This is a genomic window from Vibrio sp. S9_S30 (assembly GCF_014694455.1).
Taxonomy (GTDB): Bacteria; Pseudomonadota; Gammaproteobacteria; order Enterobacterales; family Vibrionaceae; genus Vibrio.
On the sequence record NZ_JAAUWT010000004.1, the window covers coordinates 1 to 115,343 of the forward strand.

A 115,343-nucleotide genomic window follows, 5' to 3' on the forward strand; every position below is an offset into this window, starting at 1 on the left:
AACGGTCTTATCCTCTACGACTACATGATCAAGTGCATGAAGGAGTTGGCGAAAGCTGAGCCTGATATCGATGCACTGCTGCCATGGAACTTCAAGCATTAGTTATGTCGCCCCGTGAGTTCATGGGACGCTTACGATAAATCTCTTACAAAAAGGCCTTTTAGGTGTTTCAGTTGAACTCACTGATATTTTCTTAAAACATGGTTGTAAATTTACAACACATATTTAAATTCAGAATATAAAACTGTATGAAAAGTGGTTAAATGGCGAATATATCTAGCTATATCGATCAATCTAGATTTATCAATTATTTAACAATTTAACATCCAGTTTTATGTTCTTTTGTGAGGAAGGAAATGAGTTCTAAAGCCCCTTTTTGTATTCGCCACGCAGCAGCGGATACATTTGCTATGGTGGTATTCAGTTTTGTTGTCGGAATGCTGATAGAGATTTTTGTATCAGGTATGTCCTTTGAACAGTCGTTGCAGTCGAGAACTCTATCGATACCCGTAAACATTGCTATTGCATTACCTTATGGAATATTCCGTGACTGGGTTCTCAACCAAGGGGCAAGACTTCATGGTGGTGAACTCACTAAACGTATTTCCGATATTATTGCTTATGTGCTATTTCAATCGCCTGTCTATGCCGCCATTCTGTGGTCTGTAGGTGCATCGTCTGATCAGATCATGACAGCGGTAGCGAGCAATGCGATTGTGTCATGTGGTTTAGGTGTGTTTTACGGATACTTCCTAGACAACTGCCGAAAACTGTTTCGTGTTCCTGCTTATATTCAACGGGTGTAAAACGAGTCAATCTGTTTGGAAAGTGAGTGTTTTAGTTAAAATCTGAGCGAACAGACATGAAATGATGTTTTTTTTCAGATAATCACTTGACCGACATACACATAATCATTAAATTAGCGCCCCGTTGAGACGCAAAGTTCAACAACAATTCGGTGAGTTGTCCGAGTGGCTGAAGGAGCACGCCTGGAAAGTGTGTATACGGCAACGTATCGAGAGTTCGAATCTCTCACTCACCGCCACATTTAAGAAAGACGCCTTTTGGGCGTCTTTTTTGCCTTCTGGGGCTTAGAACGGAAACTTCCTTACATACCTAGGCAACATAGTTTCATTACCTAATAATCCGCCTTGGTGGATGTAAAGCAAGGTGCCGTATTTTTCTTGGTCGTAGTCTTGAAATAAACAGCGCCACATTAAAGGGTCGTATAGCAGGTCGAATTCGATTTCGGTTTGTTCCTTTAACTTTTGCCACATATCAAAATCGGCTTGGTACAGTTTGCCAAAGTGGTGCTTTTTTCCTGTATTCAAGACGAGCGGAAACCGCTCTTCATCTAACGAGTGCCATTGTTGCATTAGGTATTTGTCGCCACCGACGCATGAGCACGTTACTACTCGAATATTGTGTTTTTCTAGGTGTTTATTGAGATAAAGAGAGGTGGTTCCTGTACCAGAAGGAAGCGCGACGGTAAGGGCGGAAATATTTGCCTCTTTTTTCCAACTCAATATTTCATGTGCAAGTTGCTTTACGCCATATTCTGCCAACTCGCATCGACCGCCTTCTGGAATAAAAAGGCAACGGTTGTCGGGCTTTCTGATCTCTTTTATGTAGCGTTCGCAATTGAATGCGCTGTCTCCATCCAATTCCAATTCACTGACATCAATGATCTTTGCTCCTAAATCCAGTGCCGCGCGGTAGTTCCCTTTGGGATTATCTAATACATAAGACGGGATATGATCCACATAAAACTCGAAGCTCCACCCCTTTAGTTGGGCGAGTGCTGCTAATGAATATAGGGAGTTGGCTTGAACGGAGCCGTGCCCAATAATCGTGTCTACTTCTGGGTACTCGGCGTTCAGCAGCTGCATGAATTTGCGGGCTTTATTGCCGCTGAATTGTGGATGAAGGAGCTCATCTCTCTTTAGGTAGAAAGTCATACCGTCTACACAATGTTGGGTAATTGGGCTGGCCTGAAGCTTCATAGTTAAATAAGGTATTACGGTAAAGCCGTAGTCTAGCAATTTTTCATGAAGCGCCAGAAATTTTTATGAATTCGGCTAGATAAAGAAACCCAGTTCAGAAACTCAAGTCGCTGCATTGCTAGTAAACTCAGTGTACAGCAGAGTCCTATATTCCACTAAGGAGGGTGCTGCAAAGTGATCCTCGCAACTTCATACGACTTGGGTATAATGCTGCCCTCGTGCATTTTCTTTTGTGCGAGACAGACTTCTACCCAGATGAGATGCTTGTTTTCATTACCGCCAAAAATGCTTAGCTTGCTTGTTGTTATCATTGTTAGCAACGCAAGGTGAGGGGGCGCATTTTTTTGGGCATCAAGAGGGTTGGAATTGAGATGAATGACATAAAAGAATGAACTTACGTGGTTTTGATATATCTCAAGTAAGGCATTCGAATTGATAGAGGTAGAGAAGTGAAGCTAACTTCGAAACATTTGTGGTTTTTGTTGGGAGCAGCCTTGCTAATCAGGTTGGTGTCTCTGGGTATTCTACCACTAATGGATACAACGGAAGCTCGATACGGTGAACAGGCTCGGATCATGGTGGAAACCGGTAACTGGTTAACTCCCATGTTTGATTACGATGAGCCATTCTTAGGCAAGCCGCCGATGTTTACGTGGCTAAGTGCCGTGGGCATTGAAGTGTTCGGTGTATCGGAATTTGCCGTTCGATTCCCCCACTGGGTTGTTGGAGTCCTCACCATCGCGTTAGGGTGCCTCTTTGCAAAACGTGTTGGCATTAATCCGCTTAAAACGGCGGTTGTCATGGCAACGATTCCGGTGTTCTCTATTTCATCTGGCGCTGTTATGACGGATATGGCGCTGACGTTCTCTCTCACACTCGCCATGGTAGGGTTCTTTTTTTGCTGGCGAGGCGAAAAAATCTGGGGGTACGTTGGGTTTGCAGGGTTAGGGCTAGCATTGCTGGCAAAAGGACCGATGGCCATCGTATTAATGGGGCTATCTGTTCTTCCCTTCTTGATAATTCAACATGGCTTTATTGGCGCGTTTGTACAGCTCTGGAAGCGCTTTCCAATAGTGGGTGGCTTAATCCTAATGTGTGTGATTGCGCTGCCGTGGTACATCCTTGCAGAGCAAGCGAATCCAGGTTTCTTAGAGTATTTTATTGTAGGTGAACACTTTAACCGATTCCTTGTGAGCGGTTGGGAAGGGGATCGCTATGGTGACGCTCACGATGAACCAAGAGGCATGATATGGCTATTCTTGATGTTGGCGGCACTGCCTTGGTCCATCGTTTTGCCTTTGCTTGCGGTTTTTCGTTTTACAAGGTTGAAAGAAAAGTTTGCTGAATTACCTGGGGTGTTTGTCTTCCTCTTGTTCTGGGTACTATCGCCACTTATTTTGTTTACGTTCTCGGGCAATATTCTTGCTACCTATGTTCTTCCAGGAATGCCTGCATTTGCGCTGTTAGTCGCGTACTTAGCTGAAGAGAAAGTGAGTTTTAAAGCCACATTCTTCAAGTCTGTTACGATTACTGGGCTTTTCATTACACTGGTATCGGTTTATGTAGCGAGTGAACTGAAGAATGACGCGATCATAGGGTATGTGGCTGCCATTGCGCTTGTCGTCTCCGGTATTGCGTTTTTGTTCCGAGAAAAAGCGTTTACGTTCAACTGGTTTATATTTGCTTCGTATATTTTGCCAATCATCTTGATTATTGTTATTTGTGTGGTGATATTCAAAGTAGGCAATGAGCGTAGCGACAAAATGCTGTTCGTCGATATCGATCGTAGTAAGCCAACATTTTATGTCGAAGGCAGTCGCACGTTCTCTGGTCAGTACTACAGCTTTGGTCAAGCGAAGCGAATGAATAAGCTGGATCAGCTGAAAGGTCATGAGAACGGGTATTACATCATTGGTCCAAATGAGCGTATTGAAGGTTTTATAAATAAATACAACTTGGCTTGTACGCTCGAAGTGGCATCACCTAAACGCTCGCGCTATCTGTGCCAATGATTTCTCTGTGTAAGCTATGGCAACATAAGCTGTTTCAGCATCGGCTGTTTAAGTTTGCCTTTGTCGGCGGTATCGGCTTTTTAGTCGATACCGCTGTATTTGCTCTGCTGTACTATGTTTTTGAAATGCCGATTTTCTCTTCGCGTGTTATCGCGTTTGTTTTAGCGGCAACGGCGACCTGGATTGGTAACCGAGTACTGACCTTTAGTGACAGAGAGCAATCCGATAAGGCCAAACAGTGGCAAAAGCATATGGTCGCGGCGGTATGTTCCGCTATACCCAACCTAGGTGTGTTCAAAATGGTTATTGCGCTATTTGGCGATCAAGGAGCCATGCCTTTTATGGCACTCGTTGCGGGAATCTTGGTTGGAATGGTCAGTAACTACTTTCTCAGTTCGAAGTGGGTATTTGCTGGTAAATAGAGCCAAAATGACACCGACAAGAATATTAACAAGGGTTCTATAAATGGTGTCTTTTTGGCTTGTATCGGAACCTTTCTACGCTCATTGAGCATGAGAAGCCTTCAATATATTCGATATTCTATCGTTTTCCTTTCTTACTTATTTTTTCTTTAGGTCATATTCCGTTTTAACCCCTAAATCTATTTTTAAATTGATCTTTGAGGGGGGAAAAGAATGATGAGTAATGGGATGTCTAAGTTTGATATTACCAACCCCTCCCGTATTTCCGCATTGATTATGGCAATTAAAGAGTGGCTACAAAACGTGTCTCCAAGCCTTTCGGATTATTTCACAGGCTCTGTCGCTTCAAACACTTATGGTCTCAATCAAGTCGAACAATGACTAAACAAACTTTCCTTGTCTGCCTTTTTTAATTTCTAGATCTTTAGTTTTGTCTGAGAAATGTCAATCAGTGACTTTAATTCATTCAATTACAAATAGACATATCGGAGATTTTGTATCACATATTTTCCGTGTTATACAAAAAATTGGAATATACATCTAAAAATATAGTATGGAGTAGCATAAAAATGATAAGGACTATTTTCAAAGTAACAAAATTAACTTTTTCGGTGAGCGTTCTCGCCTTGTCGAATTATGCATTTGCAAATGACGTTTCCGTATTTCCTACGGAGTTAACAACATCTGAATATTCGAATGCCAGTATACCGTCGCACGGAGGGGATTTGGCAACGGATGACTTAAGCAATAAAGTCAGCACTATTGTATTACCAGCCCACGATCATTTGCCGGTTGAATTGGTCGCTGAAATGGAAGATGTTGCTATAGAGCAAGGGGTTACGCTTTCTCGCAAAGAGAATATGTATTTTTGGGCAGAAGATAATATGTGGCTTTCAAAAAATGGGAGTAAGGTATTCCGTCCATTTCGAGCATTTTTTTCGATGAATAATAATGCGTTTATTCAATTTGTCCTTGTAAATGAACCTCAGTCCCCACTGGCTTCTTTGGAAGGGCATCACAGCCAAGGATTCACTAAATCACAAGGTGTCAGTGACAGACTGTTGGAATTGGCTAATGGATACGCAGAAAGTACGAGTGCTGAATTGGTTAATACTTTCTCTATTATTGATGGTGGTAACATGCTCGTTGGGAAGCGGGAAGATGGTTCTCAATATGTTCTAGTTGGACGCGATGCCGTTTTACAGACAGCACTCATGCATTCAAGGTTTGAACAAGAGCGTGCTATTGCGAAAAGGCAGCAAAATGAACAGGCTGGTGGTTATAACCTTTCCTTTAGATTTTCTAAAGGACGTTATACTGTGGTTAATTCCGATCCAGAGATAGACAGACTGCTCCTTGAAGCGGCGAACCTTCTCCCTGCTCGAAGTACACTTCAGGAGCAACTGGATTATGCCAAAGCGGTTCGTGCTAGAGTAGAAACGATTTTTCCGTCTGAAAATGATGTCTTGCGTGAAGGTCAGACCGTTAATTTAAACCAAGTGAAAGCGAAGGTTCAAGAGCGCTACGAAACTCTCTTTAGAGGACGTTTGCCCGCAGAGTTTGATGTTGACAAAGCGGTAATGAAAGCTTACGGACAATTAAAAATTGCTGCTACCGCTACATCGGATTTTGATTTGTCTTTAATCGATAAAAAGCTCCATTCTTTGTCAAGCGATCCTGCGATGGATCAACACTTGGCTACAATGCTAAGCCAAGGGGGGTACATTCGTAAGGAGTTGAGCCAAGAGCGTGCGCTTGAGGAAGGTCGACGTTTGAGAGCTATGATAGAGATCGTACACGATGTAATGGCGCAAGAGCTGGGGGTGAGCCGAAATGATCTTGTGGTATTAACTCAGCCTGGTTTCCATATCGATATGTACCTCAGACCCTTAGAGAATGGAAAAGTACTGATTAATGACTTTGGATTGAGCCAGCAATTTTTGAAAGATGTTCTTGCGAATGACGTGACGATTAGTGAAGAGGAACGTGTGCAAATACATCATTCAATAGAATCATTGAAATACAATGAGTCGAGGTTCACCAATGTATACAAAAACATTCATAATCAATTGATTGAAGCAAACCTTATTCCAATAAAGACACCAGGCGTTTTCCAAGTTGGTAGACGTAATGTTAACTGGATGAATGGAATCATGGGAAATGGTAACACGCCATTCTTTATAACGAATGCTTCTAGTGTCCCTGCTTTAAACAAAGCTTTCGAGGCTTGGGTTCAAAAATTGACTCCAAATTTAGCGGTTTACTTCGTGGGTAAGTCCTTGTCTTCCTATTCCGGTTTGAATCAGGCTGAGGATCTATTGGATAGATCTGGAGGTCTTGATTGCATCACTGTCCATCATGAATAGGTGAAATGCAGCATCGAATGTGGCTTTCTTGATCAATAAGATGGCTGACTTGATCAATAGGGCGACTTACTTGATAAATAAGCTGACATACTCTGGTTAATATAGGCAGACCTTCTTGGTCTGCCTTCATTTCGCTTCGTCTATTCTGCTACGCCTGAAGTCGCTTCCGTTTCCCTTTTGGTTTGTTAGAGCCCTTGGCATTGTCTCTTTTCGATGCTGTTTCGTTTCGGATATCGGGCTGATTCTTCGTATGCTTAGTTGCAAAGCGATTTGCACCATGCCTGCCGGAACGACGACGCTGTGCAGGCGTTTTAGCATCAAGATCTTCTGCTGGAATCAAGCAACCCGGTTTGTCACCAATCAAGTGCTTCTTACCCATATTGATCAACGCCTCTCGGATGATTGGCCAGTTCGCTGGATCGTGGTAACGAAGCAGAGCTTTGTGCAAACGTCGCTGCCTTTCTCCTTTGGCAACAGGAATGTCTTCACGTTGCTTATACTTCACTCGCTTGAGTGGGTTGGTTTCCGAATAGTACATGGATGTCGCATTACACATGGGGGATGGATAGAAGTTCTGAACTTGGTCACATTCAAAATTGTTCGATTTTAACCACAGTGCCAAATTCACCATGTCTTCTTCTTCTGTACCTGGGTGCGCTGCAATGAAGTAAGGGATCAAATATTGCTTTTTGCCTGCTTCCTTGCTGTATTTTTCAAACATCTCTTTGAATCGGTCATAGGTGCCCATTCCCGGCTTCATCATTTTGTCTAGCGGGCCTTTCTCGGTATGTTCCGGTGCGATTTTTAAGTAGCCACCTACATGATGCGTTACGAGTTCTTTTACGTATTCTGGAGATTCGATGGCTAAGTCGTAACGAACGCCTGACGCGATCATGACTTTCTTGATGCCTTTTACTTTACGCGCTTCTCGATACAAATCGATCGTGTGCTTGTGGTCGGTGTCCAGTTTGTGACAAATGCCAGGGAATACGCAGGAAGGTCTACGACAGTTTTGCTCTGCTCGTGGGTCGGAGCAGCCAAGTCGATACATATTGGCGGTTGGACCGCCTAAATCGGAAATGGTACCAGTAAAGCCAGGGACTTTATCGCGAATGTCTTCGAGTTCACTAAGGATCGACTCTTTCGAGCGGTTTTGAATGATACGTCCTTCATGCTCTGTAATAGAACAGAAAGAACAGCCACCAAAACAACCCCGCATGATATTAACCGAGGTTTTAATCATATCGTAGGCGGGGATTTTTGCCTTACCATACATAGGGTGCGGAACGCGAGCGTAAGGTAACCCAAACACAAAATCCATTTCTTCTGTTGTCAGCGGAATAGGCGCTTGGTTCACCCAAAGCTCACGATCGCCGTGCTTTTGAATAAGCGCACGACCAGAATAAGGGTTCGTTTCAAGGTGCATGATACGGCTGGCATGAGCATAGAGAATGCGGTCGTTTTTCAGCTTCTCGAAAGGGGGAATTCTCACTGCGGTTGTTTTCGCATCATGTCTGGATGGTTGAATGGTAACGACTTTGGCTTTTTCCTCTTCCTTCGGTTTTGTCTCGCACTGAGTTTCAACCTGATAAGGGTTAGTAGGAACGAAGGCTTTCCCTGGTTTTTCGATGCGAGAAGAATCGATGATTTTGAAATGTTCAGGTGCAGCGGATAGGTTGACTGCTGTGCCACGAATGCTCGTTAGGGTGGAAATATCTTCTCCGTTTGCAAGCCTGTGCGCCACCTCCACCAACGCTCTTTCTGCGTTTCCGAATAACAGAATGTCCGCTTTTGCGTCGAACAAAACCGAGCGTCTCACTTTATCAGACCAATAATCGTAATGCGCAATGCGACGAAGGCTGGCTTCGATACCGCCTAGTACAATTGGCGTATCTTTGTAGGCTTCTCGACAACGCTGAGAATAAACCAATGTCGCACGATCTGGTCGTTTTCCACCTTCATTGTTTGGGGTGTACGCATCGTCATGACGAAGCTTTTTGTCTGCGGTATAACGATTGATCATCGAATCCATGTTACCTGCGGTAATGCCAAAAAAGAGATTGGGTTTACCGAGTTTCATGAAATCGGATTTATCTTGCCACTCAGGCTGAGCCAAAATACCGACACGAAAGCCCTGAGCCTCCAAAAGACGTCCAATAATAGCCATACCGAAACTAGGATGGTCGACGTAAGCATCACCCGTCACAATGATGATGTCGCAACTGTCCCAACCCAGTGCATCCATCTCCTTTCTGCTTGTGGGCAGAAAAGGGGCTACGCCGTAACATTCGGCCCAGTATTTCGGATATTGATGGATTGGAGTTGGTGTGTTGTGCATTTTTTGACCTCAGCGTTAGGAGGCGGGAATTATAGCGGCAGAAAACACTCCTGACTAGATTATCATCTCACATGAGAATCATTCGTATCTAATTGATTGTAGTGCTTATGTTATGTGGGTTCATTCGATATCCCATGCCCTTTAGGAAAGGGATGGATTCCGCCTTTGAAACCGTTGTTCTGGTTGTTCAGAAATACGATACGCGGGGGGATACTGGTATCAGGGATCCGATTGCCGGATGTTACCTGCTTTTCAATTTTGATAGAAGAAACAAAGTGGAGAAACAAGGGCGGAGCGCGTTAGCAAAACGTTTTTATGATGGCTTCTCTTGCCATTTGTACACTTTCTTTAACAAATACAGATTCCGTCACGCCTGAATAGAGAAGAGTCTGCTTGACTGTGTAAGTGAGCGTTAAGTTGCCATGTAAGGGGTTGCTTCCAATATGAGTACATCGCTAATTTCAATGTTGAAGGGCATGAGCATTTCCTCCGGGGAACAAGGGGAGGTGAAGGGCTATAAAGCAGCAAAGTGGCGTTGGAATGCCAGCAGTGACGAGCTTCAGTTTTTGGATCCTTTTCTAGTGGACATCGTTCACGGTCAGTTTAAAGTTCAGGTAATGGCTGACTTGTTGAAAATAATGCCCGCAAGCGACAAGGAAAAACTTGTGGGTGCCCTTCAGTCTGCGCATGAATGCAATTCAAAGCATTCTCTTTTCTGCGTTCTAACCCCTTCTAAAGGGTTGCTGATTTATTGTGAAGTCGAAGTGAGTCGAACAGACGGTGAAGTACTTTTGGGTCATATTCGCCCGCTGTTTTATTTGTCTTCTATGTATGAAATTGGACAGATTTTACAGGCGATTTTTGAGAACCGACACCACGGCATTGTTATAACCGATAGCGATACCCAAATACTGGCTTGCAACCCTTATTTTGTTGAACGTTCTGGCTATCAATTTCATGAACTGTTGGGAAAGAAAACAAGCCTGTTTAATGCCGGTAAACACAGTGATACGTTTTTTAAAGAAATCTGGCGAATGATTCATCGAGATGGTCATTGGACTGGCACCATTTTATCTAAGCGAGCCAATGGTCAGATAGAGCCTCAAGATCTCACTATCCAGAAAGTGGAAATGGCGAACGGCAAAACCTATTTTGTCGGTTTTACCGTCGATTTATCCAATCATTTATACCGAATTGTCGACACAGACAATGGTGGACTTGAGCTGTCTACCAAGCTTATCAATGAAGATGAGTTTCAATCGAAATTAGCCAATATGGTTAAACACTACGGTCATTCTCACACCGTTATTGTCTTGGCAATAGCACCAGAATTCGAAGAAGCCACGGTTTTAGAGCAAAGGATTGCGTTTTCAAACGTCGTTGCTCAGGTTGATGAACAATACCTGTGTGGCTACAAAGGTGACAACCTGTTCGTGTGTGCCTTGAAATGCGTCAATTCCGATAACCGGGTTAGAGCCATTCATGGTGAGATCCGACGTTTCCTCGCTTTCATTCGTCAATTTGGTAATGCACATTTGTTCAAGTTGCTTGCAAGAGGAAAAATGGGTGTATCCGTGCTAGGGCGTGATACCAATAACCCTAACATGTTGATTACTCATGCCACTCAGGCAATGTTAGAACAGCATTCGAGCAAAAAAGGTTACAACATTAGCTTCTTCGACCGTTTGATGCATGAAGAAGCGGTACGAAGGAAAAAGCTCGAGGAGCTTGTGACCATTTTTATAAAGAAAGAAACCATCGACGTACATTTTCAGCCCATTGTTTCTACTGAAACGTGGCAAGTGATTAAGTTTGAAGCACTTTGCCGCTTTCCTTCTGTTGAAGGGCTTCAGTATACCACTCAGGAAATGATCAATATTGCCGAAGACCTAAACCTAGTGACGACCTTGGATAACATTGTTGTTTCCAAGTCTTTGAATCATATGGCGAGAATTCAAAATCATTTCGGTGAGCAAGTTGGCATTACGATAAATCGATCACTGAATACTAGAATGAACGCACAGCAAGTCCTGACTCATACTCTAAGCACGATAGAGGAGTCTGGTGTAGACCCTAAACTGGTGACTATTGAACTGACAGAGAGTGCTTATTTTGATAGTGAAGATTGCCATATAGAGGCAGTGAAAGTGCTAAGAGAAAGAGGAGTCAAAGTGGCAATAGATGACTTCGGTACGGGGTATTCTTCTTTTGCCTACTTAAGCAATGGGCATTTTGATTACCTCAAAATCGACAGAGAATTTGTATTCAACCTTGAAATAGGCACACACAAGTATTTTATTGTGAAAATGCTGGTGGCTTTATCTCATACCCTTGGCGTAAAAGTGATTGCCGAAGGTGTCGAAACCATACAAGAAATAGAAGTGCTTACTGGGTTAAATGTGGATTACGTACAAGGGCATTACTTCTCTATGCCTGTTTCTATTGATGATATTGAGACGGCACATCATTATGTGAAAAAACGAAATGAATTGCGTCGTTTTTCTTTACCTAAACAAGGTGAAGGGATATTGAGCCTCCATGAGCAAATGTCGCCATTTTTGAAGCCCAGTGCAGCATTAAGTGAAGTACACGAGATATTCTTGCGTACCGATCTCGAAGCCATGGCAGTTACAGACGGTTTGCATTGCGTTGGGGTGATCGATAGGGAAGTGTATAACCTTCATATGAGTCCAACGTTTGGTACCAAGCTGGAAACTCAAAGAGATACGCAAATTCTTAAGCGCAAACTTAGCCAAGTCATGAAAACTCAGTTTACGGTTCTGAGCCACACCACGTCACTTCAAGATGTGCCGGCATTGGTTAAAAAAGGTGTCCCTTTGCCTTGGGTGATGACAGGAGATAAAGGAGAATGTTTAGGCATCGTGACAAAAAGCCGGGTTCTCAAGTTTTTAGCCAGTTAAAGTTAAGTCAGCCAGATAAAGTTAAGTCAGCCCGTTGAAGTGAATATACAAGCTAGCAGCGGGTTAGAGATGGTTACTTGGTTATAGAGAGTCTGTTATTATCCGTGCCACCATTTTGAATGATGTAACTTTACGTAATAATGTTGGATTATTTTCTCGCTCAATTGCTTCCTATGACACTAGGGGCTCAATTGGTCATCACTTTAGTGCTGCAAAAAGGTGACATTTGCCCAGGGCAAAGAGGGCGCCTGCATAAACTTTTACCTGCCTTCATCGCGTTATGGATAGCCACAGCGACCATTAGCTTGCTCGGGCTGGTCACAGCGGGTGTTCTTGTTGCGTTTTACTCTAAGGTGCAAACAGGAAAAACACGTGAAACGGGTTCTTTCCACGTTTTAAATGTATCAGCATTAACGGGGCTGGCAGCCCTAGCGCATGTGGTCATGCAAAGTTTCACATTTTGGGGGGGAGTCAGTGTTGTTGTCTCGGGCATCCTATTAGGGGCGGCATTTGCGCAGCTCATGTTGGTTGTGTCTCGTTCGAGGTTACAAGCTTTCCACCGCCTATTGCCCATCACAGGTATCGTCAGTGGAATGCTCTTTGCCGTTGTTTCGCTGGTTCAGGCGTATCAGCTGTCTCCCGAAGCCATTGAGTATTTTACCCATCAGATTTTGGCTGGTTTTGCGATGTTAATTACCGCAATTGTAATTTGGTGCTGGCATATGCTGTTTAACCAACCCCCAACCAAAATCCAGTTGAGTGTAACAGTATGTTGTTTACTGGCATCACAATTTGGGTTTCAGGCTTTAATATGAGGCTCTGAATCCTGAGGTCACTTGGGCATGTAAAATAGCACTTTTCTTAATAGACGCTAATCTTTAATAGGAAACGGCAGAAAAGGGGGAAGTGCCATGGATTTAAGTAACATCACCAACCTCGACAGCATCATATTGCTGGGCATAGTGAACGAAAAATTGCGTTTGGAATGCGAGAGTTTTGAAGAATTGGTCACGACTTATGAAATGGACGTGGAAAGCTTGGTGGGCAAGCTGGATATAGTGGGGTATCAGTACGATCCACTGACTAACCAATTTAAATCTTACGATCGTTAAGGCAAATACCCGATACCAAAGTGCCTTTGCTACTTGGGTATCGGGTTGTCGTTATGCCAACTTAATCCCTTCAAGATGGCTTTTGCATTGCTGCCGAGCCGTGTTGAAGAACGCTTGGAGGTATCTTTTTTTCCTTTCACTGCTGCGAGTCGCAGCAAAAAGCCGTCTCCAAAGTCCGTCTGAAAGTGGTTTGCTTGCGATTAACCCTTGGCGTGAAAATTCAATAACTGCCCAATTTGGCAAAGCGGCAACCCCTAAGCCTGCTGAGACCATTTGAACCAGCATTAACGTGTTGTCGCATTGCTTCCATTTTGCGGGTTCAACGCCTGCTGGTTGAAGGAAATGTTTCACAATATCTAGCCGTTGCTTTTGTACAGGATAGGTAATGACGGTTTGATCCGCTAAATCATGAGGTTGGATACTTTCCAACTCCGCAAGTGGGTGGGTAGTCGAGGTTACTAATCGCATTTCAAAATCAAACAAAGGTTCGTAGTGCACCTCCGATTTTGGTTGAATATCCGAAGTGATGACCAAGTCGAGTTCTCCTCCCATCAATGCGGGCAAGGGTTCAAAGCCAAAACCGGAAGAGAAATCCAAGGTGACACTGGGCCAAGCGAGTTGATATTCCTTTAGTGCAGGCATGAGCCATTGAAAACAGGAATGGCACTCAATGGCCATATGCAATCGACCATTTACATCTTCTTTTAGGCTGGCTAGTTCACTTTCAGCCATTGCTAGCCTTGGTAGAACTTCGTCGGCAACCTTAAGCAATATTTCGCCTTCAGAGGTGAACTTTACGGGTCTTGTTTTACGCAAAAAGAGCTGCCCGCCAATACGCGATTCTAAATCCTTAATTTGATGAGAAAGTGCCGATTGCGTTAAATGCAGGGCGGTGGCGGTAGCGGTTAGCGAGCCTGTGTCTCTTAATGATGTCAATGTTCTTAGATGCTTCAATTCAATCATGAGATTCTCTCACTTATCCATGTTCTCTATGACATATTTTCATAAAAATACGTGATTCTAGCCTTATTGTAAACGTCTAGACGTCTGAGTTGGATTCAAACATGAAAATAAATAATAAACAAGTTGAATAAATGGAAATTGCTCAACTAGGAGATTCAAGAGATATTTTAGCCATCCAGACTTCTTAATTTTATGTGCAAGGAAAAATCATTATGGCGACGACTAAGACTCACATCCTCGGCTACCCACGTGTTGGCGAAAAACGAGAACTCAAATTTGCGCAGGAAAAATATTGGCGTGGTGAAATCTCTCAGCAAGAACTGAAAGATGTTGGTAGCGAATTAAGACAACGTCATTGGAAAGATCAGTCGGAGAGTGGGCTGAGTTATGTTGCTGCGGGTGATTTCGCATGGTACGACCATGTACTTACAACCAGTTTGTTATTAGGGAATGTTCCTTCTCGTCATAAAAAGGGCTCCCCAGATTTAGATACCCTGTTCCGCGTAGGTCGTGGTCAGTCGCAGTCCAGTTGTGGTTGTGGGTCTGCGGCATCCGACATGACAAAGTGGTTCAACACCAACTATCACTACATCGTTCCTGAATTCAGCAGCGATGCTTCATTCGAAGTGAGCTGGCCTCAGCTTTTTGAAGAAGTCAACGAAGCCATTGAAGCAGGGCATGAAGTCAAACCCGTCCTTCTTGGTCCAGTAAGCTACCTGTTCTTGGGTAAAGAAGTTGAAGAAGGGTTTGATCGACTCACTCTTCTTCCTCGCCTTCTTACCGCTTACCAAGCGATTTTAGCGAAACTCTCAACACTGGGTGTTGAGTGGGTGCAGATTGACGAACCTATCCTAGCCCTAGAGCTAGATAGCACATGGTTAGATTCATTTAAGTTGGCTTACCAAACTATTCAAGGTGATGTAAAACTGCTTCTGACCACGTACTTTGATTCCGTGGAAGAACATTTCGATTATATAACGGCACTTCCAGTTGATGGCGTGCACGTGGACCTTTCAGCAGCACCTGAACAGCTAGAAGCTGTTGTAAACAAATTGCCTGAAAATTGGGTATTGTCAGCAGGAGTGGTCAATGGTCGTAACGTTTGGCGTGCAGACGTTAATGCTTGGTTGCAAAGACTGCAACCTGTGAAAGAAAAACTGGGTGAACGCCTTTGGATTGGTAGTGCCTGTTCATTGCTTCACAGCCCAATTGATCTTGAGCTTGAAACGGAGTTAACAGAAGAGGTGAAAAGCTGGTTTGCGTTTGCAAAACAAAAACTGAGCGAAGTTAGCCTGCTTGGTGCTGCTTTAAATGGTGACGCGAAAGCCATTGCAGAGTGTGAAGTGTACAGCCAACCGATTGTGGCACGCAAAACCGCAGATCATGTGAATAAGCCTCAAGTGAAAGCACGGGTTAACGCGATTACGAGTGATTTGGCTAACCGAAGTGCACCGTACGAAGAGCGTGCTCATCACCAAGCTGAAGTACTGGGTTTACCACTGCTACCAACGACAACAATTGGTTCATTCCCTCAAACCAGCGAAATTCGCACACAACGCAGCGCGTTCCGTACCGGAATATTATCTGAAGCCGATTATGAAGCGGCGCTGAAAGGGCATATTAAAGATGCGGTTGAGCGTCAAGAAGCATTGGATCTCGATGTGTTGGTTCACGGTGAAGCAGAACGTAACGACATGGTAGAGTACTTTGCGGAGAATTTGGCTGGCTTCCAAACGTCCAAGTTTGGTTGGGTTCAAAGCTATGGTTCGCGATGTGTGAAACCCGCGATTGTTGTGGCTGATATCGAACGTGAAAAGCCGATAACAGTCGAGTGGTCAACTTATGCTCAGTCTCTAACCCGTAAGCAAATGAAAGGCATGCTAACAGGACCTGTGACGATTCTATGCTGGACATTCCCGCGCGAAGACATTACCCGTAAAGAAATTGCGCAGCAGTTAGCGTTTGCTTTGCGCGATGAAGTAAGTGATCTACAGGATGCAGGCATCAACATCATTCAGATTGATGAACCGGCGATTCGTGAAGGTTTACCGCTTAAGAAACGTGATCATGAAGAATACCTAAACTGGGCGGTTGAATCCTTTAAAATCTCCGCGGCAAGTGCAAAGCCGGAAACCCAGATTCATACCCACATGTGTTACAGCGAGTTTAATGAGATCATCGAATCCGTCGCTGCGTTAGATGCAGATGTCATTACCATTGAAACGTCTCGTTCAAACATGGAGCTATTGAAAGCATTTGAAGAGTTCAACTATCCAAACGAGATTGGTCCGGGTGTCTACGATATTCATTCGCCAAATATTCCAACGGAAGAGTGGATGGTGGATTTGCTTGAAAAAGCCGCTGCGAAAATTCCAGCAAAACGTCTTTGGGTTAACCCAGACTGTGGGTTGAAAACACGTAACTGGGAGGAAACGGAAGCGTCATTAAGAAACATGGTGAACGCGGCAAAAACATTAAGAGCGCAATGGCAGTAATAACCGTATCTAATTGAAATAATGTTATCGAGCTAAACAGTAAAAAGCCCCTACTCTAAGAGCGGGGGCTTTTATTGTTTTGTTGTCTAGTTCTGAAATGTGTGTCTCGTCCTGAAATCTGAGGACGAATTATGAGGTGTGTGGGCTAAAGTCGCGGTTAATTTACCCAGTCACGCAGCTTAAATGTGACCTGATGTTTATTATTCTTAAGTGTCAATGTGTTGTCCGTTAGAGTGATATCGCTCCACTCACTTAATGTGTCTGACATCACTTGTTCAATGTTCATCATTTCATCGGAGCACATCATCATAGTCATGCCCATGCCATCAACACGGAATCGACCATCTTTGAGTTCACCTTGCCCAAAGTAACCATTACAACCAGCGAAACCATTAACGGTCATCTCTTCACCGACTTCAATACTCGGGGGAGTGCCGCGCTCTGGTTGTACGTAGTCTTGCCCATCGACTTGAGCCAGAATCCAATGATGATGTTGTAGATCCTCTTTGGTTACCACCGATGCATCTCCGTTGCTGGTACAAGCTGCCAGAATAACAGGTAAAGCGATAAGAGCGAGTTGCTTTTTCATTCGAAGCTCCAAGACGTGTTTTCAAAATTCCGTGCAGTATATTCAACAAGTTTACTTTCTTGTCAGCACAAAGTCATAATAATACTGCTAAAAGCGTAAAACCATTACATTTATTCATTGTATTTTGATGTGAATAACGATGAGGAGTTTCTCTCTAATTCGGTGGGTATGCCGTATGGTGAGTAAAGTGTTATGATTAAGTAAAGACCGCTAAGCATAGGAGGGAGTATGGAACAGTTGGAATTTTTCAACGTGCCGAGCCCATGTGTTCAAGTGTGTACGGTGGATGAAAAAGGGTATTGTCAGGGTTGTATGCGCAACCGACAAGAACGTTTTGACTGGTTAAACATGTCGCCCACCCAGCAGCTACATGTTATCAAGCTATGCCGCCAACGTTATCGAAGAAAAATCATGAAGCAACGTAATCAGGCAGTCCAAACCGAGCTTGAGGAAACAAGCCCGCAACAAGATCTATTTTAATCCTCCCCACACTTATCCTCTCTATATCAGACGTGGACGCCTCTTTTATTTTTCTGCTCACTGTTCTATATAAACTTGACTCTTTTCTGTAGCGGATTTCAATCCAGAAAAAAAGTAACTGATCCATTTGATTCCATAGAATTCCTAGTTATCGCTCGCAAAAATCCTATAAATTACATTTGCTTGTAGAAAATTGCTCCACTTCGCACAGTAATACCAGTTGCATTAATTATAGTTTTTGCGATTAGAACTCTGTGAACAGCTTTAATCTGCTACTCAGTAGGCTGTCATAGATTCATTTTCATTTCATCACCACAGGTTGGAGTGGTTGTGGATGACTTTATTGATGGATGTTGAACTTTAATGCATCTGGAAAACAAGAACAAGGAATGGACAAAATGTTGAAGAGAACGCTGATATCCACGTTGATTGGCTGCACTATGGCAAGTAGTGCGTTTGCTATGAACATACAACCCGATCCTCAAAACCCGACTGGGTACATTGTGTCGAGGGCCGATTTGCAAGCGGCTGAGCAAGCGAAAACAGCCGACCCTATGTATGCCATATGGGCTAAAGCGTTGGAAACTCGCCCGAATTCCATCGTAGAAGCGATTGATGCTGGGTTAGCGACAAACCCAGATAACGTGAAGCGAGTGGAAAGGGTTTTTCCTCGCAGTGAGTGGGATTTCCTCACTCAGATGGCTGCCCCCGAGTATACGTATACAAAATTCTTGAGAGCGATTGGTAAGTTTCCGGCATTCTGTGGCGACTACACTGATGGTCGTAATGCCGATGCGATTTGTAAGAAATCTATTGTCACGGCATTTGCTCACTTTGCACAAGAGACTGGCGGTCACATCGCAAAAGACAACGTATGGGATAACCCATTAGCGTTAGAAGAGTGGCAACAAGCATTAGTGCATGTTCGCGAAATGGGATGGTCTGAAGGTCAACCTGGCTATACGACGGGATGTGGTCAAAATGATTGGCAGAATCGACGTTGGCCTTGTTCGCCAAACCAAGGTTACTTTGGTCGCGGTGCCAAACAGCTTTCTTATCACTTTAATTACGGGCCGTTCTCTGAGGTCATGTACGATGGCGATGCGACAGTATTACTGAATAATCCAGCGCTTGTCGCAGATACGTGGCTAAACCTCGCGTCGGCAATTTGGTTCTATCTAACACCTCAAGCACCGAAACCTGCGATGTTGCATGTCATTGACCGTACTTGGAAGCCGTCTCAGCGCGAAATTGATGCGGGCATTGGTTATGGATTTGGTACAACCATCAATATCATCAATGGCGGTATTGAGTGTGGCGAGCAGAACAAAGACAAAGGTCAGCCAGTCAACCGAATCCGATACTGGGAAGGGTTAGCAGCGCATTACAATATCCCCATCGAAGCGGATGAATCAAACACATGTTGGCAGCAAACACCATACGGAAGTTTGAATTTAAATGGTGCGACAGACGTACTTTATACTAACTGGGAAGCGGATTTCTCTTATCATGCAGATCGACCAGAAGGGATCTCATATGAGTGTAAATTGGTAGGCTATCAAACAGCGTATTCTGCACTTGTTCCTGGCGACTACGAGAAGTGTGTGACCAATTTTTACCTATCTCATCAGACTTGGCCAGAAGTTAGGGTGGTTGATAAGTTAGATCCTACGCCAACTCCTAATCCGGATCCAAACCCAACTCCGGATCCAACACCTGATCCAAGTGGATTTATTGTTTGGGAAGCCGGAAAAACGGATGTGGGCGTTGGTGCGAAAGTGACGCATAACGGCAAATGTTTTGTTGCTAAAAATGATCCCGGAGTGTGGGAAACGCCAACACAAACGAATTGGTTCTGGGATGAGGTAGCTTGCCCAGCAAAATAAGGTAAATCGCAGAAAGGTGAAACCCCAGCTGTTGGTAGCAGCTGGGGTTTCTAATTTTTACAGCTTTCGGTTGGTAAATCCGAGAGTCTTATATGCAAAAGGTTGGATTTTTTCCGGCTAATTCCTTGGTGAGGAATTAGATGCGGATGAAGTCCATGTGCTCAACTTTTGGCTTGAACGCGTGACGTTGTACGTCTTGCGGCTTAACCTGAACTTCAGCGCCGTCAATCACTAGAGTGATTGCTTCGTAGAATTCAGGCTTATCCATTTGGTTGATTACTTCATCGTGGTTAAGAGTGATAGAAACAGGCGCTGCCTCACCACCGTAAACGATTGCTGGGAATTGACCAGCGTGACGTAGGCGGCGGCTCGCACCCTTACCTAGCTCAGTACGCAATACTGCTTTAAGTTTCATAAGATTTACTCTCAAATAGCAAAATTTAATATTCACCACCAACATAGCGACCTAGTCGATGATGCTAGCGCCGGATTAGCTTGTACAAGTCAATCAACAGCGAGCGCGGATACTAACATTCTCGTTTTCTGGGAGCAAGAAAATTCATGCTAAATTGAGCAAAACAAAGCTTTACAGTGCGATGAATTGAAAGTGAATCTTAGCCTCACCATAAGTTAATCTTCTTCTTGTTAGCTTGAACATCACAGCCAGCAAAATAGAGAGTCTACCCATGCCACCGATCAGCGTTATTGTGATTACATTAAATGAAGAAACAAGAGTTGCAAATCTACTAAAAGATCTCAGTCAGCAAACTTATCGCAATTTTGAAGTAATACTCGTGGATTCTAACAGTGATGATGAAACCATGAGCATCGCATCTTCCTTCAATGATAGCTTGCCTGAGCTCACTGTACACAATATGGGATCAAGGGGAGTCGGTTTAGGCAGAAACACAGGCGCATCCATGGCTAAGCACAACCGACTGTTATTTTTGGATGCGGATGTACGTTTGCAACCCTCGTTTTTACACAATGCACTCGAAAAGCTCTCTAAATCAAAGTTAGAGGTTGCGGGGGTTTATATGGGAGCCAAGGGCTTGCCATTTGCTCATAAAGCAGGCTATACACTATTTAACATTGGATTGTTTGCAACTCAGTTTGTATTTCCTACCGCAGTGGGGGCTTGTATTTTTTCGACCAAAAGAGTGCATGCTGATTTAGCAGGGTTTGATGAGCAGATTATCCTATGTGAAGATTGTGATTATGTGAAACGCGCTAGTCAAACATGGCGCTTTCGTTTCCTTCCTATGACGTTTGAATTTGACCCTCGTCGTTTAGACCAAGATGGTCTTGCCTCAACCGGTTGGCTGTATCTAAAAGCCAATGTTAGGCGTTTTTTCTTTGGAGAAATGCGTAACCAAGAAATGGAATATAAATTCGGACATTACAATCACTAATGGAATCCTTAACGTTATTTATTGGCGCGCTATTCGATGGGCTAATTGGTCCGAATGTAATTGTGATGGGGGAACCCTTCCTACTCAGTGCTGGCTACTTACTTCATAAGGGGAGTGTGGCAGGGGTGTTAGCCGTGCTTTTAGGGGCGCTTATTGGTGATCAATGCAGTTATTTCATCGGGAGGCATTACGGTCAACGTATTCAACGCAGGCTTGTTCATTTTAAACCCAGTTTACGGAGAGTATTTGCTCATGCTCGGTTGTTAATGTACCGAAAAGGATCTTGGGTGATCGCAATGGCTCGGTTACTGGGTCCTATTGCGTGGGTTGTCCCGTTTATTGCCGGAGGAAGTAGAGTGGGGTGGCGTCGATTTACTGGCTACGATTCCATCGGCGTCTTTTTGGGGGTTGGGCAGTTTGTATTGTGGGGCTATCTCATTTCTTCTGGACTGGATTCATTGGGTTTGCTCACCCAGATTCAAGTTTTTGTAAAAGAACACAGTGTACTACTGTCTGTATTCTTTGTTGTTTTCGTCTTCAGCGTTTATTGGTGTCGAGAAGCCAGCAGTCAGAGTAAAAGAATATATAACAATGTTGGATAAAAACATTTCTCCTGTTTCTTATTGATAGTGTACAGGAGAACCTCAATGGTTTGCGTAGCCGTTATTCGGCGACTTACTGAATTCGGTGGCTACTGAACAGAAGCCGTCGACGTTGGTGGTTTGAAAAAGGTTGGTGGTTTGAAAAAGCCCTAGAGGATTCTCTAGGGCGTTTGGGTGATTAGCGCCTATTTTTTTGACGTGCAAATACGAGTAAGAGCAATCCAAGCAAAGCAAGTATCGAGCTAGACCCGCCGCTAGAGCCACCCGTTTCAATGTGTTTTTGGGTTGGAGCCGGATCACGTCCATCCGGTATACCGTCTTTGTCTGTATCAGGATCCATTGGGTTGGTTTTCGCGATGTATTCGCCTAAGTTTGTGAGTGAATCCCCGTCTGCATCCCCAGCCGCATCTACTGCATCCGTTGGGTCGAGACTGTTATCGTGTTCCCACTTATCCGGCATGCTATCACCGTCAGAATCCAATGAATTGGGGTTCGTTCCATACTCATATTCTTGAAGAGCGGTGAGACCGTCGTTGTCTTTATCTGATAACGCATCTGATGCAGCTAATGGATTTAGACCATACTCGACTTCCCAGCCATCTGGCATCTTATCCTTGTCTGTATCCGAGTCTAATGGGTTTGTATTGAGAGCATTTACTTCATAGCCATCCAGTAACGAATCTTCATCTGTATCAGGGTTATTGGGGTTAGTCCCGTAATTGAACTCATTTAAGTGGCTTAAGTTATCGGAATCTGAGTCTAAGTCGCTATCATCATGTAATGGATCCAGACCATGTTTATGCTCCCAACCGTCCGGTATGGAGTCGCTGTCCGTATCGCTTAAATTGGGATCGGTGCCAATTTCAAGCACCTCTTCCGCATCAGAAAGCTTGTCGGAGTCCGTATCGCTCATTGAAGGGTTGGTTTGATGTGTAAATTCTTGAAGATTCGTTAATCCATCGTTATCAAGGTCCAATATAGCATCACTTGGATTGTTTGGGTCGAGACCATACTCTTGCTCCCATGTGTCTGGTATTCCATCATTATCACTATCGGTATTTATTATCCGTAAGTTATCCACCCAAACTCTGTCAGCACCGCTTGATAAGGAGATGTCTTTTGAATACCGGAATGTCATCGTATGCACTCCGCTTGGGATATCAAAAAATGCCGTTCCAGACTGAAAACCACTGATCGACTTTAGAACTTCCCCATTTAGTCGTATTTCGAATATGTCGTATGTACTTTCGGATTCAATCTTGTAATCGAATTGAACCTCCGATTTTGGGAAATAGCCTAAAAATTCAATGGTGGATACTTGTCCATGAGTAATGTTATCTGAAGCGATACTAAACGTACCATCTGTGGCATAGGAGTTTGTTTGCACCCAAGATTTATCCGATGAGTCTGGTTTATACCAGTACGCGGGTAGATCGGATTCAAACGATTCAAATAAGTGGCTAATTTGTGTGGGCAATGAGCTAGCGTCATTGATATCTGAGCCTAATCGATATTCATCAATGTTGCTTACACCGTCTGAGTCTTTATCTAATGAGGCGTCGGCTGAGTTTAGAGGGTCTAAACCGTTATCTGATTCAAATCCGTCAGGCAGATCATCACCATCTGAGTCTGAATGGTTTGGTTGGGTGTGAGAAGTATTCACCTCATAGCCATCACTTAACCCGTCTGAATCCGAATCCGGTTCCGTTGGATTGGTCTGGTTTAAGTACTCTTCTAAGTTCGTTAATCCATCATTGTCTGGATCAAGGTTGGCGTCATGAGCGTTGTTGGGATCGAATCCGTATTGAAGTTCCCAAGTATCATTGATTCCATCTTGGTCCGTATCGAACGACGAATACATTAAATTGTCGATCCAAGCTGTGTCGCTACCTCGTTCTATACTTCCATCTTTAATATATTTGAAAACTATTTTGTGCAGCCCTCGGTTAAGCTGAATTTCTTGTCGACCAGACGATTCACCGGAAATCCGCAGTTTTTCTTCTGAATTGACCTCTACAATTAAGAAGTCATAGCTATCCTCTGAAGAAACCTTGTAATCAAATTCGAGCAAACCTACTTCAAAGTAGTTTTCCCACTGAATTTCAGCCGTTCGGTTATCCGTAATTGGAGCTGATTTTAAGCTTCTCGCACCATCGGTCTGATACCCTGTATCAAAATCCCATCCAGCTTTTGAGTTATTGGGCGTACTCCAATCTAATGTGAGGTCAGATTCGAATGACGTGGAGTAGCTGGAGATGTGCGTTGGCTTCGAGCTTGCATCGCGTGGGTCGGTCCCCAATGTATACTCAATTTTATTGCTATAGGTGTCCAAATCAGCATCAGATGCGGCGTCGGTGTCGGATAATGGGTTGAACTGATATGCCACCTCCCAGCCATCAGGTAAAGTGTCCTGATCTGTATCTGCGAGGGTAGGATCTGTACTGTGTATGGTTAACTCAACCCCATCGGCAAGCCCATCATCATCGGTATCGCTGAGAGTAGGATTGGTTTTATTCTGAAACTCTTGCAGATTGGTTAATTGGTCGTTGTCACCATCAAGCGCTGCATCATTTGCGTCGGTTTCGTCTAACCCGTAGGTGATTTCCCATAAGTCAGGCATGCCATCATTGTCGGTATCTATAGGCAAATTAGCACAAGTGACCCCTACTTGAGCGAACACGTTATAAGGTACTTGCCAGTCATACCCTTTATCTCTGGCAGCCAGTATCACTCCGCATGCACCTTCTACGTAAGTGGTGCTGGGTGTCCAATAAAATCGGTTCGCATCGACATACGTTGTGAAGGCCTTTTGAATATCCCAGCCAACAGAGGTTGCGAGTAGGTAGAAAGCTCGGTTGAATACCCCACTGCTGTAATGAACATCTATGCCAGTATAATAGTTATCAGCATGTCCAATCGAATTGCCATCTCTGGTTGGGTCTTCAAAGTATCGAAGCGCTTGGTTATCCGCTTTAAAAATCGTTTCTCCAACCAGCCAATCGTTACTGCCAGTCATAAAATATTCAGCGGCTTCGCCAGCAACATCTGAAAACGATTCATTAATACCGCCAGATTGGTTTGCGTAAATGAGGCTGCTGTTTTGTTCAGTAAAACCATGGGAAACTTCATGGGCGACAATATCAAGGCTAACCAGTGGATAAAAGCGATTTGCACCATCTCCAAAGGTCATTCTTTGCCCATCCCAGAATGCGTTTTCGTAACTGTTACCGTAATGGACTCGCATTTCGAGCTTCTGGTTTAAAGGGGAAAGTTGGAACCAATCGTTATATAAATCAAATACAATGCCACCGAAGTAGTGGGCATCGTTTAATGGAGAATACGCGCCATTAATTTCTTTTTCATTGTTGGTTGAACAAGTAAAAGAGTGAACCGATCCCCCATATCGAGAGTGGTTCATGTTAAGAGTGCGAACCCGATTGTTTTCCAGTAAACATTCATTTCCATTTTGAGTAACGTCTAAATGGTCGTAGTCTGTTCCGTAGTCGTATCGACCTGTTTTTAGATTACCGCCAGGGCCACTTGCTTGGGCGTGTGTCATGGAATTCCACGCTTCGATAACTTGTCCTTGCTTATTCACAAAAGCGTTGAAACGAATTGGGTTTGCTGCGTGACCATAAGGGGTTGCGATGAAAGTAACGTGTTTGACCTCGACGGCTTGTCGTTCCTTCAATGCAATGGTAGTCAGGCTACTTTCCCGTTCAAAAGTCCATAACTTCCCTTTAGCAAAGTGCGCTTCAAAATATGTTTTTGCTATGTTTTGTGCATCTGAATCAGCAAGAGTGCGGAAAAGTGCGCCTGATTGGATGTCTTGGCTCGCGCCGACTATGATTTGCCCACTTAACCAGTAAATGCCTTTTCCATCAAAATGTATTGATACTTGTTTGCCATAAACAGGCACACCGTTAATTGTCTGAACATATCTTTGGTGTAGCTGCCCTGTAGAAGAACGTACACTTTTTAATCGTTGAAATGCTTCATTATCTGCCAGTGCGTAAGCTTTTTTCAGCTCAGTTAATACAGCATCGCTACTTGAGATGGTTTTTACTGTCGGCTGATTCCCTTGAGCGCTGGAGACAATGTCCTGCTTGTATAATTGATTTAGGTTCAGTGAGACAGAATCAGCAGCGAATGTATTAGGGAGATAGAAAATGAACGGTATCGAAGTGCAAAGTGCGACAACCATTCTATTGGGGCGCAAATTAGAGATTTTTGTGGGTACAATTTGCCCCGCATATTTAAACACGATGAAATATCCTTATTCCTGCACGTTGAACATGCAGCCTTAACTAGCCAAGAATTGAGTTGTTCTCTTTGATGAGCTGAGCTCGAAGAAAAATGGTTCCAGATTTAACAAGCCCTAAAAGCGCAAGTGTTGAGCGTTCATTACCACATAAACTTGTTATCATTTTATTGCATTTCACTTCATAGGTGTGCGTACGGTATTTAATGGTATTGCATTGACTAAATCAATGAGTTTATCAACGACACGTGATCTAAACGGCAAGTATTGGACATTGAAACGCAAACCAATAAGTACCTCAATATCTATTGGTGCTTATTGGCTTGGTTATGGATTAAGCGAGTCTTATTCGGAATATTGACTAAAACTAGGCGTGCTCATTGCAAATTTTTGGTGGACTTCGATGTACGTTTTTAGGTAAATCTCATCGATTTTTTCTGGAGAAGGGAATTGGTGCGAAAAATCTGGATGTACCAAGTCGATTGACAGTTTTGCTGCGTTAACGAGGTGCGCAAGAAACATTCTAGGATCTTCTAAGCCGACGGAAATGCGCATAGTTGTCGGCTTGATTCCCGCTGCCTCTTGAGCCTTTTCTGATAGCTCGGAATGTGTTGTCATGGCGGGACAGAGAGCCACCGTGTTGGTTTGCCCAAGGCTGACTTGCATGCCTATCGCAGGCTCTAGCATATCGAAAAACTGCTTATATACGTCTTTGTTAATTGCATGACGGCTTCCATTACCTTCCATATCAATGGTAAACAAGGAGGCGGGTAATGAAAGGTGCATATTCTCTTTAAGGACAGGGTAGTTGGGGTTATTTTCAAGGCCGGGACAAGACACGTTAATATCAGGGTGCGCATCAAATACTCGTGCAAGCGCTAATGTGTTCACTGATTTTTGAATCACTCGTAATTCAAATGTCTTCATGCCGTTCAATACTTCAAACGCTTTATCGGCGTCTAAGAAAGCCCCTTTTACGTAGTAAACATTCCAAAAAAGGGTTTCGTCCCAATGCCGTTGGCGGGTTTTCCCATTTGCCAATTTATAACTGACAGAGTCGCCTTTAGGTATGAACATTTCTTCATTTCGCCCTATTACGACACCCGCCGTGGTTGTTCCAGAACCGGCCAATTCTTTGGTGTATGAATGGATAACAAAATCCGGACGCTCCATGGGATCGGGTTTCTTTAATACTGGATGCAAAAAAGGTGTCCCCACGGTTGTATCCACCATGACCATCCAATTGCGTTGGTGTGCGGCTTTGGATATGCCAGCCACATCAAGAACATAACCGTGTGGATTGCATGGGCTTTCTAAATAAATATATATTTGCTTGCCAGCTTGGATTCTGTCTGAGTATTTTTCTGCCACAGAATCCATAGCGGTAGAAAAGTCGTCGGCTTCATAGCCATCAACCCATTCGATAGCCACATCAAGATTGGACGATTTTCGATACCAGTCGTGCAGCAGTTGATATGAACCACCGTATATGTTTCGAGATGCGATAACGATGTCCTGTCGACCAAGAGTATGGCTGAGTAGCCCATCGATTGCTGCCATGCCGGAATTAAAATTCCAAGCTAAGTACTGATTGGCGTTTGTTCCCGCTTCGATATCCACAATGTGATTCGCCAAACTGATCGAGGTTGGGTTGAGTAGGCGAGAATAGATTTCATGCAGGGGTTCCCTGCCATTAAACGCATCTTCAACCCATTCGGTACAGGCAAATAAATACGTTGCGGTTCGAGTAATGACAGGGCTTGCTGAAAAAATGGCAGCAACATTGTCAAAGATTGGGTATGCCCCTTTTGCCGCAAAATGACCTTGATTTGTTGCGATAGATTGATAAGTAGCACGCATCGGATTTTGAAGATTATCAAGGATTTTCGCTAACTGGAATGAGAGGAATCGTTTTGCGTTGAACCATGCAATTCGATCACTTTTGTCTAAGCCACTTAACCCTTCCATGGTGATGGCCCATAAATCGTGGGTTTTGCTGTTTGCGTGATACAACGTTGTAGCAAGCTCTACTAGTGTATGACCGTAGTCTGTATTGACATCAATACCAAAGTGCTTTGCTTGTTCTGTAGCCAGTGCAATAGCACTGTCTTCGGATGTCGAGTTTCTTAACGGGCTAAGCTGTTTTTCAGGGTTCATAAAGCATCCTTGCGCGATTTAGTTAACATAATGTTAATTTTAAGGGCAGGTTCAGGGTGAATGATTGCAATCTATGCTCTAAATTGAATGGAAGTTAGCAGATATTTTTAATAGAGAATGGTTTTGAGCAATTTATGGATAGCATTGATAAAAAGATACTAAATGAACTTCAGAGAGATGGGCGTCTAACCAATCAAGAGTTAGCCGACAGAGTGTCGCTATCGCCTTCCCCATGTTTAAGAAGGGTAAGGGCACTTGAAAAACAAGGTTTGTTACAGGGGTATCATGCTCATGTTGACCAAGAGAAGTGTGGGTTACCAATCAATGTTTTTGTGTTGGTCAAGTTAGAAAAACCGACAGAAGACAACATCCGCCAGTTTGAGGCGATGGTGCAAGACATGGAAGAGGTGATGGAGTGTTTCTTGATGACGGGCAGTCACGATTACCTTTTGCGAGTGGTCAGTCACTCTTTACAGACTTACGAAAGGTTTATCCGCAAAGAGTTGACTTGCTTACCGCATATAGAGTCGATAGAGTCCAGTTTTGCGTTTGGACAGGTTAAAAAGCAATTTGCACTGCCCATTCGTTAGCGCTTTTTTTGATTTGTGCAAAAGTTAATGATCAGCTTGGCTTTGGTGCCGCCAGAATCACTGTCTTCCAGAATGAGTTGTCCTCGATAACTGTGTGCCATTTCTTGAACAATGTTTAAGCCTAACCCTGATCCCGGCGTTTCTTCGTCGAGGCGAACCCCTCTTTTCATGACAAGTGCTTTCTTTTCATCTGGAATGCCCGGACCATCATCTTCAATAACCAATGCTACTTGCGTATCGGAAACAGGCTCTGAATATACGCGGATTTGGGATTTGGCCCATTTGTATCCATTTTCGAGTAAGTTGCCTAGCATCTCATCCATGTCTGTTGCTTCGACGGCGACTTGCAGATCGGAATTGAGCTCGTTGATGAGTAGGATATCTCTGTCTGCGAATACCTTGTCAAATGCCATGGAAATCGCATCAACTTGATCGCTTGGTTGGCAACTGACCGCCAAAATATGCATTGATCCTGCCATTCGAGCGCGACCTAAGTGGTAATCAATTTGCTGTTGTAAGTTGATGAGGGAAGGTTCTAATTTACTTTTGGTATCGGAATCAAGTTGAGATACCTCGTTTTTAAGAACAGAAATGGGTGTTTTTAACGCATGAGATAAATTGCCTGCGTGATTTCGGGCACGCTGCAATAATTCTTGATAGTGGAAAAGCAAGGCATTCAAGTCTGAAGTGAGAGGCTGCACTTCTTTTGGGTAGTGGTTTTCAAGCGCGTTTTGCTCCCCAGATCGTAACTTGTGGAGCTCTCTCTGCATTTTCCCGAGTGGTCGGAGTGACCAAGAAACTTGCAGCCCAATGAGGATTAAAATGCCGACAAAAAGCAACATGAGCACCATGGATATCTGCCCCATTAAAGCATGGAGTGTGTCTTCTAATGGCTGCTCATCTAACCCGACAGTAATGGTGATGGGCTCAGAAAAATCGGGCAGGTATATGTTTCTTTGAATATAAACGAGTTTTTCTCCGTTTGCGCCTTTTGCCCCTTTGAAGCGTTTAAAGGTGATCAACTGATCCCATAGCGAACGTGAGCGCATAATTTGATTTTCAGTGGCAGCCATCCAATATAAGCCACTGTATGGGCGATTGAAGCGAGGATCGGAGAGTCGAAATGGCATGACCATCCGACCATACCTATCCACATCAATATTGGCCGTGAGCTCGTCCAATGACAGGCTTAATTGCTGTCGAATATCTTTTTCCAGATAGTCTTTGATTAAATTCGGAATAAGAAGACCGGCTGAGAATACCATTATCCCCAACCAAATAACCGCCGTAGCAAGAAGGCGGTTTCTGAGGCTTAAGTGGCGAACAAAAGCGGGTTTAATTAGCATTCAGTTGATACCCAAGCCCACGTACGGTTTTAATGACATCTGGTGCAATTTTTTTGCGAATTCGTCCAATAAACACTTCAATGGTATTGGAGTCTCGATCGAAGTCTTGCTTATATATATGCTCAACCAATTCCGTTCTAGAAATGACTTTTTCTGCATTATGCATAAAGTAAGCAACCACTTTATATTCCAACGCCGTAAGGCTAATCGCTTGTCCTTGCCATAATACTTTGGAGGTGCGCGTGTCTAAGCTTAAATCACCAACCTGCAAAATAGGCGATGCATTGCCAGACGCACGGCGCAGTTGCGCGCGTATGCGAGCGATCAATTCTACCATTTCGAAAGGTTTCGTTAAGTAATCGTCCGCGCCGGCATTCAAACCCTCAACACGTTGGGACAAGGTATCGCGTGCACTAAGAATGATGACTGGTGTATTGATGTTCTCGTCTCGAATGCCTTTCAGAACCGTCAAACCATCTAATTTAGGTAAGCCAAGATCCAGCACAATCATATCCCATTCTTCGGAAGTTGCTCGATACAAGGCATCGATACCATCTTGTGATAATTCAGGAACCCAGTCGGCTTGCTCCAAAGTGTCAATAATTTGTTCACCCAAACGAGGATCATCTTCTACTACAAGTACTTTCATTTCGATTACTTCTTATTTTGCTTTATAACTTGATTGAGGTTTCTGCCATTGATTTGTACCAGCTCAAGGGTGCTGGCGTCGTATTCAACTTTAATCACGTTGTTATCGTGTACCAGTCTGAGTTCATATATCCATTGGTCATCGTCTTTGTCTAATTCAACTTTAATGACTCGACCATTTAGCTGATTTTCAACCGCCTCATACAAAGCGGAAAATGGCTGAATACGCCCTGCTTGAACAGCTTCATAGACATCATCCTGATCTTCATCGATTTCAACCTGATCGCCATTAGGTGGAATGTTGCTCACGAGCGAATTAGGGGATTCATCTTGAAAAGCATAGACCTGACTTGTCCCGAGTGGGAGTAGAAGTAGTGTGATGGCTGCAATAGGACGTCGAAACATAGACTTACCTTAAAAGCGATAACTATAATCGAGTATAAACAAGTAAAAATGAATAGAAAGTGAACTTTAGGTATAACAAGAAGATTCTGCCAGATTTGAGATTAATGGATGAATTTTGACGAATAGTGGAGGGAAAGAAAGGGCTGATTAAAGGCGTTGATGCTGAATGAAAAAAACTAGCGAGCCTTTTTATTTGGGTATATTTGTTTGCGTTTGTAGGCGATAACAGCAGAAAGAATGAAAGCATTCAGTGCAAGCATTTCCTGCTCTTCCGGTATTTTTCCGAAAACAAAGGCAAAGGCAATCGCGACTGCAATAAAAGCAGCCAGCTTTCTGAAAAGGTAGATAAATTGGCTCAAAGCACCCTCTATTGAAAACCGAAGACAAAGAAGCCTGCAAAAGGCGTGGGCAACTCAATCAATCCAGTTGAACAAGTGGCACCTTAAGTCAACACCTAGCGGTGGTGATTGGATGAGCGGTGATTTTACATACGATACTGTGCTCAGTCTTTCGTATTCGATATGAAAAATGTTAGTAATTGCAACAGAACACAACACTCTAAAAGATTGGGTGTCGAGGCTGCGTTAAGTGAGCATGTTGGATTCTCAGAATGTCGTGGTCTACCCATTTTGATGACAACGCCATTTTATTGGGTAAGCTCATCGTCGAAAATTTTATCCCTCATTTTCCAGAATCGACCTACTTTTCGGGCAATAACAAACTGGGGTAATCGAAATCTATGCTGGTGGTTGACCACCTTGGTGGGTGAGCTCTCTTCGAATGGGCGATGACGATCCGCTAGGTGAGGGCGAACAAAGGCTTTTTGAAAGTTCTCTTTCTGTTTTTTTGTCGTCAACGACCAAAACTGATGGACTTGCGCGTTGTTGTCGCCATAGTAGGTTACTTTGAGTTGCGATTTGCCTTTATCATCTTTATGCACGGACAATTGCATGTCGGTACATTCAAAGACGAGGGCATCTTTGAGGTTGAGTGCTTCTTTCAGTTTTTTGTCTGGGTCCACTAATGTGGCGTCGCACTCGTGGCATATTCGTGCCGCAATGTCGTTGTCCGCTCCGCATTCAGGGCAATACTTTGCTCGGAAACGGTAATCGCAATGTTCACGCGTGCCCTCTTCGTCTTCGAAATAACCTTGGCATTTTCGACCATAGTGTTCCACAAGAAACCCGCTGGCATCGAGTTTGCCCCAAAAGCTGTTGTTAAAGCCGCAAGATGGGCAGGGAATGGTGATGATTTCACTGTCTGAATCCGGTTTTGGGTTGCCAATTTCGGGCTGATATAAGTCGTAGCTATTGCCCGCGTAGTCCAGCACTAAACATTCTGTTTTTCCATTCGAAAGACGAAGCCCTCGCCCAACAATTTGCTGGTATAAGCTCACCGATTCGGTAGGGCGAAGAATGGCGATTAAATCGACGTGAGGTGCATCAAATCCAGTAGTCAAAACGGAGACATTAACAAGGAATTTGATCTCACGCTGTTTAAAAGATTGGATAATACGGTCACGTTCTTTGGTTTCCGTATCACCAATGACAAGGGAGCTCTCGTTTTCCGGCAGGAGGGAAAGGATTTCTTGAGCATGTCTGACCGTTGCCGCAAAAATCATCACCCCATATCGGTTTTGGGCTTGGGCAATAATTTGTTCAACGATCTGAGGCGTGGCTCTCTTTGATTGCTCAATAACCATATCCATCTCGGACTCTTTATAGCGTCCAGTTGCGGCGGGCTTGAGCTGTGAAAAGTCGTAGCTTAATACAGGCGCGTCGATCAATTTCGCCGGAGTAAGAAACCCTTCATCAAGCAGGTAGTGAATCGGTAGTTCGAAAATGCAGTCGCGAAAAAACCGAGGTTCTTCGCTGCGAACCAATCCACGGGTGTGGTACTGGTAAATCCAGCCCATACCAAGACGATAAGGCGTTGCCGTTAACCCTAAAACTTTGATGCCTGGGTTAATGGACTGAAGGTGACGGATGACTTTGCGGTAACTGCTGCTGGTATTGTCGGGAACGCGATGGCATTCGTCGATAACCAACAATGAAAACTGATTGGCGAATGCATCAAGGTTTCGGACAACAGATTGGACAGATGCAAACACGACTTGCTGATCTGTTTCTTTGCGCCCTAAACCTGCCGAGAAAATGGAACCCTGCAAATTGTACCCTTCGTATTTGGCATGATTTTGCTCGACCAGCTCTTTTACGTGGGCAAGCACTAACACTCTTCCTTTCGCTAAACGGGCTAATTCCGCAATCACGAGGCTTTTGCCTGCGCCTGTGGGAAGTACGATTACCGCAGGAGAGCTATGTTTACGGAAATAATGCACGACGGCTTTAACGGAATCGGTTTGGTAGGGGCGAAGGGTGTACATACAGTAATGAAAATCGTCATTTATTTTGATTTGCTGGGTATAATACCTGACTTAGTAGTTACGAGGTATCCATGCGTTTAGACAAATTTATCTGTGATGCTCTGGGAGCAACACGAAAAGAAGCCACCAAAATCATTAAAAGTGGCGATGTAACCGTCAATGGCACCATGCAAAAAAGCGGTGCTTTTAAAGTAACTCAAGCATGCGACGTTGAATGGCAAGGGCGTACGATTCAAATGCAGGGGCCGCGATACATCATGCTGTTCAAGCCTGAAGGATTTGTGTGTTCCCACGAAGACGGGTTTAACCACACCGCGTTTGTGTTGTTGGATGAAGTGAAAATGGAGAATTTACACTTCGCAGGTAGGCTGGATGTGGATACGACCGGGTTAGTGCTCATTACCGATGATGGTAAGTGGTCACATCGCATTACCTCACCCAAACATAAGTGCGAAAAAACCTATCGTGTGTGGCTTGCTGATCCCGTGCAACAAGAGTATGTTGAGCAGTTCACACAGGGCATTGAGCTCAGAAATGAAAAAGAGCCTACTTTGCCTGCTCAGCTTGAAATCATCGATGAAAAAGAAGTACTGCTGACGATTCATGAAGGTAAGTATCATCAAGTTAAGCGTATGTTTGCAGCGCTTGGCAATAAAGTGGAAAGGCTCCACCGAGAACGTATTGGTGACATCTATTTGGATGAAGGTCTTGAACCTGGTGAATATCGTTATCTCACCCAAGAAGAAATTGATTCTGTTTACTCGTGATTAAAGCTTAGGCGATGCGCAGCGTCATCACTCTGAATATGTGAGATCGTTAAGTATTTTTATCGCTAGTATTCTTTATATCTAAGCGCTTTTATAGTTTAAGTATCTTGATAGCTAAATGTAGTTAGAGTTAAGTGCTTTACGCCCTAAAGAACGGAATTTATATATCTATCACTGCCCGTTTTTAAATCCTTTTCCTAACACTAGGAGAGTTATGTCGTCTCAAAAGACACCCCAGCTCAGCTTATTGCTGTTTATTATTTTAGGAGCCATTGGCGCTCTTACTCCGCTTGCGATCGATATGTATTTGCCAGCAATGCCAGCGATAGCAAAGGATTTAGGAGTCACCGCAGGTGAGGTGCAAATCACGTTAACCGCTTATACCTTGGGGTTTGCGTTTGGGCAGTTATTGCATGGACCACTGTCAGACAGCTATGGCAGAAGACCCGTGCTACTCATCGGCGTTGTCTTGTTTGCACTCGCCTCAATGGTCTCGGCGACAACAACAGGTATTGATGCGTTAATGGCGGTACGTGTCGCGCAAGGGTTTGCCGGCGCAGCGGCGGCTGTCGTTATTGCTGCAGTTGTTCGAGATATGTTCGACAGAGAAGACTTCTCACGAACCATGTCTTTTATCACTCTTGTGATGACACTAGCACCGTTAGTTGCACCAATGATAGGCGGGCACTTAGCGGTTTGGCTGGGGTGGCGTTCCATCTTCTGGACGTTGGCCATATTCTCCGTTGTGGTGATCGCTGCCGTTCTATGGAAAATCCCTGAGACACTGGCAGCAGAGAATCGTCAGCCACTAAATTTCAGAACTAGTTTAAGAAATTACGCCAAATTGTTCCGAAATCCGGTCGCGTTGGGGCTGATTCTTGCCAGCGCATTTTCATTTTCTGGCATGTTTGTTTTCTTGACCGCAGGGGCTTTTGTTTACATCGATCTTTATCATGTCACTCCCGAGCATTTTGGTTATCTCTTTGGGTTGAATATCATCTGTATGATCCTGATGACGATTCTCAACGGTCGGATTGTTAAGAGGGTTGGTTCGCATTGGATGCTAAGGCTTGGGTTAGCGCTTAAATTAATTGCAGGGCTTGGACTCTTTCTTGGTTGGCTATTTAATTTAGGATTATGGGGTATTGTCCCTTTCGTCATGTTGTTTATTGGGACTATTGCGACAATAGGTAGTAACAGTATGGCGTTATTACTGAGTGGGTATCCTAATATGGCGGGTACGGCCTCTTCTTTGGCGGGGACAATGAGGTTTGGCATGGGATCCCTCGCGGGCGCGTTGGTTGCCTTTATGCCGTCGGAGACGCAAGTACCAATGATTATGATGATGACGCTCTGTGCGGTATTATCGGCACTGTTTTACTGGACGTTAGGAAGAAAGGCGTAATGTCTAAATACCATATTGAGATTCAAAACCTAGTGAATACTGCTTTAGATGAAATGGCAGAAGAGCACAACAAAGGGCGTTTAGCCGATACACCTGTGAGCAATACACATTTTATTCTTCGCTGGATAACACGTGCGATTAAAGGTCAGCGCTTTCATCGAGTCGTCAGTGGAGATTTGATCCGCTGGCAAAAAGCAGGTCGAAGCAAAGGTACACAACTTGATCTACTTTTGCTGTTTCGTCAAATTTCCCAGTTATACGCTGAACTTACGCCAGTAGAGAAAGAAGCGAAACCCATTCTAGACAGCGAAATTGAAGGTTTTATCGATTTCATGGAAGCGAAGGGGTGGGCGGTGTGTACCGAGTATGATGTTCGCGAAAAAATTCAAGTGTTTACCGAAGGAGACAGTTCGTTTTTGCTCTGCTCGCATCAGTGTGACGATTGTTTTGATGGCGCCGACTTAATCAAGCCAATGAGCTGGTATGTGCGTGGTAATCATGCCGAATTTATTCGTTTGGCGACGGAGCAAGGGTTTTTGGTTCATAAAGTCACCGACTACAAATCGAAGGTGAAATACCATGGTGAGTACTTGGTGTACCCTAATAACCACGGACTCCAACTAGCAGAAATTCCACTTGGCTTTGGCATGAAGAACTAACGTGTCATTGAGTTAAACGACCATGTTTGATGGTAACGTTCAAACGAATAGATAATAGGAAGCTGGCGGCTTCCTATTTTTTTGCGTTATCCTCAGCTTTTGCTTGCTGAACAATGGCTTTAACCATTCCATGAAAAACAAATAGGTGAGCGGGCATCATGGCAAACCAATAGAGCAGTCCCAAAAAGCCTTTTGGATGCCACCAAGCCGTGACGTTTAATTCCCTGTGCGTTCCATGATCTTTTATAGAAAACTCCAATCGCCCTAATCCGGGTCCTTTCATTCCAAACAACAAAGAAATGAAGGTGTTGTCTTCATGTTTAATGACTTTCCAAGAATCGATAAAGTCGCCTTCTTTTAGTGCAGAACCGCTTGGCTTTTGTCTGATTGGCGCCGCCCCACCAACGAATACATCCAACCACTCTCGAAGTCGCCACATCCACGTGGCGAAAAAGTACCCTTTATCGTGGCTGCCGATTTGTTTAACCACTTGCCAGAGACTTTGTGCATCCATTTCAGTTTGTATGCTTGCTCCCGTTTTTTTGGGGTAATAGCCAAAACCAGGCTGCCACCGTTTAAGTGCAGAGGGGTCGAACCCCCAAACGTTGGATTGCAAATAGGATCCTTCACTGGCAATGGCGGATGCGACGGCTTTTTTGAAAGGTATTAAAGGTTGAGGAAATTTACGTTCTAATGTGCTGCTGTCGGCAATGAAATCATGTGTGAGCCCCGCCAACAATGCTCTGCCTATAGCTGAAGGAACGGACGTCACCATCCCTAACCAGTGGCTCGCCATCTTAGGCGTCAGCAATCGAGTGGCGAAAATCGGACGCTTTCTGGAGGTGATCTGGCAAAGGATCTGAAACTGATCTCGGTAACTTAATACATCAGGGCCACCGGCTTCGAATATTTGACTGTCACTCGGAGTGCTGTTTGCGAGTGCTAATAGGTAGTGATTTAAATTATCCAGTGCGATAGGGTTAGCTTTTGACTCCACCCACTTTGGCGTAATCAAGATAGGGAGGTTGTAGACAAAGTCTCGCATTATCTCAAAAGCCGCGCTGCCCGCCCCAATGATGACGCCTGCACGAATTTCCGTAATCGGAACATGAGATTCTCTGAGTACGTTACCGGTTTCTCGCCTTGCTCGTAGGTGTTTAGAGTCGCTGGTTTGGGGCTGAAGCGAGCTTAGATAAACCACGTGTTGGATTTGGCTTCTATCTAAGGCGTGGCGAAAATTTTCTGCCAGCGAAAGCTCATAATCAATGAAGTCATGCCCATGTGCCATGCCGTGTACCAAGAAGAATGCAAGGTCAAAGTGATCAATAAGCTTTAATGTGGATTCTCGGTCGGCTAAATCAAGGTATTGTATGGTTAAATTCGGGTGTTCAGAAACGCGACGTGTTAAGTGTTCAAACTGGCGAGCGACAGCCGTAACGGTATACCCCTCTTTTAATAGAAGGGGAATCAACTGTGAGCCAACATAGCCAGATGCGCCAAGCACCAATACTCGTTTTGAAGCCATAAAACCTCTGTTATCTATCCCTAACACATAGCGTCATTTGAGTATACATAAGCACTTTGCAAGAAGTATCGAAGTGCGGGAGAAAATCGTGGAAGACACTCCATTTAGAAACCCTAACATATTGAGTATATTTATTTTTGTTATTCATATAGATTAGTATGCCCAAACATTTTGGGTATCGAGTAGGGAAAAGTGTTTCTGCCCTTTTTCTTCCCAATTTTGTACTCCAATACTTTTACTCTAATACCTTTACTCCAATGCAATCCAATGGCAAGAGGGACGTATGACATCAGCAATGCATCTTGTATTTCACCATACACGTGGGGACTTCATTCGAAAACTGTTTGCCATTGCTTTGCCGATTGCTTTGCAGAGTGTGATGTTTTCGAGCCGTGGGTTGGTCGATGTATTGATGTTAGGTCAATTGGGGGAAGCCGATATCGCCGCGGTGGGCATCGCTTCACGCGCTATGTTTGTTACCACGATCATGCTCGTGGGAATTACAACTGGTGGTTCCATGCTAATTGCTCAATATTGGGGCGCAGGCAATCACAAAGGTGTGAAGGAAAGCACGGCGCTTACGTGGATGATTGCGAGCCTTGCAGCTTCTGTAACCGTTGTTGGTTTTTCGCTATTTCCAGCTCAAGTAATGAGCCTCGCAACCAACTCACCTGAAGTCATCGCTTTAGGAACCGACTATATTGTGTTTACCGCCTTCAGTATGTTTGGTGTGGCGTGTGTAGCGAGCATGGCTGTTGGGCTTCGTTCAATCCAAAAACCGGGTCTTAGTACCTTTTTCAGTGGTATTGGCATTATTTCGAATGTGTTTCTGAACTGGGTTTTTATTTTCGGAAATCTAGGTGTACCAGCAATGGGAATAAAAGGCGCGGCCATTGCTACGTTGATGAGCAGCGTCATCGAAGTGGGTTGTCTTTACGGCTATTTGTATTCGAAAAAACACTTATTGTCGTTTGGTTTTCATGAGATGGTGACGGTATGGAATCGGGAAACGGTCATTCGATTCTTGAAGCTATCGATGCCAACCACATTTAATTTTCTGGCATGGGCAGGGGGCTTATTCGCCTATCACGCCATTTTGGGGCAGACCGGTGTTCAAGGGCTTGCTGCACTGTCTGTAATGACCCCGGTGGAATCCATCTCCCTTTGCCTCATGATTGGTATCTCTACGGCGTCAGCGGCTCTTATCGGAAATCAATTAGGTGCCAAGGATTATGAATCCATTTATTATCGCGCTATCGGTTTGGTGGTCGTCAATATAGGTGTGGGGGTGGTCACTGCTGCACTTCTTTATTTGTCTCAGTTCTATATTTTGGATGCATTTACTGCATTGTCTGATGAGACACGCACACTAAGCCAAAAATTTATGTTGGTATTAAGTGTTGGGATCGTCCTTCGATCTTTACCTATGATGGCGATAGTGGGAGTGCTGAGAGCGGGGGGAGATGTTAATTTTTGCCTGTATCAAGACATGATTGCTCAGTGGGTTATTGGTATTCCGGTTACCGCGTTTTGTGCCCTTATTCTTGGGTGGCAGCCTGAATATATTTATGCCTTGTTTTTGCTTGAAGAGCTCATAAAGTGGTTTGGATCAACGCACCGTATAAAAAGCAAGAAGTGGATCAGAAATTTGGTTGAAAATTGAACATAAATCTCCTTTATAATGTAACGATGTGCATATATTGTGATCTCTGCTTCAAAATACTTCCTAGGCTTCTGGTTTTAGTGTAGATTCTCATACCTAATTTCTAACTAAGCCAGTTGAGTGAGTGAATGTTAAAACTTTCAGACCTATGTAAAGGGTACGTGGATGGTGGAGAGTTTCATCCTGTACTGCAAGGGGCTGAATTGACATTGAAGCAAGGTGAGCAGCTCGCCCTCATGGGGGAGAGTGGATCTGGAAAAAGCACTTTACTCAATTTGATCGCTGGCATCGATCAAGTTGATTCTGGCGAGATATGGTTTTCCAAATTTTCTATGCATGCGCAACCTGAATATAAGCGTACGGCGTATCGAAGAAATAATATTGGGCACATCTTTCAGCAGTTCAATTTACTTCCCACCCTTAATATCGCAGACAACATTCGTTTTTGTCGGCAGCTCAAAGGGCTTCCTGAAGACAGAGGTTTATGGCGTCAAATTCTGTCTGCGCTTGATCTCATGCCATTACTCGGGCGCTACCCTGAAGAAGTGTCTGGAGGTCAACAGCAACGTGCTGCCATTGCCCGATCTTTGTATATGGAACCCAAACTGCTTTTAGCTGATGAGCCAACAGGAAGTTTAGACGAAAGAAATGCAGAGGCCGTCATGCGACTTCTTACGAGTTTGGCTAAACAGCTGGACTGTACATTACTGCTTGTCACACACAGTGAAAAAGTGGCGCAACACATGGAAGGTTGCATTCGTCTTCAGGGAGGACAATTGCATGTTGTGGCCCGTAGTTAAAGCACTACTTGGTCATTACAAACGCCACCCCTTACAGATCGTTCTTGTCTGGCTTGGACTGACTTTAGGGGTCTCTCTTCTTGTTGGTGTACTCGCCATTAATCACCATGCAAAACAAAGTTACAGTGCAGGCGAAAAACTCTTTTCTAACCCTTTACCTTACCGTATTCGACCTGTTCATAGCGCCAATAAAATCCCTCAGGGATTCTATGTTCAGTTAAGAAGGGAAGGCTTTCATCAATGCATGCCTTTTGATGCACACCGAATCTCAACTCAAAGTGGTCTTGAACTGACGATTACGGGGCTTGATCCCGTGGCGATGCTTGAATTACAGCAAGGTGTGTCTCTGCGCGACATCAATACGCTTAAATTAAAAGAACCACCTTATCCGATCATGGTGAGTTCCGATTTTGCTGGTCATTTGAGTTGGCGTGATGGGGATTATGTTACCCTCGAAGATGGCACGCTGCTTGGTCCTCTGTTGGTCGATGAACAGAATTTACTTTCAGGCACGCGGGTAATAGCGGATATTGCATTAATTCGCATGCTCAGTCAGCGGAGCGGTTTTGACCTTATTGCCTGCGGAAAAATGCCACCAGAAAAAGTGGAAAGGTTAAAAGAGCTTTTGCCTAACGGCATGAAGTTTTCACAAAGCACTCGTGCCGAATTGGATTCGCTCACGTTGGCTTTCCACACCAATTTAACCGCACTTGGCATGCTCTCATTCTTCGTAGGCCTGTTTATTTTCTATCAAGCAATGACCCTCTCATTTGTGCAACGTCAGCCATTGGTTGGTGTGTTGCGTCAAACTGGCGTATCCATGTGGCAGCTTACTTTAGCACTCGTTTATGAGCTGATTTTTTGGATCGTCATTGCTTGGCTTTGTGGCAATATGTTTGGGTTGTTCTTAGCAAATCAATTGATGCCGAGCGTATCTGCTAGCTTGGAAGATTTGTATAAAGCCAATGTGGGGCTAGATATTCAATGGAGCTGGGAGTGGAGTAAGAAGAGCTTACTGGTTTCAATTTTGGGGACACTGCTTGCTTGTAGTTTCCCACTGTATCGATTGCTTAGAACGCAACCAGCCAGATTAAGCGCAAAGTTGTCGATTGTGCGGTTTGCAGGTAAAGAATTTACATTTCAAGCGATGTTGGCGTGTGTATTTGTGGTGGCGGCTGTTGCGGTTCATCAAGCCAATCAGACGCAAGAGTCGGGTTTTGCTTTGATCGCATTATTGTTGATCAGCGTCGGACTCTTTATGCCGTTTATTGTGTGGAAAATCTTCAATGGGTTGTCATTCTCACTGAAATGGGTGAAAGCTCGCTGGTTTTTTGCTGATTGTGCGGCAAGCATGTGTTATCGAGGCGTCGCTGCAATGGCATTTATGCTCGCGCTCGCCACCAATATTGGGGTCGAGACCATGGTAGGGAGTTTCCGCGAAACTACGGATAAATGGTTAACCCAACGTTTGGCTGCCGACGTTTATGTGATGCCGACAAACAACATTGCCCAGAAAATGAGTAATTGGTTATCTGATCAAGATGAAGTGAAAGAGGTGTGGTGGCGTTGGGAGAAGGAAATCAGCAGTATTGCAGGTACGATGCAAGCAGTCAGTACTGGTAACACAGCAGGTGAAAAAGACGCGCTTACTCTGAAAGTTGCTATACCCAATTATTGGTTCCACTTACAAAACTCTCAAGGGGTAATGGTGAGTGAATCCATGGCGCTTAAAGCGGGGATCCAAGTGGGTGATTATATTGCTTTACCTGCACCTTTAGATGGAAACTGGCAAGTCGTTGGCGTTTATTATGATTATGGTAACCCCTATAACCAAGTGATGCTGTCACATAGAAACTGGCTGATGTATTTTGCCAACCAAGGTGAAGTTGGATTAGGCATTGTTTTAAAAGAAGGGATCAGTTCTGGTCAGTTACTTCGAAAGCTAAATCAAGAGTTTAAGTTATCATCAGAGCGGATCTACGATAACAATAAGGTGCATGATCAGGCGTTAAAAGTGTTTGATCGTACGTTTGGGATCGCAGGAACCTTGGGTAATATTACGCTGGTTATCGCTGTGTTCGGATTGTTTTTCTCCACTCTGGCTGGTGAAACTTCGCGGCAGCGGCACTTTGCGTTACTCAGGTGTTTTGGCTTATCTGCTAAGGAACTTATCCTATTAGGTGGCTTACAATTACTGGTTATAGGCATTTTCTCGGCTATGATCGCCATTCCATTAGGGTTAGTACTGGCTGAGCTCATGATCGATGTTGTTCTCAAGCAGTCCTTTGGATGGACTATGCAGCTGGAGGTGATTCCTTGGGAGTATGGTACAACGTTCGCTTGGTCATTTGGTGCTCTCATTATCGCGGGCGCATGGCCTGTTTTTAATATGGTTCGAAAAACGCCAATGAAGTCATTGCGGGATGCGTTATAGTATGAGTCGACCATCGAAATCTAAGATATTTCCAGTTTTATTCATCATTGTTGCTTTATCGGGCATATTGTGGATTTTCTACGACTCTTTTTATGGTCCTGTAACCGGTGAGCATGAGAATGAAGTCAATACGATATTGGTTGGTAGCAAAGACGCTGTGTTCGAACCCGTTTTGCCTGAAGACCCCGTAGTGTTACCCGAAGATTTCAAGGAACATCCTGAATTCCAGCATGAGTGGTGGCATTTTTTTGCTAATGTTCAAGATGAGAACGATGAACATTATGCTATTCAATGGAGCTTTTTCCGAATTGCGAGCGATGAGCGAGAAATGGGGGGTTGGCAAAGTCCGCAGACTTATTTGTCGCATGTCGTCATCACATCTAATCAAACAAGCATTAAAGAGCAGAGGGTTGCTCGTGGCGGGATCGGGCAAGCAGGAGTGCAGGAAACCCCATTTGGTGTTTGGATAGACAATTGGCGTTGGAGCACAACCAGCAAGGCTCCCTTTCCTAGTGCACTGAATATAGAAACCGATGAGTTTAAGGTTAATCTCTACAACACTGCTATTGGTCCTTATGTGATGAATGGTGATCTCGGGTATCAGATTAAGCATGATCTTCTTCCTGTCGCGTCATTCAGTGTTGCGGCACCGTTTATACGTACTAAAGGTGAACTTGTTCTAGGCGGTAAAACTTACCGTGTAAAAGGAGAAGCGTGGTTCAACAAAGAGTGGGGGAGTGGGTTACTTGCAGAGGGACAACAAGGTTGGGACCAATTCTCGCTTCGTCTTACGGATGGACGAACGTTAATGGTGAATCAATATCGCCATGTCAGGCAACCGTCTTACACTTTTGGCACGATTGCAGACAGAAAGGGAGAAGTGATCATCCTAAAAGGTGAAGATGTAGACATCGTCTCGACTGGCATCGTCAAATTAAGGAATGGTCGTAAATTACCCCTACAGTGGGTTATTAACGTACCGAAGTACAACATTCATTTGACTACTCGCGCGATGAAAGCGGAACAATGGTTGCCCTTTGCTATCCCTTATTGGGAAGGACCAATTGTAGCAACGGGCAGCCATGATGCGGTCGGTTTGATGCAATTAACAGGGTACTGAATGAGCTCAAATTTAGACGTATGCATCACTCTCGTTATGAGAGGTTTAAAAACTGCGTTTTTGTTGCGAGATTTCTTGTGGTTATAAATACTAAGTTGATTGTAACGTTTAGCATTATAAACTGTGAACGGCTATACAATAAGGGAAGTAAGAATAAGCTAAGTCGAAATAACAGTAAGGAATACTCTGGTTAAAACATAATAAGTTTCGGAAATACCGATGTTTGAGCTCCAAACAAGCGATTTTTCCCAAGCGACATCACACTATAAACTTTGAATTATTGTTTGTTAGCATTCTATTAACAAAGTAGATGAAAGGGCGATATCATGAATGATGTCATTAAACATTTTTTTAAAATGGAATCCGCGGGTGGTATTATCCTAGTAATTGTGGCTGCAATTGCTATGTTTGTCGCGAACTCCCCACTCAACGAAATGTACCAAGCTGGGTTAAACACTTACGTATTGGGCATGTCTATTTCTCACTGGATCAATGATGGCTTGATGGCTGTCTTCTTCCTTCTCATTGGTCTAGAAGTTAAACGTGAACTCCTAGAAGGCGCTTTAAAATCCAAAGAAACCGCAATCTTCCCAGCGATCGCTGCTGTGGGCGGAATGCTCGTACCTGCACTGGTTTATATCGCGTTCAATAGCGGTGACCCAACAGCGATGCAAGGTTGGGCGATCCCAGCAGCAACCGATATCGCCTTTGCCTTAGGCATTATGGCGCTTTTAGGTAAGCGTGTACCGGTCAGTCTTAAGGTTTTCCTGCTTGCTTTGGCTATCATCGATGACTTGGGTGTGGTTGTAATCATCGCACTGTTTTACACAAGTGATCTTTCTACCACTGCACTTTTGATAGGTTTTGTTGCTACTGCAGCACTGTTCTTCATGAATAGCCGTCATATCACCAAGATTCGCTGGTACCTCATTGTCGGTTTTATTTTGTGGGTTGCTGTGCTCAAGTCTGGTGTTCACGCAACATTGGCTGGCGTTGTCATAGGCTTTGCTATTCCACTAAACGGAAACAAAGGGGAGCAGTCGCCTCTTAAACATGTTGAACACGCATTGCACTCTTATGTTGCGTTCTTTATTTTGCCAGTCTTTGCTTTTGCAAACGCGGGTATCTCATTGGAAGGTGTATCCATGTCTGGGTTAACTTCAATGTTGCCACTCGGTATTGCGATGGGGCTGTTGATTGGTAAGCCTATTGGTATCTTCAGCTTTAGTTGGATTGCAGTCAAAATGGGCGCGGCTAAGTTGCCAGAAGGTATCAACATGAAACACATATTTGCGGTCTCGGTACTGTGCGGTATTGGTTTTACCATGTCGATATTTATATCTGGATTGGCGTTTGTTGACGTCAGCGCGGAATTTGATACGTATTCTCGATTAGGTATCCTGATGGGATCAACGACTTCAGCAATACTAGGCTATTTGCTGCTTCACTTCTCGCTACCTAAAGAGCCTGTTGCTATAGAAGAAGTACAGCATTAAGTAACCTGAGTTTCACACATAAGAATGGAACTAAATGCCCAAGTCGCGATGATCGTTTGATGAGAATTATCTATCGCATAAGGACTTGGGCATGATTCATTTAGACGCTGCTGTTTGGGTGCCGCCGCTTTTTGTCAGGCTCTCCTTCCTGAGTGACATAAGCGCCTCGTGTCTACTAGAGATAAACAAAGAACCGCTCCCTCCATTTTTATACTAGTGAAGTGAAACGCTAGTTATCTGGTTTATTTCATTATTAATAAGCAAGCTGGTATCACTTCAGTTACAGTAATGACAGCCAGTGTGGATAAAAAACGCTTATGAAATGACTTGTGACGAGTGGAAAGAAGATCATCTACTGCCAGCACTATCCCACCACAATTCGCAGTATTGGGCGCTCAATCAAAAAGAGCCAGCAAGGAAAGCCCCCTTCGGTACTGTTTAGAATCCAAATTTTTGTTCTAGCTCAACAATGTAGGGAGATAAGTCTCCGATGTGGATATTAAGCCAATCCGAATTGTAGTAAGTATCAAGGTATTGCTCACCACTGTCGCATAGCAAAGTCACCAGCGATCCTGTTTCACCTTTTGCGTGCATGTCGATCGCAATTTGAAGTACACAATATAAATTGGTTCCTGTTGATGCCCCTACTTTCCTGCCGAGCTTTCGCTCTAGCCAGTGTGCCGTAGCAATACTGGCTGCATCTGGGATGGTCCGCATTTCATCAATAACATTAGGAATAAAGCTAGGTTCAACCCGTGGTCGACCTATCCCTTCGATACGGCTGCTCATATTCAGTGTTAAAGAATGATCACCAGTACGATAATACGCGTTATAAACGGAATTCTCTGGATCAACGACACACAGTTTAGTTGGGTGTTTTTGGTAACGGATAAATCGACCAATCGTAGCGGATGTACTACCTGTTCCAGCGCTCATAACAATCCAAGCTGGAATGGGGTGATTTTCTTGCTCCATTTGCTTGAAAATACTATTGGCAATGTTGTTGTTTCCACGCCAATCGGTGGCTCTTTCCGCGTAGGTAAACTGATCCATATAATGACCGTTTAGTTCTACCGACAACTTTCTTGATTCTGAATCGATTTCATCAGCGTGATCGACAAAGTGAACTTCTCCGCCATACAGCTCGATTTGCTTAATTTTTGAATGCGCCGTTTTTTTAGACATAACCGCAATGAAACGTAATCCAAGCAGTCGAGCAAAATAGGCTTCGCTTACTGCTGTACTTCCCGAGGACGATTCAATAATAGGGGTATCAGGACCAATCCAACCATTGCAAATAGCATATAAAAACAGTGATCTTGCTAGTCTATGTTTCAGTGAGCCTGTTGGGTGGGTACTTTCATCTTTTAGATAAACATCAATACCTTTAATATAAGGTAAGTTGAGTTTTATAAGGTGTGTATCGGCACTTCTTTGAAAGTCGGTCTCTATTATTCGGATTGCCTTATTGGTCCAGTCACGGTCAATGCTCATTGCAAACAGCTCCTTGTGTCCGAAATTAAGTGATTTCAGAATTCATGTTACTTTAGATTGTGTCTGTATAATTAGAGTACGCTCGAAATGTAATAATATGTTTATTTTTTTTATACATTGTGGCTTAATTGATGGGGTTTTTCTACATTTGAATTATTTATGAGTAAACCATCACTGGATAGAATCGATAGAGAGCTTCTTATCCTATTGCAAAAGGACAGTACATTGTCGTTAAATGAGCTAGCAGAGCGAGTTCACCTTACGACGACTCCTTGTTGGAAGCGATTGAAAAGACTCGAAGAAGAAGGGTTTATAGACAAACGCGTAGCATTATTGAACCCCGAAAAATTAGGGTTGTGTTTTACAGCCTTCGTCATGCTAAAGACCAGTGATCATTCCCATGAGTGGTATACAAGATTTGTAGACACTGCTTCTGAGTTTCCTGAAGTGATGGAATTTTATCGAATGGCAGGGGAGTATGACTACATGATGCGCGTGTTAGTACAAGACATGAAGTCGTTCGATGATTTCTACAAACAGCTTGTCAATAGTGTGGATGGCATTACCAATGTGACTTCAACTTTTTCGATGGAAACATTGAAATACACAACTGCGTTACCTGTTTGAATCAACCTCTGTTAGCCCATGTAAAACTCTCTGTAGACAGTCGTGCCAATTCTAGTATTGTGTTCTAGGTATTTACGACTGTTTCCTCAAAGCGAATCAACATGTTAGTCGGAATGAAAACGGCAGAGAAAGTCACTACCGTTGGTCTGTATTTATTCTGTTGGCAATCACCTTTCTATTCGATAATCACTATCATATTCGATAATCACTATCATATTCGACAATCACCATTGACTATTTTACAAACCGCATTACGCCTTCTTGAACGGCAGAGGCGACCAATGCCCCCTGTTGATTGTATATCTCTCCACGCACCAGACCTCGTGTATTACTTGCCGTTGGGCTGTCAATGGAATACAGCAGCCACTCGTCCATTTTGAACGGTCGATGGAACCACATGGAGTGATCGATCGTCGCAACTTGTAGTTTGGGTGTCATTAAAGACACTTCGTGCGGGTGTAATGCGGTAACCAAGAAGCCCCAGTCTGAAGCATACGCCAATAGATATTGATGAATTAATTGATTATCTGGCACTTCACCATTAGCTTTAATCCAAAGGTGTTGTGTGGGGTTGGTTTTTTGTGGTTTTAATGGGTTAACTACCGTCACAGGGCGTACCTCTATCGGTTTCTCCCCACAAAAAGCACGCTTGATTTTCTCAGGTAAGAAATCGGCGATTTGATTAGCAAGCACCGATTCCGACGCGTAGTTCTCTGGTCCTGGGATTTCTGGCATCGTATTTTGATGTTCAAATCCGGGTTCATCACCATGGTAAGACGCCGTTAGATAAAATATCGGGCGACCATTTTGAATGGCTTTTACCCGACGAGTGCTAAAGCTACGCCCATCACGTAAGTTTTCGACATCGTAAATAATGGATTTCTCAGGATCACCTGGAAATAAAAAGTAGCTGTGGAACGAATGCACTGTTCTGTCACTGTCTACCGTGTAGCGGGAAGCAGAAAGGGCTTGCCCAATAACTTGTCCACCATACACATGTGGCAACCCAAGATGTTCACTTTGCCCACGGAAGAGTTCCTTTTCTAACTGTTCCAACTGCAATAAATTAAGCAGTTCATTTAATGGTTTACTCATCGTACCTCCGTCAAAGTTGTGTCAATTAAATACCTTGTATAACGACAAAAAACAAGTTTGGGCGATATACTCGCACTACATCCATTGGTTCGGAATAAAAGTGATGAAGAAACTGTTGGTACTCATGATGACTGCTGTTGTAAGCACTGGTCTGGTTGGTTGTCAAAAGCCTGAAGAGTCATCTGCTGCCGTTGAAGTAAAACCGGTAGAAATGGCGTTTGTTGAAGGCTCAGTCTACTACCGCGAACGTATTGCTTTACCTGAGAATGCCAAGGTAACAGTGTCGCTACAGGATATTTCACTTGCTGATGCACCCTCTGTGCTTCTCGTCAAACAAGAATTTGAAGCCAATGGAAATCAAGTACCGTTCTATTTCAAGTTAGACTATAACAAAGCGAATATCCTGCCAGAGCACACATACAGTGTCAGCGCTCGCATTGAAGTGAATGGTGAGCTGCTCTTTATCACTGGTAGCGTTTTCCCCGTTATTACCGATGCGAAGCAAACGCATAAATTGGATCTTATGTTGGTAAATGCACGTTAAATCCAGCAGAAAGACCTGTCATTCATGGCTTTTTTGTACGGAGCTTTGAGTGAGTAGGTCTTTCAAGTACTGAGTACTAGTTGGAAATGCTCCTGACTAGTCTATTGTATTACTAGAGACTAGAGACTAGAGACTAGAGACTAGAGACTAGAGACTAGAGACAAGAGACAAGAGACAAGAGACAAGAGACTAGAGACTAGAGACAAGAGACAAGAGACAAGAGACAAGAGACAAGAGACAAGAGACAAGAGACAAGAGATAAACGTCAGCGCTACAATTCCCATTGATAATCTTTTAAGCGTACCTTTCCGGCGTAATTCACAACCACACCTTCTTCTTCAAGTTTGCTTTTTTGCCTATCGAAACTCGCCCCTTTTAGCGAGATCTCACCTCGGCTATTGATCACTCTATGCCAGGGTAACTTACTGTTTTTGGGCAGATTACCGAGTGCCTTGCCTACGTGGCGAGCATAACCGGGATAACCTGCTAGTTTTGCCACTTGCCCGTAGGTGGATACATTGCCATATGGAATTTGGTGAATTACTGCAAAGATTTGGCTTAGAAATTGATCCATACTGATATTGTCCTAGTTCGTCCACGGAATATAAGGAGAGAGCTATGGTGTTTTCTTTACTCCAGTTTGTAGTCACCACTTTACTTGCGATTGTCTGTGCAAGGGCGCTGAGTCTGAGTGGTGGTGATATTCCCGTATTGGCTTTAGTTATACCCGCATTGTGGATTCTGCCTCAAGGAGGCACGGCGGGACTGATTCTTTTAGGCTCATTGGCAGTGTATGGTTTTACATTGCCATTGCAACCCATCGCGATGTCTTTGAGTGTTTGGATCTTATTCCCGTTACTGATGGTGACCTTTTCAAGACGCAGCAGTATATATATTCTCATTACAACGGCTGCGACCATCGTGGTTATGCATGTAGGCATTATGGTGACACAAGCCGAAGGAAAAATTCCTGGAGAGTGGGGGATCACCCTAATTCAAACTCTATCAGTAATGGTCACTTGGTTTGCGGCTCGACACTGGAAAAGTTCATCTCAGCATAGTTGGTGGGCACTGTCATTGATATTAGCGCTATGGCTAGCTGGATGGACACATGCCGCGCTAATTGCTCTGTGTATTGTTGGTATTATTGCATCTGCTGAAACGTTGCCCAAATTATCAACATTCAACTGGAATAAGTTGCTTTGCTGGACTTTGCCTACAGTCGGGTTTGCCACAATGGTCGCATCCGAAGCAGTAGACATCCCCAATCCGGTATTCGTCGTTTGGATATTCTTTTTAGGGACGGCATGGGCGACGGACTACGTGTTGAGATCGGAAGACGAGCATGTAGACTCATGAAACGCTTTATCCCCAGCTCAAATTTGCTACATATGTTCACCAATGATTTTATTTTTGAATTAACCTCACATAAATTAAGTGAGGTTCTATGTTTATCTTAGTAGCGCTTTTCTTTGTTACATTAATGTGAAAGATAGATGTGTTTTAAGGCATAGAGAGCGATATGTGAAAAAATTGGCAATCCTGTTTAGTGTTTTTTTTGTGCTACAACTGACGGGAATAAAACTGGTTTATGGGCAAAAATCTCAATATGTAGTTGCAACTGAAGCGGATGATGTTGTTACCCGTTTTTTATTTGATGCGATAGCGGAAGAGTTTTCTATCGAGATTGTGTACAAAAACATGGCGGACTTTGACTCCGTTCTTGGCTCGGTTGCGCGTGGCGAGAGTGACTTTGCTGCAAATGTCACCCATACCGCAGATAGAGAAGCTCTCTTTGAATTTTCAGCGCCAACCAACATTGAATATACCTACTTATTTAGCCCTTCAGGAATAAGCCTTAACGAAGCTGAAATAATCGGTGTACCAAAGAATACTATCTATACGGATCTTATTTCTCATAACTTCCCTAACATCAAGCTCATAGAATATAACGGTTATGAAGACGCCAAAAATCTTTTGCTATCAGGAGAAGTCAATGGGGTAGTTGATGCAATCAATCAGCTTAAAGCAATGCTGATGATCGGGCTGGATGCACAGTTACTCAACGACCAAATTTCCATAAAACCTGTTTCTATCATTTCACCTAAAGGAAAGAACAGAGAAGAGCTCCAGCGCATAGTCGATTTTATACATTCTGAATCCATGCAAAAAAGGCTTCGTACTTATATAAGACAATACCAATTTGATATTCGCCGAGACGCCCTAAGACGAGATATGTTAGTACTGGGGTTGAAACCTCAACAAACATTCCGCGTGAAACTAGAAAATGCTTATCCATATATAGAATATAACGAGAATGGGTTGGTGCGGGGAATCAGCGCCGATACGCTATTACAGGCATGCTACATTCTTACTTTCACTTGTGAAGTGGTGAGTACAGAGAATGAAAGTTGGGAAAGTATGTACAGCGACCTAATCAACAAAAAAATTGATATTCTGGCTCCACTAACCATTTCAGAACAACGCAAAAACATTGCCTATTTCAGTGTTCCACACTATTTTCCAGAAGCCATCATTGTAAAACGCCTCGGCTTTAAACCCGATGTTTATAGCCATGTATCAGAACTGATTACTGAGCGTATTGGTGTGGTGCGGGATGACTTCTTTGATGAATTGCTAAGCCAACTATTACCTCAAAAAACCTTTATTCGGTACTTGAGTCAAGACGCACTTGTGAATGCTTTAGTCAACAATGAGATCGATTATATTGCTCTAGATAAGGCAACGCTTAATACCTTATTAAAAGAGCAGGAGCTTCTTCCTATTACGCAAGATTACAGCATCGAAAGTTTTCACCGTTCGGAAATAGCACTAGGTTTCCCGAAAACGACACAGGGAGAGGTTCTGGCGGCGTTGTTTTCGCGAGCCATTCGAATGTTAGACACCGCAAGCATTAATGATTTCTATGACAAGCAACCAGATTGGCGGAATACGTTGGAGAAGGAACAAGAACTCGCCAATAAAACGAAACGCCTGTTCATGATCGCTATTGCCTTTATATTACTCGTTGCCTACCTACTGTATCGTCAAGCCAATACAGACAGCTTAACCAAGCTCGGAAACCGACGAGCACTCAACCTCAAATACAGCCGAGGTATCAAACCTTGGCAAACGGTGTTTTACCTAGATATTAACGATTTTAAGCAGATCAATGATCAGTATGGGCACGATGTAGGTGACAGAGTTATCCAAACTTATGCGTCTATTATTCGAAGAAACTGGAAGGGTAGCTGGTATCGAATTGGAGGGGATGAATTTATTCTTATTTGCTCTAAGCCATTGCAAGATAAAGACGAAATCCTCAAAAACCTTAAGCTCTTTTCATTTTATCTCGATGAAAGAGACAGGGATTTATCGGTTTCTGTCTCCATAGGTGTATTTGAACCTCGCCAAAAAGAATACACATTGCGTGAGATCTTAATTCGAGCCGATGAAGCCATGTACCAGTCCAAACGAAAAGGGGAGCCGACCTTCGTCGACACCACCGCCTAACATACAGAAAATGCTCACTTTGTGTAATCTTTCATCGTTCAGGTCAAGAATGTGCTAATAATTAACAGAGAGGGTTGCAATCGGGTGGAGGATACTGAATAATCCATCCTGCTCTCGAGGATACGATACCCTTGGGCACTTACAGAATCTATGGAGGCCCTGGTCCTCCCGCAACGATAGCTCGTGAACTCGGTCAGGTCCGGAAGGAAGCAGCCGCAGCGTGTGACTCGTGTGCCGGGATGTGGCTGGGGTCTCCGCCCATCTGGCGTTTGTACATTAGCCTCTATTCTCAAATCTTCAGTTTTTCAAACCATTTAATACTGTGCTTATCGGTGGATTAATGTTGCTGAAAATGTAGGTTCTAATCGTTTAAGATTTCAATTGAATTTGCCTTTATCCGAGTGTTCTCAACAATTCGGTAACGCTAACCGCTGCCTAATCTCATGCTCACTTTCCTCTGTAAAGTATTAATTCTCAAACTTGGTAAGCCAGTTAATTGGGTATGCCTAAACCGACATGATACTGTGAAATAATAGGATTGGATCTGATTAGACATGAAATGTACGTCTAGATAAGTAGTGATTCTTTACTTAATAGTGAAATACTCTGATAACAAATTAATTAATAGTCTTTGATGTCGGCGTTGAGATCAATATTCGGTGTAATACACTGGTCGGATTGGGGATTTAATTGTGATAATGAAGCAGCAGTGAAGAATGAGTAGGTGCATGGTTTATGTATTTTTATTATATATGCGTGTAATTGTATATTAAATGGAAATGACTATGATAAATGCAGTTCTAATGTCGGCGTTGGCAACTTCATTCTTACCGATTGGTCAGGTTGGAGATATCGCTCAGGCGGAGCCGATTCCTCAGCAGCTAAATGCCAGTGCTTTTGCCACGGGTTCAACTGAAGCCACTTATACCCCCGTGTGTCAAACCATTCAACTTAATACTTCTTATAATGCCACATTGAATTCTGGTGGTGGTGTGTGTGTTCACTTTTCAGTTGCTGAGCCAATAAAAATTACCAGCATTATGAACCAACTGGATGACGCTACAGACGCGTCACTTAAGCTCTATCACCACATTAATGGTCAGTTTAAGCTTGTGGGAACAGAATCCGTTGTGGCAGGACAAGGGATCGAAGTTCTACATAGCGTAAACCAACCCGGCGAGTACTATTGGCAAATCACCGTGGCTAATGCAACCAACGATGCCATTTTATTTGGGTCCATTACAACGAAACACTTTGATGAGTATGAAGTCAACGATACGTTTGAAACATCAACCTCATTTTCTGAGGGTTGGCATAGCGTTACAGCGAACACGGACACGGAGATTGATGCCGACTACTACTTGTATGAAGCCACCAGTACCGATGGCGTAAAACTATTCCTAGATGACCAACTGGCCCCTAATAGCTGGAAACTTGAAGTGCTGCGTGTGGATTCGCCAGCTTGGGTCGAATACCAAGGTGGGGTAGAGCATTTAATCTTAGGGCTTGCGAATCAAGAGCGCATGCTAGTCCGCGTGACGGCAAATGCTGCTGTTGCGGCAACGACGGAGTCTTACGCACTGTCGGTGGGTGCACCTGAGGTGGTGTCTCCCAATTACAAATACGTACCAGGTGCTTTTTCGGGCAGTGTTAGTCTTCAAGGTCGGGTAAACCAAAATACATACTTTGATGCAGCAGCCCCTTATGACACGCTTAAGTCGTTTGTGATCATGCCTCGGTCTAATATTAGCAGTGCTCTAAATTGCCGCATCCGCCTGTATGATGCGACCAATAAGCAGATTGGACTGTATGGGTGTGAACGTTCACGACAAGTGAACTTCTCAGAAAGTAATGATTATAAGAAACCAATTCGCGCACATTTAGAAATGTACCATGCGGATTTTGCTAATCGTGGTACGGTTTATTACGACATTAGTTTGAATGCTTCATTTAATTATATTGCCGACTTAGACGGTGATGGCATGTCTCAAACGTTTGAGAATACCCATGGTTTGAATGATTTATCCGCGCTTGATGCCGCGCTGGATTTAGATGGTGATGGTGCTAGCAACTTGCAAGAATACGAAGCGGGCACGGATCCAAAAAATCCGCTGAGTAAACCTTAATCCTAAGCTTTACATTGTGTTAGCACGAAGCCCTACCTTAATGTAGGGCTTTTGCTAGGAGTTGGGTAACGATGTGGTGTTCTGCTAGTTAGCTTTGGACCCTTTGTTTTCCACTAGCTGGCGAGTGGTGACTAAGCACAGTGTTGTAAATTGATCGGTGAGAAACGCTTGTTTCCCCTCAATACGTTTGCTGTTGAGGACCATGGTTTTGTCTGTGAGTTTACCTTGGAAGTCCCACTTGCTAAATGCTTCATGACGTGCGTCTGCACACGGTGTTTGTAATACATAGCTTTCGGTTACTGATGTATCACAGGTTCCGTTGGCATTTTTTATACCGTGGAACGTAATGTGGCTGTCTCTATCGCGGTAGTGGGTAACTGCTAACGCATTGAACAAATGGATATCGCTGACCTTTTCTTTGTATGCGAGCATACGGTGGGGGTTCTTTTTTAAACTGGAGCGTGCAAGCTCTCGTAACTCTGTAGAACAGGGTATAGCTTGCTCAGTGGCAATGATGTCCATCGATGTCGTCACTGGCGCCTCTTCTGCAAGAGCAGTAGGAGAGAGCACAAGCAATCCAGAGTACAAAACGAATATGGGTTTCATGTACGCTCCTTGATATCTAGGAAGTATTGTTAGTTATTTTGCTTTGTTCGCCATAACAGGAAAGTCGAGAGTATATCGCTCTCCGTTATCACGTATTAATGTGACTTTTATGGTTTCACCAGCCTTAAAGCGCTGAGTTAATCCCATGAGCATTAGGTGGTGACCACTGGGTTCTAACTTGAATGTCTCGTTAGGTTTGACCTCAATCACGTCGGCTTTTCGCATCGCCATTCGGCTATCGCGTAAGAACATTCGGTGAAATTCAGTATGCTTCGCCGCTTCTGTTTCTACCTCTGTAAATCGAACGGTTTCAGTGCCTTTATTCGTGATATTCAGGTAACCAGAAGTCACTTTAATGCCGGGAATGGTCGCTTTGATGCGTGCGTAATCGACATGAATTTCGTCTGTTAAGCGCTGAACTTGGCGTGATGGAAGAGGGTCAGGCTGGTAGAAAGGCTTCTTGGTCTTCTCGTAGTAAGCGACGGAAAAAGCAAGCAAAAAGGTGATAAAGCCCACAATGCCAATTTTGGCGAGTTTCATGAAGCATTTCCGGTAGTTGCGTTGTACTCTTCTAGGGCACGTTCAATACGAGCCGCTAGTTCAATAGGGGTGGTACTGTGGCTAAGAGAGTCAACCAGCTGACCATCAGGATCAATGATATAGAATCGGGATGCGTGGTCCACCGTGTAAGCGAGTTCTGACGACGACATGTCAACCAAGTCAATGTACACACCGTATTGATCCGTAATGGTTTGGATCTCCTCTTTGGAGCCCGTTAACCCTAAAATTCGCTTATCAAAGTACTGTGCGAAGTCATTGAGTGATGTTAAGTCGTCACGCTCTGGATCAACGCTTACAAAGAACCCTTGGGTTTTATCGTATACATTTTCAGGCAAGTACTTGAACGACGCAGACATCACACCCATCGATGAAGGGCAGACTTCAGCACAATTTAGATAGCCAAAATATAAAACGACGACGTTATCTTTGTATGCGTCGAGTTCTACAGAACCATTGATGCTGTCTAAATCAAATTTCCCACCTAAATCTTTGAACTGGCGAGGCTTCTCCCCTATAGGGAGCGTGGTATTGTCCACATAGAGTGCAAGAATACCTGCCAGAGCAAGGACACCCAATGCTAAAACTATTTTCACTGGGTTTCGAGTCATTAGATGAATTCCTTGAGTTGAAGTACGTTCAACGAAGCTTGTTGAGTTTCATGGATTTCTGGCGGAGAAAAGTCGATAGAAATCAAAATACAGAACACCATAATACACACGATGGAGAACAGCATTTGTTGCTTACCCCATTGCTCTGTCGGCATTTTTTGAAAGCTCACTTTCGCTAAGTACAACCAGTACATGCTGACCAGCCCCATGCCCAGCGCGTACCAACTACCGGCGTAACCTAAGTAAGTCAGCGCCAAAGAAGCGATAGCAAATGCGATGATGTAACCCATGATGTGGGTACGTGCTTTATCTACGCCTTCTTTAATCGGCAATACAGGAATGGATGCCGCTTTGTAATCGTCAAAGCGATAAATCGCAATGGCGTAGGAGTGTGGGATCTGCCAGATGCAAAATGTAAGGAATACAATGGCGGCACCAAGATCCAGTTGGTTGGTTACCGCGCAATATCCGATGACCGGAGGGCAAGCACCTGATAAGCCACCAATGAGAGTTCCGTGTACAGAGTGTCGTTTGTAGTACAGGCTGTAAAAACCGACGTATACAACGAACCCAAGAACACCGAACCAGAAAGCAACCATTGAGGTGAAGAAAAACAGAGTAGAAAATCCTGCAATACCCAGAATGGTAGCCCAAGCGAGTGCATTGGACACTGGGACGACTTTTTGTACTAGCTCACGTTGGCAAGTGCGTTTCATCTTGGCATCGATGTCTTTGTCGATGAAGTTATTGAATACGCAGCCTGAAGCAACGATGAACGTTGTACCTAAACACACGGCAAGAAAGAGGCTCCAATCAATCTGGCCCTGAGAGGCCAGAAAGAAACCACCAGCCGCGGCAACAAGGTTGCCGCGGATAATGCCAGGTTTAGTGAGTTGTAAATAGTTCGAAATCATTAGGTATTCCGATTAGTGGCCCATCAGCATGTTGTGGTTCAGGTGTTCCATAATCCAAAGCGAACCAATGAGTATGATGGCCACTAAGACGACAACGAATACTGCCGAGGTCGTGTTCCACATCTGCTCGGAAGAGGTATTCATATGCAAGAAGAACACCAATTGAACCAAAATTTGCGCAACAGCACAGACTAAGATAACGCCGATTTTCAGCTGTGGAGAGCCGATATCCATCATTACCATAGCGAATGGGATCACTGTGAGTAAGATGGAATAAATAAGACCCATTACATATTCTTTAACGCTGCCATGCGCTTGACCGCCATGACCATGTTCTGCAGTCTGTGCCATTACATCACTCCCATTAGATAAACCACACTAAACACGCAAATCCAGATAACATCTAGGAAGTGCCAGAACAAGCTTAAGCAAGACAGACGTGCTTCGTTGTCTTCAGTAAAGCCATCTCGTTTAAAGTGGAAATACAAAACGATCATCCAAATCAAACCAGCGAAAACGTGTAAACCGTGTGTTGCGACAAGTGCGTAGAAAGACGACCAGTACGCACTGCTGTCAAACGTTGCACCTGCTTCGCTGAAATGATGGAACTCATACAGTTCCATAATCAAGAAGCCCAAGCCCAGTGCAAAGGTTGTCCAAAGCCAGAACCACATGCCTTTCGCATCGCGCTCTTTCGCTTTCAGCATCCCCATGCCGAAGGTGAAACTACTGAGCAGTAGCAAGGCAGTACCGCCTGCTACAAACCACAGGTTAAAGAGTTCACTTGGTTCTACAATGCCCGCAAAGCTATTTGAGAAAACAGCAAAGGTGGCAAACAACGTACCGAACAGTAAACAGTCGCTTAGGATATAAATCCAAAAGCCAAAGATGGTGTCGCCAGCGTAATCATGGTGGTCATGATCATCGTGACCACCATTGTCCAGCACTGATTTATCATGTGCAGTCATATTATCTCCTAAATCCTTAAACCGCTGGGGATGCAGGTTTCGTATCGGCTTCTTTCGACGCTGGGTTAAATTCAGGGTGCTCCTGATAAACCTTGTCTAGATGAGCGCCTTCAATAGCCTCAACTTCAGAAACTTCAACGTAGTAATCTTTATTGCGTTGGAAGCTGTATACGATCCAAGACACGATCATGCCTAGGAAGCCGACAACCACCATCCACCAGATATGCCATACAAAGGCGAAACCCATAATCAGCGAGAAGAAGCTGATTACGACACCTGCCCAAGTGTTACTTGGCATGTGGATTCGCTTATAGCGGTCAGGCTTTTGGTATGCCATTCCATGCTCTTTGCGGTAGTGGTGTTCATCTCTATCATGAATTTTTGGCAGAGTTGCAAAGTTATAGAATGGAGGTGGAGAAGAGGTTGCCCACTCAAGCGTACGACCATTCCAAGGGTCACCTGTTTCGTCCATGTTTTGCTTACGATCGCGAATACTGATGAAGACTTGGTAGAACTGAGCGGCAATACCAGCAGCAATAATGGCAACACCGAATGCAGCAATCCAAAGTAATGGAGCCCACTCTGGGTTGTCTGTGGTATTTAAACGACGAGTCATGCCGTTAAAGCCCAGCACGTATACTGGCATAAAGGCAACGAAGAAACCGACAGTCCAAAGTGCACAAGACACCTTGCCCCACTTCTCGTTCAGCTTGAAGCCCGTCGCTTTAGGGAACCAGTAGGTAAAGCCCGCAAAGTAGCCGAATACCGCACCACCAATGATGACATTGTGGAAGTGAGCGATCACGAACAAGCTGTTATGCAGAACGAAGTTAGCAGCAGGCACTGCAAGCATGACACCCGTCATACCACCAATGGTGAAGGTAATAAGGAATGCAATGGTCCACCACATACTGGCGGTGAATTCTACACGCCCTTTGTACATGGTGAAGAGCCAGTTAAATATCTTAACTCCGGTGGGTATGGATATGATCATGGTGGCTATTCCGAAGAAGGCGTTAACACTTGCCCCAGCCCCCATGGTAAAGAAGTGGTGTAGCCATACGATAAACGAAAGTACCATGATGACCGCCGTCGCCCATACAAGAGACGTGTAGCCAAACAGTCGTTTGCGTGAGAACGTAGCACAGACTTCCGAGAAAATACCAAACGCAGGTAAAACCAGGATGTACACCTCTGGGTGACCCCATGCCCAAATCAAGTTCACGTACATCATCTGGTTGCCGCCCATGTCATTGGTAAAGAAATGCGTACCAATGTAGCGGTCAAGGGTCAGAAGTGTCAGTGTGACAGTAAGAATAGGGAAGGCAACAATGATCAATGCGTTGGCACACAGTGAAGTCCATGTGAATACTGGCATTTGCATCAGTTTCATGCCTGGAGCACGCATACGCAGGATAGTAACAACGAAGTTAACACCGGTTAGAAGCGTACCAATGCCCGAGATCTGGAGCGACCAGAGCCAATAATCCACACCAACCCAAGGGCTGTATTCCATTCCAGAAAGCGGCGGATAAGCCAACCAACCTGTCGCAGCAAATTCACCCACAAACAAAGACAGGTTGATTAGGATTGCACCGACAACGAATAGCCAGAAACTCAAGGAGTTTAAGAATGGGAAAGCAACGTCCCTTGCGCCAATTTGAAGCGGTACTACAACGTTCATCAAGCCCACGACCAAAGGCATGGCCACGAAGAAAATCATGATGACGCCGTGAGCCGTAAAAATTTGGTCGTAATGCTCGGGGGGCAGATAGGAGGCGTCGACAGTGGCCATCGCTTGCTGCGAACGCATGAGTATGGCGTCGGAGAACCCCCGAACCATCATGACTAATGCAACGATGATGTACATGACACCAATCTTTTTGTGGTCGACAGACGTTAGCCATTCAGACCACAAGTATTTCCATTTCCCCATGTAGGTAATCAAACCTAACAGACCTAGGCCACCAAGAATGGCGGCGATCATAACGGGTAAAATCACTGGGTCAGTATACGGAATGACGTCCCAGTTTAGTTTTCCGAATATTAAATCAGGTTCGGCATGTACGTCGCCTTTATAGGCCATTTTGAGCTCCTGAATGTTTCTCGATGATATCTTTGAATCGCAGTGGATCGACAGAAGAGTAGTAGGTGATAGGGTGGTATTTCTTGATCTGCTCTTTCGCATTCGCAGTCAAGGCGTCGTAGCTTGTGTCATTCAGCACTTGCTCAGACCGTTTTACTTTGTTCACCCATTCATCAAAACCAGGCTCGCTGACAGCATGCGCTTTAAAGTGCATGTTCGCGAATCCGAAACCACTGTAGTTAGCCGACATTCCGCGGTAGACACCTTCTTCCGTCGCCATCAAATTAACGCGGTTTTCCATGCCAGCCATGGCGTAGATTTGGCTACCCAATTGAGGAATGAAGAACGAATTCATTGTCGTATCAGATGTGACGAGAAATTCAACAGGACGATCAATAGGGAAGGCAACTTCATTAACGGTGGCAATTTGTTGTTCAGGGTAGATGAACAACCATTTCCAATTCATGGAAACAACCTGAATTGTTAGTGGTGTCTTGTCTGACTCGATTTCACGGCGTGGATCAAGAGAGTGGGACGTTTCATAAGTAATCCAACCCAATGCCAAAATAATCAAACAAGGAACAGTCCAAACTATCACTTCGATTTTTGTGGAATGTTCCCAGTTTGGTTTGTACTCCGCCTCTTTGTTAGAGGTGCGGTACTTGTATGGGAAATACACACACATGAACAGCACCGGAACAATGATGATGCCCATGAGTAAAACAGAAGTGATAATCAACGATTCCTGAGCTTGACCAATGGGCCCCTTAGGATCGAATAACACCATGTTACTACCGAAAAATAGTACGCCTAATAAAATCAGCCCAACGACTGATGTTAATATTAATGCAACTTTTATGTTACATTTTATTTTCATTTGTCCTCCCTGGAACTCAAGACCAGAATAAATTCAAAGACAATAATTACAGTACGCAGTGTCTAAATACGCAGAATATTCACTTCACTTTAAGAAACGGCATGCCAAAAAAACGTTGAATAAAAACGCAAATTTCACATTAACAATATATTATCAATTGAAACAATTGCCTTACAAGATGCGGCGAAAATTAGAATTTAGAAACTAAAGCGTGAATTAAAGTACCAAATTACCAAATTAGCAAGCTTTAACTTGTTCAGAACTGTAAAATTCAATCTGTGTATAAATTACAGAAATATTAATTTCATTTTTTACAAGAAATGAGGTGCTTCAAGACGTTGTGGAGATAATCTGTGTCGTCTTGGGAATTATATATAGCCCACTTAATAACCCTTATTTTAGCATGAGAATATCTTGTTGTTCGGGGTCACAATGAGTGTTAACCATATTTATTTAGTGGTTACTTGTATGGATTAAACCTGATGCTTTCGTGTGATTTTTATGACTTTTTCGAGACTGTCCGTAGATGAAGTTGAGCGTATATCCTGATATTTTATATGGTTTAATGTTGATTTTTTGCGTACCATTTAACCGCGTATACTGTAAGGTAATGGCTTTAATTATGCTCAACACGGTTTATACGGACAGATATCCAAATAACCCTAGGGTACTGGGTTTAGCGATAATTAAGAGCAAAATGTATCTGCTCGACTTGCTATATAAACCTATACTTTGTGTGTCTATTTCCCTGCTTTTTATTAAATTACTATTTGCTAAATTATTCCTTCAAGTTACTTGAAAAAGAATAATGAACGCTGTCCTCCCAGTTCATTTGCCTTCAAGGGGCCGTGAAATACATTTAACCGGATATCGTTTATAGTAAATGTAATGCAATCATATTAATGCCAGAAAATGGGCATAATTAAATGATATAGGTATCAGAATACTTTCTAATAGACCTAAATACCTATGGCACTTTTTGTTCGGTTACATTCATTTTATTCACGCGCATTCAATCGGCTTTCATATACATTTGTCGCTCTGCCTTGTGTTTCATTTCAAGGAGGCAATGGAATACGCATTTCTAGACTATTTGAATATGAAGCCACTCAATAACGGAACCATCAGCCAGTGAAACAGACTCATTCCTTTTCAACAAGGCGCTGAATGATATCGGTCAGTTTTTTGCTTACAGAGTCAAATTGCTTGTCGATAAAGAAGTGGTCACCCTCTATCAAGGTTAATTCAAAGTCCCCACAAAAGTGAGCCTGCCAGCTTGACAATGAGTCGGGTGGAATAATGCTATCCATAGTCCCGCCCAGCAATGTTACCGGAATGTTGAATTGCTCAATTGTGTTCACTTTGTGCGTTTCTGCGAGCTTAAAATCCGCCTTTAAGCTTGGCATCAGTAAAGACATCAGTTCGTCATGTTCAAGGATTTCATCTGGTGTTCCGCCCATTGCTTTTAACTTTGCTTTAAACCCTTCATCCGAAAGTCCGTGAATCGGGCTTTGGGTATTCAATTGATGCGGCGCTCTTGACGCGGCTGGAATGAAATGTGCGGGCATAGGCATCCCATGCATTTTGAGATAGCGAAGCAGCTCAAACCCAATTCGTGCTCCAAAGCTGTGTCCCCAAATGACATAAGGTTTGTCGGTTAGCGGCGCCAATGCTTCCGCCAAATCCTGAACCAAAGCCTCCATACTTTGATACGGCGTTTCAATCAGTCGGCTCCCTTTTCCTGGCAACTGTACCGCACAAATTTCGGCAGTCAGTTCCTGCAAAGAACTATAAGGAACAAAGGAGCTTATGTTGCCTCCGGCATATGGTAAACAGATTAAGCGTAAGGGGGCATTGGGCTTTGGTTTTGGAATGGCAAACCAACGATTAAGTGACGTGTTTCCGCGCATGTTCAATCCTTTATTGTCAGAAGGCTAGGAGAATAGCGAGGAATGTTAAGAATGGATACCTTTGTTTCATTTTGGGGATAACCGCATTCAATTAAACACATTGCTCCGTTCTGAGGTGAGAGTGGCTGCGTCAGCCAATGTCGAAAGGGCTCATGGTAATCATGGGTCTCACGTTAACAATACGCTTCACGTTAATCAGGCAGGGAGTAGCGTATGCTCACTTCTTTTTGTATAGTCGCGCCAGCCTCAGAGTAGGAAGAAAAATAAAATGGAGAGGTAAATGTTTGAAATAGTGACAAAACGCCTAATGTTAAGGGACTTTGAGGCGAGTGATGTTTCCTCGTACATTAAGTTGACTCAAGACTCAAAATATCAGCGCTTTTATGATGAAGACGATTGTTCTATCGAAAAGGCTGAGTTTTTGGTGAACCTGTTTATTGAGCAGGCATCCGAATTACCACGAAGTAAATATCAGCTCGCCATTGTTTTGCAGCAAACAGGAGAAGTGATTGGTACGTGTGGCATTAGGTTAGAAGCCAATCAACAAGCCTCTATGGGGTGTGGTTTAGCGCGCGAGTTTCAGGGGGCTGGATACGCGCAAGAAGCGGCAGAAGCGATAGCCGAATTTGGGTTTGAAAAGCTGGCGGTTCATCGGTTGTATGCCGAAACGATTGGTGTCAATAAAGCCGCGATGGCGATGTGTCGCCAATTTGGAATGAGAAAGGAAGCTCAGTTTGTTGAACACCGATACTTTAAAGCGCGTTGGTGGGATACGGTTATCTACGCTATGTTACGTTCTGAATGGGAAAAGAGGAAAGGAAGCCAAGATGATTAACCTACAGCCGATGAGTTCACAACATCTAAAGCAAGTTTCGGAGCTGCATGTTGCGGATGAACAGTTGAAATTTGTTGGTACGATGGAAGAGATTTTGGTGAATGTGGATGACAAAATACACCCACATGTCATGGTGAACGAAAGCGGTCATGTCGTTGGGTTCTTTCTCATCGATACGACTTACAGTGAACAGCATGGGTTTGCTGCGCACGGAGCGCTTGGGTTAAGAGCGTTTTTTGTTGATTCTCGCTACCAAGGAAAAGGTTATGGCAAACAAGCCGTTAAGGCGCTTCATTTATATTTACAGCAAGACTATGCGACGTTCGAATCCATTTATCTTACGGTGAATTGTAAAAATTCAAATGCTTATCGTTGTTATGAACTCAATGGTTTTAAAGACCATGGCGAGCGTTACCACGGTGGCGCGGCAGGTCCTCAACACATTATGGAAATGTCGCTCACGTAAACCTTGTTTCTAACGACAACGACACCATCCTCTTTGTTCACCAAAATCAGTGTTCCCCGTTCAACAGGGGCTGACCAATATTGGCGAGGACTGCACTCATCGGCAAGCCTTGTTTTCGCGTATTCCAATGCCACCTTATCGGCTAAATCCTGTGTACCAAATGTTGAGTGGTGAGATCCCGACAAAGTGACCTAACACCGCACATACTCGGTAAAGAGGCACTCATCAAGAAAAAATAATAAACAAGACGGCTACGGGCTGTGTCTTCCTGCCAACGTATTATTCCTGAGTTGGAAGGAAATCGATTTCATTCCCTTCCCCTGTCAGAATAGAAATTCGCTTTGGTTTTCCTTTCACATCTAGCCTTACTTCACCAATGGCAGTGGTATTGACCAGTCTTCGCACCCCCTCAGTGCTTGGGTTGCGTTTTTTGACTTTTAAGCGCTTTCTTTTGGTGAAAAAGTTCAGCAGGGAGCGAGGGGAATAGAGTAACCGATCCGCATGATCGCAGAATCCAAGAAGCGGTTCTGGAAACTGAGCTTTGATGCCGCTGCACGTGACCTGATGGATATTGGGGCTGCTTTTGCGAAATCGTAGCTTGATGTCGTAAGCAAAAGAATAGTGAACATCTCCCGACAATATAACAAAATGGGTAGGGGTTTTGGTGTGGGTGAAAATGCTCAGTAAGGTATTTGCACTGCCTGGGTGCGCCATCCAGTTTTCAGCATCGATCATTAGAGGCTTACCGATTATGGTTGCCGCTTTTTGGAGTGTTTCGATAAATTTCACACCAAACATGGGCGCAGCGGAAACCACGACCACTTTGTCTTGGTGCATTAATTCTTGTTGAAACTCAATTAGCGCTTCCCAATCCATCAGCCCAGAGGGTTTGTTCATCTTGGATTCTGATCGCCAGCGGCGAGTACGGGTATCCAACACCACCACTTTAGGCGACGTGTGTATGGTGTAATGCCATTTCTCGAATTGATACAAATGCTGTATGAGAACGTCTTGATTCTTCATATTTGGCGTTTCAAAAAATGCATTGGCTAATGCCAAAAATTCCGAGTTGAAATGAGTTGGCTCGTTTCCCCACCCCTGACAAAGCCAGTAACTCAATAAACCATTCCCGATGATTCTTTTAGAAAAGGCGTTGCTGTACGCAGCTTTTTCCCAACCGATGGTTAGGTTCCAGTCGTCAGTAACATCATGATCGTCAAAGATCATGTATGTGGGTAAATGTGCGAATAGCCTATGAGCAAAAGGCAGCCCCTCTATAAACTGCTCTATTTGTGTCCTTTCCTTTTCCCATCGTGTTTTGAGCTTACTTGCTAGGGCTTCTGGTATGCACGAATAGGCAACATGCTCCCAAAGCTGTGGCGACCACACCAGTAAATACATGGCGAAAAATTCAGAAAAGCTGACTAAATGATTACCACAATCCCGAGAGCTAAATATCGGAGAAGGTATTGAAGGCATAAATGAAAGTAGCCCACTTTTTTTTTCTTGATAGCGAGGCAAAAGGTTCTCTCGACCATAAAAGCAGTCAGCATGCGCGTGTAAATCCGCTGTAGATGCGATGTTTGTAGATGCAATGTTGGTATCACTGAACGTTTCATTTGGCAGCCCGAGCAAGTCTATCACTTGCACAATGGCACTCAGCATTGGACCGGCGACATGGTCGGCATAGATTTGATCGCCAGCCATGAACAACATATCTGGTCGCTCTTCCCAAGCTTGCTTAGCCATTTTAGTATCCGCCGCGATCAGGGCATCTTTACCATTATGGTGCGGTTTTCGACATGATCCGTGCAAAATGTAATTGGCGGTAGAGGGGATTTTAATCGAGAGCTTTTGTTCTTCTTTATAAAGCAAATGCGGGCATAGCTCGATGACGTTGCCTTTTGGGGTAATAAACTCGTATTCAAGGCACTCGTCTACTGGGAAGTTGCCATGAAAGTGAGCAAGAGTCACAAAAGCATGTGTGCCAACCTTGACTTGCTGGCAGAGATTCAAATCGTGAGAGAAGAACGCTTCCGTAGTGTTTTGCTGATAGAGGTGAAATTGACCGGAGAGCGGCTCCGTTGTGACTATCCAGAAAACCAATTCGTCTGAAGTGGCTTTTCTGAGCATGGGACCGGCAATCAAGAAAGGTAATGGTGAGGACTGATTCATAAACTCTCTATCGAAAAACACTGACAACGGCTTTATCCAGTATAACTGCCCCTAGCTATGGAGTTTATCTGGAACGCAAACAGAGAGCACGGGCATTATCAGCAAATCTAACATTTTAGTGTTTTTTTAACTCACTATTTTGTGCCGTTGGTATAAGAGGCTTCACCAACTTGCCCACAAGATAGAAAACGAGGCTTAAATTCCTGTTAGAAATCTTTACCTACTTATGACGTTATCATGACAAAGTCGCATCTTAATTTTATAAAATAATGCCGTTTTTTGGGTGTTCAGACATGAATAATGGAAGGATGAACATTATCAAAACACGCAGCATTGTTATTGTGCTATTGACCGTTTTGGTGTTGATTCAGCTATGGGTAGGGATTGTTGGCGACAACGTCACCACCAGGTTTGAAGATTACCGAGAAATGGAAGCCTCCGGCATTGTCGAGCAAGGCTGGCTTCCTGCGTTTTTGCCCCAATCTGCCATCAATATCCAAGAAAAGCACGATTTGGACACGAATGAAGTGATGGCAACGTTTGACTATGATCCGCAAGATACGGGTTCGGTGCAGGAAAGCTGCGAGTTGATGTCGGAAACAGAGCAGAGTACGCGTTATTCCTGTTCACATGGAGAAAGCGACGCATTCATCGAGCTTCGTAAAGAAGGTACAGGCACGTTTTCAAGCCGACCTAAAGTGGATGACAAGCCGACTTAAAGTGGATGAACCGTTGTTTGAAACAGCCTTATGAATACAGCGGCTAAGTATAAAAAAATGGCTAAGCATAAAAAAATCCCCAGCTTAATACTGGGGATTTGACATTAATGTATCTTGGTTTTTATAGATATTTATAGTATTGCTATTTCTAGTTTTCTGACGGTGTCAGAGACCGACCTGTCGTCGGTTAGTTTTGCAAGCAAAGGTGCTTAAAAGCGATATATCTTGTTACTATTTTCGTACGATACATTATTCTATTTCAAATTGTAAATGTAAAACGATGAAAATGTGTCTCACTTTTTGAATGCTTGACTCAATTGAGTTACTGCTCAATGTAAGCATCTAATTTAATAGTTATTTTTTAGCTCCTGTGCTTTTCCCCGAAGACCAGAAAATCTAAATATTGAATGGGCTTTTTTACAGTTTGTCTTTGTACATGCCTTTCTGCATCTCATCACTCGCTCATTCTTGCTTGAAAATGCTGCGTCAATGTAGCCACCTTTTCTATAAATATAGGCTCAGATAAATATATAGGTCGTCAGTTTAGTGCACTGAAAATATCTTCAGATTCGGATATCAAAGCAGAGAGCATGTAACGGATATGCATGTAACTGGTATAAATGTAAACAGTGCAACATGTTGATCTGGCTGCGAAAACAGAAGCGATGAAAGCAGAAGAGTGCAGCGAGGTTCCATTCGGCTATGTCTTCATTTTTCACACAAATACGCTATACGAGTTATTTCCAAAGAGTAATTTAGAGGGAAATGAGTCTATTAATGCTCTAATGACCTAACCCATCGAGCGAATGAGAGGATGTGGGGGTCACCCAACTTATAGCTTGGGCAAATCAAATAGTAGGCATAAGGGCTGTCGAAACTCAGATCGAGTGGCTTGATGAGCGCCCCAGAATCGAGCTCTTTTTTCACCATGAAATCAGGTAAGAGAGCGATGCCACAGTTCCGTGCCAGCAAAGGCAAAGACATATAAAAATGTTCAAATGCAACGGGGTAATAATTGGGTGACGCGTGAATTTGACGCTTGTTCAACATCAGCTCCCAAAGCTGTGGGCGAGTAGATTGAGGAAGAAGAGGGAAACGAAGCACGTCATCTATCGAGTTAAGTTTCCCCACGCTTGGATGGGCAACTAAGAGGAGCTTTTCTTGAAACAACCATTCCGAATGCTCATAGTGTTTTGCAATGGGTAAGCAACGTATTGAAACGTCTGCATCGATTCCTCCTTTGGGTAGTCGGCCATCTCCGGTATTGACCGAAATTTTCAGGCGTTGGTTTTGTGAGAGAAACTGGTCTATTTCAGGCAACAGCCAAAGGTTGGCGATAGAAGGAGACACATTTAATTGCAGTAAATTTGTTTCTGAGTGGGTTTGTTGCAATTCTGCACTGGCTGACTGTATCGCCTCTAATCCTGGCACGACTTTACTGAGGTATTGACTCCCTGCTTCTGTCAGTGCGAGACCATTTCCTTTTCTCACAAATAGAGCTTGGCCGAGCTGAATTTCAAGAGATTGAATTTGTTTGCTTATTGCCCCCTGAGTGACATGCAGTTGTTTGGCCGCCTCTGAGAAGCTAAGGTACCTTGCCGCAACAATAAAGGCTTGAAGTGAGCGGCTAGAGGGGAGGTGCTTAGTTAACTGCATGATCATTACATTCCTTATGGGGGAGCACCTCTTGAATTGCACTAAGGCACTTCACACTATTCCATTCACTCATACCAGTGAGAATAATTCGCTTGTTGAGAAAGCGCAAAGCTTTATCTTGGTGACTCAATAACCTGAACTTAAGTAACCTAAACTCAAGTAAACCAAATCAAGTCAACAGAATAAGGTACGTAAGGATTCGCCATGACTCATCTCATTCATCGTCATTGCCACCATCTACCTCCGGTGGTGGAAAGTGGGCAAGGTATTTACCTTTTCGATCATAATGGTAAGCGTTACTTAGATGCTTGTGGGGGGGCGGCGGTTTCGAACCTTGGGCATAACAATCAAAAAATTAAGCATGCCATGCTGCGACAAATGGAGGCGTTGCCCTTTGCGCACAGTGGTTTCTTTACCACAGATGCGGCAGAACAGTTGGCAGACAAACTGGTGTCTTTAAGCCCCGACTCACTTAACCATGTTTACCTAGTGAGTGGTGGGTCGGAGGCTATTGAGTCGGCACTAAAGCTTGCGCGTCAATACTACCTTGAAAAAGGTCAAGGCGGTAAGTCTCAGTTCATTGCTCGTCGGCAAAGCTATCATGGGAATACCCTAGGTGCTCTAGGAGTGGGCGGTAACGAATGGCGTCGAGCGCCATTTCGCCCGTTGCTGAAAACCGCGCATCACATCTCTCCGTGTTATCCCTATCGAGACCAGCACGAAAGCGAATCCGCATTTGATTATGGGCAGCGCGTAGCAAACGAACTAGAAAGTAAGATTCTTGAAGTGGGCGCAGACAACGTGATGGCGTTTGTTGCGGAAACGGTAGTAGGAGCCACCGCTGGTGCACTGGCTCCCGTAGAAGGGTACTTTACTCGCATTCGTGAAATTTGCAGCCAATACGATGTGCTGCTGATTTTGGATGAAGTGATGTGCGGGGTCGGTAGGACGGGGTCATTCTTTGCCTTTGAACAAGAAGACATAGTGCCCGACATTGTTACTGTGGCAAAAGGACTGGGTGGGGGGTATCAACCCATCGGAGCAACCATAGTCAGCAGCCAGATCTACAAAACGATCGCCGATGGTTCAGGTTATTTTCAACATGGGCATACGTTCAACGCGCACCCAATAGCATGCGCGGCTGCATTGGCAACCATCAATGACATTGTTGAAGGAAACCGGATTTCAGATGTTCAGTCCATCAGCCGTTTGCTTTTCAAAGAGCTGAATGACGCGTTTAGTCATCACCCGAATGTTGGTGATATTCGAGGAAGAGGGTTGTTTATTGGAATTGAGTTTGTAGAAGATAAGCCGACGAAAACGCCTTTTTCCTCAACGAGCCAACTGGAAATGAAAGTGAAGCAAACGGCGATGGAGGAAGGGTTAATGTGTTACCCAATGAAAGGGACAATCGACGGTCAAAATGGTCACCACGTGCTGTTGGCTCCCCACTTCATTATGACGCCAGCGCAGGTCACAGAATTGATTGAGAAGCTGCAAGCCACCTTTAGCCGGCTGTTTTCTTTGGAGGCGGTATGCCAGCCATAATCGTTGCTCCAAACGGTGCACGAAAGACGAAAGGCGATCACCCTAATCTCCCGATGTCTGTAGAGGATGTGGTGAAAGATGTGCAAGCCTGTGCTCGGGCTGGTGCGGCGATGGCGCATGTACATGCTCGAACGTTAGAAGGAAAGCATACACTGGGGATACGTGAAAATGCTGCTCTGCTTGCTGCTCTCAAAGCCGAATTGGGGAATCAAATTCTGATTCAATTGACCACGGAAGCCATTGGGCAATTTTCGCGATTAGAGCAAATGAGGCTGATTGAAAAAGTGCTTCCGCCCGCTGTTTCTTGCGCCATCAAAGAGCTGATTCCAGATAAGGCATCCGAAGCGACCGCCCGAGATTTCTTCCACTTAGCCAATCAGGAAAACATTCTGATACAGTGGATAGTTTATGATCAGAATGATCTCATTCGTTACTTTGATCTGCTGAACAGGCAGGTTATCCCCAATACGAACCAGCATTTGTTATTGGTTCTTGGGCGTTACCACAAACACCTAGAATCTCAACCCACCGATTTATTGCCCATGCTGACGCCACAATTGTTGAATTCGGATATCGCTTGGGGTGTGTGCGCTTTTGGGCGATTAGAACAGCAATGCCTTATCTCTGCTATGTTGTTAGGTGGGGATGCACGAGTTGGGTTTGAAAATAATCATTATTTACCCAATGGAGAGCTGTCTCCGGGAAATGAGTGTCAAGTCGCTCAACTTGTTCAGCAAGCGACAGCGCTCAACGTGAATCTTATCGATGCGAGAAAGTTTGAGTCGATATTGAAGTGCAATTAATAACCTTATGTTTTACAAAGAGAATATTTACCCTTAACCGAGGTGTGCTATTTGTAAAACTTACGTAAATGGAACTATGTTTCTAAAGACAGAAACACAGGTATTTTGCACGTAAACTAACAGAGGGGAAGGGATATGACGTTTTTGAAAACGGCTTGCGTAATGATGGGGCTGACTGGTGCATTGGGGTTCGCAACCACCACGAACGCGGCTGACGATTTTGTAACGATTGGTACAGGTGGCGTAACCGGTGTTTATTATCCAACGGGAGGCGCGATTTGCCGCTTGGTCAATAAAGGGCGCAAAGATCATGGTATTCGTTGCTCTGTCGAGAGTACAGGCGGTTCGGTCTACAACATCAACACCATTCGAGCCGGTGAGTTGGATTTGGGTATTGCTCAATCGGATTGGCAGTATCATGCCTACAATGGTTCAAGCAAGTTTGAGGAGCAAGGCCCTTTTAAGGATCTTCGTGCGGTCTTTTCTGTTCACCCAGAACCCTTTACTGTGGTAGCACGTGCAGACGCCGGTATTAAAACATTTGCCGATCTAAAAGGTAAGCGTGTCAACATTGGTAACCCTGGTTCTGGTCAGCGCGGTACGATGGAAGTGCTGATGGATGAGTTGGGCTGGACAATGAAAGACTTTAAACTTGCTTCAGAATTAAAGGCTTCTGAGCAGTCTAAAGCGCTTTGTGACAACAAAATTGATGCAATGATTTATACGGTGGGTCACCCAAGTGGTGCTATCAAAGAAGCAACAACTTCTTGTGACAGTGTCATTGTTGAAGTCAGCGGTCCTGCTGTGGCAAAACTGATTGCCGATAACAGCTTCTATCGCGTCGCGACCATTCCAGGCGGTATGTACCGTGGCAATCCAGAAGATGTTCAAACGTTTGGTGTCGGCGCAACGTTCGTCAGTTCCACTGCCGTAAAAGAGACAGTGGTTTATGCAATCGTGAAAGCGGTATTTGAAAACTTCGATGACTTTAAACGCCTTCATCCTGCCTTCAGCAACTTGAAAAAAGAAGAAATGGTAAAAGATGGTCTATCGGCACCTCTTCATGCTGGTGCAGCAAAATATTACAAAGAAGTGGGTTTACTGAAATAAATCACGTTGTTTTTCTTCAAAGCCCGCTTTGTTAAGCGGGCTTTTTTATGCTTGATAAGCCGTGAAAGTGGTTCTGCTGTGCAGTGAAATTTATTTGCTATATGGCTCAACGCATTCAATCTATTAGTAATTTACGCATAATACGTGATGACTGTCTATACTGAACTAAAGGTATGATTGAGATGGAACTTACTATGCTAAAAACTCTCGTTAAGCAAGTTGCAACAAGACTTTTAATAACACCTGTTTTTTTGCTTGTCTTATCTATCCCAAACGTAATAGCAGAAGAAAATAGCAAGCGAACCTATTACTTTGTAGGCGCTTTTTTAGCTCATCCTTATGTACGCGATATCAAGTTAGGCTTTAAATACGCCACCAAGAAATTAAATGTGAATATCGTAATGCTTGGCCCTCAGGGACCGGATTGGGATGCTCAGTATAAAGCAATGGAAGTGGCTATTGCCGCTAATCCTGACGGCATTATTGTCCCTCTTTGGGTCGATAATACCCTCCCTTTGATCGTTGAAGCGAGAAAGAAAGGAATCGAAGTGATAGCCATTGAAGCGGCCCCTGAAAACCACAATGCTAATACGTACATTGGGTTGGATAACTATCAGGCTGGTCTCCTAACGGCTCAAGAGCTCGTTCGTATTGGTGGTAACAAAGGCAAGCTAGGTCTCGTCCTTAATCAAGCCAGTAATACCGTGTTAAAGAGGCAGGGTGTTATCGATGGCTTGAAAAATACGGAATGGGAAATAGTTGCTGAAGTGGACGACGAAACGAATACCGATCAAGCCAGCCAAGTGACGATGAAACTCTTACGTGAGCACCCCCATCTTAGTGGATTGATAGGGCTTAACTCCAGCTCTGGTGTAGGGATAGGAAATGCGATAGGTCAGCTCGGTTTGATGGACAAGGATCTATCCATTGTGGTTCATGATCGGGAAGATACGGTTCTCGAATTTATTGAAAGTGGTGTGATTGATTCTTCTATCGTAGCGAAAACGGCAATGATGAGTTATCTCTCGATTGCCTTACTGGAGGATTATCACGATCGATTGGGCGATGATATTCCAGTAGCCAGTAATATCTCATCCATTGGTATTACACTGCTTCCTGAAGTGGTTCACATAGGCGCAGTCGTTGTTAATAAAGAGAATATCACCCATTTTTTACGCAAGAATTTAATCAATGGCTGGAAGGCTGAATGACCTTTAAAACCAAACTTTTTGTTTTTACTCCGCTGCTGGTCGCGCTCACAATCGTGCTTTCGATTGTTGCTTCCAATGTGTTGATGAGAAGTGAGATTAATCGTCAGAATGAGGCACGTCTGCACAATGCAACGAGCTCTCTACAAAGACGCATATCAGATGATTTTCCGCATATTCATCGCCAATATGAAGCATTTCGAAGGAGTGCTTCTACTCAATTCTTAATGGGTGTGGAGCGAGGTAACATCTTTACCGCTGAAGATTTTATCGGCGTGCTTACTTTCTACCCAGATGTTCGCGAGTACTTACTTGAGTTTTCACGTATTTACGATATTTCCAGCTATGCGATTTACCTGCCAGCGGACCCCAATTCTTCCTCCCCAGTATTGGATGAAAACGTTAACTATCTCTTTGCTCAATTTAATGGTCAGTTAGATGGGCTCATCATCAATGAAACCACTTTGATTAGCTGGGACTCGCGCAATTTTTTACGCAAAAAAGTCATCGAGCCCGTTCTTAATTTTCCTAAGACATTCGTTGGTTCGCCTCGAACTGAATTAACAACGTTATCGGATGGCAGTGTAGGTATTAGTTACAGCTTCGAACTTGATAACGGTGGAGTGCTGGTATTGCAAAGGAGCTGGGATTTTGACTTGGCGATTCAAGAGGTGGATTTAGGGGTGGAAATTACTCTGTACGATGAATCAAGAAATCGAATAGACGGATCTAGCGAATTTACAAAACTTGAAGACGATATCCAAATTAATACAGCGAAAATGCAGTTAGATATCAAGGATATCGATGGGCAGATTCATACTGGTTTAGTTTCAACCATAAGAGACAAAGGGGTCGTACTTGGGTATTTGGTTACCTCAATATCTCAACAAGTTATAGAAGATGCCACTAAGCGTGTTGCGGTATTACTCATCGTTTCGGGCTTGGTTTTAGTGTTGCTGGCAGTGGCGATTTCAATCTTAATGGCTCGCTCGTTCATTGAACCCGTTTCTCAGTTAATTAAGGATTTTAGTGCGATTGCTAACGGGAATATCAATCACAAAATCAACATCTCCCGACGTGATGAATTTGGTGAACTCGCGCGTAATTTTTACTTCATGCAAAGCGCGATCAAGGACAACATTACCGAGTTGAATTTGAAGATCCAGGAGCGAGATGTTGCAGAAAGAAAAGTGAGAAAGCTCAATGAAGAACTGGAAGACCGGGTGATGTTAAGAACGGAAGAATTACGCCATGCAGTGAATGAAATGGAGAAAGCCAAAGAAAGCGCTGAAAAAGCGAACCAAGCCAAGTCGGAGTTTCTGGCTAATATGTCTCATGAAATTCGGACTCCGATGAACGCGATTCTTGGGTTTTCTGAAATTCTCTATTCGGAAGAAGCCAACCCAAAAAAACTCAATTTCATCAATAAGATCAGGACATCAGGTAAAGCACTTCTTCACCTTATTAATGACGTTTTGGACTTGTCGAAAGTGGAATCCGGTAAACTCGAGTTTCATATGGCGCCCACATCGGTGCCTAAAATGTTTGAAGAATTGCATGATATGTTCGACCACAAGGCGTCCAGCAGTGATCTTGCGCTTATCTATGAAATAGAAAAAGGCATGCCTGAGAGCCTCTCCATGGATGAAAATCGATTAAGGCAAGTCTTCATTAACTTGATTGGTAATGCCGTTAAATTTACCGCTAAAGGCTTTGTAAAAGTCACCGCCAGAGCTATCCCTGTCGAGGAAAATTTCAGGTTGGAATTCGATGTAGAAGATACAGGGATAGGGATTAAAAAAGATCAGATGGATAAAATATTTGGATCATTTGAACAGGCAGAAGCAACGGAAAGTCGTTTTGGTGGTACAGGCTTAGGGCTTGCCATTAGTAAGCAAATCATTGAACTAATGGGGGGGGAAATATCGGTCTCTAGTGAATTTGGTTCAGGGACAACGTTTAGTGTGGTTTTACCCTTGGTGAGTCCGGCTCAAGCGCTTGAGGCTGACCCTGATCCTGTAGAGGAAAACACCAGTGTGGTATTTGAACCCGCCAAAATTTTAATAGCGGATGATGTGGATTATAACCAAGAAATTTTGGCTCAGTTTTTAACGGATTACCCATTCGTATTGGACTACGCCGATGATGGCATTCAATTGCTTGAAAGGGTGGAAAAATGCCCCCCTGACTTAATTTTGATGGACATAAAAATGCCTAATATGGATGGTCGAGAAGCCTCTGAAATATTAAAGAAAAATCCCCTTTATCAGGACATTCCGATTATTGCCGTTACGGCTTCTGCATTGTCGGAATCGCTTGAAAGTCACATTAAGTACTGTGAAGGCTATATCACGAAACCCGTTGATAAAGAGAGCCTTATCGAAGAGCTTAAGAAATTCCTTGCCTATACTAAAGTGAGCAGGTCGGTTAATGGTTCAGTTGCACTGCAATCAAAGCCAATTGAATCTGAGGGGGAAATAAGAGTCCCTAGTGGGGAAGTGCTTTCCAAAATTCGAACTTTAGCCATTGATGGATTTATAGATGATATTCAAGAAATGGTGCAACCGCTTGCCACGGATTTCCCAGAGTTTACCGAACGTGTCGTTAAATTCGCTCACGAGTTTGATGACCAGAAAATAATCGATATGGTGGATGATTACGTTAATGAGCAACCATGATATTTCAATACTTATAGTGGACGATAGCCCTTCAAATCTAGGTGTCGCTTCCGGTTTTTTAAAAGAGTTGGGTTATAAGATTGCCACGGCCAACAATGGCAGAACGGCATTAAGTCGAGTAGAGAGAATCAAACCTTCATTGATTCTTTTAGATGTCAATATGCCTGAAATAAATGGTTTTGAAGTCTGCCAAATTCTCAACAGCAACCCTGAATATGTTGATATTCCTATCATTTTTCTTACTGCATTAACAGATCAGGATGCAAAAGAAAAAGCATTCTCTTCCGGTGCAGTGGATTACATCAGTAAGCCTTTTCAAAAGAAAGAGCTGATTGCCCGTGTGCAAAATCATTTAAGTATCAGCCAATCCAAGAGAGATCTAGAGAACCTAGTAAAAGAAAAGACGGAAGCGTTAATCCAGCTACGAAGTACGCAAAATAAGCTGGTGGAATCAGAGAAAATGGCATCACTGGCCAAGTTGGTGTCGGGTGTAGCGCATGAAATGAACACACCAATAGGGAATTGTATCAGTACGTTTTCCGCTATTAGGGACACCATTGATACGTTAGAAAATTCGATCGAAAGTGGTGTTCTTTCAAAGAGCAATATGGTGTCAACGTTGGAATCGATCCGTGATTTCACCACTATTGGTCTTAACAATACGGCGAAGCAATCTCGCTTAATCGATTCATTTAGAGAGTTAGACGCCGTGGGGGCTGAAACCCGAGTTCAACCAGTGAATGTAGGGCGTTTTATGACCGAAGGGTTGGAGTCCGTTGCTGCGAGGGAAGAGATCGGCGTGAAATTCAACGTGGAGTGCGATCCGACGCTTACCGTCAAACTCAATACGTGGATTGTCCACGACGTACTGCAAAAATTGGTGACCAATACCTATCATCACGGGTTCGCTGGCGGCAAAAAAGGGGAGATTTGGGTCAATGTGCGTCACAATAACGGGCAATTAGAGGTGGAATATCGTGATGATGGTCGAGGTGTTTCTTCAGATGTAGAGGAAACATTATTTGAACCCTTTATTACGACTGAGAGGAGCCAAGGGTTTGTTGGATTGGGATTGCATGTCGCCTATATTTTAGTTACTCAGTACCTTAAGGGGCGAATTGAGTTGATAAAATCATCACAAGGAGCGCGCTTTACCTTTTGTTTTCCATGTGAAATATCCTAATTATGGTTGCTAATTGTGAATGAATTGTTAGCATTGTATACAAGAATTGTGCTCAAAATAATAAAGCAAACGATTAACTATTGTTCGAATTGAATATGTTCTTCTTCACAGTCGTGAATCATGTCAAGAATCTGTAAAAAATTGGGCGATAATTGCACAGGTATTTGGGGATAGGTGCTAATTTTAATACTTTGATACCAAATGACACGGAGAAATAGGATGATGACCTTTAAGTCAGTCGCGGTAGGTGTAGCGCTTGGGCTAGCAACTTTTGCTTCTCAAGCTGCAGATTTTAAACCGTCAGTGATCTTTGACATGGGCGGTAAATTTGATAAGTCTTTCAACCAAGCGGCTTACAACGGTGCGGAAGCATTTAAGAAGGACACAGGAATTACGTACGGTGAGTTTGAAATTACTAACGAAGCACAACGTGAGCAAGCGATGTTGCGTTTGGCACAGCGTGGCCATAATCCTATTGTGGCAGTGGGTTTCCAGCAAGCTCCTATCGTTGAAAAAGTAGCGAAGCAATTTCCAAAAACAAACTTCGTTATTATTGATTCTGTGGTAGACCTACCAAACGTTCGTAGCGTTGTGTTTAAAGAACATGAAGGTTCTTTCCTTGTTGGTGCGCTAGCTGCCATGAAGAGTGAGTCGAAAACCGTTGGTTTTATTGGCGGCATGGATATTCCTCTGATTCGTAAGTTTGCTTGTGGTTATGAGCAAGGTGCAAAATACATCAACAAAGACACAAAAGTTGTGCAAAACATGACAGGTTCTACGCCTGCTGCATGGAATAACCCAACAAAAGGGGCGGAGCTGGCTAAGTCTCAGTTCGACCAAGGTGTTGATGTTGTTTACGCCGCTGCGGGTGGTACAGGTGTGGGGGTTTACCAAGCTGCCGCAGATGAGAAAAAATACGCGATCGGCGTAGATTCCAATCAAAACCACCTTCACCCTGGCGTTATGCTGACGTCGATGGTTAAGCGCGTGGACGTTGCGGTTAAAGATGCATTTATGGATGCGTACGCAGGCAAATTCACTTCAGGCATGCAGTCTCTTGGCCTGAAAGAAGAAGGGGTCGCATGGGCACTTGATGAATACAATAGCAGCCTAATCACAGCAGAAATGGCAGGCAAAGTTGAGCAAATTCGGGACGACATTATTTCTGGTAAAGTGGTAGTACACGATTACTTCTCAAATAGCGCTTGTACTTACTAATATAGTAGTAATCAATGCCGGACATGGCTGATCTGTGTCCGGCTTTTTAATTTCTGCCTTCCAAGAATTCAGCAAAAAATATAATTATCATTCTTGGTGGTGATGTGGCAGACATAGCTGGAGTATTTTTGCGAAAATAGCAGAATAAATGAAAGAGAATTCAATGAAACGGATTCGACGAAATTTTCAGATATTTGCATTTATACTCTTTAAAGTTGATAAACCTGTCATTTTGAAGATATACAAGAACTAACATGAGTTATCGAATCATTCAGTCACTCAGGGAGAGAGAATGAGCAGTCCTGCCATTGAGTTAAAACTCGTTAATAAGCGCTTCGGCGCGGTTTGGGCAAACAAAGATATTAATTTTGCTGTCCAACCAGGCACCATCCACGGCATTGTGGGAGAAAACGGTGCGGGCAAGTCGACATTAATGTCGATCTTGTACGGCTTTTATGAGGCGGATTCGGGCTCCATCCATGTTGATGGAAAGCAAGTTGCCATCAAAAACTCTCAAGATGCGATCGATCTTGGAATCGGAATGGTTCACCAGCACTTTATGTTGGTAGAAACCTTTACGGTTATTGAAAACATTATGCTCGGCGCTGAAAGTCACAGCTTGATCTCGCATAGCGTAAAAGATGCTGAACAAGCATTGCATGAAATTGAAACGAAATACGGTCTTGAAGTGGATAACCACGCGTTGGTTTCTTCTTTGCCTGTGGGTTTGCAACAGCGGGTAGAGATATTAAAAGCGTTATATCGTGGTGCACGTATCCTCATTTTGGATGAACCTACTGGGGTTCTTACACCACAAGAAACCGAGCAGCTTTTTGACATTCTGCGCACACTAAAAGAGCAGGGTGTGACCATCATATTAATCACCCATAAGCTGAAAGAAATTATGTCGGTAACCGATAGTGTCTCTGTTATGCGGGCGGGTGAAATGGTGGCGTTCAGAAATACAGGGCAAACGAATCCACAAGAACTGGCGGAGTTGATGGTGGGTCGTAAAGTTCTGCTTAATGTCGATAAGTCAGAAGCAGCACCTGAAGAGACCCGTATTGAAGTCAAAGACGTCAGTTACTTTGATGACCGAGGTATTAAGCGTCTCAAGAATCTTAATTTCCACATAAAGGCGGGGGAGATTCTAGGGGTGGCTGGGGTTTCTGGTAATGGTCAATCAGAGTTGCTTCGTGTACTTTCTGGTACTTTGGTGCCTCAAGAAGGTGAGTTAAGAGTCTCAACGTCGAAAGGGGTGCATCAATTCAATTCCGAGGCTGCCCGTGACGCTGCATTAATGCGCGAATTAAGTATCGGTCATATTCCGGAAGACCGTATCAAGCAGGGTTTAGTCAAAACCATGCCTGCCGCAGAAAATGCCATTCTTGGCTTCCATCATAATAAAGAATACGGTTCTCATCTTCTTGATTTGAATGCCATTGATGACGCGACACGTGACATGATGGAGCAATATGATGTCCGACCCGTCGATCCACACCTTAAGAGCGCTAACTTTTCCGGTGGTAACCAGCAAAAGTTGATTATCGCGCGCGAAATGCTCAAACATCCGGATGTCATCCTAGTTGGTCAACCCACACGCGGTGTGGATATTGGGGCGATTGAATTCATTCATAAAAACATCATTGCAGCCAGAGATAACGGCGCAGCGGTGCTCCTTGTTTCCACTGAGTTGGATGAAATCATGTCTCTGTCCGATAGAATTATCGTGATGGTGGATGGTGAGATTTCGGGTGAAGTAAAAGCAAGTGAAACCGACGAGAAAGGGCTGGGTCTGCTCATGGCCAATGCCAGTGCTGAAGGAGACGTACAATGAACAAGACCGTACCCTCATGGGTCAATGTAGCGTTGGTTCCGCTGCTTCAGTTGATTCTCGCTTTGGTGGTATCTAGCCTCGTCGTGTTATTGGTTGGTGAAAGCCCTGTCGCTGCATTTTCTGTGATGATTCAAGGGGCAACGAATCTTGAGTATGGTGGTTTAAGTAACACACTTTACTATTCCACGAACTTTATTTTTACAGGTCTTGCCGTAGCAGTGGCGTTTCACGCTGGCTTGTTCAATATCGGCGGTGAAGGGCAGGCGTATATCGCTGGCTTAGGTATCGGTATATTGATGTTGTTGCTAGACGGTATATTGTCGGTCTGGTTAATGGCACCGTTAGCCATTATTGTTGCGGCTGCCTTTGGTGCGCTTTGGGGCGCGGTGCCTGGTTATCTGCAAGCTAAACGTGGGTCGCACATTGTGGTTACCACCATTATGTTCAACTTTATTGCGTTTTCGGTTATGGGTTACGCATTGGTAGAACACATAGCCAAATACGGCGGTAACTCGACAGATTCACGTTACTTCAACCCTGAGGCGGTGTTTCCCAAATTACATGAATGGGGCGCTGCGAACGGGTTTGAATTGCCATTTTCTTTACTTAACCCATCGTTATTGATCGCGTTAGTCATGGCGTGGCTAGTATGGCTGTTATTGTTCCGATCTCGCTTGGGTTACGCTATCCGAGTGGTTGGGCAAAATGCGTCTGCGGCGGAATACGCAGGGATCAACGCAAAGAGAATCATTATTATCGCCATGACAATATCTGGTGGTTTAGCGGGCATGATGGCCGTCAATGAAGTATTTGGTGCGCACAATCGCCTTATTCTCAACTTCACTGGTGGCTTCGGGTTTATTGGTATTGCGGTGGCACTCATGGGACGGAATCACCCTGTTGGGATCATTATTGCGGCGATTTTGTTTGGTGCTTTATATCAAGGCGGAACCGAGTTGCAATTTGAAATGCCGAGCTTGAACCCTGAACTTATCATGGTTATCCAAGGTTTGGTCATCTTCTTTACTGGCGCTATGGATAGACTTATTCGTGAGCCTGTTGAGCGGCTCTTTACTCGTCAAGCGAAAGCTTAGGAGGTGTGACGATGGAAATTTTTAACTGGCTATTGTCCACTTTTGATTCGACCATTCGCTTGGCTGTACCGCTTATCTTTGCGGCAATGGCGGGGATATTTTCAGAGCGTTCTGGTATTGCGGATATTGGTCTGGAAGGCAAGATGCTGTTCTCTGCTTTTGTGGCTGCTGCGACGTCTTATGCACTGGGTTCTCCGTGGTTGGGATTGCTGGCAGGTATTGGCGCTTCTGTTCTATTGGCACTCGTTCATGGCTATGCTTCCATCATTCAAAAAGGTGATCAGATCATTTCAGGTTTGGCGATTAACTTTTTTGCATCCGGGATGACGATAACCCTAGGACATGCTTGGTTTTCTAAAGGTGGTCAAACGCCTACACTGCTTAATGAACAACGCTTCTTACCCCTTGATTTACCGGGTGCGCAGTGGTTAGGTGAGAATGTTCCCGTGATTGGTCCTATTTACTCGGAGCTTATTTCGGGTCATAACATTCTTGTCTATCTTGCATTTGTCGCCGTCGTTGTGACTTGGTGGGTATTGTTCAGAACTCGCTTTGGTTTACGAGTCCGTGCTGTTGGGGAAGAACCGAATGCTGTGGATACAGCGGGTATCTCGGTATTTTCGTTGCGTTTTAGAGCCGTACTCGTGACAGGCGTGTTGTGTGGGTTGGCCGGAGCCTACCTGTCGACCGCTCAGAATGCGGGCTTTGGTAAGGAAATGACAGCTGGTCAAGGTTATATTGCATTAGCCGCGGTAATATTTGGTAAATGGAACCCTAAAGCCGCATTTTTTGCCTGCTTGCTGTTTGGTTTCTTGTCGGCATTGGAAACGCGAATGCAAGGCGTGGAAATCCCACTGGTTGGTGTACTTCCAACCCAAGTGTTCTCTGCACTACCCTATGTTTTAACTGTTGTTCTTTTAGCGGGCTTCATTGGAAAAGCTGTTGCCCCTAAAGCGATTGCCAAGCCATACACGAAAGAACGATAAAGATTCTAGGAACGTTCATAAATCGTATTCACTTCTTCAAAGCCATCCGATTTTTCTGGTGGCTTTTTTATTATTGGTCAAAGGGGGTTAAAGACATGCGCTATACGGCTTTACAAGTTGTGAGGAGTGTGGTTTCCGAACTCAGAAAGGCAAGTTCGATTGAAGCAAAGAGAAAATGAAAGCCTAGTTGGAAGTTGAGCTAAATCGGAATAAAGTTTAATAAATGAAAGAGCAAACGTTTGCCTTTTTTGGGCGATATTGCCGCTCATTAACATGCGAGCTACAATCTCGTTCCCAACTTGTCCCTTAATAAGTTTTATTGAATATGAAGTTTCCCGGTCAAAGAAAATCTAAACACTACTTCCCTGTGCATGAGCGTGATCCATTGGTAACCCAAGCGCAAGAAAGCAAAAAAATGGCACGCACTCACATTGTTGGTATCGACCAGACTCTCGTGGACATTGAGGCGAAAGTGAGCGATGACTTTATCGAAAAATTTTCTTTGAGTAAGGGACACTCTCTGGTTATCGATGATGAAACAGCAGAGAATTTGTACAACGAGCTAAAAGAGCAAGGGCTCGTCACCAATGAGTTTGCTGGCGGTACGATTGGCAATACTCTGCATAATTACTCCGTTCTTGCAGACGACAAGTCCATTTTGTTGGGGGTAATGAGCCAAGACATCAAGATCGGCAGTTATGGGTATCGATACCTGTGTAATACGTCTAGCCGAATGGATCTTAATTATTTGCAAGGAGTAGACGGTGCGATTGGTCGCTGCTTCGCTTTGATCAGTGAAGACGGTGAACGTACCTTTGCTATCAGCGAAGGTCATATGAATCAGCTAAAGCCTGAAAACATCCCAGAAACCATTTTCAAGAAAGCGTCTGCACTGGTTCTTACTGCTTATCTTGTTCGATGCAAGCCAGGCGACCCCATGCCTCAAGCAACCATGCAAGCTATCGAGTACGCAAAAAAATACGACGTGCCCGTTGTTCTTACGTTGGGAACAAAATACGTTATTCAAGACGATCCAGTGTTTTGGCAAACCTTTTTGCACGACCACGTGTCGGTAGTCGCGATGAACGAAGATGAGGCGAAAGCGTTAACAGGGGAAAATGACCCGCTTTTGGCTTCGGATAAAACGCTTGATTGGGTGGATCTGGTGCTATGTACAGCAGGACCTGTTGGACTTTACATGGCAGGCTTTGCCGAAGATACGGCAAAGCGAGAAACATCGCTTCCGCTCCTTCCGGGTGCCATTGCAGAGTTCAACCGTTATGAGTTCAGTCGACCAGTACTAAAGGCCAACACTGATAATCCGATTAAGGTGTATTCGCACATCGCACCTTACATGGGCGGTCCTGAAAAAATAAAGAATACGAATGGTGCAGGCGATGCGGCACTCTCTGCATTGTTGCATGACATGGCCGCCAACCGTTACCACAAAGAAAATGTGCCGAATTCCAGTAAACACCAATACCCGTATTTGACGTACTCTTCTTTCTCTCAGGTATGCAAATATTCGAACCGCGCAAGTTACGAAGTCTTGGTTCAGCATTCTCCTCGTTTGTCTCGAGGTTTGCCGGAGCGTGAAGATAGCTTGGAAGAAGCGTACTGGGAACGTTAATCTTATTAGAATGCTTAGAAAACCGCTTCTTTGGGCGGTTTTCTTGTTTTAATCTCGATGACTATGCCATGATTAATTCAACCCAAATTCATACTGTGTAAAGAGTAAGGTCCGCTGATGGTCAGTTGCGATAAATACGATTTCATTGAGTTAGCTTGTCTACTCAAATTGAGAGTGAGCCTAGATATGCTGTCTGGTGAACAAATAGAGGGAGTGGCGCACAATACCAAAATAGGCACCGATCGGGCGGAATATTTGATTCTCACTAACTTGATCGCTGATGTAACCGATGTCGATGAAACTATGGTACGACTCGATGACATCCATACAATGAGCGCAAAAACACCAAACCCTCACTTCACAACTATTCACATTAATGACATTTAATGAACTTCCGTTCGGTATGTTCTTGCGTGAGAATCAGGTGGTCATGAGTGAATAATAAGTAGATAAAGTTCAACTGATTATATTTATTTTTTCTGATTTCTCTTGGCTTTCTCCCACCACGCTTTCCCTCTCATTTTTACTCTAGGTCTTCTACACAAGCCGCATTCTTTGGTATGCAACAAGATTTTATTCTTCTCTGTCTGATACTATTCCTGCGTCATATCTGGAGGCTAACCACATGAAAATTCTAGTGATTGAAGATGACGTAACGACAAGAGAGTTTGTATCTCAGGGGCTGCGCGAACATGGCTATATCGTAGATGAAGCGGGAGATGGTCAAGAAGGTTTGATGATGGCCATCAGTTGTGATTATAAAATGATCATTCTCGATCGGATGTTACCAGCACTGGACGGCATGAAAGTACTTGCGGCGATTAGAGCAACCGAAGTGAATGTACCAGTCTTGATTCTCAGTGCAATGGACAGCGTTGAAGATAGAGTCAGCGGCTTGCAAGCGGGCAGTGATGACTACTTAACGAAGCCTTTTGCTCTAGCGGAATTGATTGCTCGTACAGACATCATTGTACGACGTCACCAGCCCACCCCTCGGGTTCTTAGCTACTTGGAATACGAAGGTCTTAAATTGGACTTGAAAGCGCATCGCGTCACTTTTCTTGATAACGAGTTACATCTGCAACCCAAAGAGTTTCAGTTACTTCAGTATTTCATGGAAAACGAAGAGCAGGTCATTTCTCGAATGCGTTTGTTTGAAGCGATATGGCACTATCATTTTGACCCTAGAACGAACGTGATAGATGTTCACATTGCCAATCTTCGTAGAAAATTGGATGAGGTTGGCGGAACGAATCTACTCCATACCGTTAGGGGAGCAGGTTATGTCCTTCGCTGTTGATCATGATCTTACACGTTCCTCAATATTTAAAATTTTACTCCTACTCGTCATATCCATTGCTCTGCTTTATTCATTATTTGTTCATCAAGTCTTTGTCCATTCGGAGTCATTTCATCGCAACCAACTTACCAAGCAGCTTCGCGATGAAATTCAGGAGTTTGACGAAGCCAATCTGCGAGGCGTTGGCGAAGTGGAAAGATTGATTCTGAGAAAGCGAGAGTTTGAAAGTCCTTTCATCTATCACATCAATCGTATTTCCATTCCATCCTCTTATCCGGTAGTGCGGAAAAAATTGAGTCATAACCAAGTCTTTCTTTTTGATGGTCGAACATTGGAAATAGGCATCAAACCCGAGCTTTTGCAGTCGTATCGTTCTCAAGTGGTTCCGATGATTGCTTCGGGTGTTTTGATACCCGTCACATTGATGTTTATTGGCGCGGCGACATTCGCGATTGTCATATTACGTAAGCTGCATAGGGTCAATCATGCTATGAATCGCTTTCTCTGTGGTGAAAAAAAGGTGAAATTGCCTGTTTCAACCAGTGATGATGAATTCGATATTTTGGCGATACATCTCAATTTTATGATAGAGCAGATGGAAAAGAACGAAGAGACTCTCAAAACGCTCTCAATTGGTATGGCACATGATATGCGAACGCCGATGGCTCGCTTAAAATTGAGACTCGAAGAGCTTTCTAACTCAAAAAATTTAGCAGAACCAGAGCTCAGTAAGCTTATGGCTTGCCAAGAAGAGTTGGATGTGTTGCTCGCTTTTTTTAACAGTATGTTGGAGATTGCACGCTTAAACAGTGGGCAGATGGTCATAAGTGACGACGACGTCGACTTGAGCAAAATTGCCCATGATGTGACGGAATTTTTGATACCGCTCGCAGAACAAAAGCAGCAAATCATGACCCTAAGAAAAGAGGGGCAATGCCATCTTATTGGTGATCGTTCTTTGATGTTTCGAGCCTTATTTAACTTGGTAGAGAATGCGGTGAAGTACACGCCCGAGCATGGTCGGATTGAGGTGATTGTAGACACTCTAGGTATCGTTGTTTGTGATTCGGGAATAGGGATATCTGATACCGACAAACCTCACGTTTGCGAACCGTTATTTAGAGCAGATAAAAGCCGAAGCGAAATCGGAAATGGAATGGGCTTAGCCCTCGTTGATGCGGTTGTCCGGCTGCATCAAGCGCAGCTTCTTTTTAAGGATAATCACCCAGGTTTGAGAGCGAGAATTTACATTAGTTAACTCTCATGTCCATTCATAAATAGGGTTTGAAGCCGAAGCCAGTGGAACGGAGCCCACTGAGGCGGAAAGCGCTAAAAATGTACTGTCTCTATGGTTATAGAAACGTTTGGCAGATGCTTAGGGAAAAGGGAAAAGACAATACGAGTCAAAAGTAACTCAATTTAATCAAGGCGTTGAGGTGTTAGTTTGACTCTGGTGACGTTGATAAGCAATCTGCTTATATAGAATGTCGCTACCGCCGTTTAACAGGTTTCTGTGCGGGTATCTGATATTAATGTTTAGAGTGCTTACTCTATATGTAGGTGAAATATGAACTGGTTATCTAACCTCTCTTTAAGAATGAAGATGGCGTTACCTGTTACAGTAATGATTCTTTTATTCTCCTCCATCACGTTGTACAACGTCCAATTGTTTGGTGCGCAAAGTCGAGCAAATAATAAATTAAATAACAACATTCAACCCGTATTGGAAAAACTCGAAGATGCCTACCGTGATCTCTACCAAGTGTTCTCGGCAGCGCAGGGTTTGATGCTCGCTAACGGTGATCAGGAAGAAATGCAAAAGCATAAGTTTGAGTTCGAAGATAATGGCTATAAAGCATTGCCTCGCTTAAAGAGCCTTTATAGTTTGGTGGATGGAGAAATATTGCCATCGAGTTCAAAAACAAGCATCGATCAGCTCATTGAAGCAACTGAGAGATGGATTGATAAATACGAGATGATGTTTGCCCAACCACAGCAAGCTCAAGCCTTATTTACTCAATATCAGGCCGGCTTAATGAGTGATTTCGCCATTATGCGAAAGGAGCTTAAATCGATTCGTAAAAGCATTGAAAGCGTGCAAGCGGAACTTCGAATAGAAGCCAATGATGCGGCTAGGAATTCAGAGTTAGCACTTGAAGTCGGCAGTGGATTCGCCATTCTAATTGGCGCTTTTCTAACTTGGTTACTGTCTGGTTGGATTATTGCTCCAATTCGTCGGTTGAATGAAAGCATGGCGGAAATTGCGTCGGGGCAGGGGGATTTAACAAAGCGAGTTAAAGTGGAGTCTTATGATGAAGTTGGGGAATTAGGGCGAAACTTCAACACGTTTGTACAATCTTTACAAACCACGATTGGTGACGTTGTTGATGCCACGCACCACGTGCGCAATGAGATGAATCAATTTAATCAAATTACTGGCAATGTTGTTAAAGGGGTAACTTCTCAACAACAAGAAAGTGAGATGGTTGCAACGGCAATCAATGAAATGCGAGCTACAAGTGACAGTGTAAGTCAGAATGCTCAAGAAGCAGCGAGTGCGAGCGAGGTTGGGCACTCTGAAGTGAAACAAGCCTCGGAGGTACTAACGCAAACGGTGACCTCCATTCAAGAGCTTGCAAACGAACTGAAACACGCAGGATCTGTGATACATACATTGGATTCTGATGTGTCTAACATCGCTTCGATTCTGGATGTGATTCGTGGTATTGCAGAGCAGACAAACCTGTTGGCGCTTAACGCTGCGATAGAGGCGGCGCGCGCGGGGGATCAAGGGCGTGGCTTCGCCGTTGTTGCAGATGAGGTGCGCGCCTTGGCGAGTAAAACGCAAGACAGTACTGGTGAAATTCAGGTAATGATTGAGAAGCTGCAAGCAGGTGCAAAGGAAGCGGTAACGGCAATGAAGTCTAGCCAGCAAGGGGGGGAACGTACCATTGAACATGCGAACACCGCATCACACTCTTTGAATGAAATCAGCCGTTCAATTTCAATCGTCAATGAAATGAACGCTCAAATTGCAACAGCAGCATTTGAACAAACGACCGTCAGTGACGCTGTAAACCGCAATATTCAGCGAATTGCCGATAACAGCCAACAGATCGTTCATGTGGTGGAAGACGCCAATGATTCTTCTAAGAATTTAGCCGCTCAATGCGAACGCTTGGATAATCTCGTGGGACGTTTTAAGGTATAGGGTTACTAGCCTTTCAAGGGCTGTTAGCTAAAGCAAGGACTGTCAGTTAAAACAAGTCCTGCCAGTTTAAACAAGTGCTATCCGTTAAAAAAGTAAGCCCTAGGTGATGTCACTTAGGGCTTTCTGACGTTTTAGGTAGGCGCTTAATTTTTCAGATTTTTTAGCAAGGTTAAAGGTCGGTTCAAATAAAAAAGCTGCCGAAGCAGCTTTAGTCAATCGATGTAATGTTCGTTATACGAAAATGTATTGGTCCATCATTGTGATCATACGGCCAATTTCAGGTTTGGTTATCGTATCGTTTGCACCGAGCTGTAATGCTTTCTCACGGTTGTCATCACTCATTAACGAGGAAAACATAACAATTGGCATCGCGCTGTACGTGTCGTTCTCTCGTAGCCTTTTAAGCAGGTGCATGCCATCCATGCGAGGCATTTCTACGTCGGTAACAACCGCATCGACAAATTCGCTTACAGGAACGTTCTCTTTCTTAGATAACGCTTCGAACTCTGTCAGTTTATCCAGCGCTTCTCCTCCGTCCTTACAGGTAATGATGTTGTACCCTGCGGATCGGAGTGTGTTTTCAATTAGGCTGCGTATAAACGCTGAATCATCAACAACCATAACCGTACGAGCCTGACGTTTGGTGACCATTCTCTGGTTTAGATCAACGCTCTTATCTATAGTGACATCGTATTTTTCCATACTCAATTCTGGGTTGATGTCTGCAATGATTTTTTCAAAATCCAAAATCATGATTAGGTTGCCATCTTGTCGAACAACAGCGACAACGCAATCATTTTCTCCCGCCTCTAAGAATTGGCTTGGTGACTCTACATCTTCCCAAGAAATTCGATGAATTCGGCTTATGCTGTCGATCAAAAATCCATTAGTCATCCGATTAAAATCCGTAACAATGACAAACTTGCGTTCGAGCTCGGATTTTGTGGGCACGCCCAACCACCCTGCCAAATCGACCAAAGGGGTGAGCTTTTCTCGTGAAGAGAACACGCCAACCATATGAGGCTGTGCATTAGGGTAGTCCGTTGTCTCTGGAACCTGAATTACTTCGCGAACTTTCGCAACGTTAATACCGTAATAGCAGGTTTTAGTTGTACCGTCTGGAAGTTGTTTTTGTAGATGAAATTCTATAATTTCAAGCTCATTTGTACCACTTTCGGTTAAAACCGTACTGTTAAGGTTGTTACTCATAGATACCACATTTCAAGTTATGACTGACAGGCAGTTATTGATGTTTATTTTAGTATATACCCAAGTAACCTCAAGGTGCTAGATTCAGCGAGATTTGCTAGGGAATCTGTCTAGGATCTGTTGACCTTTCTCGGCTAAATTTTGTCGATTTCTATGCGTTTTGTTTGCGGTGCAAGGTACGACGCTGGTCATTCCAAGCAAATACCGAGCAAAATAAAACGCTAAAACTGAGCCCTTGCGCAGTATTGGTGGTTCTTTTCTACGGCGTTATCGCTTATTGGTGTAGAGCGACTACACCGAATAAGCTCTGGCTTGTATCAAGAGTCCACAAATTGCTGCAAAATCATCTCTCAAGATCAACTGGCTCCAGCAACCATTTAGAGCAGAACTCGCACGAATTCCTGAGTTAAGACTGAGCGAAGTTCAGCAATACCCTAACATTATAGTTAATGCTCAGGAAATGCAGAAATTTCCTATACAGGTCTCCATGCCTCATTGTTTTTCAATACTTTCAGGTTTATCGGCAGAAACCACGTTGACTTTAATGAGTTTCTCACTGATTGAGTGACCGTTTCAGTTCCATATTTTTGCGTTGTGATATGTAGTCCATTAATTGACTGATTGGCAGCCCTTTGGAATAGCGAAAGCCTTGTCCAATCGTCACGCCAAGGCGTTGCAATGTGTGTTCTTCTTCTTCTGTTTCAATGCCTTCAGCGATGGCTTGCATACCCAATGTTTGACAAAGGAAGTTGATGACTTTAATGATTTGAATCGATTCTTCTCTCTTGTCTAAATCCATAACAAACTTTCGGTCAATTTTAATTTCATCAAATCCGTAGCTGAGTAAGTACTCTAATGAAGAAAAGCCTGTTCCAAAATCATCCAGTGAAAATCTTACGCCATTCGTTCTAAGGTGCTGAAGGTTGTCATTAACTTCTTTTTGCTGCTGCACTTTTGCTAATTCTGTCAGTTCTAAAACAAGCTTGTTTAGAGGGAAATTGTAGCGAGCTGCCAACGACAGCAGTTTTTTAGAAAAGTGAGCTTTGCTTAATGAGAGAGGGGAGATATTAATAGAAAGCGTAAAGCTATTTGGGCACGTATGGATAGAGTGTTGCCAGTCCTTAAAGACTTTTTCGATGATCGCTAACGTAAGCTGATGCATGGTCCCTGTCTTTTCTGCGCGAGTTATGACTTCCCAGGGAGAAGACTGATCGTTCTCACTCAGCCGAAGAAGCGATTCAGCCCCAAAAATATCAAATGTTGTCAGGTGCATCTGAGGTTGATAGTGCATATGGAATTTGTGGGTGGTAATAAGCTCTTCGATAAACGAATCAATGTATATCGTGTGTTTTAGAGCGCTTTCAAATTGCTCATGGTATTCGCAGTAATCCAGTTTGAGTTCTGTAGCTTCGAGTAGCGCGATTTCTGCACAGTGTATAAGAAGTTCAGCTTCAGATGCGTTCTCGGGATGCCGCGATATACCAATATTAATGCTCACCTCAAGTGGGTTAAGGCTTTCTTGTATGTTTGTGAAGATGGCCTTGTTATCTGAAGGCTCACTCGCGGGTAAAAATAGGAAAAAATCGTCGCCGCCCAACCGGCATACCGATGCGTTTGCAGGGCTGTACTGGGTAAGGGCTAGGCTGGTTCTTTTGAGTATGTCATCACCGTGTTGTTGCCCATACTTTAGGTTTATCGAAGAAAAGTTGAGAATATTTATTCTTACAAGGGTTCCATAGGTTCCGAACTTTTCTAACGTTTTATTCATGTTCTCTAAAAATGCTTGTCGGTTAAGGTTACCCGTAAGCGGATCTTTTTGTGCCAAAGTTGCTAATAATTCGTTGTTCTTGTTAATGGCTTCAATGTATCGAGAAGCGTGTAACGAGGAAAGATTGTAAGCATCGACAAGATCGGAAATTTCATCTCGTTCTTTTTGAGGGTAATCCTCAATTTTTTTTAAGTGTTCGTATTCGTTCTGTTCTCTTTGAAGATTAAATTGAGAAGAGAGATGTTTAAGTCGGTGTGCGACCGTTTTATGGAAAGAGCGCCTAACGATGATAATTATCGATAGGGAAATCAGAAGGAGCGAAGCAAGGAAGATAGAAATGGATAGCGCAAAGAAGTTCAGCAGGTATTCTGGATTCACGTAGGCTTCAATATGTCCCACGACCATTTCTTCACCATAACCATTGACATAATTGAGCAGAAAAATGTGATCCCATTCGTTCCACGTAAGTTCTTTTGTCGAGATGTCAAGCTCTCGGGTTTGAGCGAGCATTTCACCTTCTGACCAAATAGAAAAATGCAAGAAAAGGTTGTCGTTATCGAAAGTGGCCGTAATAGCAGACAGTTGTTCATAGTCGAAGTTGTAAATAGCAGAAGCAGTAGAGCGCTCAACGGAATTAACGCGTGAGTAAGCATTCTTTTTCATCTCAGTTAAAGACAAGTAGTAACTGGTGACAGAAAGCAAGAGCAAGGCTGCCAATGTTAGCCAAAGAAGCGGCTTCTTAACCTGACTTGAAACTTTACTGGCTATGGATACAAATTCTTTTCGCATAGACCTCATGTCCGTGGATAATCCCTAACATCACGTCCTGATATTTCAGTAAGTTATGTTGAGCTGTCATTCTAGCTGGTTCTGTATTTCAAGCTGACCAAAAGGTCTTCTTACCTATTTTTTGACTAGTGATATACCTTTACTGCAAAAACAAAGCACATAATTACATATTGGCATTGTTCGTTAACGCCAGAGCGATAAGTGAGTAACTCAATTATCACTAAGACCTAGAGGAACCCTTTACGACCACCACATCGATTTCTTTAGCTGAACGAGACAGAACTGGAATAAAGTTCAAATTTTCTTTCTTCGAACCCTGTTTCTATGAGTGCTATTAAAAAGTGTAATAGATTTTAATGAGTTAACTCATTTTTTTTTAAGTGAATGTTTACTAAGTGAGTTATGGTCTAGAAGCCTTGAGTTACATGAGGTAGCGAGCATTTATTACTTCTCCAACCAAGGTTAAATTTGGATGTATTGCCGCCTAGTATCAAAATTGAGCATCTTTGATAGCTCTTGCTTGTCTTTTTAAACCGGAATGTATTAATTAAACCGGAATGTATTAATTAAACCGGAATGTATTAATAGTGAGATAGGTGGCACCTATCATTAAAATAGTTGAATTCCATTAAGCAAAAACAAGAAATTAGACGACACTTAATTTGCACCCTTACAAATAAGCTCTTCTTAGAGTTTCGTTGCTGAGGATAAAGATTAAGTTGGATTATAAGAGCAAGTGTTACCTAGGTTAACTGCGCTTGTGAGTATATAAGGAGCGAAGATGGAATCATTAAAAGTGAAAGATTACATGGTGCACAATGCAGTAACTTTTTCTAAGGACATGTCTTTAACCGCGGCACTCGATAAGGTAATGAGTTCGAAACATATGGGCGGTCCCGTTATTGATGAACGAAAACAGGTCATTGGATTTCTTTCTGAACAAGATTTGCTCGATAAGCTCGTGAAGGTCAGTTATTACTGTCAAGATACACATTTAGTCAGAGATTGTATGAGTGTAGATGTGCTGACTGTGACACCTGAAATGTCGGTCATAGAGCTGGCTGATATGATGAAAGTTGGAAAACCCAAAGTGTACCCAGTCGTTAATGTTGATGGGAAATTTTTGGGGATCATTACACGAACTGAAGTGCTGAAAGCCATTGGCGTCAGCTTAAAAGATTGTTTCCAACATCCGGTTTAATTCATTCCGTGTTTTGTGACATCTCGATAAATGAACTCAATTCTTAAGGCGCATATTGCGCCCTTTTTGTTATTGTTTCTTACCAAGAATAGTGAATAAAGGCGTCAATATGGTCGGTAAAGAAGCCACGTTTGTCACGGGTTCAACGATGAAGCACATACTTACCATGTCTGGTGCAGGATCCGTAGGTTTATTGGCATTATTTGCGGTTGATCTTCTCGATATGCTGTTTATCAGTATGTTGGGGCAAGTTGAGCTCGCTGCGGCAGTTGGGTTTGCTGGAACGTTACTGTTTTTTTCTACGTCAGTATCTATTGGTTCTTCCATTGCGATGGGGGCGCTGGTGTCGAAAGCGTTGGGGGCTAAGCAGCATGAAAAGGCGGTTAGGCTTGCCAGTAATACGCTGGTGGTTTCTTTCTTTATTACGTTGATCGTTACCTTATTCATGTACGCGTATTTGGATGAATTGCTGAGTGCCGTGGGCGCAAAGGGGGTGGCGCTGGAACGAGCGAAAGCGTATCTGCAAATCATCTTGCTAAGTAGCCCGTTTTTAGCGCTAGCAATGGCGAGTGGGGCAGGTTTGCGTGCCAGTGGCGATGCAAAGCGCAGCATGTGGGCGACACTGTCTGGCGGTTTAGTGAATGCGATATTAGATCCTATCTTTATTTTTGGTTTCGATTGGAATGTAGAAGGTGCAGCCGCGGCTTCCGTCGTGGCGCGATTCACAATGCTCTATGTAGCCTTAGCCCCTTTGATCAGCGTTCATAAGTTGGTGAAGTGGCCAAATTGGCTCGACGTTGGGAAGGACTTGCGGACCATTTTGACTATCGCACTCCCAGCGGTTATCACCAATACGGCAACACCAATTGGTAATGCCGTTGTTACTGCTAATATTGCCCAATTTGGTGAAGACTATGTTGCGGGCTATGCTGTGATTGGCCGTGTTATACCTGTGGCGTTTGCGGTGATTTTTGCTCTATCGGGTGCTGTTGGTCCGATCATTGGGCAGAATTATGGCGCAGAAAGAGTCGACAGAGTGCGAGACACGCTGCGTAACTCTTTGTTATTTGTCACGGTCTATTGTTTGTTGGTGTCAGGAATTCTGTATCTCATACAAGATTTCATCATTTCAAGTTTTAGTCTTACTGGCGATGCGCAAACTATGGTTGTGGCGTTTTGTACTGTCGTGTCCCTTAGCTTTGTTTTCAACGGAGCGTTGTTTGTTGCGAATACGTCGTTTAATAATCTAGGAAAGCCAATCTATTCAACCGCTTTGAATTTAGGTAAAGCAACGTTAGGAACCATTCCATTTGTCTATTTAGGCGCAGAGTGGTTTGGTGCACTGGGTGTATTGTATGGGCAAGCGGTGGGGACGGTTGCATTTGGCATATTGGGTCTTGGAGTATTACAACACCATGTTCAATCGATGTTTGCTTCACAAAAATCAAAACCAGAAGTGATCCCTGACGAGATCGAACCCGTGGTGACCACCGTTAATATGGCATCATTTTACAACTGTGATCCGGTCATGATGGAAGAAGTCACCGCTCAGAAACCCATTTGTCACATCGCAAAGACGACACCAATACGTAACTCGAACTTACCAGAGGGAATTCGACTCGAAAGAGATGCAGACCCTAAGGAATAAGTTTGCATATTCATTGATCTAACGCCATGAGCCGGTTTCCTTATATCGCGGATAATAGACACATCCGCAGTATAAGGAAGCACAGTTGTCATATGCGTCAGTACATCAAGTATTTCGTTCCACTCTCCATTCCACTCTTTGTTTGGATGCTGCCTTTGACGGCGTTTCCATTTGAGGGAATGACCATACTTCAGCAACGTGTCATTGCTATCTTTTTGCTTGCCGCATTATGCTGGGTGTTCGAACCCATTCCAATTTACGCCACATCGGTTGTCATTATTGTGCTGGAATTGTTGTTGCTTTCCGACAAAGGGCTCATCTTTTTTCGGGCGAATCAAGATCAACCGCATTTCGGTGAACTGCTCAATCACAGTGACATTATGGCTACGTTTGCTAGCCCTATTATCATGCTGTTTCTCGGTGGTTTCTTCTTGGCGATAGCGGCAACAAAGTATCGGTTAGATGTGAACTTGGCACGTGTACTGCTCAAACCATTTGGCAGTAGCCCGAATAACGTCATGTTAGGGCTTATGTTGATCACTGGTGTCTTTTCTATGTTCATGTCGAATACTGCGACAACAGCGATGATGCTATCTATTTTGGCGCCAGTGATTGCGGTATTCGGTCCTAAAGACCCTGGTCGAATAGCGTTTGCTTTGTCTATTCCTGTTGCTGCTAATATTGGCGGAATTGGCACCCCTATAGGTACGCCACCGAATGCTATCGCTCTGAAGTACCTAACGGGCGATAATGTGATTGCTTTTGGTGAGTGGATGGTATTCGGTGTGCCGTTTGTCATTGTAATGATGACTCTAGCTTGGATCGTCATCGGTCGTTTTTATCCAGCAAGCGAAAAGAAGATTAACCTGAGTATCAAAGGGAAGTTCCTTAAAACACCTAAGGCGATAACGGTATACATTGTATTCGCATTAACCATTCTACTTTGGCTGATGGGGTCGTCCCACGGAATGAATTCTTATACCGTTGCGCTCATTCCTGTTGCTGTTTTTTCTTTGACTGGAATCATCAATAAAGAAGATTTAAAAAAGATTTCTTGGGATGTGCTGTGGTTGGTGTCTGGTGGTATTGCTCTTGGTCTTGCACTGGATAAAACAGGGTTAGCTCGGTTGGTTGTGCATAGTATTCCATTTGATGAGTTCTCCCCATATGTGGTGCTTGTTGGTGCGGCCTTCTTGTGCTTACTCATGGCCAACTTTATGTCTCATACGGCGACAGCAAACTTGCTTATGCCAATCATGGCTGCGCTTGGTATGTCCATGTCTTCACTCGCGCCTCTCGGAGGGGAAGTCACATTGATTCTGGTGGTTACTTTTGCTGCATCGCTGGGCATGTCTCTGCCTATTAGTACGCCTCCGAATGCGTTAGCCCACGCGACAGGCAATGTGGACAGTCGTCAAATGGCGAAAGTGGGCGTTATCCTCGGGGTTGTGGGTGTTCTATTGAGTTTTGTATTGGTTTGGATTCTTCACGTGGTCGGACATATAGGATAGATCGATGGGCAACAGTGTAGAAAAAATCGTTGAACACTATTTTTCTAATCCTCAATGCTATCTCTCACTCGAATCAGGCGAGCCACTGTTGGTGCAAGGTGAAGAAAACCGAAGGCTTTACTATGTGGTTTCCGGAGAGCTGGAAGGTTTGGTCTCTGTCTCAGAGGCTGGCGCCAATACCAAAGTCTTTAGTGCCTCAGAAGGAGCATTTATTGGTGTTCATAGTTTTTTCTCTGGCAATTACCTTGCGTCATCCAGTGTGGTTTCCCGATCCCCCAGTGTGTTGGCTTGGATTGACAACGACACACGACCGATAGATGAAGAGAACTTAGGATCACTAACCCAACAATTTACCCCCGTTATTTTGAATGAACTGTCTCGTCGCCAAAAGCGAGCCATGCAAGAGTCAGTCGAGAAAGAGCAAGCACTGACCCAACTTCATATCGCCGAGCAGATGACGACACTGGGTCAATTAGCGGCGGGGATCTCTCATGAATTGAATAATGCGGTGGGGGTATTAAACAGCAAAGCGGAACGTTTGCACGATGTAATTCTAGCTTTGCTAGAAGAGCTGCACCCAGGTGCCAGTCAATTCGTTGATGCAGGGTTGATGAAAGGTCAAAACGTTGGTTCGGCAGAAGTTCGTGTAAGAGCCAATGAGATTGTGCGTAAACACGGCTTAGAGAGAAAGCTTGCGAAATCCTTAGCTAGAGCCATGTCTGTTAACGACTTAACACAAGATTGGCTTAACTCACCAGAAGAGGCGGTGAAATATTGGGGAATTGGACGCGACTTACATGATATGAGAGTCGCATCCCGGCATGCAGTCAGCATTGTTAAATCGGTCAAGCAGCTTGGAAGAGGCGATGCGGAAGCAAGCGAGCCGGTTGACGTGAACGAAAGCATTCATAAAGCACTCGCGTTGCTTCAAAATGATTTGCGTCGAATAGACGTGCGTTTTAGCCCAGCGGCAACCGCGGTCATGTCTGGAAGTGAAAGTGAATTAGTGCAAGTTTGGGCAAACATCCTGAAGAACGCTTGCGATGCATTAACGTCTACCGTTAATCCTGGAATCGATATTATTACTCGTGTGAGCGACGCGCATATTAAGGTGACCATCGCCAATAACGGACCGGAAATAAAAGAGAGTATCCGCAGGAAGATATTTCAACCTAACTTCACGACCAAGAAAGGTGGATTGTCGTTTGGTTTAGGGTTGGGGCTTTCGATAGTGAAACGAATTGTGAGCCGTTATCAGGGAGCGGTCGTGGTAAAGAGTGGCCCTGAAAAAACCATTTTCAGAATCAAATTACCCATGGAGGTTGGTAATGGAAAAAATTAATATCATTTGCGTGGATGACCAACGAGAAGTATTGAGTGCTGTGTTGCAAGACCTCACGCCGTTGGAGAATTGGTTAGAGATAGAAGATTGCGAATCAGCAGAAGAAGCGCTTGATCTTATCGACGACTTAGATGCGCAAGGAGCGCATATCGCACTGATCATTTCCGATCATGTTATGCCGGGTAAGTCGGGTGTAGAGCTACTCACCGAAATATCTGAGGACAGACGATTTCCCCATACAAAGAAGGTTCTTCTTACTGGGCAAGCCACGCATCAAGATACCATCTGTGCAATTAATAAAGCGCGAATTGAAAGCTACTTTGAAAAACCTTGGAATGGGAAAGAGTTGATTGATTGTGCTCGCAGATTGGTGACGGAATACATTTTTGATGCTGGAATGGAATACGAATTGTATCAATTGCAATTAGATCAACAAACGGTGTTCAGTCGTTTGAGGTAATTTTCACAAAAACAGCTTTTACCAAAAATAAGCTTGACCTTAGACTCGACTCCAAGGTGTATAGTCAATATCAGCTAACGCATACGACTTACAGTTCATATGCGAACCCACAGAGTTTACCGTGAGCTGGAAACGATTGTGGATAAACAATAAGAAGGATAATGACTATGTGCATAAAACACGAAGCCTGCAGTAACAAAAGCTCTGCCTCGACTCTGTCTATCAGCAGTTGCGTTCCTATTGATTCGTTAGGCAGCAATACCAAAATCAGGACGTGCTGTGATAGTGATACCTGTTCTAGTGGAGGCGAGCCTTCGATTGAGGAAGAAGGTGAGCGGTTGCCAGAAAGTGATACGCTTTCTGGTAGTTGGAAAATTTTGGGTATGGACTGCCCATCATGTGCCCGTAAAATAGAGAATGCGGTTTCACCCCTTTCGGATGTTTCACACGCCAAGGTTCTATTCGCCACCGAAAAATTGGTGGTGCAGTACTCTAAAGCTGAAACCGTAGCATTAATTGAGCAAGCCGTTCTTAAAGCAGGCTTTCAATTCGAAGAGCCTCAAAAATCTAAACCGACCCATTTAGAAGAAAACAAATGGCTAACGCTTATTAAAAGCAACCTCAACATCATTACGCTATCCAGTGCAATGTTGGTTTCCGCTGTCATCAACCAATTTTCTCCGGTAATAGCCTCATGGCTGTTTACGCTCGTATTCTTTGCGGGTCTTTATCCGGTGGGTAAAAAAGCGATTCAGTTAGCGAGAAGTGGGACACCTTTCGCTATCGAAACATTGATGAGTGTTGCTGCAGTCGGTGCCTTATATCTTGGTGAAACAGTGGAAGCGACGATGGTGTTGCTACTGTTCTTACTTGGCGAGAGGTTAGAAGCTTATGCCGCTTCCAGAGCGAGGAGTGGAGTCCAGTCTCTCATGGCATTGGTCCCTGAAACCACGATACGCATTGAAGGCGGTGCTCGTGTTGAAGTGGCAGCATCCGAATTGGTTATTGGGGATATCATTGAAGTTGCGCCAGGCGATCGCTTACCTGCCGACGGCAAGTTGTTTAGCGGCAGTGCAAGCTTTGATGAGAGTGCGCTGACTGGCGAATCGGTACCTGTTGAAAAGCAGGTAGGCGATCAGGTGATGGCCGGATCAATCGTTGCCGACAAAGTGGTAAGGCTAACCATTACATCCGCACAAGGTGAAAATGCGATTGACCGAATCCTCCACTTAATTGAAGAGGCAGAATCCCAAAAAGCACCTTTGGAGCGTTTCCTCGATAAATTCAGCCGCTGGTATACGCCATTGATGATGTTAGTGTCGTTGATGGTCATCATTACGCCACCGCTTTTCTTTGCACAGCCATGGGAAACCTGGGTGTATCGCGGTTTAGCTTTATTGTTGATTGCGTGCCCTTGTGCTTTGGTTATTTCAACGCCAGCTGCGATTACGTCGGGCTTAGCGACGGCAGCAAAACGGGGTGCCTTGATCAAGGGAGGAGCGGCTCTTGAACTATTGGGTAATATCGAGTTGGTCGCATTCGATAAAACGGGTACGCTGACGCAAGGCAAACCCGAAGTGACCGACATTATTTCTTTAAATGAACTCACTGAGGAATATCTGCTTCGAGGAGCCGCTGCGATTGAAGTTGGGTCTTCACACCCACTGGCAAAATCATTAGTGAAAAAAGCGGAAGAGGCAGGCATAGATCTGCCAGAGGCTGAAAATAAGCAAGCGCTGGTGGGAAGTGGGATAACAGGCATTGTTGAAGGAAAGTCTTTAGCATTGATTTCGCCCTCTAAATACCAAGGGGTTGTAACTGATAGAGACAAAGAGCGCGTAGAATCCCTCGAATCCAAGGGGAAAACGGTTGTGTGGGTTGTTGTCGATGATGCCGTTGAAGGGGTGGTTGCGTGGCAGGATATTCTTCGCGTTGATGCAGCAGAAGCCATTCAGAAGTTAAAAAAACTTGGTATCGATTCCGTTATGCTAACGGGTGACAATCCATTAGCAGCAAAGGACATGGCACAAAAGGTTTCAATGGATTTTAAAGCAAGCCTTTTACCAGCGGACAAAGTGGCTTATGTAAACCAGATGGCGGCTCAAAAAAATATAGCAATGGTTGGAGATGGCATTAACGATGCGCCAGCCATGAAAGCCGCATCGGTCGGCATTGCTATGGGGGGCGGCACGGATGTTGCGCTTGATACAGCGGATGCGGCTTTAACTCACAGCCGGCTGGTAGAGTTACCCGCAATGATTGAGCTATCTAGAGCTACGCTAAAAAACGTTCAGCAAAATGTCGCTCTGTCACTTGGGCTTAAAGGGATCTTTTTGGTCACTAGCTTGTTGGGTATCACGGGGCTTTGGGTTGCCGTGCTTGCCGATAGTGGCGCAACGGCACTAGTGACACTGAACGCGTTGCGTTTGTTGCGATTTAAACCTCAGTCTTAAAGGCTGTTCTAAAGGGGTGCCTTGGTGGTGCCCCTTTTTACTCAGGTTTGACCGTGGTTATAGGGTTAAACTCATTTCTTTCATTTCTTTCATTTCTTTCATTTCTTTCATTTCTTTCATTTCTTTCGCTTGATCCATATTTGGAACATTCCAGACGATAGGATACTTGAGTGTGATTCAGATCTATAAAGTGTGAAATTGCTTGTTGCTCTATAAATAAATTCGTGAACTTGATCACCAATCAATAACGTGTAGTCGGTTACAGTAATCCAGTCCCCATTAATCAATCTAAATACCCCAAAACTTGTAACAAGCCGAATTCAAATGAGTTCGGCTTGTTCTCCTTTTTTCTGGAGTAAAGTGAAAAATAAAGTGAAGGGTAAAATTCCTTTTATAATTTATAGGGGTGACGAAACAAATGACAACAAAGGAGTTCCTTATGTCTGAAGCTGTATTTCACTTAGGTGTTACCAAAGAAGACCTTGCTGGCTCTGCATTGGCTATCATCCCTGGTGATCCTGCTCGTGTTCAAAAAATTGCGGAGCAAATGGAAAACCCTGTATTTTTGGCAAGTCACCGTGAATATACGTTGTACCGAGCAGAATTAGATGGAAAGCCTGTCGTGGTTTGTTCCACAGGTATCGGTGGTCCTTCAACGTCTATCGCTGTTGAAGAGCTTGCTCAACTGGGTGTTCGTACTTTCTTACGTGTGGGTACAACAGGCGCGATCCAACCACACGTGAACGTGGGCGATATGATTGTTACCACAGGTTCTGTTCGTCTAGACGGTGCCAGCCTGCATTTTGCTCCAATGGAATTCCCTGCTGTTGCTGACTTCGATATCGCGACAGCGATGAAAGAGGCGGTAGTTGAAGCTGGCGCGACGGCACATATGGGGGTAACGGCATCAAGTGATACGTTTTACCCAGGGCAAGAGCGTTACGATACCTTCTCTGGTCGTGTTGTGAAGCGTTTTCAAGGTTCCATGCAAGAATGGCAAGACATGGGTGTGCTAAATTTTGAAATGGAGTCCGCAACGTTGTTAACCATGTGTGCGAGCTCTGGTCTGAAAGCCGGTTGTATCGCGGGCGTTATCATTAACCGCACACAAAAAGAAACACCCGATCACAGCACGTTGAAAGAGACGGAAGCAAAAGCGATCAAAATCGTGGTCGAGGCAGCACGTAAAATGCTGTAAATCCAGAGCACAAGTGCAACGTTAAAAAGGGCATCAGTGATGCCCTTTTTGAGTATTAGGAAAGAAATTTAGCGACGTGCCGAGTGCTCAACGAGCGTAAGCTTCAATAAGCTTTAGTCTAACTCTTCATGCCCACCAGCGTCTTTAAACCAAGAAGTGAGGTTTGACTTAAGATCTTTTAATTCATCGGGGCCAATTAACGCTAACCCTAAGTCTTCTGCCCGAGTAATGTCGTTGTGGCGAAGTGGGCGGAAGCTAACCAACATCGCACGAGCCTGCAACCCACCAAGTAAGTCTCTGAGTGATTCCAATTTGTATAGAGTATCGTCTCCGTCGTCTCTCATGCCTTTTGTTTTACATTCAATAATGTGTAGCTTGTTATTGACGACTGTCGCGATGTCCAATTCATTTCTCACTTCTTTTTCACCAAGTTGGCGATAGACTTGAACGTTCAATGAGCGATCTTGGATGGTTGGGAGCTCGTCCTGAATTTGTTTAACAGTGCTGTGCACCAGGTTTTCTAGCCATTCACCATTGGAAAAACGCCGCGCGTCTTCGTTGGCAAACGTTAGAACGCCATTTTCATACGTGGCTAATTCGGTATCGACAAGATCAGAGATGAGTATGTCCAATTCTCGGTAACCTTGTTGCTTTTCAGTCAGTGAAACATCCAGCTTCTGTTCTTTACGGCAGGTTGTTGCTAAGTAATTTAGTGTGGCGAGACCAGGACCAAGTTCAATGGCATTCCCCGCCCAGCGCTCTCCCAGCTGATAGAGCTTTTGATCGAGTTGCTCGGGAATGACTTGTTCAGAGAACTCACTTCTTGCCCCAAAAATCGTAAGATAATCTTCAATTTTTATGTGATCTTGCACTTGAGCATCTTCGCGTCCGTCAGGGTACAACCAGCAAAGCTTGTCACTGAATGGTTCAACCACAAAAATTGGCCAGTGATATGTGCGAAACACTTCGTAAACCGATAACAATCGATGTCTCAATCCACAGCTGGCATTGAGCTTGACGTCCACATTTCGAGTTTGCAAATCTTCCGCAAGTGCTTGAATGGATTTTTTAATTTTTGATGTATTAACAGCACTCGGGATTTCGTAAAACTCGGAAGTAATGCCTCTTGGCTTCAGTATCGAGTAGAGTCTTTGGTACATAGATTCTTGATTCTTATCGCCAATGAATACGATGTGCGTACTTATTGTTCTGTGATCCAAAAGCGGGGTCACGAGTCGCACAGGATCTTGATCGATAATACCTACATGTACGGCCATGTCATGTCCTCAATAAACGAACCTGCTGGAAAATGAGAGTAGAAAAATCAGCAAGTCATTAAGTTATGGGGATGGGGCAAATAAATAACAAGAGCCGCGCCTCGAAAACTGCATCTTTACGATATGGGCTCAACAGTGTGGTATAGAGAATAAGCACTTTGTGCCATTGATGCACTTATTGATATGGCTATTTTAAGTAAAGAAGTAAGCCCACGTTGAGGTGGGCTTTGAGTTATAAATTGAAAGCTCAGACTTAAAGCTTAAAGCGGTGAACAATATCACCTTGTTGACGGGACAGACGCGTGAGGTCTTGGCTGACTGTTGCGATTTCAGACATCGCCTCGTAGCTTTGATTCGCGATGTTATGAATGTCGTTTAAGCTTCGAGCAATACTGCTGGATGTTGCTTGCTGCTCTGCTGCCGCTTGTGAAATATGATTACTCATGTGGCTGATTTCCAAAATCAGCGCCTGAATTTCTTCCATTGCATTGTTCGCATGAGAAGCTTGGGTAACAGATTGCTCCATATCGTCCATGCAGCTTTTTATTACCTGACTAGCTGACTGAGAACTGCTCTGGAGGTTGCTGATCATACTTTCAATTTCACTCGTTGAATGTGTCGTTTTTTGAGCCAGCACCCTAACTTCATCTGCCACCACTGCGAAACCACGGCCTTGTTCTCCCGCGCGAGCCGCCTCGATAGCGGCGTTTAACGCAAGTAAGTTGGTTTGCTCTGCGATACTGCTAATCACATCTAAAATAGAGCCAATTTCACTGCTCATTCGCTGAAGTTGAGAGACAGCATTAACGGATTCATTTAATCGGTTTTCAAGCTGATTAATAGTTGAGATGTTCGCATTCATAATCTTTCTGCCAGATTCCGATGCCGTCCCCACTTGATGAACCATATCCGAGGATCTTTGTGCACTTTGTGCAACCTCTGTGACGGAGTGTTCCATTTCCGTCATTGCGGTGGCCACTCCTGCAGTTTGTTCCCGCTGAGCGTTTAATTGGTTTTGGGCACCGACAGAGGTGCTTCTATTCGCAGACGCCACTTCGGTGAGTTCGTCAGCGGCTTCATTGAGCTCTTGCAAAATATTATGAAGATTGTCGGCCAGTGAGTTGATATGTCGACTTACTCGACTGAATTCGTTGTCGTAGCGTATATTAATACGTTTTGTCATATCCCCAGCGGTGAGGCTTTCCAATGTCGATAAGATTCGTGTTAGTGGCTCTCGCACACTGTGTGCAACGTGGTAGCCAATTCCAAGAGCGATGGCACAAACAATCACGCCGATACCGATAGCCTTAATGTATCCTTCTTCATAGACCGTTCCCGCTTCTTCAAGCGATTTTCCAAGTTGGTTAGAAGCCACCTCATTGAACGATTCAAGTAGCTTCATCGAATCATCCACTTTGATTGCTAAATTCGCAATGTTGTCGTAGAGCTTTTGACGCGCAATTAAGTAGGTATAATGCTGATCCAGCACGCCTCCGGCTTTTCCTACATCACGAGTAAACTGGTTAACAGACTCATCGAAGACCTCTTTTAAAGAAGGAAGATGATTGGCTAGTCCTCGGTATGCGTAATTTAAATGAGTCACGGCTTTTTTATTCTTGTTTACAGCTGCTCTCACAAATTCCGTATCACTGCTTGCAAGTGCATCAGAGGTGACCGTTTGAGAGTCTTTCAGTTTGTCGAAATAGCTCCCAGACATGACTTTTACGGCAATATTGTCTTGCTTATTGACGTGCTCCTTCATTCGAACACTGAGCTCAGTATGCAATCTATGGAAATCTCGAGATGATTTTTGCACCTCTTCCTGAGCCGAAAACATCGCCTTGTAATTGTCCATCGCCTCGATGGCTTCTTCAAAATATTGCCCCTCCATTTGACGTAAGTCCTCAATTCGAGAACCGATTTCAGGAATAGAACGGCTGGCTTCTTCTAAAGCAATCAACGCGTCTTGAAAATTATTTTGAGCTTCGATGAACGCCGCTTTGGAGTTGTCCATGCGGGATTGACTTTGCGTCGTTAGGAAATCCTTAAATGCTTTATCAGCAGAAAGTAGCCTAACACTTGTTTGGTTAGACATTGAAACTAAAGGTAAAGACGTGTTTGACACCGTCTCGAAGTTGGTGTGTATTTTATCCATTCCGCCCATCATGATAGTAATGGTCGTAATGAAGAGCACTACAATGAGTGCAAAGCCCGCATACATGCGCCGTATGACTGAACCCTTCATACGTTTCTCTCCCAAATAAAAAGGCTCGAAAAGTGCCAGAACCTACAATTGTTTTTCACATTGGGGTATCGACTGAGCCAAAAAATAAATAAATGTAACGGGGGTATTTTACGATGGGTTTCAAAACTTTACTTTGACGAGCCTTAAACATTTTTGTGTGTGATATGAGTTCAGAAGTGTTTTTGGTAACAAAATTATAATTACGTTGCTCGATATAATGAGTGTGTTATGTACAGTGTTTTTTATTGTCATCTGTCATGGGTTCCGCCATACTATTGTTTCTGTATCAAAAACGTATTTGTATTATACCCAAGTAACCTCAAGATGCTTGGTTCAGCGGCTTCTTTGTATGTGAGAAGTAACTGGCTTTGAGGCAAGGCACCGATACGAAAATAGAGCTTTAAGAAGCTATCGCTTTCTTTATTAAACATCGGTAACGCAGTATGGAAGCTTGTTATACTCGTCCTTGGGAGCCTAAACACTGTTCCATGTCATCGTCAAAGAACTCGGAAAGGATTCGTCATTCCACGGCGCCCTTCTCCTAGAACAGGAATAGCCTATGAGGCTCTGAATCCTGAGGTCACTTGAGTATACAATCAAAGAACTTGGTGTTCATTTATTGCAGTCAATCACTCAGGAGCTTGCGACTATGGCTGAAGAAACCATATTTACAAAGATTATCAATAAAGAAATTCCAGCAGATATTGTATTTCAAGACGATATGGTGACTGCGTTTCGCGATATTAACCCTCGTGCTCCGAAGCATATTCTGATCATTCCCAATAAACTTATTCCTACCACTAACGACGTAGAGGCCGAAGATGAAGCCATGATGGGTCGTATGTTTACCGCCGCGAGAAAAATCGCAGAGCAAGAAGGCGTGGCACAAGATGGTTACCGACTCATCGTGAATTGCAATGCTCATGGTGGGCAAGAGGTATACCATATACACATGCATTTGGTTGGTGGACAACCACTTGGTCCTATGCTTATCAGCTAATTAAGATAGATTTGATAGAATTCATAGCCTATTAAAAATACGAAGAAAACGTTAGGGGCCGGAGTGTTTTTTGTTCGAAAAACAAGTGTGATCCAAAAAGTGGCAGTTATTGGCTCAAGTGCTCTGTTGAGTGCTTGTACGACGATGTCTGCCGGAAACCTGTTTAGTCATTACAGCGAGCAAACACAAGAAGTCTATTTTGCTGTTCGCAACGGAAACTATATTGAAGCACAAGCCGGATTCACTCGCGATATCGCTGGTCCAATCTTGGATAATATGGAAAAAGGCAGGGTATCTTTTTTAGCAAAAGACTATCCGCAAAGTTTATCGTTTCTGCAAGTGAGTGATAACGCGGTAAGAGCATTAAACGACAGGGCGGTCATTTCAGTCAGTGCAGCCGTTTCATCTATTGGCGCATTGGCGACGAATGATAATCTGACAACCTATGAACCTGCAGACTATGAATTGGGTTTTTTGCATTTATATCTAGGGTTGAATTACCTTAAGAAAAATGACTTGTCCGGTGCACTCGTTGAAATGCGCAGAGCGAACCAAGTTCAAGAGCAAGCCAAAAAGCGCAGACAATCCGAACTTGAATCGGCACAAGAATCTGCAACAAAGCAAGGTGTCTCGCCTAACATTGCTTCCATTATGGCCAATTATCCAGACGCAGGTAAAACGCTTCAAGCGGTTCAAAATGGCTACTTACTTTATTTGTCGGCGTTGCTGTATGAAACAGACAACGATCTAAACAGCGCTTACATCGATTACAAGCGCGCGTTAGGTGTTATGCCAGAGAATAAAGAAGTGATTGATGGTGTGCTGCGTGTCGGTCATAAGCTTGGCATGCGACAAGATTTAAACGTGTATGAAGCGCGCTATGGTCAATACTCTAAACTGCCCGCAGATAAAGGCAGAGTGATTGTTTTGGATGAGCAGCGTATCGTGAAAGCTATGGATTCTTGGAGCTATTCTTTACCCATATACAGTTCCAGAGATGACCTGATATCAATCCATACGTTAGCCTTACCCTATTACCCAAACAGTGAGAGTTATCCGTCGGCAGGCTTGATGTTGAATGGTCAGACGTTAAACAGTTCGGAGCTTGTCGATGTCAATCTTATGGCGCAAAACAATCTTAATGAGCGGATGCCAAGCATCGTGATTCGACAAGCATTGCGTGTCGTTGCCAAAGATCAGCTTAGAAGGGAAGCGGCAAAAGAGGATGGAATCGGTAACGCATTATTCAGTATCTGGAACGCACTTACAGAGCAAGCAGATACTCGCAGTTGGCAAACATTGCCTGCCGAGGTATACAGTAGCAGTCAACAAGTGAGTTCAGGGGAACATACTCTTGTTGTGAACGGTCAAAACTATACTTTTAATGTTAAAGCCGGACAAACTACTTTGGTTTGGGTATCACGACAAGGGACAGGATCGTCAGTGTGGCACAAACAATTAGGGGCTATCTAATGAAGAAAATATCAATTGTACTATTGTCTGCGATTGCAGCGTTCGGTTGTGCTCAGACGCCGACTGCTGGCTTGAGTATTGACGGACAATCACAAAGAGTGATTATGAACGACAACGTTTTAGGTGGTCGTTTGGATATCGATAATATTGATACCGATGAAGTGAATGGTCACGCACGTGGTATTGTTCGTTTGGCTAGCCGATACCAAGGCGACCAACACGTTCAATATCGCTTTTATTGGTATGATGACAAAGGCTTAGAAGTAAACAGTAAACCGGGCGCTTGGCGCAAAGTCATTATTAGAGGTTTTGAGACGATTTCTATTTCAGAAGTCTCTGTAAACCCTAACGCGACTCAGTACCGTGTTCAAATTCGCCAAGCAAATAACTAAGGAAACATTATGAAAAAAAGTGCAATTGCCCTACTTGGACTCGCTGCAATTTTGAGTGGTTGTTCAAACCAAGTGTCTTACGGTGACGCTCAAGCCGTTGAAACGACGACGATTGATTTTGGATCTACCGATTTACAAACGATTGCGGGTCAAATGGTAGACAGTATGCTGATGTCTGGTTCTGTAACAGCAATCACTCGTGAGAGTCGTCCTATCGTTTTTGTTGAGCGAATCAAAAACAAAACCAGCGAGCATATCGATACGGAATCTATCACGGATTCAATCAGCACTAAGATGCTGAATTCTGGTAAGTTTCGCTTTGTTGATATGGGGCGTGTTGAATCGGTGCGCGAGCAATTGAACTTCCAGAATAATGATGAGCTAGTGAATCGAAGCAGTGCTATCCAGTTTGGTAAAATGGTGGGTGCGCAATATATGCTGTACGGAAACTTATCAAGCATTGTTAAGAATGCTGGCAGTGACCAAGACGTTTACTACAAAATGACGATGCGTTTGATGGATTTAGAAACCGGTCTAATTGAATGGGCTGACGAAACGGAAATCCGTAAGCAAAAATCTAAAAGTTTCTTAGGTCTTTAATTGTTATATTTATAAAAACGAAGTGAAGGGGAAGTGCTAAGTGGCAAAAATGGGATGGCAAGAAGCAATTCAACTTGATGATTCCTTAGTATCACTTAGCGACTATTTTCCTGACCCACCAGAAGAGATGGAACTTCTTTCTGGTGGGCTTAGCAATCGATGCTGGAAAATATCCCATCATGGTCGCCAATTCGTATGGCGACCCATTTCAAGAAGTACTTCTGTATTCGGTATTTCTCGAGCGAACGAATACCATCTTTTAATGGCACTTGCACCTTATCCATTCTCGCCAGATCCAATACTAAACAACGAACGGGGACTGCTTGTCAGCTGGATTGACGGTCACCCTGTCGACGATCAGATTTCTCAGGACGAGTTATTGCTCATGCTTGCAACGATCCATAAAGTGCAGATAAACGATAAGCCCATCCAAAAACTGTTGTTTTCCGAAAAAGTCGATCATTTGTGGATGCAGCTAGATGATAAGAAGAGAGACGAAGACCTTGTCAGGCTTTATAGAAAGCATCGAGAACCCCTTTACTTACCTGAATCATTCAAAACCTTATGTCATTTTGATTTTGGGGCTTACAACTTGATTCGAACGCATGATGGTATTGGTGTCATTGATTGGGAATATTCGGCTATTGGTGATCCTAGGATGGATCTGGCGATGACAATTGACGTTTCTGGTCTTAACCCTGAAATAGCCGTAGCGATGTACTGCCATTATCGTGGCATTGATTTGTCCGATATGGATGAGTGGCAGCAAAGTGTGGAATTGTGGCTACCTAAAATAAGATTGTTAGGGATGTTGTGGTATCAAATAGGCTATCAGTTGTGGGGCAATGTCTTGTATCTCGAGCGGTCTCAGCAATTGAAATCGGAGCTATTAAAAACGCTTATTTGAAAGCATGCACATTAAAGAGAGGAGCGGAGCATAAAACTGTTAGAAGGGTCACTATCCTAAACATTCCCTTTTATTGAATCTTTAAAACCCCAATGTTCGTGGTAGATTTGTCAAATAATAAATCCAAATGGCACCGTAGGAGGTTCCATGATTATCTACTTGCACGGCTTTGACTCAACCAGCCCAGGAAATCACGAGAAAGTACTCCAACTTCAGTTTATTGATGATGATATTCGATTCATAAACTACAGTACTTTGCATCCCAAGCACGACATGCAGCATTTGTTAAAAGAAGTCCATAAAGCAATGGAAATGTCTTCCGATCCAAACCCGATGATATGTGGTGTGGGGTTAGGTGGATATTGGTCTGAACGAATTGGATTTTTGTCGGGTATTAAACAAGTTATTTTTAACCCCAACTTGCACCCAGAAGACAATATGCAAGGGCGCATAGATCGACCTGAAGAATACGAAGATATCGCCACAAAATGTGTTGAAAAATTCAGAACAAGAAATAAAGATAACTGCCTTGTGATATTATCACGCGAAGATGAAATCCGAGACAATCAGTTAACGGCTGAGGAGCTTGAGCCCTATTATCAAGTCATTTGGGATGAATCTGAAACCCACAAATTCAAAAAAATCTCGCAACATTTACAGATGATGAAGCAGTTTAAAGAGCAAAGTGTAAGTTGAAGATAATATCCGAAAAGTGCCACGTTTAAAGTGGCATTTTTAACATGGATGGCTCATAGCTAGGCACTTAATGTGTGTTTTTTGTCAGTTTTTGAGGGGTATTCAATATAGTCCAGTGAATTACTCCTTACATCTAGCCATCATCCCTTTGCTCTTTCCTTTCACAGAACGTCAAGTCTTGGTACTTTGGACCTCAGTTCATTCCTACGGCAGATAAACCCCATAAAAGATGACATCGAATGGTTCAAAAACACGTCAATTAGTCTGAAAACAAAGGATTTCTTTAAAACATAAGTTGCCAAGTTGGTGCGGGGCTTTATAATGATTTTTGATAAATATCAAGAAAATTTGAGAGCGAGTAAGAAGCTTGCCCAATATCTATGTGCTAGAGCACACTTTAGTCCAAATAGTGATTCCTTAGGTTTCCCTTCACTTCGCTGATATGAGGCTTCAATACAAGCCCAAAAAGAATTCAATGCTTTGGCTGTTTAAACAGCGGGAGCCAATATTTTTTGTATTACATAGGAGTGTCGTTGTGACGCGTATTATAGTTGTAGGCGGTGGTGCAGGTGGTCTTGAACTTGCCACCAAGCTCGGACGGACGTTGGGTCGAAAGAGGCGCGCAAACGTGACTTTGGTTGACCGTAAAGCCAGCCATTTATGGAAACCGCTGTTGCATGAAGTGGCAACGGGTTCTTTGGATGAAGGTGTCGATGCGTTAAGCTACCGAGCTCATGCTAAAAATCATCATTTTGATTTTCAAATGGGCAGCTTAAAAGACATTGATCGAGAGCGTAAGGTAATTTCCTTAACCGAGCTTCGCGACGAGCAAAACGAACTTCTAATGCCAGAGCGAGAGTTAGAATACGACATTCTTGTTATGGCAATTGGCTCTACCTCAAATGACTTTAACACCCCAGGTGTCCGAGATCATTGTATTTTCCTAGATAGCCCTGAACAAGCTCATCGTTTCCGAACGGAAATGAACAATGAGTTCTTAAAACTGCATGCAAAAAATGGTCAAGGTACCGTTGATATTGCAATTGTGGGCGCTGGTGCAACGGGCGTAGAACTTTCCGCCGAGCTTCACAATGCCGTCAAAGAACTCCGAACTTATGGTTTTGGGGATTTGGATTCCAGCAAACTCAACGTAAACCTTGTTGAAGCGGGTGAGCGAATTCTGCCTGCATTGCCACCTCGCATTTCCAGTGCCGCGCACCAAGAGCTAACGAAACTTGGTGTAAATGTACGCACGGCAACGATGGTCACTCAAGCCGATGCAGACGGCCTGACGACCAAAGACGGTGAGAAGATTCATGCTCAAATTATGGTTTGGGCAGCCGGAATCAAAGCGCCTGATTTCATCAAAGATATCGCAGGGTTGGAAACAAACCGCATTAATCAATTGGTTGTGAAAGACACATTACAAACCACACGTGATGACGATATATTTGTAATTGGTGATCTTGCTCAGTGCACTCAAGCTGATGGGAAATTTGTGCCACCGCGCGCCCAAGCCGCGCACCAAATGGCAAGTCAGGCGTTCACCAACATTGTCGCGAAATTGAATGGGCGCGAAATAAAGCCCTACGTATACAAAGATCATGGCTCATTGGTTTCACTCAGTCGATTCTCTACCGTAGGCAGTTTAATGGGGAACCTTACAAAAGGCTCTATGATGGTCGAAGGTCGGATTGCCAGAGTGGTCTATATATCACTGTACAGAATGCACCAAATGGCGTTGCATGGCGTTATTAAAACGGGGCTTATGATGCTGGTTGGTCGAATTAACCGCGTGTTACGTCCAAACTTAAAACTGCATTAATTTTAGCGTGTTTAATTAAGAAGTAAGCGTTTAGCGAACAAAGCAAAAGGGCTCGTATGAGCCCTTTTTATATGAAACGCTTCTTTTCTAGGCAATTACATTTCAGTTATACGAGAATTACTGAGGAATAATCGAGTAAACAAGGCCATCTTTTGGCTTCCCATTATGCACAAAACGGTTCCGTGCGATTCCTTCGCAAATGGCACCGCATTTTTCGGCAATTTTATGGCTGATGATGTTCTCGGGGTCGCATACAATTTCTAGTCGAGTGAGTTTCATTTTGCTGAAACAACATTCAATCAAAGCATCCAGTGCTTCCTTTCCATAGCCTTGATGTTGATGCGAATCAGAAATCCAATAGCCCAAGCACCCCATATTGAAAGACAAATATCGTTCGGTGAGTGCGACCATACCAATAAATTGGTTCGTCTCTCTCTCAAAAATTCCGAAGCCAAACGCGAGACCTTTTAACCAGTTGAGCCGATTGGCGATGAGGAAATCGTAACCGTCTTCAGTCGAAAAATCATGGTCGCACCAATCGAGCCATTGGTGAAGAGATGGCGAGGTTTGAATAGCTTGCGTAAACGATTCAACTTCTTCATTTTTAATCAAACGAAGCTCGATTCTTTTGGTGATGATGCAAAAATCAGGCGAAAAGTGCATAGTCAATACGAATCGAACGACTTAGTTAACACGACGGACTTGAATGATCATACCCATTAATGGGTGATCTAAGTAATGGGTTTCACCGCTGCGCATACGTCGTTTTTGATCCATGCGGTAAGATTTAAGAAACTCTTCAACCTGCAATGTTGGAGAGACAGACTCCAAGTGACCAATTTGAATGGTATCGTTACCTTCTTCAGGCGCTAGCTCTAGCGTTTTTTCTTCGAATGCGACATCACGAATACTTGGTTTTTTCAAATCAAGCTTAATGTCTGCAAACAAGTAATGCTGTACGTAAACTTGCAGTTTTCCTTCCAGTTCATAGTTTGGCTGGAAATTCGTTTCTTCGGTAATGCCATCACCTAAATTGGCAACTAACTGGTTTTTTTTGCGGGCTTTCCCGGTCTCATCGAATTGTTGAGAATAATCTTTTCCTGCGGTAATACGAAACACTGGTGCACTTTGACTGCCTCTGTCGCCTTGTCGCCAAGCGACATGGATAAGAGGGGTAAACGCTGCGTGCTTTCTTAACGCTTCATATTGAGCGTTGAGCATATAGCTTGATTTTGGCAGTAACACGGCACCTTTACGACGAATGTTCTCTGTATCTTGGAAAGAGTAGGCACCCTCTAAATTAATCTGTGGGTTTTGATTTGGCCAAGCTTCATTCACAAGTTCAGGATCCACTGCTCGTTTAAACAAGATGACTTCAATATCAAATTGTCGCGCTGCCAAAGATTCAAATGAGAATAGGCACAGCAGTATTGGGATCAGTTTTTTCATTGTTGCTCCGTCAGGTAAGAGTGGTGGTATGCCACTCTTTGGCTGTAAATAGGCATTCGGTAAGCGTACCAAATTACGGTTTAACTTGGCAGGCGATTCTCAGCAAACTGTTGAAGTAAGTCGTTAATAAAACGTACTCTTTCACGGCGATCGGTTAATGGTATCGCAAACTTCAGCTTGGTTGGACCTTCCATACCATATTTTTTCGGTGCTGATTGCAGCAATTTAACAAGAAATGCGGGGTTAATGTCAGCGGTAGGATAAAATTCAATAAATCCGCCTTTAGCATGTGCCTCGATTTTCTTGATGTGCATCTTACCGGCAGTCAGTTTCACTTCGCTGATCGCAAGTAAGTTTTTAGCCGCGTCAGGAAGTGTGCCAAATCTGTCGATGAGTTCGACTTTCATTTCTGACAATTCATTTTCTGTACTCACACTCGCAATGCGCTTGTACATTGATAAACGTGTATTGATGTCAGGAATATAGTCATCTGGCAGCAATGCAGGTAAGCGAAGCTCCACTTCGGTTTGATCTCGAAGAAGTTCATCCAAAGAAGGCTCTTTCCCTTCTTTTAATGCTTCTACCGCTTGATCCAGCATCTCCATGTAAAGAGTAAAGCCAACCGATTGAATCTGACCACTTTGGTCGTCACCCAAGAGCTCACCAGCGCCACGAATTTCCAAATCGTGCGTAGCAAGGGTGAAGCCTGCTCCCAAATCTTCGAGCGACGCAATGGCATCCAGACGTTTAATGGCGTCTTTCGTCATCGCTTTTGGATGAGGCGTGAGCAAATACGCGTAAGCTTGGTGATGTGAACGACCCACACGTCCCCTCAATTGATGCAATTGTGCCAACCCAAGGTTATCGGCTCGATCCATAATTATCGTGTTTGCGGTTGGGACGTCAATACCCGTTTCAATGATGGTTGTACACACTAAAAGATTAAAACGCTGGTGATAGAAATCATTCATGATGCGTTCTAATTCTCTTTCTCTCATTTGACCATGAGCAATGGCCACTCGAGCTTCTGGGATCAATTTTTCAAGATCGGCTG

General features: G+C 43.9%; 94 protein-coding genes, 1 tRNA gene and 1 other RNA gene (1 of these 96 running past the window's edge). 62 read left to right on the forward strand and 34 right to left on the reverse strand.

Translation table 11 applies throughout. The annotated features are described in order from the left end of the window. Window positions 1-356 precede the first annotated feature (356 nt). The gene (locus HC752_RS05695; RefSeq protein ID WP_190334172.1) at window positions 357-806 is read left to right on the forward strand and encodes an L-alanine exporter AlaE; all 450 of its coding nucleotides are present in this window, start codon (window positions 357-359) and stop codon (window positions 804-806) included. 151 nt (window positions 807-957) lie between these two features. Continuing rightward, window positions 958-1,045, forward strand: a tRNA-Ser gene (locus HC752_RS05700). Between the two features lie 46 nt (window positions 1,046-1,091). On the opposite strand, the gene HC752_RS05705 is transcribed toward HC752_RS05700, so the two are convergent. After that, window positions 1,092-2,003 (reverse strand): 1-aminocyclopropane-1-carboxylate deaminase/D-cysteine desulfhydrase, encoded by a 912-nt coding sequence (locus HC752_RS05705; RefSeq protein ID WP_190334173.1) that lies wholly within the window; start codon window positions 2,001-2,003, stop codon window positions 1,092-1,094. A gap of 449 nt (window positions 2,004-2,452) precedes the next feature. Between HC752_RS05705 and HC752_RS05710 the strand changes: the two genes are divergently transcribed. From HC752_RS05710 to HC752_RS05725, 4 genes are all read left to right on the forward strand, one after another. Continuing rightward, a complete protein-coding gene (locus HC752_RS05710; protein ID WP_446751424.1) occupies window positions 2,453-4,015 on the forward strand; it encodes an ArnT family glycosyltransferase in 1,563 nt (520 codons plus the stop codon). Further along, complete coding sequence (locus HC752_RS05715; protein WP_190334450.1) at window positions 4,012-4,437, forward strand: GtrA family protein; 426 nt, start codon at window positions 4,012-4,014, stop codon at window positions 4,435-4,437. The genes HC752_RS05710 and HC752_RS05715 overlap by 4 nt, the downstream gene beginning before the upstream one ends. 213 nt (window positions 4,438-4,650) lie before the next feature. Continuing rightward, window positions 4,651-4,818, forward strand: a complete 168-nt coding sequence (locus HC752_RS05720) for a hypothetical protein (RefSeq protein ID WP_190334174.1) — start codon at window positions 4,651-4,653, stop codon at window positions 4,816-4,818. Between the two features lie 188 nt (window positions 4,819-5,006). After that, window positions 5,007-6,803 carry a hypothetical protein gene (locus tag HC752_RS05725; protein WP_190334175.1) on the forward strand — a complete coding sequence of 599 codons (1,797 nt, stop codon included), beginning with the start codon at window positions 5,007-5,009 and terminating at the stop codon, window positions 6,801-6,803. A gap of 148 nt (window positions 6,804-6,951) precedes the next feature. On the opposite strand, the gene HC752_RS05730 is transcribed toward HC752_RS05725, so the two are convergent. After that, window positions 6,952-9,141, reverse strand: coding sequence for a YgiQ family radical SAM protein (locus HC752_RS05730; RefSeq protein ID WP_190334176.1), 2,190 nt, complete (start codon window positions 9,139-9,141; stop codon window positions 6,952-6,954). Window positions 9,142-9,293: 152 nt separating this feature from the next. Here HC752_RS05730 and HC752_RS05735 point away from each other — a divergent pair, with 152 nt between their 5' ends. The 4 genes from HC752_RS05735 to HC752_RS05750 all read left to right on the forward strand — a co-directional run bounded on the left by HC752_RS05735 (window position 9,294) and on the right by HC752_RS05750 (window position 13,174). Further along, window positions 9,294-9,518: a hypothetical protein gene (locus HC752_RS05735; protein WP_190334177.1), complete on the forward strand. Its 225-nt coding sequence runs from the start codon at window positions 9,294-9,296 to the stop codon at window positions 9,516-9,518. 66 nt (window positions 9,519-9,584) lie between these two features. Beyond that, window positions 9,585-12,062, forward strand: a complete 2,478-nt coding sequence (locus HC752_RS05740; RefSeq protein WP_190334178.1) for a sensor domain-containing phosphodiesterase — start codon at window positions 9,585-9,587, stop codon at window positions 12,060-12,062. Window positions 12,063-12,202: 140 nt separating this feature from the next. After that, window positions 12,203-12,877: a hypothetical protein gene (locus HC752_RS05745; protein ID WP_190334179.1), complete on the forward strand. Its 675-nt coding sequence runs from the start codon at window positions 12,203-12,205 to the stop codon at window positions 12,875-12,877. Window positions 12,878-12,973: 96 nt separating this feature from the next. After that, window positions 12,974-13,174, forward strand: coding sequence for a DUF4250 domain-containing protein (locus tag HC752_RS05750; RefSeq protein ID WP_190334180.1), 201 nt, complete (start codon window positions 12,974-12,976; stop codon window positions 13,172-13,174). A gap of 51 nt (window positions 13,175-13,225) precedes the next feature. On the opposite strand, the gene HC752_RS05755 is transcribed toward HC752_RS05750, so the two are convergent. Further along, complete coding sequence (locus tag HC752_RS05755; protein WP_190334181.1) at window positions 13,226-14,137, reverse strand: LysR substrate-binding domain-containing protein; 912 nt, start codon at window positions 14,135-14,137, stop codon at window positions 13,226-13,228. Window positions 14,138-14,349: 212 nt separating this feature from the next. Between HC752_RS05755 and metE the strand changes: the two genes are divergently transcribed. Then, window positions 14,350-16,632, forward strand: coding sequence for a 5-methyltetrahydropteroyltriglutamate--homocysteine S-methyltransferase (gene metE / locus HC752_RS05760; protein ID WP_190334182.1), 2,283 nt, complete (start codon window positions 14,350-14,352; stop codon window positions 16,630-16,632). A 157-nt stretch (window positions 16,633-16,789) separates the two neighbouring features. Here the strand turns inward: metE and HC752_RS05765 are convergent, their stop codons facing one another. Beyond that, window positions 16,790-17,233, reverse strand: a complete 444-nt coding sequence (locus HC752_RS05765; RefSeq protein WP_190334183.1) for an META domain-containing protein — start codon at window positions 17,231-17,233, stop codon at window positions 16,790-16,792. Between the two features lie 216 nt (window positions 17,234-17,449). Between HC752_RS05765 and HC752_RS05770 the strand changes: the two genes are divergently transcribed. Continuing rightward, a complete protein-coding gene (locus HC752_RS05770; RefSeq protein ID WP_190334184.1) occupies window positions 17,450-17,701 on the forward strand; it encodes a DUF1289 domain-containing protein in 252 nt (83 codons plus the stop codon). 398 nt (window positions 17,702-18,099) lie between these two features. Then, window positions 18,100-19,587 carry a chitinase gene (locus HC752_RS05775; protein WP_190334185.1) on the forward strand — a complete coding sequence of 496 codons (1,488 nt, stop codon included), beginning with the start codon at window positions 18,100-18,102 and terminating at the stop codon, window positions 19,585-19,587. Between the two features lie 136 nt (window positions 19,588-19,723). On the opposite strand, the gene rplY is transcribed toward HC752_RS05775, so the two are convergent. Continuing rightward, complete coding sequence (gene rplY / locus HC752_RS05780; protein WP_190334186.1) at window positions 19,724-20,002, reverse strand: 50S ribosomal protein L25; 279 nt, start codon at window positions 20,000-20,002, stop codon at window positions 19,724-19,726. 271 nt (window positions 20,003-20,273) lie between these two features. Here rplY and HC752_RS05785 point away from each other — a divergent pair, with 271 nt between their 5' ends. Continuing rightward, entirely contained in the window at window positions 20,274-20,999 is a 726-nt protein-coding gene (locus tag HC752_RS05785; RefSeq protein WP_190334187.1) for a glycosyltransferase family 2 protein, read from the forward strand. After that, entirely contained in the window at window positions 20,999-21,601 is a 603-nt protein-coding gene (locus HC752_RS05790) for a DedA family protein (RefSeq protein WP_190334188.1), read from the forward strand. The genes HC752_RS05785 and HC752_RS05790 overlap by 1 nt, the downstream gene beginning before the upstream one ends. 178 nt (window positions 21,602-21,779) lie before the next feature. Here the strand turns inward: HC752_RS05790 and HC752_RS05795 are convergent, their stop codons facing one another. Both HC752_RS05795 and HC752_RS05800 read right to left on the reverse strand, forming a co-directional pair. Further along, window positions 21,780-25,865 (reverse strand): M4 family metallopeptidase, encoded by a 4,086-nt coding sequence (locus tag HC752_RS05795; RefSeq protein ID WP_190334189.1) that lies wholly within the window; start codon window positions 25,863-25,865, stop codon window positions 21,780-21,782. A gap of 342 nt (window positions 25,866-26,207) precedes the next feature. Further along, window positions 26,208-28,019, reverse strand: a complete 1,812-nt coding sequence (locus tag HC752_RS05800; protein WP_190334190.1) for a trans-sulfuration enzyme family protein — start codon at window positions 28,017-28,019, stop codon at window positions 26,208-26,210. Window positions 28,020-28,153: 134 nt separating this feature from the next. On the opposite strand from HC752_RS05800, the gene HC752_RS05805 reads away from it, so the two are divergent. After that, window positions 28,154-28,609: an Lrp/AsnC family transcriptional regulator gene (locus tag HC752_RS05805; RefSeq protein ID WP_190334191.1), complete on the forward strand. Its 456-nt coding sequence runs from the start codon at window positions 28,154-28,156 to the stop codon at window positions 28,607-28,609. Here the strand turns inward: HC752_RS05805 and HC752_RS05810 are convergent. From HC752_RS05810 to HC752_RS05830, 5 genes are all read right to left on the reverse strand, one after another. Further along, complete coding sequence (locus tag HC752_RS05810; protein WP_190334192.1) at window positions 28,606-29,955, reverse strand: ATP-binding protein; 1,350 nt, start codon at window positions 29,953-29,955, stop codon at window positions 28,606-28,608. The two genes, HC752_RS05805 and HC752_RS05810, sit on opposite strands and share 4 nt — an antisense overlap. After that, complete coding sequence (locus tag HC752_RS05815) at window positions 29,945-30,604, reverse strand: response regulator transcription factor (RefSeq protein ID WP_190334193.1); 660 nt, start codon at window positions 30,602-30,604, stop codon at window positions 29,945-29,947. Before HC752_RS05815 ends, HC752_RS05810 begins: the two co-directional genes overlap by 11 nt. A 5-nt stretch (window positions 30,605-30,609) precedes the next feature. Continuing rightward, window positions 30,610-31,008, reverse strand: a complete 399-nt coding sequence (locus HC752_RS05820; protein ID WP_190334194.1) for a PepSY domain-containing protein — start codon at window positions 31,006-31,008, stop codon at window positions 30,610-30,612. Between the two features lie 176 nt (window positions 31,009-31,184). Continuing rightward, window positions 31,185-31,367: a hypothetical protein gene (locus HC752_RS05825; RefSeq protein ID WP_190334195.1), complete on the reverse strand. Its 183-nt coding sequence runs from the start codon at window positions 31,365-31,367 to the stop codon at window positions 31,185-31,187. Between the two features lie 287 nt (window positions 31,368-31,654). Further along, window positions 31,655-33,391 carry a DEAD/DEAH box helicase gene (locus HC752_RS05830; protein WP_190334196.1) on the reverse strand — a complete coding sequence of 579 codons (1,737 nt, stop codon included), beginning with the start codon at window positions 33,389-33,391 and terminating at the stop codon, window positions 31,655-31,657. 71 nt (window positions 33,392-33,462) lie between these two features. Between HC752_RS05830 and rsuA the strand changes: the two genes are divergently transcribed. From rsuA to HC752_RS05845, 3 genes are all read left to right on the forward strand, one after another. After that, window positions 33,463-34,158, forward strand: coding sequence for a 16S rRNA pseudouridine(516) synthase RsuA (gene rsuA / locus HC752_RS05835; RefSeq protein ID WP_190334197.1), 696 nt, complete (start codon window positions 33,463-33,465; stop codon window positions 34,156-34,158). Between the two features lie 214 nt (window positions 34,159-34,372). Then, window positions 34,373-35,563 carry a Bcr/CflA family multidrug efflux MFS transporter gene (locus tag HC752_RS05840; protein ID WP_190334198.1) on the forward strand — a complete coding sequence of 397 codons (1,191 nt, stop codon included), beginning with the start codon at window positions 34,373-34,375 and terminating at the stop codon, window positions 35,561-35,563. Next, complete coding sequence (locus HC752_RS05845) at window positions 35,563-36,222, forward strand: DUF2913 family protein (protein ID WP_190334199.1); 660 nt, start codon at window positions 35,563-35,565, stop codon at window positions 36,220-36,222. Before HC752_RS05840 ends, HC752_RS05845 begins: the two co-directional genes overlap by 1 nt. A 73-nt stretch (window positions 36,223-36,295) precedes the next feature. Here the strand turns inward: HC752_RS05845 and HC752_RS05850 are convergent, their stop codons facing one another. After that, a complete protein-coding gene (locus HC752_RS05850) occupies window positions 36,296-37,747 on the reverse strand; it encodes a DUF2867 domain-containing protein (protein ID WP_190334200.1) in 1,452 nt (483 codons plus the stop codon). A 283-nt stretch (window positions 37,748-38,030) separates the two neighbouring features. Here HC752_RS05850 and HC752_RS05855 point away from each other — a divergent pair, with 283 nt between their 5' ends. From HC752_RS05855 to nhaA, 5 genes are all read left to right on the forward strand, one after another. Beyond that, window positions 38,031-39,410, forward strand: a complete 1,380-nt coding sequence (locus tag HC752_RS05855; RefSeq protein ID WP_190334201.1) for an MATE family efflux transporter — start codon at window positions 38,031-38,033, stop codon at window positions 39,408-39,410. 128 nt (window positions 39,411-39,538) lie between these two features. After that, the gene (locus tag HC752_RS05860; protein ID WP_190334202.1) at window positions 39,539-40,210 is read left to right on the forward strand and encodes an ABC transporter ATP-binding protein; all 672 of its coding nucleotides are present in this window, start codon (window positions 39,539-39,541) and stop codon (window positions 40,208-40,210) included. Further along, the gene (locus HC752_RS05865) at window positions 40,191-42,644 is read left to right on the forward strand and encodes an ABC transporter permease (protein ID WP_190334203.1); all 2,454 of its coding nucleotides are present in this window, start codon (window positions 40,191-40,193) and stop codon (window positions 42,642-42,644) included. Before HC752_RS05860 ends, HC752_RS05865 begins: the two co-directional genes overlap by 20 nt. Next, window positions 42,634-43,764: a lipocalin-like domain-containing protein gene (locus tag HC752_RS05870; RefSeq protein WP_190334204.1), complete on the forward strand. Its 1,131-nt coding sequence runs from the start codon at window positions 42,634-42,636 to the stop codon at window positions 43,762-43,764. Before HC752_RS05865 ends, HC752_RS05870 begins: the two co-directional genes overlap by 11 nt. 326 nt (window positions 43,765-44,090) lie before the next feature. Next, window positions 44,091-45,260 carry a Na+/H+ antiporter NhaA gene (gene nhaA / locus HC752_RS05875; RefSeq protein WP_190334205.1) on the forward strand — a complete coding sequence of 390 codons (1,170 nt, stop codon included), beginning with the start codon at window positions 44,091-44,093 and terminating at the stop codon, window positions 45,258-45,260. Between the two features lie 438 nt (window positions 45,261-45,698). Here nhaA and HC752_RS05880 read toward each other — a convergent pair whose 3' ends face one another. Further along, window positions 45,699-46,754, reverse strand: a complete 1,056-nt coding sequence (locus tag HC752_RS05880; protein ID WP_190334206.1) for a PLP-dependent cysteine synthase family protein — start codon at window positions 46,752-46,754, stop codon at window positions 45,699-45,701. Window positions 46,755-46,913: 159 nt separating this feature from the next. Here HC752_RS05880 and HC752_RS05885 point away from each other — a divergent pair, with 159 nt between their 5' ends. Further along, entirely contained in the window at window positions 46,914-47,381 is a 468-nt protein-coding gene (locus tag HC752_RS05885) for an Lrp/AsnC family transcriptional regulator (protein ID WP_190334207.1), read from the forward strand. A 234-nt stretch (window positions 47,382-47,615) separates the two neighbouring features. On the opposite strand, the gene tesB is transcribed toward HC752_RS05885, so the two are convergent. Continuing rightward, window positions 47,616-48,476, reverse strand: a complete 861-nt coding sequence (gene tesB / locus HC752_RS05890; RefSeq protein ID WP_190334208.1) for an acyl-CoA thioesterase II — start codon at window positions 48,474-48,476, stop codon at window positions 47,616-47,618. Window positions 48,477-48,579: 103 nt separating this feature from the next. On the opposite strand from tesB, the gene HC752_RS05895 reads away from it, so the two are divergent. Beyond that, window positions 48,580-49,020 (forward strand): YbaY family lipoprotein, encoded by a 441-nt coding sequence (locus tag HC752_RS05895; RefSeq protein WP_190334209.1) that lies wholly within the window; start codon window positions 48,580-48,582, stop codon window positions 49,018-49,020. A 271-nt stretch (window positions 49,021-49,291) separates the two neighbouring features. Here the strand turns inward: HC752_RS05895 and HC752_RS05900 are convergent, their stop codons facing one another. Continuing rightward, window positions 49,292-49,594: an MGMT family protein gene (locus HC752_RS05900; RefSeq protein ID WP_190334210.1), complete on the reverse strand. Its 303-nt coding sequence runs from the start codon at window positions 49,592-49,594 to the stop codon at window positions 49,292-49,294. A 44-nt stretch (window positions 49,595-49,638) separates the two neighbouring features. Between HC752_RS05900 and HC752_RS05905 the strand changes: the two genes are divergently transcribed. The 4 genes from HC752_RS05905 to HC752_RS05920 all read left to right on the forward strand — a co-directional run bounded on the left by HC752_RS05905 (window position 49,639) and on the right by HC752_RS05920 (window position 54,659). After that, window positions 49,639-50,379 (forward strand): hypothetical protein, encoded by a 741-nt coding sequence (locus tag HC752_RS05905; protein WP_190334211.1) that lies wholly within the window; start codon window positions 49,639-49,641, stop codon window positions 50,377-50,379. A 165-nt stretch (window positions 50,380-50,544) separates the two neighbouring features. Beyond that, complete coding sequence (locus HC752_RS05910; protein ID WP_190334212.1) at window positions 50,545-52,533, forward strand: diguanylate cyclase; 1,989 nt, start codon at window positions 50,545-50,547, stop codon at window positions 52,531-52,533. A gap of 157 nt (window positions 52,534-52,690) precedes the next feature. Further along, an RNA gene (gene ffs, locus HC752_RS05915) (signal recognition particle sRNA small type) lies at window positions 52,691-52,787 on the forward strand. A gap of 531 nt (window positions 52,788-53,318) precedes the next feature. Continuing rightward, on the forward strand, window positions 53,319-54,659 hold the full coding sequence (locus tag HC752_RS05920; RefSeq protein ID WP_190334213.1) for a thrombospondin type 3 repeat-containing protein: 1,341 nt from the start codon (window positions 53,319-53,321) through the stop codon (window positions 54,657-54,659). Window positions 54,660-54,743: 84 nt separating this feature from the next. Here the strand turns inward: HC752_RS05920 and HC752_RS05925 are convergent, their stop codons facing one another. The 9 genes from HC752_RS05925 to HC752_RS05965 all read right to left on the reverse strand — a co-directional run bounded on the left by HC752_RS05925 (window position 54,744) and on the right by HC752_RS05965 (window position 63,189). Next, a complete protein-coding gene (locus HC752_RS05925; protein WP_190334214.1) occupies window positions 54,744-55,265 on the reverse strand; it encodes a hypothetical protein in 522 nt (173 codons plus the stop codon). A 33-nt stretch (window positions 55,266-55,298) separates the two neighbouring features. After that, window positions 55,299-55,805, reverse strand: coding sequence for a copper chaperone PCu(A)C (locus HC752_RS05930; RefSeq protein ID WP_190334215.1), 507 nt, complete (start codon window positions 55,803-55,805; stop codon window positions 55,299-55,301). Next, complete coding sequence (locus HC752_RS05935) at window positions 55,802-56,434, reverse strand: SCO family protein (RefSeq protein ID WP_190334216.1); 633 nt, start codon at window positions 56,432-56,434, stop codon at window positions 55,802-55,804. Before HC752_RS05935 ends, HC752_RS05930 begins: the two co-directional genes overlap by 4 nt. Next, window positions 56,434-57,348 (reverse strand): heme o synthase, encoded by a 915-nt coding sequence (gene cyoE / locus HC752_RS05940; RefSeq protein ID WP_190334217.1) that lies wholly within the window; start codon window positions 57,346-57,348, stop codon window positions 56,434-56,436. The genes HC752_RS05935 and cyoE overlap by 1 nt, the downstream gene beginning before the upstream one ends. Before the next feature lie 12 nt (window positions 57,349-57,360). Then, entirely contained in the window at window positions 57,361-57,699 is a 339-nt protein-coding gene (cyoD, locus tag HC752_RS05945) for a cytochrome o ubiquinol oxidase subunit IV (RefSeq protein ID WP_190334218.1), read from the reverse strand. After that, a complete protein-coding gene (gene cyoC / locus HC752_RS05950; protein ID WP_190334219.1) occupies window positions 57,699-58,316 on the reverse strand; it encodes a cytochrome o ubiquinol oxidase subunit III in 618 nt (205 codons plus the stop codon). Before cyoC ends, cyoD begins: the two co-directional genes overlap by 1 nt. A 16-nt stretch (window positions 58,317-58,332) precedes the next feature. Beyond that, entirely contained in the window at window positions 58,333-60,363 is a 2,031-nt protein-coding gene (gene cyoB, locus HC752_RS05955) for a cytochrome o ubiquinol oxidase subunit I (protein ID WP_190334451.1), read from the reverse strand. A 28-nt stretch (window positions 60,364-60,391) separates the two neighbouring features. Next, window positions 60,392-61,279 carry a ubiquinol oxidase subunit II gene (gene cyoA / locus HC752_RS05960; protein WP_190334220.1) on the reverse strand — a complete coding sequence of 296 codons (888 nt, stop codon included), beginning with the start codon at window positions 61,277-61,279 and terminating at the stop codon, window positions 60,392-60,394. Between the two features lie 1,142 nt (window positions 61,280-62,421). Then, entirely contained in the window at window positions 62,422-63,189 is a 768-nt protein-coding gene (locus HC752_RS05965) for a thioesterase II family protein (protein WP_190334221.1), read from the reverse strand. A 280-nt stretch (window positions 63,190-63,469) separates the two neighbouring features. Between HC752_RS05965 and HC752_RS05970 the strand changes: the two genes are divergently transcribed. Beyond that, window positions 63,470-64,024, forward strand: a complete 555-nt coding sequence (locus HC752_RS05970) for a GNAT family N-acetyltransferase (protein WP_190334222.1) — start codon at window positions 63,470-63,472, stop codon at window positions 64,022-64,024. Next, window positions 64,017-64,490 (forward strand): GNAT family N-acetyltransferase, encoded by a 474-nt coding sequence (locus HC752_RS05975; RefSeq protein ID WP_190334223.1) that lies wholly within the window; start codon window positions 64,017-64,019, stop codon window positions 64,488-64,490. Before HC752_RS05970 ends, HC752_RS05975 begins: the two co-directional genes overlap by 8 nt. 279 nt (window positions 64,491-64,769) lie before the next feature. Here HC752_RS05975 and HC752_RS05980 read toward each other — a convergent pair whose 3' ends face one another. Next, window positions 64,770-66,665 carry an alkaline phosphatase D family protein gene (locus HC752_RS05980; protein ID WP_190334224.1) on the reverse strand — a complete coding sequence of 632 codons (1,896 nt, stop codon included), beginning with the start codon at window positions 66,663-66,665 and terminating at the stop codon, window positions 64,770-64,772. Between the two features lie 293 nt (window positions 66,666-66,958). Here HC752_RS05980 and HC752_RS05985 point away from each other — a divergent pair, with 293 nt between their 5' ends. Next, window positions 66,959-67,384, forward strand: a complete 426-nt coding sequence (locus HC752_RS05985) for a hypothetical protein (protein ID WP_190334225.1) — start codon at window positions 66,959-66,961, stop codon at window positions 67,382-67,384. A gap of 774 nt (window positions 67,385-68,158) precedes the next feature. On the opposite strand, the gene HC752_RS05990 is transcribed toward HC752_RS05985, so the two are convergent. Beyond that, window positions 68,159-69,046 (reverse strand): LysR family transcriptional regulator, encoded by an 888-nt coding sequence (locus HC752_RS05990; protein WP_190334226.1) that lies wholly within the window; start codon window positions 69,044-69,046, stop codon window positions 68,159-68,161. Between the two features lie 198 nt (window positions 69,047-69,244). Between HC752_RS05990 and HC752_RS05995 the strand changes: the two genes are divergently transcribed. The 15 genes from HC752_RS05995 to HC752_RS06065 all read left to right on the forward strand — a co-directional run bounded on the left by HC752_RS05995 (window position 69,245) and on the right by HC752_RS06065 (window position 88,846). Continuing rightward, complete coding sequence (locus HC752_RS05995) at window positions 69,245-70,588, forward strand: aspartate aminotransferase family protein (RefSeq protein WP_190334227.1); 1,344 nt, start codon at window positions 69,245-69,247, stop codon at window positions 70,586-70,588. Then, complete coding sequence (locus tag HC752_RS06000; protein WP_190334228.1) at window positions 70,576-71,391, forward strand: 3-keto-5-aminohexanoate cleavage protein; 816 nt, start codon at window positions 70,576-70,578, stop codon at window positions 71,389-71,391. The genes HC752_RS05995 and HC752_RS06000 overlap by 13 nt, the downstream gene beginning before the upstream one ends. A 135-nt stretch (window positions 71,392-71,526) precedes the next feature. Then, window positions 71,527-72,501, forward strand: coding sequence for a TAXI family TRAP transporter solute-binding subunit (locus HC752_RS06005; RefSeq protein WP_190334229.1), 975 nt, complete (start codon window positions 71,527-71,529; stop codon window positions 72,499-72,501). 194 nt (window positions 72,502-72,695) lie between these two features. Beyond that, window positions 72,696-73,712: a substrate-binding domain-containing protein gene (locus HC752_RS06010; protein WP_190334230.1), complete on the forward strand. Its 1,017-nt coding sequence runs from the start codon at window positions 72,696-72,698 to the stop codon at window positions 73,710-73,712. Next, window positions 73,709-76,387 carry an ATP-binding protein gene (locus HC752_RS06015; RefSeq protein ID WP_190334231.1) on the forward strand — a complete coding sequence of 893 codons (2,679 nt, stop codon included), beginning with the start codon at window positions 73,709-73,711 and terminating at the stop codon, window positions 76,385-76,387. The genes HC752_RS06010 and HC752_RS06015 overlap by 4 nt, the downstream gene beginning before the upstream one ends. Beyond that, window positions 76,374-77,570 (forward strand): hybrid sensor histidine kinase/response regulator, encoded by a 1,197-nt coding sequence (locus tag HC752_RS06020; protein ID WP_190334232.1) that lies wholly within the window; start codon window positions 76,374-76,376, stop codon window positions 77,568-77,570. Before HC752_RS06015 ends, HC752_RS06020 begins: the two co-directional genes overlap by 14 nt. A 219-nt stretch (window positions 77,571-77,789) precedes the next feature. Beyond that, window positions 77,790-78,788 (forward strand): BMP family lipoprotein, encoded by a 999-nt coding sequence (locus tag HC752_RS06025; RefSeq protein WP_190334233.1) that lies wholly within the window; start codon window positions 77,790-77,792, stop codon window positions 78,786-78,788. A 292-nt stretch (window positions 78,789-79,080) separates the two neighbouring features. Then, on the forward strand, window positions 79,081-80,625 hold the full coding sequence (locus HC752_RS06030; protein WP_190334234.1) for an ABC transporter ATP-binding protein: 1,545 nt from the start codon (window positions 79,081-79,083) through the stop codon (window positions 80,623-80,625). Further along, window positions 80,622-81,719: an ABC transporter permease gene (locus tag HC752_RS06035; protein ID WP_190334235.1), complete on the forward strand. Its 1,098-nt coding sequence runs from the start codon at window positions 80,622-80,624 to the stop codon at window positions 81,717-81,719. Before HC752_RS06030 ends, HC752_RS06035 begins: the two co-directional genes overlap by 4 nt. Before the next feature lie 11 nt (window positions 81,720-81,730). Next, window positions 81,731-82,705 carry an ABC transporter permease gene (locus HC752_RS06040; protein ID WP_190334236.1) on the forward strand — a complete coding sequence of 325 codons (975 nt, stop codon included), beginning with the start codon at window positions 81,731-81,733 and terminating at the stop codon, window positions 82,703-82,705. A gap of 325 nt (window positions 82,706-83,030) precedes the next feature. Beyond that, window positions 83,031-84,335, forward strand: coding sequence for an inosine/guanosine kinase (locus tag HC752_RS06045; protein ID WP_190334237.1), 1,305 nt, complete (start codon window positions 83,031-83,033; stop codon window positions 84,333-84,335). A 117-nt stretch (window positions 84,336-84,452) separates the two neighbouring features. Continuing rightward, on the forward strand, window positions 84,453-84,722 hold the full coding sequence (locus tag HC752_RS06050) for a Rho-binding antiterminator (protein ID WP_190334238.1): 270 nt from the start codon (window positions 84,453-84,455) through the stop codon (window positions 84,720-84,722). Between the two features lie 238 nt (window positions 84,723-84,960). After that, a complete protein-coding gene (locus HC752_RS06055; protein WP_190334239.1) occupies window positions 84,961-85,635 on the forward strand; it encodes a response regulator transcription factor in 675 nt (224 codons plus the stop codon). Next, the gene (locus tag HC752_RS06060; protein ID WP_190334240.1) at window positions 85,619-86,893 is read left to right on the forward strand and encodes a sensor histidine kinase; all 1,275 of its coding nucleotides are present in this window, start codon (window positions 85,619-85,621) and stop codon (window positions 86,891-86,893) included. The genes HC752_RS06055 and HC752_RS06060 overlap by 17 nt, the downstream gene beginning before the upstream one ends. A gap of 309 nt (window positions 86,894-87,202) precedes the next feature. After that, window positions 87,203-88,846 (forward strand): methyl-accepting chemotaxis protein, encoded by a 1,644-nt coding sequence (locus HC752_RS06065; protein WP_190334241.1) that lies wholly within the window; start codon window positions 87,203-87,205, stop codon window positions 88,844-88,846. A gap of 231 nt (window positions 88,847-89,077) precedes the next feature. On the opposite strand, the gene HC752_RS06070 is transcribed toward HC752_RS06065, so the two are convergent. Then, window positions 89,078-90,055 (reverse strand): chemotaxis protein CheV, encoded by a 978-nt coding sequence (locus HC752_RS06070; RefSeq protein ID WP_190334242.1) that lies wholly within the window; start codon window positions 90,053-90,055, stop codon window positions 89,078-89,080. Window positions 90,056-90,608: 553 nt separating this feature from the next. Beyond that, window positions 90,609-92,612 (reverse strand): bifunctional diguanylate cyclase/phosphodiesterase, encoded by a 2,004-nt coding sequence (locus tag HC752_RS06075; protein WP_190334243.1) that lies wholly within the window; start codon window positions 92,610-92,612, stop codon window positions 90,609-90,611. A 781-nt stretch (window positions 92,613-93,393) separates the two neighbouring features. Here HC752_RS06075 and HC752_RS06080 point away from each other — a divergent pair. The 7 genes from HC752_RS06080 to udp all read left to right on the forward strand — a co-directional run bounded on the left by HC752_RS06080 (window position 93,394) and on the right by udp (window position 102,425). Then, window positions 93,394-93,813 (forward strand): CBS domain-containing protein, encoded by a 420-nt coding sequence (locus HC752_RS06080; protein ID WP_190334244.1) that lies wholly within the window; start codon window positions 93,394-93,396, stop codon window positions 93,811-93,813. Between the two features lie 109 nt (window positions 93,814-93,922). After that, window positions 93,923-95,461 carry an MATE family efflux transporter gene (locus HC752_RS06085; RefSeq protein WP_190334245.1) on the forward strand — a complete coding sequence of 513 codons (1,539 nt, stop codon included), beginning with the start codon at window positions 93,923-93,925 and terminating at the stop codon, window positions 95,459-95,461. Window positions 95,462-95,553: 92 nt separating this feature from the next. Further along, on the forward strand, window positions 95,554-96,972 hold the full coding sequence (locus HC752_RS06090; RefSeq protein WP_190334246.1) for an SLC13 family permease: 1,419 nt from the start codon (window positions 95,554-95,556) through the stop codon (window positions 96,970-96,972). A 4-nt stretch (window positions 96,973-96,976) separates the two neighbouring features. Further along, the gene (locus HC752_RS06095) at window positions 96,977-98,314 is read left to right on the forward strand and encodes an ATP-binding protein (protein ID WP_190334247.1); all 1,338 of its coding nucleotides are present in this window, start codon (window positions 96,977-96,979) and stop codon (window positions 98,312-98,314) included. Continuing rightward, complete coding sequence (locus HC752_RS06100) at window positions 98,301-98,774, forward strand: response regulator (protein ID WP_190334248.1); 474 nt, start codon at window positions 98,301-98,303, stop codon at window positions 98,772-98,774. Before HC752_RS06095 ends, HC752_RS06100 begins: the two co-directional genes overlap by 14 nt. 167 nt (window positions 98,775-98,941) lie before the next feature. Continuing rightward, window positions 98,942-101,227, forward strand: a complete 2,286-nt coding sequence (locus tag HC752_RS06105; protein WP_190334249.1) for a zinc/cadmium/mercury/lead-transporting ATPase — start codon at window positions 98,942-98,944, stop codon at window positions 101,225-101,227. A gap of 439 nt (window positions 101,228-101,666) precedes the next feature. Next, window positions 101,667-102,425 (forward strand): uridine phosphorylase, encoded by a 759-nt coding sequence (gene udp / locus HC752_RS06110; protein ID WP_190334250.1) that lies wholly within the window; start codon window positions 101,667-101,669, stop codon window positions 102,423-102,425. A gap of 113 nt (window positions 102,426-102,538) precedes the next feature. On the opposite strand, the gene HC752_RS06115 is transcribed toward udp, so the two are convergent. Both HC752_RS06115 and HC752_RS06120 read right to left on the reverse strand, forming a co-directional pair. Further along, window positions 102,539-103,702, reverse strand: coding sequence for a DUF1887 family protein (locus tag HC752_RS06115; protein ID WP_190334251.1), 1,164 nt, complete (start codon window positions 103,700-103,702; stop codon window positions 102,539-102,541). Between the two features lie 253 nt (window positions 103,703-103,955). Then, window positions 103,956-105,947 carry a methyl-accepting chemotaxis protein gene (locus tag HC752_RS06120; protein ID WP_190334252.1) on the reverse strand — a complete coding sequence of 664 codons (1,992 nt, stop codon included), beginning with the start codon at window positions 105,945-105,947 and terminating at the stop codon, window positions 103,956-103,958. Between the two features lie 649 nt (window positions 105,948-106,596). Here HC752_RS06120 and hinT point away from each other — a divergent pair. The 7 genes from hinT (at window position 106,597) to HC752_RS06155 (ending at window position 112,840) form a co-directional block, all read left to right on the forward strand. Beyond that, the gene (gene hinT / locus HC752_RS06125; protein WP_104400714.1) at window positions 106,597-106,947 is read left to right on the forward strand and encodes a purine nucleoside phosphoramidase; all 351 of its coding nucleotides are present in this window, start codon (window positions 106,597-106,599) and stop codon (window positions 106,945-106,947) included. A gap of 144 nt (window positions 106,948-107,091) precedes the next feature. Next, on the forward strand, window positions 107,092-108,420 hold the full coding sequence (locus HC752_RS06130; RefSeq protein WP_238930444.1) for a COG3014 family protein: 1,329 nt from the start codon (window positions 107,092-107,094) through the stop codon (window positions 108,418-108,420). Then, window positions 108,420-108,812, forward strand: a complete 393-nt coding sequence (locus tag HC752_RS06135) for a YcfL family protein (protein ID WP_190334253.1) — start codon at window positions 108,420-108,422, stop codon at window positions 108,810-108,812. The genes HC752_RS06130 and HC752_RS06135 overlap by 1 nt, the downstream gene beginning before the upstream one ends. 9 nt (window positions 108,813-108,821) lie before the next feature. After that, on the forward strand, window positions 108,822-109,412 hold the full coding sequence (lpoB, locus tag HC752_RS06140; protein WP_190334254.1) for a penicillin-binding protein activator LpoB: 591 nt from the start codon (window positions 108,822-108,824) through the stop codon (window positions 109,410-109,412). A 49-nt stretch (window positions 109,413-109,461) separates the two neighbouring features. Then, window positions 109,462-110,319 carry a phosphotransferase gene (locus HC752_RS06145; RefSeq protein WP_238930445.1) on the forward strand — a complete coding sequence of 286 codons (858 nt, stop codon included), beginning with the start codon at window positions 109,462-109,464 and terminating at the stop codon, window positions 110,317-110,319. Window positions 110,320-110,466: 147 nt separating this feature from the next. Beyond that, window positions 110,467-111,015: an alpha/beta hydrolase YcfP gene (ycfP, locus tag HC752_RS06150; protein ID WP_190334256.1), complete on the forward strand. Its 549-nt coding sequence runs from the start codon at window positions 110,467-110,469 to the stop codon at window positions 111,013-111,015. A 535-nt stretch (window positions 111,016-111,550) separates the two neighbouring features. Continuing rightward, window positions 111,551-112,840: an FAD-dependent oxidoreductase gene (locus HC752_RS06155; protein ID WP_190334257.1), complete on the forward strand. Its 1,290-nt coding sequence runs from the start codon at window positions 111,551-111,553 to the stop codon at window positions 112,838-112,840. 117 nt (window positions 112,841-112,957) lie between these two features. Here HC752_RS06155 and HC752_RS06160 read toward each other — a convergent pair whose 3' ends face one another. From HC752_RS06160 to mfd, 3 genes are all read right to left on the reverse strand, one after another. Continuing rightward, complete coding sequence (locus tag HC752_RS06160) at window positions 112,958-113,503, reverse strand: GNAT family N-acetyltransferase (protein ID WP_190334258.1); 546 nt, start codon at window positions 113,501-113,503, stop codon at window positions 112,958-112,960. A gap of 21 nt (window positions 113,504-113,524) precedes the next feature. After that, window positions 113,525-114,289 carry a peptidoglycan binding protein CsiV gene (locus tag HC752_RS06165; protein WP_190334259.1) on the reverse strand — a complete coding sequence of 255 codons (765 nt, stop codon included), beginning with the start codon at window positions 114,287-114,289 and terminating at the stop codon, window positions 113,525-113,527. 80 nt (window positions 114,290-114,369) lie between these two features. Then, window positions 114,370-115,343 carry the end of a transcription-repair coupling factor gene (gene mfd / locus HC752_RS06170; RefSeq protein WP_190334260.1) on the reverse strand. The gene runs 2,485 nt beyond the window's last position, so the window shows 974 of its 3,459 coding nt (coding positions 2,486-3,459); its start codon lies beyond the right edge, outside the window — the gene reads right to left on this strand; its stop codon occupies window positions 114,370-114,372.

Coding starts and splice junctions, on each gene's coding strand:
- cyoA (WP_190334220.1), bottom strand. CDS start 61,279: ATGAAAATAAAATGTAACATAAAAGTTGCATTAATATTAACATCAGTC.
- HC752_RS06085 (WP_190334245.1), top strand. CDS start 93,923: ATGGTCGGTAAAGAAGCCACGTTTGTCACGGGTTCAACGATGAAGCAC.
- udp (WP_190334250.1), top strand. CDS start 101,667: ATGTCTGAAGCTGTATTTCACTTAGGTGTTACCAAAGAAGACCTTGCT.
- HC752_RS06075 (WP_190334243.1), bottom strand. CDS start 92,612: ATGCGAAAAGAATTTGTATCCATAGCCAGTAAAGTTTCAAGTCAGGTT.
- HC752_RS05770 (WP_190334184.1), top strand. CDS start 17,450: ATGGAACAGTTGGAATTTTTCAACGTGCCGAGCCCATGTGTTCAAGTG.
- ycfP (WP_190334256.1), top strand. CDS start 110,467: ATGATTATCTACTTGCACGGCTTTGACTCAACCAGCCCAGGAAATCAC.
- lpoB (WP_190334254.1), top strand. CDS start 108,822: ATGAAAAAAAGTGCAATTGCCCTACTTGGACTCGCTGCAATTTTGAGT.
- HC752_RS05845 (WP_190334199.1), top strand. CDS start 35,563: ATGTCTAAATACCATATTGAGATTCAAAACCTAGTGAATACTGCTTTA.
- HC752_RS06010 (WP_190334230.1), top strand. CDS start 72,696: ATGCTAAAAACTCTCGTTAAGCAAGTTGCAACAAGACTTTTAATAACA.
- HC752_RS05785 (WP_190334187.1), top strand. CDS start 20,274: ATGCCACCGATCAGCGTTATTGTGATTACATTAAATGAAGAAACAAGA.
- HC752_RS05695 (WP_190334172.1), top strand. CDS start 357: ATGAGTTCTAAAGCCCCTTTTTGTATTCGCCACGCAGCAGCGGATACA.
- rsuA (WP_190334197.1), top strand. CDS start 33,463: ATGCGTTTAGACAAATTTATCTGTGATGCTCTGGGAGCAACACGAAAA.
- HC752_RS06055 (WP_190334239.1), top strand. CDS start 84,961: ATGAAAATTCTAGTGATTGAAGATGACGTAACGACAAGAGAGTTTGTA.
- HC752_RS06135 (WP_190334253.1), top strand. CDS start 108,420: ATGAAGAAAATATCAATTGTACTATTGTCTGCGATTGCAGCGTTCGGT.
- HC752_RS05800 (WP_190334190.1), bottom strand. CDS start 28,019: ATGAACCCTGAAAAACAGCTTAGCCCGTTAAGAAACTCGACATCCGAA.
- HC752_RS06080 (WP_190334244.1), top strand. CDS start 93,394: ATGGAATCATTAAAAGTGAAAGATTACATGGTGCACAATGCAGTAACT.
- HC752_RS06020 (WP_190334232.1), top strand. CDS start 76,374: ATGAGCAACCATGATATTTCAATACTTATAGTGGACGATAGCCCTTCA.
- HC752_RS06025 (WP_190334233.1), top strand. CDS start 77,790: ATGATGACCTTTAAGTCAGTCGCGGTAGGTGTAGCGCTTGGGCTAGCA.
- HC752_RS06105 (WP_190334249.1), top strand. CDS start 98,942: ATGTGCATAAAACACGAAGCCTGCAGTAACAAAAGCTCTGCCTCGACT.
- HC752_RS06050 (WP_190334238.1), top strand. CDS start 84,453: ATGGTCAGTTGCGATAAATACGATTTCATTGAGTTAGCTTGTCTACTC.
- HC752_RS05860 (WP_190334202.1), top strand. CDS start 39,539: ATGTTAAAACTTTCAGACCTATGTAAAGGGTACGTGGATGGTGGAGAG.
- tesB (WP_190334208.1), bottom strand. CDS start 48,476: ATGAGTAAACCATTAAATGAACTGCTTAATTTATTGCAGTTGGAACAG.
- HC752_RS06165 (WP_190334259.1), bottom strand. CDS start 114,289: ATGAAAAAACTGATCCCAATACTGCTGTGCCTATTCTCATTTGAATCT.
- HC752_RS05900 (WP_190334210.1), bottom strand. CDS start 49,594: ATGGATCAATTTCTAAGCCAAATCTTTGCAGTAATTCACCAAATTCCA.
- cyoC (WP_190334219.1), bottom strand. CDS start 58,316: ATGACTGCACATGATAAATCAGTGCTGGACAATGGTGGTCACGATGAT.
- HC752_RS05805 (WP_190334191.1), top strand. CDS start 28,154: ATGGATAGCATTGATAAAAAGATACTAAATGAACTTCAGAGAGATGGG.
- HC752_RS06040 (WP_190334236.1), top strand. CDS start 81,731: ATGGAAATTTTTAACTGGCTATTGTCCACTTTTGATTCGACCATTCGC.
- HC752_RS06005 (WP_190334229.1), top strand. CDS start 71,527: ATGACGTTTTTGAAAACGGCTTGCGTAATGATGGGGCTGACTGGTGCA.
- HC752_RS06130 (WP_238930444.1), top strand. CDS start 107,092: ATGTCTGCCGGAAACCTGTTTAGTCATTACAGCGAGCAAACACAAGAA.
- HC752_RS05820 (WP_190334194.1), bottom strand. CDS start 31,008: ATGTTTCGACGTCCTATTGCAGCCATCACACTACTTCTACTCCCACTC.
- HC752_RS06120 (WP_190334252.1), bottom strand. CDS start 105,947: ATGAAGGGTTCAGTCATACGGCGCATGTATGCGGGCTTTGCACTCATT.
- HC752_RS06015 (WP_190334231.1), top strand. CDS start 73,709: ATGACCTTTAAAACCAAACTTTTTGTTTTTACTCCGCTGCTGGTCGCG.
- HC752_RS05745 (WP_190334179.1), top strand. CDS start 12,203: ATGTTGGATTATTTTCTCGCTCAATTGCTTCCTATGACACTAGGGGCT.
- HC752_RS05925 (WP_190334214.1), bottom strand. CDS start 55,265: ATGAAACCCATATTCGTTTTGTACTCTGGATTGCTTGTGCTCTCTCCT.
- HC752_RS05740 (WP_190334178.1), top strand. CDS start 9,585: ATGAGTACATCGCTAATTTCAATGTTGAAGGGCATGAGCATTTCCTCC.
- HC752_RS05855 (WP_190334201.1), top strand. CDS start 38,031: ATGACATCAGCAATGCATCTTGTATTTCACCATACACGTGGGGACTTC.
- HC752_RS05885 (WP_190334207.1), top strand. CDS start 46,914: ATGAGTAAACCATCACTGGATAGAATCGATAGAGAGCTTCTTATCCTA.
- HC752_RS06070 (WP_190334242.1), bottom strand. CDS start 90,055: ATGAGTAACAACCTTAACAGTACGGTTTTAACCGAAAGTGGTACAAAT.
- HC752_RS05790 (WP_190334188.1), top strand. CDS start 20,999: ATGGAATCCTTAACGTTATTTATTGGCGCGCTATTCGATGGGCTAATT.
- HC752_RS05990 (WP_190334226.1), bottom strand. CDS start 69,046: ATGATCATGCAGTTAACTAAGCACCTCCCCTCTAGCCGCTCACTTCAA.
- HC752_RS05830 (WP_190334196.1), bottom strand. CDS start 33,391: ATGTACACCCTTCGCCCCTACCAAACCGATTCCGTTAAAGCCGTCGTG.
- cyoD (WP_190334218.1), bottom strand. CDS start 57,699: ATGGCACAGACTGCAGAACATGGTCATGGCGGTCAAGCGCATGGCAGC.
- HC752_RS06160 (WP_190334258.1), bottom strand. CDS start 113,503: ATGCACTTTTCGCCTGATTTTTGCATCATCACCAAAAGAATCGAGCTT.
- HC752_RS05920 (WP_190334213.1), top strand. CDS start 53,319: ATGATAAATGCAGTTCTAATGTCGGCGTTGGCAACTTCATTCTTACCG.
- HC752_RS05720 (WP_190334174.1), top strand. CDS start 4,651: ATGATGAGTAATGGGATGTCTAAGTTTGATATTACCAACCCCTCCCGT.
- HC752_RS06035 (WP_190334235.1), top strand. CDS start 80,622: ATGAACAAGACCGTACCCTCATGGGTCAATGTAGCGTTGGTTCCGCTG.
- HC752_RS05935 (WP_190334216.1), bottom strand. CDS start 56,434: ATGACTCGAAACCCAGTGAAAATAGTTTTAGCATTGGGTGTCCTTGCT.
- HC752_RS05930 (WP_190334215.1), bottom strand. CDS start 55,805: ATGAAACTCGCCAAAATTGGCATTGTGGGCTTTATCACCTTTTTGCTT.
- HC752_RS06115 (WP_190334251.1), bottom strand. CDS start 103,702: ATGGCCGTACATGTAGGTATTATCGATCAAGATCCTGTGCGACTCGTG.
- HC752_RS05755 (WP_190334181.1), bottom strand. CDS start 14,137: ATGATTGAATTGAAGCATCTAAGAACATTGACATCATTAAGAGACACA.
- HC752_RS05705 (WP_190334173.1), bottom strand. CDS start 2,003: ATGAAGCTTCAGGCCAGCCCAATTACCCAACATTGTGTAGACGGTATG.
- HC752_RS05815 (WP_190334193.1), bottom strand. CDS start 30,604: ATGAAAGTACTTGTAGTAGAAGATGATCCTCGTTTGGGTGAACAAATT.
- HC752_RS06060 (WP_190334240.1), top strand. CDS start 85,619: ATGTCCTTCGCTGTTGATCATGATCTTACACGTTCCTCAATATTTAAA.
- HC752_RS05810 (WP_190334192.1), bottom strand. CDS start 29,955: ATGCTAATTAAACCCGCTTTTGTTCGCCACTTAAGCCTCAGAAACCGC.
- rplY (WP_190334186.1), bottom strand. CDS start 20,002: ATGAAACTTAAAGCAGTATTGCGTACTGAGCTAGGTAAGGGTGCGAGC.
- HC752_RS05985 (WP_190334225.1), top strand. CDS start 66,959: ATGAATAATGGAAGGATGAACATTATCAAAACACGCAGCATTGTTATT.
- cyoE (WP_190334217.1), bottom strand. CDS start 57,348: ATGATTTCGAACTATTTACAACTCACTAAACCTGGCATTATCCGCGGC.
- HC752_RS06045 (WP_190334237.1), top strand. CDS start 83,031: ATGAAGTTTCCCGGTCAAAGAAAATCTAAACACTACTTCCCTGTGCAT.
- HC752_RS06145 (WP_238930445.1), top strand. CDS start 109,462: ATGGGATGGCAAGAAGCAATTCAACTTGATGATTCCTTAGTATCACTT.
- HC752_RS05865 (WP_190334203.1), top strand. CDS start 40,191: ATGTTGTGGCCCGTAGTTAAAGCACTACTTGGTCATTACAAACGCCAC.
- HC752_RS05735 (WP_190334177.1), top strand. CDS start 9,294: ATGGATTCCGCCTTTGAAACCGTTGTTCTGGTTGTTCAGAAATACGAT.
- HC752_RS05775 (WP_190334185.1), top strand. CDS start 18,100: ATGTTGAAGAGAACGCTGATATCCACGTTGATTGGCTGCACTATGGCA.
- HC752_RS05980 (WP_190334224.1), bottom strand. CDS start 66,665: ATGAATCAGTCCTCACCATTACCTTTCTTGATTGCCGGTCCCATGCTC.
- metE (WP_190334182.1), top strand. CDS start 14,350: ATGGCGACGACTAAGACTCACATCCTCGGCTACCCACGTGTTGGCGAA.
- HC752_RS05995 (WP_190334227.1), top strand. CDS start 69,245: ATGACTCATCTCATTCATCGTCATTGCCACCATCTACCTCCGGTGGTG.
- HC752_RS05870 (WP_190334204.1), top strand. CDS start 42,634: ATGCGTTATAGTATGAGTCGACCATCGAAATCTAAGATATTTCCAGTT.
- hinT (WP_104400714.1), top strand. CDS start 106,597: ATGGCTGAAGAAACCATATTTACAAAGATTATCAATAAAGAAATTCCA.
- HC752_RS06000 (WP_190334228.1), top strand. CDS start 70,576: ATGCCAGCCATAATCGTTGCTCCAAACGGTGCACGAAAGACGAAAGGC.
- nhaA (WP_190334205.1), top strand. CDS start 44,091: ATGAATGATGTCATTAAACATTTTTTTAAAATGGAATCCGCGGGTGGT.
- HC752_RS05750 (WP_190334180.1), top strand. CDS start 12,974: ATGGATTTAAGTAACATCACCAACCTCGACAGCATCATATTGCTGGGC.
- HC752_RS06065 (WP_190334241.1), top strand. CDS start 87,203: ATGAACTGGTTATCTAACCTCTCTTTAAGAATGAAGATGGCGTTACCT.
- HC752_RS06090 (WP_190334246.1), top strand. CDS start 95,554: ATGCGTCAGTACATCAAGTATTTCGTTCCACTCTCCATTCCACTCTTT.
- HC752_RS05730 (WP_190334176.1), bottom strand. CDS start 9,141: ATGCACAACACACCAACTCCAATCCATCAATATCCGAAATACTGGGCC.
- HC752_RS05715 (WP_190334450.1), top strand. CDS start 4,012: ATGATTTCTCTGTGTAAGCTATGGCAACATAAGCTGTTTCAGCATCGG.
- HC752_RS06100 (WP_190334248.1), top strand. CDS start 98,301: ATGGAAAAAATTAATATCATTTGCGTGGATGACCAACGAGAAGTATTG.
- HC752_RS05975 (WP_190334223.1), top strand. CDS start 64,017: ATGATTAACCTACAGCCGATGAGTTCACAACATCTAAAGCAAGTTTCG.
- HC752_RS06030 (WP_190334234.1), top strand. CDS start 79,081: ATGAGCAGTCCTGCCATTGAGTTAAAACTCGTTAATAAGCGCTTCGGC.
- HC752_RS05970 (WP_190334222.1), top strand. CDS start 63,470: ATGTTTGAAATAGTGACAAAACGCCTAATGTTAAGGGACTTTGAGGCG.
- HC752_RS05850 (WP_190334200.1), bottom strand. CDS start 37,747: ATGGCTTCAAAACGAGTATTGGTGCTTGGCGCATCTGGCTATGTTGGC.
- HC752_RS05895 (WP_190334209.1), top strand. CDS start 48,580: ATGAAGAAACTGTTGGTACTCATGATGACTGCTGTTGTAAGCACTGGT.
- HC752_RS05725 (WP_190334175.1), top strand. CDS start 5,007: ATGATAAGGACTATTTTCAAAGTAACAAAATTAACTTTTTCGGTGAGC.
- HC752_RS05905 (WP_190334211.1), top strand. CDS start 49,639: ATGGTGTTTTCTTTACTCCAGTTTGTAGTCACCACTTTACTTGCGATT.
- HC752_RS05880 (WP_190334206.1), bottom strand. CDS start 46,754: ATGAGCATTGACCGTGACTGGACCAATAAGGCAATCCGAATAATAGAG.
- HC752_RS05840 (WP_190334198.1), top strand. CDS start 34,373: ATGTCGTCTCAAAAGACACCCCAGCTCAGCTTATTGCTGTTTATTATT.
- HC752_RS06095 (WP_190334247.1), top strand. CDS start 96,977: ATGGGCAACAGTGTAGAAAAAATCGTTGAACACTATTTTTCTAATCCT.
- HC752_RS05965 (WP_190334221.1), bottom strand. CDS start 63,189: ATGCGCGGAAACACGTCACTTAATCGTTGGTTTGCCATTCCAAAACCA.